The 113,902-nt window shown below is 62.6% G+C and carries 96 protein-coding genes, 1 tRNA gene and 2 pseudogenes (2 of these 99 running past the window's edge); 51 read left to right on the top strand and 48 right to left on the bottom strand.

Annotation, left to right across the window (positions count from 1 at the left end):
* The 5 genes in view from ACIQUF_RS15585 to ACIQUF_RS15565 are tightly spaced (at most 13 nt apart) and all read right to left on the bottom strand, a layout consistent with a single transcriptional unit that may run on beyond the window.
* On the bottom strand, positions 1–672 hold the start of the coding sequence (locus ACIQUF_RS15585) for a tetratricopeptide repeat protein (protein ID WP_403132904.1). It extends 1,047 nt beyond the left edge of the window; 672 of the gene's 1,719 nt are visible here — the first part of the coding sequence; the start codon lies at positions 670–672; its stop codon lies beyond the left edge, outside the window.
* Positions 669–1,745: a vWA domain-containing protein gene (locus tag ACIQUF_RS15580; RefSeq protein ID WP_403132902.1), complete on the bottom strand. Its 1,077-nt coding sequence runs from the start codon at positions 1,743–1,745 to the stop codon at positions 669–671. The genes ACIQUF_RS15585 and ACIQUF_RS15580 overlap by 4 nt, the downstream gene beginning before the upstream one ends.
* Positions 1,738–2,232: a DUF4381 domain-containing protein gene (locus ACIQUF_RS15575; RefSeq protein WP_403132899.1), complete on the bottom strand. Its 495-nt coding sequence runs from the start codon at positions 2,230–2,232 to the stop codon at positions 1,738–1,740. Before ACIQUF_RS15575 ends, ACIQUF_RS15580 begins: the two co-directional genes overlap by 8 nt.
* A gap of 13 nt (positions 2,233–2,245) precedes the next feature.
* Positions 2,246–3,190: a DUF58 domain-containing protein gene (locus ACIQUF_RS15570; RefSeq protein ID WP_403132897.1), complete on the bottom strand. Its 945-nt coding sequence runs from the start codon at positions 3,188–3,190 to the stop codon at positions 2,246–2,248.
* Positions 3,191–3,194: 4 nt separating this feature from the next.
* Positions 3,195–4,154: a MoxR family ATPase gene (locus ACIQUF_RS15565; RefSeq protein WP_039601915.1), complete on the bottom strand. Its 960-nt coding sequence runs from the start codon at positions 4,152–4,154 to the stop codon at positions 3,195–3,197.
* Between the two features lie 188 nt (positions 4,155–4,342).
* Between ACIQUF_RS15565 and ACIQUF_RS15560 the strand changes: the two genes are divergently transcribed.
* Positions 4,343–5,605 (top strand): DUF2235 domain-containing protein, encoded by a 1,263-nt coding sequence (locus ACIQUF_RS15560; protein ID WP_403132894.1) that lies wholly within the window; start codon positions 4,343–4,345, stop codon positions 5,603–5,605.
* A 13-nt stretch (positions 5,606–5,618) separates the two neighbouring features.
* On the opposite strand, the gene ACIQUF_RS15555 is transcribed toward ACIQUF_RS15560, so the two are convergent.
* From ACIQUF_RS15555 to ACIQUF_RS15540, 4 genes are all read right to left on the bottom strand, one after another.
* A complete protein-coding gene (locus ACIQUF_RS15555) occupies positions 5,619–6,947 on the bottom strand; it encodes an MFS transporter (RefSeq protein WP_403132892.1) in 1,329 nt (442 codons plus the stop codon).
* Positions 6,948–6,988: 41 nt separating this feature from the next.
* Complete coding sequence (gene lhgO, locus ACIQUF_RS15550; RefSeq protein WP_403132890.1) at positions 6,989–8,182, bottom strand: L-2-hydroxyglutarate oxidase; 1,194 nt, start codon at positions 8,180–8,182, stop codon at positions 6,989–6,991.
* Between the two features lie 102 nt (positions 8,183–8,284).
* Positions 8,285–8,995 (bottom strand): FadR/GntR family transcriptional regulator, encoded by a 711-nt coding sequence (locus tag ACIQUF_RS15545; RefSeq protein WP_403132889.1) that lies wholly within the window; start codon positions 8,993–8,995, stop codon positions 8,285–8,287.
* A gap of 183 nt (positions 8,996–9,178) precedes the next feature.
* Positions 9,179–9,532: a hypothetical protein gene (locus ACIQUF_RS15540; RefSeq protein WP_403132887.1), complete on the bottom strand. Its 354-nt coding sequence runs from the start codon at positions 9,530–9,532 to the stop codon at positions 9,179–9,181.
* A 249-nt stretch (positions 9,533–9,781) separates the two neighbouring features.
* Between ACIQUF_RS15540 and ACIQUF_RS15535 the strand changes: the two genes are divergently transcribed.
* Positions 9,782–14,647, top strand: a complete 4,866-nt coding sequence (locus ACIQUF_RS15535; protein ID WP_403132885.1) for an NAD-glutamate dehydrogenase — start codon at positions 9,782–9,784, stop codon at positions 14,645–14,647.
* 160 nt (positions 14,648–14,807) lie between these two features.
* On the opposite strand, the gene ACIQUF_RS15530 is transcribed toward ACIQUF_RS15535, so the two are convergent.
* Entirely contained in the window at positions 14,808–15,626 is an 819-nt protein-coding gene (locus ACIQUF_RS15530) for a pyruvate, water dikinase regulatory protein (protein WP_400799164.1), read from the bottom strand.
* Positions 15,627–15,814: 188 nt separating this feature from the next.
* Between ACIQUF_RS15530 and ppsA the strand changes: the two genes are divergently transcribed.
* The 8 genes from ppsA to ACIQUF_RS15490 all read left to right on the top strand — a co-directional run bounded on the left by ppsA (position 15,815) and on the right by ACIQUF_RS15490 (position 23,909).
* On the top strand, positions 15,815–18,190 hold the full coding sequence (gene ppsA, locus ACIQUF_RS15525; RefSeq protein ID WP_403132882.1) for a phosphoenolpyruvate synthase: 2,376 nt from the start codon (positions 15,815–15,817) through the stop codon (positions 18,188–18,190).
* A 102-nt stretch (positions 18,191–18,292) separates the two neighbouring features.
* The gene (locus ACIQUF_RS15520) at positions 18,293–19,297 is read left to right on the top strand and encodes an alpha/beta fold hydrolase (RefSeq protein ID WP_403132879.1); all 1,005 of its coding nucleotides are present in this window, start codon (positions 18,293–18,295) and stop codon (positions 19,295–19,297) included.
* Positions 19,298–19,382: 85 nt separating this feature from the next.
* On the top strand, positions 19,383–19,874 hold the full coding sequence (gene rraA, locus ACIQUF_RS15515; RefSeq protein ID WP_400799173.1) for a ribonuclease E activity regulator RraA: 492 nt from the start codon (positions 19,383–19,385) through the stop codon (positions 19,872–19,874).
* Positions 19,875–19,901: 27 nt separating this feature from the next.
* Entirely contained in the window at positions 19,902–20,897 is a 996-nt protein-coding gene (locus tag ACIQUF_RS15510; RefSeq protein ID WP_403132876.1) for a zinc transporter ZntB, read from the top strand.
* 93 nt (positions 20,898–20,990) lie between these two features.
* Positions 20,991–21,254 (top strand): CrfX protein, encoded by a 264-nt coding sequence (locus ACIQUF_RS15505; protein ID WP_403132872.1) that lies wholly within the window; start codon positions 20,991–20,993, stop codon positions 21,252–21,254.
* Positions 21,255–21,256: 2 nt separating this feature from the next.
* Entirely contained in the window at positions 21,257–22,081 is an 825-nt protein-coding gene (locus tag ACIQUF_RS15500; protein ID WP_400799181.1) for a mechanosensitive ion channel domain-containing protein, read from the top strand.
* 113 nt (positions 22,082–22,194) lie between these two features.
* A complete protein-coding gene (sigX, locus tag ACIQUF_RS15495; protein ID WP_012313514.1) occupies positions 22,195–22,761 on the top strand; it encodes an RNA polymerase sigma factor SigX in 567 nt (188 codons plus the stop codon).
* Positions 22,762–22,871: 110 nt separating this feature from the next.
* Positions 22,872–23,909 (top strand): OmpA family protein, encoded by a 1,038-nt coding sequence (locus ACIQUF_RS15490; RefSeq protein WP_400799186.1) that lies wholly within the window; start codon positions 22,872–22,874, stop codon positions 23,907–23,909.
* Between the two features lie 68 nt (positions 23,910–23,977).
* Here ACIQUF_RS15490 and ACIQUF_RS15485 read toward each other — a convergent pair whose 3' ends face one another.
* The 4 genes from ACIQUF_RS15485 to ACIQUF_RS15470 all read right to left on the bottom strand — a co-directional run bounded on the left by ACIQUF_RS15485 (position 23,978) and on the right by ACIQUF_RS15470 (position 28,817).
* Positions 23,978–25,645 carry a protein kinase gene (locus ACIQUF_RS15485; RefSeq protein WP_403132869.1) on the bottom strand — a complete coding sequence of 556 codons (1,668 nt, stop codon included), beginning with the start codon at positions 25,643–25,645 and terminating at the stop codon, positions 23,978–23,980.
* A gap of 9 nt (positions 25,646–25,654) precedes the next feature.
* Positions 25,655–26,866 (bottom strand): nitrate/nitrite transporter, encoded by a 1,212-nt coding sequence (locus ACIQUF_RS15480; RefSeq protein ID WP_403132866.1) that lies wholly within the window; start codon positions 26,864–26,866, stop codon positions 25,655–25,657.
* Between the two features lie 161 nt (positions 26,867–27,027).
* Complete coding sequence (locus tag ACIQUF_RS15475) at positions 27,028–27,603, bottom strand: ANTAR domain-containing response regulator (protein ID WP_400799195.1); 576 nt, start codon at positions 27,601–27,603, stop codon at positions 27,028–27,030.
* A gap of 11 nt (positions 27,604–27,614) precedes the next feature.
* The gene (locus tag ACIQUF_RS15470; RefSeq protein WP_403132863.1) at positions 27,615–28,817 is read right to left on the bottom strand and encodes a CmpA/NrtA family ABC transporter substrate-binding protein; all 1,203 of its coding nucleotides are present in this window, start codon (positions 28,815–28,817) and stop codon (positions 27,615–27,617) included.
* Positions 28,818–28,946: 129 nt separating this feature from the next.
* Here ACIQUF_RS15470 and ACIQUF_RS15465 point away from each other — a divergent pair, with 129 nt between their 5' ends.
* Positions 28,947–29,972: a quinone-dependent dihydroorotate dehydrogenase gene (locus ACIQUF_RS15465; RefSeq protein WP_403132861.1), complete on the top strand. Its 1,026-nt coding sequence runs from the start codon at positions 28,947–28,949 to the stop codon at positions 29,970–29,972.
* Between the two features lie 96 nt (positions 29,973–30,068).
* On the opposite strand, the gene rmf is transcribed toward ACIQUF_RS15465, so the two are convergent.
* On the bottom strand, positions 30,069–30,284 hold the full coding sequence (gene rmf / locus ACIQUF_RS15460) for a ribosome modulation factor (RefSeq protein WP_003248687.1): 216 nt from the start codon (positions 30,282–30,284) through the stop codon (positions 30,069–30,071).
* Positions 30,285–30,845: 561 nt separating this feature from the next.
* Here rmf and rlmKL point away from each other — a divergent pair.
* Positions 30,846–33,038, top strand: a complete 2,193-nt coding sequence (rlmKL, locus tag ACIQUF_RS15455; protein WP_403132858.1) for a bifunctional 23S rRNA (guanine(2069)-N(7))-methyltransferase RlmK/23S rRNA (guanine(2445)-N(2))-methyltransferase RlmL — start codon at positions 30,846–30,848, stop codon at positions 33,036–33,038.
* A 95-nt stretch (positions 33,039–33,133) separates the two neighbouring features.
* On the top strand, positions 33,134–35,527 hold the full coding sequence (locus ACIQUF_RS15450) for a diguanylate cyclase (RefSeq protein ID WP_403132856.1): 2,394 nt from the start codon (positions 33,134–33,136) through the stop codon (positions 35,525–35,527).
* Between the two features lie 55 nt (positions 35,528–35,582).
* On the opposite strand, the gene dacB is transcribed toward ACIQUF_RS15450, so the two are convergent.
* Positions 35,583–37,046 (bottom strand): D-alanyl-D-alanine carboxypeptidase/D-alanyl-D-alanine-endopeptidase, encoded by a 1,464-nt coding sequence (dacB, locus tag ACIQUF_RS15445; protein WP_403132853.1) that lies wholly within the window; start codon positions 37,044–37,046, stop codon positions 35,583–35,585.
* A gap of 187 nt (positions 37,047–37,233) precedes the next feature.
* Between dacB and ACIQUF_RS15440 the strand changes: the two genes are divergently transcribed.
* Entirely contained in the window at positions 37,234–37,578 is a 345-nt protein-coding gene (locus ACIQUF_RS15440; protein ID WP_403132852.1) for a YggL family protein, read from the top strand.
* A 36-nt stretch (positions 37,579–37,614) separates the two neighbouring features.
* Here the strand turns inward: ACIQUF_RS15440 and ACIQUF_RS15435 are convergent, their stop codons facing one another.
* From ACIQUF_RS15435 to ACIQUF_RS15410, 6 genes are all read right to left on the bottom strand, one after another.
* The gene (locus ACIQUF_RS15435) at positions 37,615–41,220 is read right to left on the bottom strand and encodes a transporter substrate-binding domain-containing protein (RefSeq protein WP_403132850.1); all 3,606 of its coding nucleotides are present in this window, start codon (positions 41,218–41,220) and stop codon (positions 37,615–37,617) included.
* Positions 41,221–41,228: 8 nt separating this feature from the next.
* Positions 41,229–41,849: a response regulator gene (locus ACIQUF_RS15430; protein WP_403133553.1), complete on the bottom strand. Its 621-nt coding sequence runs from the start codon at positions 41,847–41,849 to the stop codon at positions 41,229–41,231.
* A 279-nt stretch (positions 41,850–42,128) separates the two neighbouring features.
* A complete protein-coding gene (locus ACIQUF_RS15425; RefSeq protein ID WP_403132848.1) occupies positions 42,129–43,460 on the bottom strand; it encodes a deoxyguanosinetriphosphate triphosphohydrolase in 1,332 nt (443 codons plus the stop codon).
* 96 nt (positions 43,461–43,556) lie between these two features.
* Positions 43,557–43,886, bottom strand: a complete 330-nt coding sequence (locus ACIQUF_RS15420; protein ID WP_400799309.1) for a hypothetical protein — start codon at positions 43,884–43,886, stop codon at positions 43,557–43,559.
* The gene (locus ACIQUF_RS15415) at positions 43,883–44,257 is read right to left on the bottom strand and encodes a phage holin family protein (RefSeq protein ID WP_403132846.1); all 375 of its coding nucleotides are present in this window, start codon (positions 44,255–44,257) and stop codon (positions 43,883–43,885) included. Before ACIQUF_RS15415 ends, ACIQUF_RS15420 begins: the two co-directional genes overlap by 4 nt.
* 9 nt (positions 44,258–44,266) lie before the next feature.
* Positions 44,267–44,581: a YqjD family protein gene (locus tag ACIQUF_RS15410; RefSeq protein WP_403132844.1), complete on the bottom strand. Its 315-nt coding sequence runs from the start codon at positions 44,579–44,581 to the stop codon at positions 44,267–44,269.
* A gap of 312 nt (positions 44,582–44,893) precedes the next feature.
* Between ACIQUF_RS15410 and ACIQUF_RS15405 the strand changes: the two genes are divergently transcribed.
* From ACIQUF_RS15405 to ACIQUF_RS15390, 4 genes are all read left to right on the top strand, one after another.
* Entirely contained in the window at positions 44,894–46,102 is a 1,209-nt protein-coding gene (locus ACIQUF_RS15405) for an ammonium transporter (protein ID WP_403132842.1), read from the top strand.
* 74 nt (positions 46,103–46,176) lie between these two features.
* Positions 46,177–46,413: a glutaredoxin family protein gene (locus tag ACIQUF_RS15400; RefSeq protein ID WP_403132840.1), complete on the top strand. Its 237-nt coding sequence runs from the start codon at positions 46,177–46,179 to the stop codon at positions 46,411–46,413.
* A gap of 61 nt (positions 46,414–46,474) precedes the next feature.
* Entirely contained in the window at positions 46,475–46,783 is a 309-nt protein-coding gene (locus ACIQUF_RS15395; protein ID WP_403132838.1) for a transcriptional regulator, read from the top strand.
* Between the two features lie 51 nt (positions 46,784–46,834).
* Positions 46,835–47,719: a pseudouridine synthase gene (locus tag ACIQUF_RS15390; protein ID WP_403132836.1), complete on the top strand. Its 885-nt coding sequence runs from the start codon at positions 46,835–46,837 to the stop codon at positions 47,717–47,719.
* A 22-nt stretch (positions 47,720–47,741) separates the two neighbouring features.
* Here ACIQUF_RS15390 and ACIQUF_RS15385 read toward each other — a convergent pair whose 3' ends face one another.
* Both ACIQUF_RS15385 and acnA read right to left on the bottom strand, forming a co-directional pair.
* Complete coding sequence (locus ACIQUF_RS15385; protein ID WP_403132833.1) at positions 47,742–49,307, bottom strand: methyl-accepting chemotaxis protein; 1,566 nt, start codon at positions 49,305–49,307, stop codon at positions 47,742–47,744.
* A gap of 108 nt (positions 49,308–49,415) precedes the next feature.
* Positions 49,416–52,157, bottom strand: coding sequence for an aconitate hydratase AcnA (gene acnA / locus ACIQUF_RS15380; protein WP_403132831.1), 2,742 nt, complete (start codon positions 52,155–52,157; stop codon positions 49,416–49,418).
* Positions 52,158–52,379: 222 nt separating this feature from the next.
* Between acnA and rlmM the strand changes: the two genes are divergently transcribed.
* From rlmM to pdxB, 3 genes are all read left to right on the top strand, one after another.
* On the top strand, positions 52,380–53,444 hold the full coding sequence (rlmM, locus tag ACIQUF_RS15375) for a 23S rRNA (cytidine(2498)-2'-O)-methyltransferase RlmM (protein ID WP_403132829.1): 1,065 nt from the start codon (positions 52,380–52,382) through the stop codon (positions 53,442–53,444).
* Positions 53,445–53,611: 167 nt separating this feature from the next.
* A complete protein-coding gene (gene tusA, locus ACIQUF_RS15370) occupies positions 53,612–53,854 on the top strand; it encodes a sulfurtransferase TusA (RefSeq protein ID WP_403132828.1) in 243 nt (80 codons plus the stop codon).
* A 60-nt stretch (positions 53,855–53,914) separates the two neighbouring features.
* Positions 53,915–55,057, top strand: a complete 1,143-nt coding sequence (pdxB, locus tag ACIQUF_RS15365) for a 4-phosphoerythronate dehydrogenase PdxB (protein WP_403132827.1) — start codon at positions 53,915–53,917, stop codon at positions 55,055–55,057.
* A gap of 49 nt (positions 55,058–55,106) precedes the next feature.
* Here pdxB and ACIQUF_RS15360 read toward each other — a convergent pair whose 3' ends face one another.
* Positions 55,107–55,280, bottom strand: coding sequence for a PA1571 family protein (locus tag ACIQUF_RS15360; protein WP_403132826.1), 174 nt, complete (start codon positions 55,278–55,280; stop codon positions 55,107–55,109).
* A gap of 202 nt (positions 55,281–55,482) precedes the next feature.
* On the opposite strand from ACIQUF_RS15360, the gene ACIQUF_RS15355 reads away from it, so the two are divergent.
* The 3 genes and pseudogenes from ACIQUF_RS15355 to ACIQUF_RS15345 all read left to right on the top strand — a co-directional run bounded on the left by ACIQUF_RS15355 (position 55,483) and on the right by ACIQUF_RS15345 (position 59,053).
* Positions 55,483–57,246, top strand: a complete 1,764-nt coding sequence (locus ACIQUF_RS15355; protein WP_403132825.1) for an ABC transporter transmembrane domain-containing protein — start codon at positions 55,483–55,485, stop codon at positions 57,244–57,246.
* Between the two features lie 91 nt (positions 57,247–57,337).
* Positions 57,338–58,120: pseudogene (locus tag ACIQUF_RS15350) on the top strand (methyl-accepting chemotaxis protein); the annotation flags it as partial.
* Positions 58,121–58,285: 165 nt separating this feature from the next.
* Positions 58,286–59,053 (top strand): methyl-accepting chemotaxis protein, encoded by a 768-nt coding sequence (locus ACIQUF_RS15345; RefSeq protein WP_403133552.1) that lies wholly within the window; start codon positions 58,286–58,288, stop codon positions 59,051–59,053.
* A gap of 51 nt (positions 59,054–59,104) precedes the next feature.
* On the opposite strand, the gene ACIQUF_RS15340 is transcribed toward ACIQUF_RS15345, so the two are convergent.
* A tRNA-Pro gene (locus ACIQUF_RS15340) sits at positions 59,105–59,181 on the bottom strand.
* 81 nt (positions 59,182–59,262) lie between these two features.
* Positions 59,263–59,484 (bottom strand): YgdI/YgdR family lipoprotein, encoded by a 222-nt coding sequence (locus ACIQUF_RS15335; protein ID WP_027596642.1) that lies wholly within the window; start codon positions 59,482–59,484, stop codon positions 59,263–59,265.
* 176 nt (positions 59,485–59,660) lie between these two features.
* Here ACIQUF_RS15335 and moaB point away from each other — a divergent pair, with 176 nt between their 5' ends.
* Positions 59,661–60,200 carry a molybdenum cofactor biosynthesis protein B gene (gene moaB / locus ACIQUF_RS15330; protein ID WP_403132822.1) on the top strand — a complete coding sequence of 180 codons (540 nt, stop codon included), beginning with the start codon at positions 59,661–59,663 and terminating at the stop codon, positions 60,198–60,200.
* The gene (glp, locus tag ACIQUF_RS15325) at positions 60,184–61,410 is read left to right on the top strand and encodes a gephyrin-like molybdotransferase Glp (protein WP_403132819.1); all 1,227 of its coding nucleotides are present in this window, start codon (positions 60,184–60,186) and stop codon (positions 61,408–61,410) included. Before moaB ends, glp begins: the two co-directional genes overlap by 17 nt.
* Here glp and ACIQUF_RS15320 read toward each other — a convergent pair.
* The gene (locus tag ACIQUF_RS15320) at positions 61,399–62,646 is read right to left on the bottom strand and encodes a glycosyltransferase family 4 protein (RefSeq protein ID WP_403132817.1); all 1,248 of its coding nucleotides are present in this window, start codon (positions 62,644–62,646) and stop codon (positions 61,399–61,401) included. The two genes, glp and ACIQUF_RS15320, sit on opposite strands and share 12 nt — an antisense overlap.
* Positions 62,647–62,853: 207 nt before the next feature.
* On the opposite strand from ACIQUF_RS15320, the gene yegS reads away from it, so the two are divergent.
* A complete protein-coding gene (gene yegS, locus ACIQUF_RS15315; protein ID WP_403132815.1) occupies positions 62,854–63,735 on the top strand; it encodes a lipid kinase YegS in 882 nt (293 codons plus the stop codon).
* Here the strand turns inward: yegS and ACIQUF_RS15310 are convergent.
* The 3 genes and pseudogenes from ACIQUF_RS15310 to ACIQUF_RS15300 form a co-directional block, all read right to left on the bottom strand.
* The gene (locus tag ACIQUF_RS15310; RefSeq protein WP_403132812.1) at positions 63,719–64,378 is read right to left on the bottom strand and encodes a response regulator; all 660 of its coding nucleotides are present in this window, start codon (positions 64,376–64,378) and stop codon (positions 63,719–63,721) included. The two genes, yegS and ACIQUF_RS15310, sit on opposite strands and share 17 nt — an antisense overlap.
* Complete coding sequence (locus tag ACIQUF_RS15305; protein WP_403132810.1) at positions 64,375–65,265, bottom strand: sensor histidine kinase; 891 nt, start codon at positions 65,263–65,265, stop codon at positions 64,375–64,377. The genes ACIQUF_RS15310 and ACIQUF_RS15305 overlap by 4 nt, the downstream gene beginning before the upstream one ends.
* Before the next feature lie 366 nt (positions 65,266–65,631).
* Positions 65,632–66,142: pseudogene (locus tag ACIQUF_RS15300) on the bottom strand (histidine kinase).
* Between the two features lie 337 nt (positions 66,143–66,479).
* On the opposite strand from ACIQUF_RS15300, the gene ACIQUF_RS15295 reads away from it, so the two are divergent.
* Together ACIQUF_RS15295 and ACIQUF_RS15290 are read left to right on the top strand one after the other, a co-directional pair.
* Positions 66,480–67,415 carry a chemotaxis protein CheV gene (locus tag ACIQUF_RS15295; RefSeq protein WP_403132807.1) on the top strand — a complete coding sequence of 312 codons (936 nt, stop codon included), beginning with the start codon at positions 66,480–66,482 and terminating at the stop codon, positions 67,413–67,415.
* A 56-nt stretch (positions 67,416–67,471) separates the two neighbouring features.
* A complete protein-coding gene (locus ACIQUF_RS15290) occupies positions 67,472–68,275 on the top strand; it encodes an MOSC domain-containing protein (protein WP_403133550.1) in 804 nt (267 codons plus the stop codon).
* 58 nt (positions 68,276–68,333) lie between these two features.
* Here the strand turns inward: ACIQUF_RS15290 and ACIQUF_RS15285 are convergent, their stop codons facing one another.
* A complete protein-coding gene (locus ACIQUF_RS15285; RefSeq protein ID WP_403132805.1) occupies positions 68,334–70,262 on the bottom strand; it encodes a transglycosylase SLT domain-containing protein in 1,929 nt (642 codons plus the stop codon).
* Positions 70,263–70,483: 221 nt separating this feature from the next.
* Between ACIQUF_RS15285 and ACIQUF_RS15280 the strand changes: the two genes are divergently transcribed.
* A complete protein-coding gene (locus tag ACIQUF_RS15280) occupies positions 70,484–72,412 on the top strand; it encodes an ATP-binding cassette domain-containing protein (protein ID WP_403132802.1) in 1,929 nt (642 codons plus the stop codon).
* Between the two features lie 49 nt (positions 72,413–72,461).
* Here the strand turns inward: ACIQUF_RS15280 and ACIQUF_RS15275 are convergent, their stop codons facing one another.
* Complete coding sequence (locus ACIQUF_RS15275; protein WP_400799375.1) at positions 72,462–72,902, bottom strand: universal stress protein; 441 nt, start codon at positions 72,900–72,902, stop codon at positions 72,462–72,464.
* Positions 72,903–73,011: 109 nt separating this feature from the next.
* On the opposite strand from ACIQUF_RS15275, the gene ACIQUF_RS15270 reads away from it, so the two are divergent.
* The 7 genes from ACIQUF_RS15270 to ACIQUF_RS15240 all read left to right on the top strand — a co-directional run bounded on the left by ACIQUF_RS15270 (position 73,012) and on the right by ACIQUF_RS15240 (position 81,245).
* On the top strand, positions 73,012–73,449 hold the full coding sequence (locus ACIQUF_RS15270; protein WP_400799378.1) for a hypothetical protein: 438 nt from the start codon (positions 73,012–73,014) through the stop codon (positions 73,447–73,449).
* 486 nt (positions 73,450–73,935) lie between these two features.
* Entirely contained in the window at positions 73,936–76,083 is a 2,148-nt protein-coding gene (fadB, locus tag ACIQUF_RS15265) for a fatty acid oxidation complex subunit alpha FadB (protein ID WP_403132798.1), read from the top strand.
* Positions 76,084–76,114: 31 nt separating this feature from the next.
* Complete coding sequence (fadA, locus tag ACIQUF_RS15260; RefSeq protein ID WP_403132795.1) at positions 76,115–77,290, top strand: acetyl-CoA C-acyltransferase FadA; 1,176 nt, start codon at positions 76,115–76,117, stop codon at positions 77,288–77,290.
* A 79-nt stretch (positions 77,291–77,369) separates the two neighbouring features.
* The gene (locus tag ACIQUF_RS15255) at positions 77,370–77,621 is read left to right on the top strand and encodes a DUF1653 domain-containing protein (RefSeq protein WP_039601789.1); all 252 of its coding nucleotides are present in this window, start codon (positions 77,370–77,372) and stop codon (positions 77,619–77,621) included.
* A gap of 100 nt (positions 77,622–77,721) precedes the next feature.
* Positions 77,722–80,331, top strand: a complete 2,610-nt coding sequence (gene topA / locus ACIQUF_RS15250; RefSeq protein ID WP_403132792.1) for a type I DNA topoisomerase — start codon at positions 77,722–77,724, stop codon at positions 80,329–80,331.
* Positions 80,332–80,445: 114 nt separating this feature from the next.
* Positions 80,446–80,961, top strand: a complete 516-nt coding sequence (locus tag ACIQUF_RS15245) for a DUF6586 family protein (RefSeq protein WP_403132790.1) — start codon at positions 80,446–80,448, stop codon at positions 80,959–80,961.
* Between the two features lie 50 nt (positions 80,962–81,011).
* The gene (locus ACIQUF_RS15240) at positions 81,012–81,245 is read left to right on the top strand and encodes a hypothetical protein (RefSeq protein WP_003248777.1); all 234 of its coding nucleotides are present in this window, start codon (positions 81,012–81,014) and stop codon (positions 81,243–81,245) included.
* A 37-nt stretch (positions 81,246–81,282) separates the two neighbouring features.
* Here ACIQUF_RS15240 and sulA read toward each other — a convergent pair whose 3' ends face one another.
* Positions 81,283–81,759: an SOS-induced cell division inhibitor SulA gene (sulA, locus tag ACIQUF_RS15235; protein WP_403132787.1), complete on the bottom strand. Its 477-nt coding sequence runs from the start codon at positions 81,757–81,759 to the stop codon at positions 81,283–81,285.
* 13 nt (positions 81,760–81,772) lie between these two features.
* Entirely contained in the window at positions 81,773–82,381 is a 609-nt protein-coding gene (gene lexA / locus ACIQUF_RS15230; RefSeq protein ID WP_403132785.1) for a transcriptional repressor LexA, read from the bottom strand.
* Between the two features lie 214 nt (positions 82,382–82,595).
* Here lexA and ACIQUF_RS15225 point away from each other — a divergent pair, with 214 nt between their 5' ends.
* From ACIQUF_RS15225 to nagZ, 3 genes are read left to right on the top strand one after another with little or no spacing between them, the layout of a single operon-like run.
* Positions 82,596–83,303, top strand: coding sequence for a TetR/AcrR family transcriptional regulator (locus tag ACIQUF_RS15225; RefSeq protein WP_403132783.1), 708 nt, complete (start codon positions 82,596–82,598; stop codon positions 83,301–83,303).
* A 40-nt stretch (positions 83,304–83,343) separates the two neighbouring features.
* Positions 83,344–83,868 carry a L,D-transpeptidase family protein gene (locus tag ACIQUF_RS15220; RefSeq protein WP_403132780.1) on the top strand — a complete coding sequence of 175 codons (525 nt, stop codon included), beginning with the start codon at positions 83,344–83,346 and terminating at the stop codon, positions 83,866–83,868.
* A 22-nt stretch (positions 83,869–83,890) separates the two neighbouring features.
* Positions 83,891–84,889, top strand: a complete 999-nt coding sequence (gene nagZ / locus ACIQUF_RS15215) for a beta-N-acetylhexosaminidase (protein WP_403133548.1) — start codon at positions 83,891–83,893, stop codon at positions 84,887–84,889.
* A gap of 59 nt (positions 84,890–84,948) precedes the next feature.
* Here the strand turns inward: nagZ and ACIQUF_RS15210 are convergent, their stop codons facing one another.
* From ACIQUF_RS15210 to mfd, 3 genes are read right to left on the bottom strand one after another with little or no spacing between them, the layout of a single operon-like run.
* Positions 84,949–88,275 (bottom strand): SNF2-related protein, encoded by a 3,327-nt coding sequence (locus ACIQUF_RS15210; RefSeq protein WP_403132778.1) that lies wholly within the window; start codon positions 88,273–88,275, stop codon positions 84,949–84,951.
* A 1-nt stretch (position 88,276) separates the two neighbouring features.
* Positions 88,277–88,849, bottom strand: a complete 573-nt coding sequence (locus ACIQUF_RS15205) for a CsiV family protein (protein WP_403132775.1) — start codon at positions 88,847–88,849, stop codon at positions 88,277–88,279.
* A 9-nt stretch (positions 88,850–88,858) separates the two neighbouring features.
* Complete coding sequence (gene mfd / locus ACIQUF_RS15200; protein WP_403132773.1) at positions 88,859–92,308, bottom strand: transcription-repair coupling factor; 3,450 nt, start codon at positions 92,306–92,308, stop codon at positions 88,859–88,861.
* 168 nt (positions 92,309–92,476) lie between these two features.
* Here mfd and ACIQUF_RS15195 point away from each other — a divergent pair, with 168 nt between their 5' ends.
* The 3 genes from ACIQUF_RS15195 to sthA all read left to right on the top strand — a co-directional run bounded on the left by ACIQUF_RS15195 (position 92,477) and on the right by sthA (position 96,709).
* The gene (locus ACIQUF_RS15195; RefSeq protein WP_403132771.1) at positions 92,477–93,940 is read left to right on the top strand and encodes a glyceraldehyde-3-phosphate dehydrogenase; all 1,464 of its coding nucleotides are present in this window, start codon (positions 92,477–92,479) and stop codon (positions 93,938–93,940) included.
* Between the two features lie 175 nt (positions 93,941–94,115).
* Positions 94,116–95,114, top strand: coding sequence for an FAD:protein FMN transferase (locus tag ACIQUF_RS15190; RefSeq protein WP_403132769.1), 999 nt, complete (start codon positions 94,116–94,118; stop codon positions 95,112–95,114).
* 200 nt (positions 95,115–95,314) lie between these two features.
* Positions 95,315–96,709 (top strand): Si-specific NAD(P)(+) transhydrogenase, encoded by a 1,395-nt coding sequence (sthA, locus tag ACIQUF_RS15185; protein WP_317658946.1) that lies wholly within the window; start codon positions 95,315–95,317, stop codon positions 96,707–96,709.
* A 48-nt stretch (positions 96,710–96,757) separates the two neighbouring features.
* On the opposite strand, the gene ACIQUF_RS15180 is transcribed toward sthA, so the two are convergent.
* Both ACIQUF_RS15180 and ACIQUF_RS15175 read right to left on the bottom strand, forming a co-directional pair.
* A complete protein-coding gene (locus ACIQUF_RS15180; protein ID WP_403132767.1) occupies positions 96,758–97,474 on the bottom strand; it encodes a glycerophosphodiester phosphodiesterase in 717 nt (238 codons plus the stop codon).
* 30 nt (positions 97,475–97,504) lie between these two features.
* Positions 97,505–98,089 carry a PilZ domain-containing protein gene (locus ACIQUF_RS15175; protein WP_403132765.1) on the bottom strand — a complete coding sequence of 195 codons (585 nt, stop codon included), beginning with the start codon at positions 98,087–98,089 and terminating at the stop codon, positions 97,505–97,507.
* Positions 98,090–98,182: 93 nt separating this feature from the next.
* Here ACIQUF_RS15175 and ACIQUF_RS15170 point away from each other — a divergent pair, with 93 nt between their 5' ends.
* The 3 genes from ACIQUF_RS15170 to ACIQUF_RS15160 are packed head-to-tail and all read left to right on the top strand — an operon-like array spanning position 98,183 to position 101,425.
* Positions 98,183–99,433 (top strand): lipoprotein-releasing ABC transporter permease subunit, encoded by a 1,251-nt coding sequence (locus ACIQUF_RS15170; RefSeq protein ID WP_400799419.1) that lies wholly within the window; start codon positions 98,183–98,185, stop codon positions 99,431–99,433.
* Positions 99,434–99,440: 7 nt separating this feature from the next.
* Positions 99,441–100,124: a lipoprotein-releasing ABC transporter ATP-binding protein LolD gene (lolD, locus tag ACIQUF_RS15165; RefSeq protein WP_403132763.1), complete on the top strand. Its 684-nt coding sequence runs from the start codon at positions 99,441–99,443 to the stop codon at positions 100,122–100,124.
* Positions 100,125–100,183: 59 nt separating this feature from the next.
* The gene (locus tag ACIQUF_RS15160; RefSeq protein WP_403132761.1) at positions 100,184–101,425 is read left to right on the top strand and encodes a lipoprotein-releasing ABC transporter permease subunit; all 1,242 of its coding nucleotides are present in this window, start codon (positions 100,184–100,186) and stop codon (positions 101,423–101,425) included.
* 38 nt (positions 101,426–101,463) lie between these two features.
* On the opposite strand, the gene ACIQUF_RS15155 is transcribed toward ACIQUF_RS15160, so the two are convergent.
* Together ACIQUF_RS15155 and ACIQUF_RS15150 are read right to left on the bottom strand one after the other, a co-directional pair.
* Positions 101,464–102,804 (bottom strand): heavy metal sensor histidine kinase, encoded by a 1,341-nt coding sequence (locus ACIQUF_RS15155; RefSeq protein ID WP_403133545.1) that lies wholly within the window; start codon positions 102,802–102,804, stop codon positions 101,464–101,466.
* Positions 102,801–103,481 carry a heavy metal response regulator transcription factor gene (locus tag ACIQUF_RS15150; RefSeq protein WP_403132760.1) on the bottom strand — a complete coding sequence of 227 codons (681 nt, stop codon included), beginning with the start codon at positions 103,479–103,481 and terminating at the stop codon, positions 102,801–102,803. The genes ACIQUF_RS15155 and ACIQUF_RS15150 overlap by 4 nt, the downstream gene beginning before the upstream one ends.
* 153 nt (positions 103,482–103,634) lie before the next feature.
* On the opposite strand from ACIQUF_RS15150, the gene ACIQUF_RS15145 reads away from it, so the two are divergent.
* On the top strand, positions 103,635–104,129 hold the full coding sequence (locus ACIQUF_RS15145) for a plastocyanin/azurin family copper-binding protein (RefSeq protein ID WP_403132758.1): 495 nt from the start codon (positions 103,635–103,637) through the stop codon (positions 104,127–104,129).
* Between the two features lie 68 nt (positions 104,130–104,197).
* Positions 104,198–105,028: an NADPH-dependent 7-cyano-7-deazaguanine reductase QueF gene (gene queF / locus ACIQUF_RS15140; protein ID WP_403132755.1), complete on the top strand. Its 831-nt coding sequence runs from the start codon at positions 104,198–104,200 to the stop codon at positions 105,026–105,028.
* A 37-nt stretch (positions 105,029–105,065) separates the two neighbouring features.
* Here queF and ACIQUF_RS15135 read toward each other — a convergent pair whose 3' ends face one another.
* Positions 105,066–105,329: a DUF4404 family protein gene (locus ACIQUF_RS15135; protein ID WP_008099220.1), complete on the bottom strand. Its 264-nt coding sequence runs from the start codon at positions 105,327–105,329 to the stop codon at positions 105,066–105,068.
* Between the two features lie 123 nt (positions 105,330–105,452).
* Positions 105,453–106,016, bottom strand: a complete 564-nt coding sequence (locus ACIQUF_RS15130) for a phosphonoacetaldehyde phosphonohydrolase-related protein (protein ID WP_403132752.1) — start codon at positions 106,014–106,016, stop codon at positions 105,453–105,455.
* A 190-nt stretch (positions 106,017–106,206) separates the two neighbouring features.
* Between ACIQUF_RS15130 and ACIQUF_RS15125 the strand changes: the two genes are divergently transcribed.
* From ACIQUF_RS15125 to rssC, 3 genes are all read left to right on the top strand, one after another.
* Positions 106,207–106,914 (top strand): VacJ family lipoprotein, encoded by a 708-nt coding sequence (locus tag ACIQUF_RS15125; protein ID WP_403132749.1) that lies wholly within the window; start codon positions 106,207–106,209, stop codon positions 106,912–106,914.
* 269 nt (positions 106,915–107,183) lie between these two features.
* Positions 107,184–108,368 (top strand): two-component system response regulator RssB, encoded by a 1,185-nt coding sequence (gene rssB, locus ACIQUF_RS15120; protein ID WP_403133543.1) that lies wholly within the window; start codon positions 107,184–107,186, stop codon positions 108,366–108,368.
* Entirely contained in the window at positions 108,365–108,847 is a 483-nt protein-coding gene (gene rssC / locus ACIQUF_RS15115) for an anti-sigma factor antagonist RssC (protein WP_167069222.1), read from the top strand. The genes rssB and rssC overlap by 4 nt, the downstream gene beginning before the upstream one ends.
* Here the strand turns inward: rssC and ACIQUF_RS15110 are convergent, their stop codons facing one another.
* The 4 genes from ACIQUF_RS15110 to ACIQUF_RS15095 all read right to left on the bottom strand — a co-directional run.
* On the bottom strand, positions 108,848–110,710 hold the full coding sequence (locus tag ACIQUF_RS15110; RefSeq protein WP_403132746.1) for an alkaline phosphatase D family protein: 1,863 nt from the start codon (positions 110,708–110,710) through the stop codon (positions 108,848–108,850). It abuts the gene before it with no gap.
* Between the two features lie 100 nt (positions 110,711–110,810).
* A complete protein-coding gene (gene tal, locus ACIQUF_RS15105) occupies positions 110,811–111,737 on the bottom strand; it encodes a transaldolase (RefSeq protein ID WP_403132744.1) in 927 nt (308 codons plus the stop codon).
* Between the two features lie 318 nt (positions 111,738–112,055).
* On the bottom strand, positions 112,056–113,066 hold the full coding sequence (gene dusA, locus ACIQUF_RS15100; protein ID WP_403132742.1) for a tRNA dihydrouridine(20/20a) synthase DusA: 1,011 nt from the start codon (positions 113,064–113,066) through the stop codon (positions 112,056–112,058).
* Positions 113,067–113,258: 192 nt separating this feature from the next.
* Positions 113,259–113,902, bottom strand: the 3' portion of a protein-coding gene (locus tag ACIQUF_RS15095) for an acyltransferase family protein (RefSeq protein ID WP_403132739.1). Its footprint extends 421 nt past the window's final position; 644 of the gene's 1,065 nt are visible here — the last part of the coding sequence; its start codon lies beyond the right edge, outside the window — the gene reads right to left on this strand; the stop codon is at positions 113,259–113,261.

Below are 113,902 nucleotides of genomic sequence, written 5' to 3'. Positions count from 1 at the left end.
CATCAGCAGGCTTGGCCCCTGGCGCCCAAGGGCCTGGACGATGCCCTGGCGTTCAGGCGCGCTCAGCGCCGAGCCAACCAGTAGCAGGCGGCCCTGGCCGAGGCCACTCTGCGCCAGCAGGGCCAGGCCTTTTTGCACGGCCAGGTCCGCACGCTGGCCGGGTTGCGGCATGATCGACGGGTCGATCGCCTCAAGCAGGTTGCGCGTGGTACCCAGGTCGTCGGACAGCGGCACCAGGGTGTGGGCCGAGCCTGCGTAGACGATCAGCGCGGTCTGGCTGTCGCGGCGATGTTCGAGCAGGTCGAGGATTTTGCGCCGGGCCTGCTGCAGGCGGTTGGGCGAAGTGTCCTCGGCGAGCATCTGTGGGGTCAGTTCGAGCAGGATCACCAGCGGGTCGGCCGGGCGCTGGCGGGTTTCTTCCAGGCGCTGCCAGCTCGGCCCGAGCAGGGCTAGCACGATCAGCAGCCAGGCCAGGCCCAGGGCGACCCACGGCAGTTTGCTGTTGCTGCCGCTGCCGCCGCCAAGCAGCACCGGATGGAATGCCTGCGGCAGGATCATCTGCCAGCGCCCGGCGCGCTTGCGCCGGTGCCACAGCTTGAACAGCAGCCAGGCGAGCAGCGGCACCACCAGTAACCAGAGGGGGCGCAACCATTGCGGCCACAAATCGATCATCGCCGCTTCCTCAGGCGCAGCCGTTTCAGGCGTTCACGCCATTCAGGGTGGGGCTGCAGGAAGCGCGGTTTGCGCAACGCCCGTTGCAGCAGAGTATCTGGCCACTGCACCGCCACCACCAGCAGCACACTGAGCAATAGCGCCAGGGCCAGAGGCCAGGCGTACAGGGCTTTGGCCGAGCGCGCCTGGGTCGGCTGCTGGGCAACCGGTTCAAGCTGGTCGAGGGTATCGCCGATGGCATCCAGCTCGGCGCCGTCGTGGGCGCGGAAGTAGGCACCCTGGGTCAGCTCGGCGATTTCCTTGAGCGAGGCTTCGTCGAGGTCCAGGCTCGGGTTGAGGCCAAGCAGGCCGGGTGTGCCGCTGGCCTCGGGGTTGGCGCCGATGCCGATGGTGTAGATGCGCACGCCCTCCTGGGCGGCCAGGCGGGCGGCGGTCAGCGGGTGGATTTGCCCGCCGTTGTTGGCGCCGTCGGTGATCAGCACCAGCACCCGGCTTTGTGCCGGGCGCTGGCGCAGGCGCTTGACCGCCAGGCCGATGGCATCGCCAATGGCGGTGTTCTTGCCGGCGATGCCGATCTGCGCCTCCATGAGGAAGGTGCGCACGGTGCGCCGGTCGAAGGTCAGCGGTGCCTGCAGGTAGGCCTGGCTGCCGAACAGGATCAGGCCGACGCGATCGCCCTCGCGATCTTGCAGAAAGTCGCCGAGCAGCGCCTTGACCAGGTCGAGGCGGCTGATTTCGTCGCCTTTCCACTGCATGTCGGGGAAGTCCATCGAGCCGGACACATCCACCGCCACCAGCAAATCACGGCCACTGGCGGCCACCGGTACCGGGTCGCCAAGCCATTGCGGGCGCGCGGCGGCGAACAGCAGCAACAGCCAGATCAGCACGAACGGGGCTTGCTGGCGCCAGGTCGGCAGGTTCAGCCGTGCACGGCGGCCCGCGAGGCCCTCCAGTTCATCGAGGAAGCCCACCTTGAGCACCGGCTCGCCGCTGTCGGCGGCGGGCAACACCAGGCGCGCCAGCCAGGGCAGCGGCAGCAGCAGGAAAATCCACGGCCAGGCCAGTTCAAACATGTTTGCGGATCCAGGTTTCGACAGCCTGGCTGAGCCCGACGATGGCTTTGTCGTCCAGCTTGCACTCAGGCTTGTAGGCGCCTTCGACCAGCACCATCCAACGGGTCAGGCCGGCGGCTGGGCAGCGGTTGTCGAGGAACGCCAGCCATTGGCGGCCGTTAAGGGTATGGCTGTTGGCGCCGGGGTAATGGTTGCGGCACAGGCGTTTGAGCAGCGCATTGATCTGCTGCAGCCAGGCACCGGCGGGCGCGCCGTCGTAGGGGCGGGGCAGGCGGGCGAGTTCGGCCAGGGCTTCCACGCGCACCGGGTCGAGCGGTTGCTCGGCGCGCACCACCCGGCGTTTGCCGGGGCGCCAGCGGCGCAGCCGCCACAGGCCCCAGGCCAGCAGCGGCAGCATGGCGAGCAGCAGCCACCAGCCAGGCGCGGGTGGCCACAGGCCGATCGCCGACGGGGCGATCAACGGTTGCAACTGGTCCAGTGGGTTCATAGGTTGCGGTGCTTCATGTCCCGCTCCGAGGGCGCTGGGCGTTCAGGTATTCGCGCAGCTGTTCGATCATTTCGCTCTGGGTGCTCAGCGGCATCAACAACACGCGCAGCTTTTGCGCCATCAGCTCCCAGCGTTCGATGCGTGCTTCGGCCTGTTGACGGTAAGCCTGGCGCAGGTTGGCGTCCAGGGTGTCAAGCTCCAGCTGCGCGCCGCGCTGGGCAAAACGCAGCAGGCCGGCGGCGGGCAGGGCATGGTCGAGCGGGTCGGAGACAGGCAGCAGCAGCAGGTCGCAATGGCGCGAGAGCATCGCCAGGTGCTGTTCCACCTGTGGGCTGAGCGAGCGTTCATCGCAAATGACGATGGCCAGGCTGCCGGGGCGCAGCACTTCCCGGGCACGGCGCAAGGCCAGGCCCAGGCTGTCGACCTGGGGCAGGGCTTCGGTGTGCAGCGCCTGGTTGACCTTGGCCAGGCGGTTGAGCAGTTGCAGCAGGCTCTGCTTGCTGCGCCGTGGTTTGATTTCGTGGTGCTCGTTGTCGCCGAACACCAGCCCGCCGATGCGGTCGTTGTGGCCCAGCGCGGCCCAGCCGAACAGCGCTGCGGCCTGGGCCGCCAGCACCGACTTGAACATCAGCCCCGAGCCGAAGAACAGCCGCTGGCTTTGTTCGACGAGGATGAAGATCGGCCGTTCGCGCTCTTCATGAAACAGCTTGGTGTGCGGTTCCTGGGTGCGTGCGGTGACGCGCCAGTCGATGTTGCGCACATCGTCGCCGGCCTGGTAGACGCGCACCTGGTCGAAGTCGACCCCGCGGCCACGCAGCTTCGAATGGTGCAGGCCGACCAATGGGCTGCGCTGGCCTGGCCGGGAGAACAGCTGGATTTCGCGCACGCGGTGGCGCATGTCGATCAGCTCGGCGAGGCCGATGCGGATGCCGGGTTCGGCCTGCGGCGCAGTGGGCATGGGGTCAGGCAACGGCGACGACGTCGAGGATGCGCTGGACCACGCGGTCCTGGTCGACCCCCGCCGCCTCGGCTTCAAAGGACAGGATGATGCGGTGGCGCAGCACGTCGAACAGCACCGCCTGGATGTCTTCGGGGCTGACGAAGTCGCGCCCGGCCAGCCAGGCATGAGCGCGTGCGCAGCGATCGAGGGCGATAGAGCCGCGCGGGCTGGCGCCGTAGGCGATCCAGTCGGCCAGTTCGGTATCGAACTTGGCCGGGGTGCGGGTGGCCATGACCAGCTGGACCAGGTATTCCTCCACCGCATCGGCCATGTACAGGCCGAGAATTTCCTTGCGAGCGGCAAAGATCGCCTGCTGGCTGACCCGCCGTTCGGGCTTGACCTCGCCACCCAGCGCTTCGCCGCGAGCCTGGGCGAGAATACGCCGCTCTACCGCAGCATCGGGGAAGCCGATTTTCACGTGCATCAGAAAACGGTCGAGCTGGGCTTCGGGCAGCGGGTAGGTGCCTTCCTGCTCGATCGGGTTCTGCGTGGCCATGACCAGGAACAGCGGCGACAGGTCGTAAGTGCTGCGCCCGACACTGACCTGGCGTTCGGCCATGGCTTCGAGCAACGCCGACTGCACCTTGGCAGGCGCCCGGTTGATTTCGTCGGCCAGCACCAGGTTGTGGAAGATCGGCCCTTGCTGGAACACGAAGCTGCCGGTTTCCGGGCGATAGATTTCGGTGCCGGTGATGTCGGCCGGGAGCAGGTCAGGGGTGAACTGAATACGATGGAACTGTGCTTCTACGCCCTCGGCCAGCTCTTTGATAGCCTTGGTCTTGGCCAGGCCCGGGGCACCTTCGACCAGCATGTGGCCGTCGGCCAACAGCACGATCAACAGCCGCTCGACCAGTTTTTCCTGGCCTAGGATCTGGGAAGAAAGAAAGGTGCGCAGCGCGATCAGCGCTTCACGGTGTTCCATCGGTAGCGGTTCCTGGGGTAGCGCCAGGGCGAGCGCGGAGCGCGGCTGACCTGGCAGGGGGGGATACTTTAATCTATCCGCGGTGCCGCGTCGAAATCTGCGCGCTTTGGGGTTAGCGCGTTTCCCGGTTTTTTGCCGTTGTGATCTGTCGCTTCATGGGGGCCTTCGATACTTGAAGGAACGTGACCATGATCAAGCGACGGGGCGTGCGGGTGGGGGTCTTTTTTGACGGTACCGGCAACAATCAAGCCAACGCCGGGCTTGATTCAGACCTTGGCGCTGAGCGCAGAGCAGGCAGTTATGCCAACGCGCGGAGCAATATCGCCCTGCTACATGCCCTCTACCCCGAAGGATGGGTGCAAGGCCAGGTTTTTCTGAAGGTGTACGTGCAGGGGGTTGGCACTCGCGAAGGTGCGCCGGACTCGCTGTACGCCCAGGCGACAGGTCGCGGTGAGACAGGTGTGGAAGCGAGGGTGGAAGAGGCGTTGTTCATGATCGACGCGCTATTGCGCAGCCGACCCTGCGACGTCGAGTTCGATCTTTTTGGCTTCAGCCGTGGTGCGGCGGCGGCCAGGGATCTGGCCAACCGTCTGATTGCAGCGGCGCCGGGATTGCCACCGGGTTTGCGCGGTGGCAGGGTTATCAACTTCATTGGCCTGTTCGACACGGTGGCCGCATTCGTGGCCCCCCTGCGCGGGGACTTCGACCCTGCCAACGACCACTATCACGGCTTGCGCTTCGGCTTGCACCAAGGGGTCGCCCGGCACACAGTGCAGCTGGTGGCAGGCCAGGAGCGACGGCGAAACTTCCCTCTGGTGCGTAGCAACAACGACATCATCGTGCCAGGCGTTCACTCGAACATCGGCGGTGGGTACCGGGCGCTCATGCGTGAGCAGGTGCTGCTGTGCAAGCCCTATTCGAGCTGGGAGACCCGGACCACTCCGCTGAAGCGAACCCGCGCCTACGCGTTGGCCTCGGCCCTGCTGGATACGGCATTTGCCCATCTGGCCCAACCCCGAGCTCGGCTCATCAGCTGGGAAGAACTGAAAACAGGCAGTAGCGCCAGACAAGATGATCCGGGCAAGCAGGTTTTTGCCGCGGTGTACCGAGAGCGTGAAGTGAACGGCCACCTGTCGCGTGTCTATCTCAGCGTGATGCGCGAGCTGGCGCTGCGCGGCGGAGTGCCGTTCGCCCCGCTGGGCGATAACGAGGACCATCAGGTGCCCGAAGAACTGCAGGGCATCAGCCACAAGCTGCACGCGTTTGCCTTGGGGCATCACAGGCGGCTGCAATTGACTGATGAGGAGCACGGACTCCTGCAGGAGAAATACGTTCACACATCTGCGCACTGGAATGCCGTGAGAAACCTGCATAACAGTGCGCTGGATGTGTTTTACGTCGACCGGCCTGCCGAGGGCGGCAGGGTGATGCACGATAACCCGGTGTGTTGAGTGCCGGTGCCTGTCAGTTCTTTGAGCTGGAGTGCTTGCGGCCTTGATCGCACAAGGCGAATACCACCACCAGCACCCCGGACACTGCCAGGATCAGGGCCACGCCATCGGTGGAGTGGGTGGCCGAACTTGCCACCAGCGCCAGCCCGCCCAGCGGCGCCAGCCCGCCGGCCACGGCGGTGCCTATCTCGCGTCCGGTACCAAAACCCGACGAACGCGTCTGGGTCGGGAACTGGCGGCTGAGGAACGAACCCTGCGGGGCGAACATCATCGGTGCGAGGATGCCAGTGCCAATGGCGATGGCCACATAGATCAGCTTTGGCTCTCCGCTGCTCAGCAACTGCAGGAACGGGTAGGCGAACAGCGCCGACAGCACACCGCCGAGCATCAGCACCGTCTTGCTGCTCCAGCGGTCGCACAGCCAGCCAAAGAAGGGTACGGCAAAGATCGCCACCAGGCTGGCGATAGTCACCGACAGCGATGTGACATGCGCCTCGACGCCCTTGAACTGGGTCAGGTAGGCCAGCGAGAAGGTCTTGAAGATGTAGCTCAGGGCGTTGTAGCCGATGGCGACAAAGAACACCACTGCCAGACCCTTCAGGTCATTCCTGAACAGCAGTTTCAGCGGCGACACCTGGGGTTTGTCGTCGGTATTGTCGAGTTCCTTGAAGTCAGGCGTCTCGGGAATGCTCTTGCGCACCCACAGGCCGACCGCCACCAGGGCGATGCTGGCGATGAACGGGATGCGCCAGCCACCGGCCAGGAGAAATTCGTTGCCGTTCATGGTCAGCAGGTACACGGTCAGCGAGGACAGCAGTAAGCCCAGGTTCAGCCCCAGCGCCGGCCAGGCGCCTTGGCTGCCGCGCTTGCCTTCGCTGGCATGCTCATACGAAGTGACCGCCGCGCCGGACAGCTCGGCACCAGCGCCCAGGCCCTGGATGATGCGGATCACCACCAAGAGGATCGGCGCCCAGATGCCGATCGAGGCGTAGCTGGGGATCAGTCCGATCATTGCCGTGCACACGCCCATCATGCAGAAAGTGATCACCAGCACGTGCTTGCGGCCGAAGCGGTCGCCCAGGTAACCGAACAGGACGCCGCCGAACGGGCGTGCGACAAAGCCGATGGCAAAGGTCGAGAACGCCAGCAGCGAGGCCACTGCCGGGTTGCTGGCATCGAAGAAGATCTTCGAGAACACGATCGCCGCCATGGTTGCGTAAAGATAGAAGTCATACCACTCCAGCATCGAGCCGAAAATGGTCGCTGCGGCCACCTTGCGCAGGCGTTTGCGTTGCTGTTGCGGGGTCTCGCTCGCGGCCAGGGCCGCCTCGTGTACCGACATGGGGTGTTCCTTATTGTCTTTGTAGTTGGGTGCAGCAGGGGTCAGCGGGCCTTGAGGATCTTTTCAGCGATCATCTGGCCGATCGGGATGGCCGAGGTGGCAGCCGGCGAGGGGGCATTGCAGACATGCACCATGCGCGGGGTCTCGGCAAACAGGAAATCGTGGACCAGGGTGCCGTCGCGCATCACTGCCTGGGCGCGGATACCGGCTTCATAGGGCAGCAGGTCCTCGACTTGCAGGGACGGGCAGTATTTGCGGCATTGCTCCAGATAGCCGCGCTTGAACAGCGAGTTCTTCATCTCGGTGGTGCCCGAGCCAAGGTTGTTCCAGATGGTTTTCCAGAAGCCCGGGAAGCGCGCGTACTCGGCCACGTCGCGCCAGTTCACTGCGAACTTGCGGTAGTTTTCCCGGCCGAAGCCCAGCACGGCGTTGGGGCCGACAGTGACGCTGCCGTCGATCATGCGCGTGAGGTGCACGCCGAGAAACGGCAGCTCCGGGTCGGGGATCGGGTAGATGAGGTGGTTGACGATCTGGTTCTTGCTGGCAGGCAGGCGGTAGTACTCGCCACGGAAGGGGATGATCTGGTGATCGATCTTGACCCCGGCCAGGCGCGCCAGGCGGTCGGACTGCAGGCCGGCGCAGGCCACCAGCTGGCGAGCGCGCCAGGTCTGGTTGGCGTCCTGGATCTCGACATGCTCACCCAGTTCGCGGATCGCCTGCACCTTGGTGGCCAGACGCACTTCACCGCCAGCCTGTTCGATGACCCTGGCCATTGCCGCGCAGACCTGCGTGTAGTCGACGATACCCGTCGAGTCGACGAACAGCGCCCCGAGCCCGGCAATATTGGGTTCGCGGCGCTTGAGTTCACCGGCGTCCAGGCGTTCGACTTTCAGTCCGTTCTGTTGCGAACGTTCGTACAGCGCCTGCATGCGCTGCATCTCCAGTGGGCTGGACGCCACCAGCAGCTTGCCGCACACATCGAAGGCAATGCCGTGTTCGCTGCAGAAATCCTTGGTGGCCTGGGCACCACGCTTGCACAGCTCGGCCTTGAGGCTGCCAGGGGCGTAATAAATGCCCGCATGGATCACGCCGCTGTTATGGCCAGTCTGGTGGCGGCCGAGGCTGGCTTCCTTTTCCAGGATCAGCAATGACGCGCCGGGGCGCTGCTGGAGCAGGGCCATCGCGGTGGCCAGGCCGACGATGCCGCCGCCGATGATGCAGTAGTCGTAAGTCATGCAGGGTACCTTGGTATTCTTGTCGGTGGATCTGCTTATCAGGTTGTCAGACTAAGTAGTGCGTGAAAAAGGCCGCCTCCGGCCGCGATGGGGTCTCCGGTGTCAGTCGAGGGCGGGAATGTCGAGTTTCAGGCGTTTGGCCGAGGCGCGCAGATGCACTTCGGCGCAGGCAGCGGCGGCCTGGCGGTCGCCGTCGGCGATGGCCTGATACAGCGCTTGGTGTTCGCGGTTGGCGTCAGCCGAGCCGCCCACCGAATGGGCAGCGGAGTTTTCCCAGGCGGTGCGCCGCGCACTGGCCAGTTGGCCGCCGAGAAAGTCGTGGAAGGCTACGAAGTAATCGTTCTTGCTGGCCTCGGCAATGGCCCGGTGAAAGGCTACGTCGGCGGCCGAGGCAGTGGCGAAATCGCTGCGTTTGTCGAGCATTTCCTGCAGGGCCTTGGCCATATTCGCCAGGTCCTGTTCATCACGACGGCGTGCGGCGATGGCGGCGGCCTGGGTTTCGATCCACAGGCGCATCTCGAACATCTGCGCCAGGTCCGGCTTGCGCCCGTTGCTGCCAGGGAAGCGGAACACCGTGCCATTGGGCGTTTGCGAGATATATGAACCCAGCCCGCGGCGGGCGATCAGCACACCGTCGGCCTTGAGCTGCGCAACGGCCTCGCGCACCACCGAGCGGCTGACGTTCAGTTGTTCGGCCAGTTGCTGTTCGGTGGGCAGGCGCGCTTCGGCGGCCAGGCGGCCGGAATCGATCTCTGCGCGAATAGCGCTGACAACCCGTTCGACCAAGGTGTCGGGGCGCTGGAGCTCTAGCATGGGAACGGTTGCCTAGTGGTCAGGTTGTCAGACAATGCCTGGGGTGGTTGGGGGTTGTCAATTCTTTCAATGGGTTATGGGGTTGTCTGTGCCGGCCTCTTCGCGGCTGAAGCCGCTCCCAATGGGGCGGTGGGAGACCCGTAGGAGCGGCTTTAGCCGCGAAGAGGCCGGTACCGAATAAACTCAGAGTTCGCTGACGAAGGTGCCAGTACCTTCCAGAATGTTACGCAAGGTCAGCGCCACCTCTTCCAGATCAGTCCCCGCCGAAGTCAACACAATCTCCAGCACCTCATCCCCCTTCAACGCATCCCGATCCCCAGCCGCCACCTCGATCAACAAACGCTCGGCACTCAAGGTCACCTTCAACCCGTCCAGCGTCGACGGCTCGTCGTCCAGGGTCAGGTCCACGGTGTCCTCATCCGGGTAGCGGGTGAGCAAAAACATCTGCCCCTTGTCGCTGTGGCAGCACAGGGTCGCCATGTTGTCTTCCTCGTCATCGCAAGGGGTGGCGAACAGCAGGGCAGTCTTCAATTGCATGGAGATGGCTCGGGTCAATGGAAACGAAAGTGAATTCTGACAGCCTTGAGCACATCCATAAACGTAAAGTTACCCCCCCTTGACCGAAATTGTCGCAGCGCTGCAAGCGGCGATGACCGATCAGTCGTTAAGCTTCCGCGAGCCCAGAACATTAGCGTCCGGCTTGCCACGGGTTGGCTATCGTTGATCCGTAGTCGTCGGACGCACGCGACGCTTCAACTATTACAAAGCCCAAGCGGAGTACCACAGATGGCGTTCTTCACCGCAGCCAGCAAAGCCGACTTCCAGCATCAACTGCAAGCGGCCCTGGCGCAGCACATCAGCGAACAGTCCCTGCCACAAGTGGCGCTGTTCGCCGAGCAGTTCTTCGGCATCATCTCCATGGACGAGCTCACCCAGCGCAGGCTGTCGGACCTGGCCGGCTGTACCCTGTCTGCCTGGCGCATCATCGAGCGTTTCGACCCCGAGCAACCGCAAGTGCGGGTGTACAACCCCGATTACGAACGCAATGGCTGGCAATCGACCCACACCGTGGTCGAGGTGCTGCACCACGACCTGCCGTTCCTGGTCGACTCGGTGCGCACCGAGCTCAATCGCCGCGGCTACAGCATTCACACCCTGCAGACCACGGTGCTGAGCGTACGCCGCGACGCCAAGGGCCAGTTGCTGGAACTGCTGCCCAAGGGCAGCCAGGGCGAGGGCGTGCGCCATGAATCGCTGATGTACCTGGAGATCGACCGCTGCGCCAACGCCGCCGAACTGAACGTGCTGACTCGCGAAATCGAGCAGGTACTGGCCGAAGTGCGTGTGGCCGTGGCCGACTTCGAGCCGATGAAGGCCAAGCTGCGTGAAGTGGTGGCGCAGGTAGAGCAAACCGCCTATGCCCCGGCGCAACACGAAAAAGGCGAGGTCAAGGCTTTCCTCGAATGGCTGCTGGACAACCATTTCACTTTCCTCGGTTATGAAGAATTCACTGTGCAGGCCGACAGTGCCGGCGGCCAGATGGTCTACGACGCGCAGTCGTTCCTTGGCCTGCCACGCCGCCTGCGCGTGGGCCTGACGCCTGAAGAACTGCGTATCGAAGACTACGCCGTGGCCTACCTCGCCGAGCCGCTGCTGCTGTCGTTCGCCAAGGCCGCGCTGCCTAGCCGCGTGCACCGCCCGGCCTACCCGGACTACGTGTCGATCCGCCAGCTGGATGCCGACGGCAAGGTGGTCAAGGAACACCGCTTCATGGGCCTGTACACCTCTTCGGTCTATGGCGAGAGCGTGCATGCCATCCCGTACATCCGCGTCAAGGTCGCCGAAGTCGAACGCCGCTCCGGTTTCGACCCCAAGGCGCACCTGGGCAAGGAACTGGCCCAGGTGCTCGAAGTGCTACCGCGCGACGACCTGTTCCAGACCCCGATCGACGAGCTGTTCACTACCGTGATGGCGATCGTGCAGATCCAGGAGCGCAACAAGATCCGCGTGTTCCTGCGCAAGGATCCGTATGGCCGCTTCTGCTACTGCCTGGCCTATGTGCCGCGGGAAATCTACTCCACCGAAGTGCGGCAGAAGATTCAGCAGGTGCTGATGGAGCGCCTCAAGGCCAGCGACTGCGAGTTCTGGACCTTCTTCTCCGAATCGGTGCTGGCACGCGTGCAGCTGATTTTGCGGGTCGACCCGAAAAACCGCATCGACATCGACCCGCAGCAACTGGAAAACGAAGTGATCCAGGCCTGCCGCTCGTGGCATGACGACTACTCGGCACTGGTTGTCGAAAACTTCGGCGAAGCCCAGGGCACCAACATCCTCGCCGATTTCCCCAAAGGTTTCCCGGCCGGTTACCGCGAGCGCTTCGCCGCGCATTCGGCGGTGGTCGACCTGCAGCACGTGCTGGCGCTGTCTGAAAGCAAACCGCTGGCGATGAGCTTCTACCAGCCGCTGACGCGCCTGGGCGAACGCCTGCTGCACTGCAAGCTGTACCACGCCGACACGCCGCTGGCGCTGTCGGACGTGTTGCCGATCCTTGAGAACCTCGGCCTGCGTGTGCTTGGCGAATTCCCCTATCGCCTGCGCCACGCCAGTGGCCGCGAGTACTGGATCCACGACTTCGCCTTCACCTACAGCGAAGGCTTGAGCCTGGACATTCAGCAGCTCAACGACGTGCTCCAGGACGCCTTCGTGCATATCGTCCAGGGCGATGCCGAGAACGACGCATTCAACCGGCTCGTGCTCACCGCCGGCCTACCGTGGCGCGACGTGGCACTGCTGCGTGCCTATGCCCGTTACCTCAAGCAGATCCGCCTAGGCTTCGACCTGGGCTACATCGCCAGCACCCTGAACAACCACACCGACATCGCCCGCGAGCTCACGCGGCTGTTCAAGACCCGCTTCTACCTGGCACGCAAGCTCACCATCGATGACCTGGACGACAAGCAGCAACGCCTGGAGCAGGCCATCCTAAGCGCGCTGGACGACGTTCAGGTGCTCAACGAAGACCGCATCCTGCGGCGCTACCTGGACCTGATCAAGGCCACCCTGCGCACCAACTTCTACCAGCCTGACGCCAACGGCCAGAACAAGTCGTACTTCAGCTTCAAGTTCAACCCCAAGCTGATCCCCGAGCTGCCAAAACCCGTTCCGAAGTTCGAGATCTTCGTGTATTCGCCACGGGTCGAGGGCGTGCACCTGCGCTTTGGCAACGTCGCCCGCGGCGGCCTGCGCTGGTCGGACCGTGAAGAAGACTTCCGTACCGAGGTGCTTGGCCTGGTCAAGGCCCAGCAGGTGAAGAACTCGGTGATCGTGCCGGTCGGCGCCAAGGGTGGCTTCCTGCCACGGCGCTTGCCGCTGGGCGGCAGCCGCGATGAAATCGCCGCCGAAGGCGTGGCCTGCTACCGCATCTTCATCTCGGGCCTGCTCGACATCACCGACAACCTCAAGGACGGCGGCGTGCTGCCACCGGCCAACGTGGTGCGTCACGATGACGACGATCCGTACCTGGTGGTGGCGGCCGACAAGGGCACCGCGACCTTCTCCGATATCGCCAACGGCATCGCCATCGACTATGGCTTCTGGCTGGGCGATGCCTTCGCCTCGGGCGGCTCGGCCGGTTACGACCACAAGAAAATGGGCATCACCGCCCGTGGTGCGTGGGTCGGCGTGCAGCGTCACTTCCGCGAGCGCGGTATCAACGTGCAGCAGGACCCGATCACCGTGATCGGTGTCGGCGACATGGCCGGTGACGTGTTCGGCAACGGCCTGCTGATGTCCGACAAGCTGCAGTTGGTGGCGGCGTTCAACCACCTGCACATCTTCATCGATCCGAACCCGGACCCGGCCACCAGCTTTGCCGAACGCCAGCGCCTGTTCGACCTGCCGCGCTCGGCCTGGAGCGACTACGACACCAGCATCATGTCCGAGGGCGGCGGGATCTTTCCGCGCAGTGCCAAGAGCATCGCCATCAGCCCGCAGATGAAAGAACGCTTCGCCATCGAAGCCGACCGCCTGACCCCGACCGAGCTGCTGCATGCGCTGCTCAAGGCCCCGGTGGACCTGCTGTGGAACGGCGGCATCGGCACCTACGTCAAGGCCAGCAGCGAAAGCCATGCCGACGTCGGCGACAAGGCCAACGACGCCCTGCGCGTCAATGGCAATGAGCTGCGCTGCAAGGTGGTGGGCGAGGGCGGCAACCTCGGCATGACCCAGCTCGGCCGCGTCGAGTTCGGCCTGCACGGCGGCGCCACCAACACCGACTTCATCGACAACGCCGGTGGCGTGGACTGCTCCGACCACGAGGTCAACATCAAGATCCTGCTCAACGAAGTGGTGCAGGGTGGCGACATGACCGAGAAGCAGCGCAACCAGCTGCTCGGCAGCATGACCGATGAAGTGGCCGGCCTGGTGCTGGGCAACAACTACAAACAGACCCAGGCGCTGTCGCTGGCGGCGCGTCGCGCCCGTGAGCGGATCGCTGAATACAAGCGCCTGATGGCCGACCTGGAAGGTCGCGGCAAGCTCGACCGGGCGATCGAGTTCCTGCCGTCTGAAGAGCAACTGGCCGAGCGACTGGCCGCAGGCCAGGGCCTGACCCGTGCCGAGCTGTCGGTTCTGATTTCGTACAGCAAGATCGACCTGAAGGAGCAATTGCTCAAATCCCTGGTGCCGGACGACGATTACCTGACCCGCGACATGGAGACTGCCTTCCCGCCGTCGCTGGTGAGCAAGTTCGCCGATGCCATGCGCCGCCACCGCCTGAAACGCGAGATCGTCAGCACCCAGATCGCCAACGACCTGGTCAACAACATGGGCATCACCTTCGTCCAGCGCCTCAAGGAGTCGACTGGCATGAGCCCGGCCAACGTTGCCGGGGCCTACGTGATCGTGCGCGACATCTTCCACCTGCCGCACTGGTTCCGCCAGATCGAGGCGCTGGATTACCTGGTGCCGGCGGAAGTGCAGCTGACCCTGATGGACGAGCTGATGCGCCTGGGCCGCCGCGCCACTCGCTGGTTCCTGCGCAGCCGCCGCAATGAGCAGGATGCCGGGCGCGACACCGCGCACTTCGGGCCTAAGATCGCGCAACTGGGGCTGAAACTCGACGAACTGCTGGAAGGCCCGACCCGCGAGCGCTGGATGGTCCGTTACCAGGGCTTCGTCGACGCCGGTGTGCCGGAGCTGCTGGCGCGCATGGTGGCCGGCACCAGCCACCTGTACACGCTGCTGCCGATCATCGAGGCGGCTGACGTGACTGGGCATGAGCCGGCCCAGGTGGCCAAGGCGTTCTTCGCCGTGGGCAGCGCGCTGGACCTGACCTGGTACTTGCAGGAAATCAGCAACCTGCCAGTCGAGAACAACTGGCAGGCCCTGGCCCGCGAGGCGTTCCGCGACGACATCGACCTGCAGCAGCGGGCGATCACCATTTCGGTATTGCAGATGGCCGATGCTCCGGAAGACATGGACGCCCGCGTGGCGCTCTGGGCCGAGCAGCACCGGGTGATGGTCGAGCGCTGGCGCGCCATGCTCGATGACCTGCGCAATGCCACGGGTACTGACTATGCGATGTACGCGGTGGCCAACCGCGAACTGGTCGACCTGGCGATGAGCGGGCAGGCGGCGGTGGTGCCTTCCTGATCGGTCAGTTGAAATGAGAAAGCCCGGCAGTGATGTCGGGGCTTTTTTGTCTGTGCTGGCCTCTTCGCGGCTGAAGCCGCTCCCACAGGTAACTCACTGAGCCTGAGGGTGATGGAGTACTTGTGGGAGCGGCTTTAGCCGCGAAGAGGCCGGTGCAGGCTTACTTGAACCGCCGCTCCACCCCTTTTTCCACCAGAATCTTCGCCGAAATCTCTTCCACCGAAAAATGCGTGGAGTTGATGTTGGGAATATTCTCCCGACGGAACAGATTCTCCACCTCGCGCACCTCGAACTCGCATTGGGCAAAGCTCGAATAGCGACTGTTGGGCTTGCGCTCATGGCGGATGGCAGTCAGCCGATCAGGGTCGATGGTCAACCCGAACAGCTTGTTGTGGTGCTTCTTCAGCACCGCCGGCAGCTGCAGGCGCTCCATATCGTCTTCGGTGAGCGGGTAGTTGGCCGCGCGAATGCCGAACTGCATGGCCATGTACAGGCAGGTCGGGGTCTTGCCGCAGCGTGATACGCCCACCAGGATCAGGTCCGCCTTGTCGTAGTAGTGAGTACGCGCGCCATCGTCGTTGTCGAGGGCGAAATTGACTGCCTCGATACGCTCCATGTAGTTGGAATTGCCACCAATCGAGTGGGATTTGCCCACGGAATACGACGAATGGGCGGTCAATTCCTGTTCGAGTGGGGATAAAAACGTCGAAAAGATGTCGATCATGAAGCCGTTCGACGTCGCCAGGATCTCACGGATGTCCTGATTGACGATGGTGTCGAAGATGATCGGCCGCACGCCGTCGCGTTCGGCGGCGGCGTTGATCTGCTGCACCATGGTCCGCGCCTTGTCCGGTGTGTCGATGTACGGACGGGTGAATTTGTTGAACGGAATGCTATCGAATTGTGCGAGCAGGCTTTGGCCCAGGGTTTCGGCTGTGATGCCGGTGCCATCGGAGATGAAGAACGCGGTTCGTTTCATTTGCGACAGGGCCTTAAGCTGATGACGTTTCTTGGATATGATAAGTTCGGTTTGCCGAATGCGGCTGTCGGCATTCTGCCATATTTTGAGACCCTATTTTCCAGGTACAGGCTACAAACGCCCGGCCAAGTCACTCAGGCAGGCGGGCGCACTTGAGCTTTTCCAACACAGTTAGTGGAGAGATCACCTTGGTAGAGTACGTAGTTTCCCTCGATAAGCTCGGCGTCCATGATGTGGAGCATGTGGGGGGCAAGAACGCATCCCTGGGCGAGATGATCAGTAACCTTGCCGGTGCCGGCGTGTCGGTGCCGGGCGGCTTTGCCACTACGGCTCAGGCGTACCGTGATTTTCTCGAGCAGAGCGGGCTGAACGACCGCATTCACGCCGCGCTCGATGCGCTGGACGTCGACGACATCAATGCCCTGACCAAGACCGGCGCGCAAATCCGCCAGTGGGTCATGGAAGCCGAATTCCCGGCGCGCCTTGATTCGGAAATCCGTACCGCCTTCGCCGAGATGGCCGCCGGCAACGACAACATGGCCGTCGCCGTGCGTTCCTCGGCCACCGCCGAAGACCTGCCAGACGCCTCCTTCGCTGGCCAGCAGGAAACCTTCCTCAACATCCGTGGCGTCGACAACGTGATCCGCGCGGCCAAGGAAGTGTTCGCCTCGCTGTTCAACGACCGCGCCATCGCCTACCGCGTGCACCAGGGCTTCGACCACAAGCTGGTGGCCCTGTCGGCCGGCGTGCAGCGCATGGTCCGTTCGGAAACCGGCACCGCCGGCGTGATGTTCACCCTCGACACCGAGTCGGGCTTCCGCGACGTAGTCTTCATCACCGGCGCCTACGGCCTGGGCGAAACCGTGGTGCAGGGTGCGGTCAACCCTGACGAATTCTACGTGCACAAGAACACCCTGCAGGCGGGCCGCCCGGCCATCCTGCGCCGCAACCTGGGCAGCAAGGCGATCAAGATGATCTACGGCGACGAGGCCAAGGCCGGTCGTTCGGTCAAGACCGTCGAAGTCGACCGTGCCGAGCGTGCGCGCTTCTGCCTGACCGACGCCGAGGTCAGCGAGTTGGCCAAGCAGGCCATGATCATCGAGCAGCACTACCAGCGCCCGATGGACATCGAATGGGCCAAGGACGGTGACGACGGCAAGCTGTACATCGTTCAGGCCCGTCCTGAGACCGTGAAGAGCCGCGCCAGTGCCAACGTCATGGAACGCTACCTGCTCAAAGAGAAGGGCACCGTGCTGGTTGAAGGCCGCGCGATCGGCCAGCGTATCGGCGCCGGCAAGGTCCGCGTGATCAAGGACGTGTCCGAAATGGACAAGGTGCAGCCGGGCGATGTCCTGGTTTCCGACATGACCGACCCGGACTGGGAACCGGTGATGAAGCGCGCCAGCGCCATCGTTACCAACCGCGGCGGGCGTACCTGCCACGCGGCGATCATCGCCCGTGAGCTGGGCATTCCGGCAGTGGTCGGTTGCGGCAACGCCACCCAGCTGCTCAAGGATGGTCAGGGCGTGACCGTTTCGTGCGCCGAAGGCGATACCGGGTTCATCTTCGAAGGTGAGCTGGGCTTCGACGTCAAGCAGAACTCGGTCGATGCCATGCCGGACCTGCCGTTCAAGATCATGATGAACGTCGGCAACCCGGACCGCGCCTTCGACTTTGCCCAGCTGCCCAACGCCGGTGTCGGCCTGGCGCGCCTGGAGTTCATCATCAACCGCATGATCGGCGTGCACCCCAAGGCGTTGCTCAACTATGCCGGCCTGCCGCCGGAGCTCAAAGAGAGCGTCGACAAGCGCATCGCCGGCTATGACGACCCGGTCGGATTCTACGTCGAGAAGCTGGTCGAGGGCATCAGTACCCTGGCAGCGGCCTTCTACCCGAAAAAGGTCATCGTGCGCCTGTCGGACTTCAAGTCCAACGAGTACGCCAACCTGATCGGCGGCAAGCTGTACGAGCCGGAAGAAGAAAACCCGATGCTGGGCTTCCGTGGCGCGTCTCGCTACATCAGCGAGTCGTTCCGTGACTGCTTCGAACTCGAATGCCGTGCGCTCAAGCGTGTGCGCAACGAGATGGGCCTGACCAACGTCGAGATCATGGTGCCGTTCGTGCGCACCCTGGGTGAAGCCAGCCAGGTCATCGACCTGCTCGCCGAAAACGGCCTGGCCCGCGGTGACAACGGCCTGCGCGTGATCATGATGTGCGAGCTGCCGTCCAACGCCATTCTGGCCGAAGAGTTCCTCGAGTACTTCGACGGCTTCTCCATCGGTTCGAACGACCTGACCCAGCTGACCCTGGGCCTGGACCGCGACTCGGGCATCATCGCCCACCTGTTCGACGAGCGTAACCCTGCAGTGAAGAAGCTGCTGGCCAACGCCATCCAGGCGTGCAACAAAGCCGGCAAGTACATCGGCATCTGCGGCCAAGGCCCGTCGGACCACCCGGACCTGGCCAAGTGGCTGATGGAGCAGGGCATCGAAAGCGTGTCGCTGAACCCGGACTCGGTACTCGAAACCTGGTTCTTCCTGGCCGAAGGCCAAGGCGCGGCCTGATGCGGTAAAACGCGGGGGTGCGTCTGGCGCGCCCCCGCCTGGTTTTTTCCAGGGCGAGTTCCAGCAATGGATCCCGCCCTTTTTTGTGCACCAAGCTACCTTATGCAAAGCAGCAGCTCTTTATTTCCCGTGGCCCTGCTCAGTGCCGAGCGCCGCGGCGACCTCAGTGAGGACGTGTACCGGATCAAGGCCGGCAACAGCCCTGACCCCAGCGTCGAGCTGGCCGTGACCCGCCTGGGCCTGGCCGATCAGGGCGGTGCCCAGGGCGTGCCGGTCATCCTCCTGCACGGCAGTTTTTCCAACCGGCGCTTCTGGTATTCGGCCAAAGGCATCGGCTTGGGTGCCTACCTGGCGCGCGCGGGCTTCGATGTGTGGATTCCCGAAATGCGCGGCCACGGCCTGTCGCCACGCAACCGCCAATGGCAGCACAACCGGGTGGCCGATTATGCCCGCGATGACTTGCCGCTGATCGCTGCGTTCGTGCAGGAGCAGTCTGGCAAGGCGCCGCACTGGATCGGCCACTCTCTTGGCGGCACTACCCTGGCGGCGGCGTTGGGAGGTGGTTTCCTGCCGGCCGAGCAGGTCGCCAGTGCCGCGTTTTTCGGCACCCAGATCAGCCGGGTGTACTGGCCGTTGAAGTTGCCGCCTGTGACCTGGGGCGCGAAGCTGCTGCTCAGGCGCTGGGGGCAGATTTCCGGGCCGCGGCTAAAGCGCGGGCCGGAGGACGAGCCAATGGGCCTGGCCCTGGAAAGCTTGCGCTGGTATGGCCTGTTCGGGCGTTTTGGCGACAAGGACAGTGACTGGTGGGCCGGGCTTGCTGATGTGGATGTGCCGGTACTGGCAGTGGCCGGCGCGGGCGACTTCCAGGACCCGGTCTGGGCCTGTCGCAAACTGTTCGATCAGCTCGGCGGTGAGCGCAAGCAGTTCCTCCGGTTGGGCCTTGAGGAAGGTTTCGACGCGTTCGGGCATGTCGACATGCTGGTCAGCAAAGCGGCCCAGGCGCAGGTGTGGCCGCTGGTCGAGCGTTGGCTGCGTCAGCCGTTGCTGCCGGTGCATGCGTCGACGCAGGGTGAGCCAGCTGTGACGGATCAGCCATTACGCAACTGACCGCTCAGTCCCGGATGACTGCGACAGCCTTCGCGGTGTAGCCTTGGCCGACACCCGCTTTCGTTATGACTGACAGGAGCTTGCCATGCAGCATTACGTAACGCCCGACCTGTGCGACGCCTACCCGGACCTGGTTCAGGTACTTGAGCCGATGTTCAGCAACTTTGGTGGCCGCGATTCGTTCGGCGGCCAGATCGTCACCCTCAAATGCTTCGAAGACAACTCGCTGGTCAAGGAGCAGGTCGAGCTCGACGGCAAGGGCAAGGTCCTGGTGGTCGACGGCGGAGGCTCGCTGCGCTGTGCATTGCTGGGCGACATGCTTGCCGAAAAAGCCGCCAAGAATGGTTGGGAAGGCTTGGTAATCTACGGCTGCGTACGTGACGTGGACATTTTGATCCAGACAAGCGTAGGCGTGCAGGCGCTGGCCAGTCACCCGAAAAAGAGCAACAAGCGGGGCGTCGGCGAGCTCGACGTTCCGGTGACCTTCGCCGGCGTGACCTTCCGCTCAGGCGAGTACGTGTATGCCGACAACAATGGCGTGATCGTTTCGCCAAGCCCGCTGAAAATGCCGGAGTGATGCGCCGCACGCGCTGATGGAGCTTTGATGTTCGAGGAAGACAACGCGCAGTGGGGGCTGGTGCATGCCCTGGTGCTCGATGGTAAAGGCGGCGCGCGTTCGATCGCCCGGACCGAGCTGAACGACCTGGCCATGCAGCCACAGGAAAGCCTGTGGCTGCACTGGGACCGCAGTCATCCGCAAACCCGAACCTGGCTGCTGCAGGATAGCGGCCTGAGCGAGTTTGCCTGCGACCTGCTGCTGGAGGAAAACACCCGGCCACGCCTGTTGCCGCTGGCTGATGAACAGCTGTTGCTGTTCTTGCGCGGGGTCAATCTCAACCCAGGTGCCGAGCCTGAAGACATGGTGTCGGTGCGTATTTTTGCCCAGGCGCAGCGGGTGATTTCCTTGCGCTTGCGGCCACTGCGCGCCAGTGACGAGATGCTTCAGTTGCTGGACGAGGGCAGGGGGCCGAAATCGGCGTCCGAACTGTTGTTGCTGATGGGCGAGTTGCTGACCGAAAAGGTTCAGGGCTTGGTCAGTGACCTGTCCGAACTGGTGGATCTGGAAGAAGAAAAGGTCGAATCCGACGAACGGTATACGCCTGAGCACGGCAGCCTGCAGCAGATCCGTCGCCGCGCCGCTGGCCTGCGGCGTTTTCTCGCGCCGCAGCGGGAAATCTATGCCCAGCTGTCGCGCAGTAAATGGAGCTGGTTCGCCGACGCCGACGCAGATTACTGGAACGAGTTGAACAACAGCCTGATCCGCTATCTTGAAGAGCTGGAGCTGGCTCGCGAACGAGCGGCGCTGGTGCTTGAGAGTGAGGACCGGCGGCGCAGCGAGCGGATGAACCGGACCATGTACCGCTTCGGCATCATCACCTGCATCTTCCTGCCCATGAGCTTCATCACCGGTTTGCTCGGCATCAACGTCGGCGGCATCCCGGGCGCGGACAATCCTTATGGCTTCCTGTTTGCCTGCAGCGTCGTGCTGGGGTTGGCGGTGGGGCAGTGGTGGCTGTTCCGTCGGCTGCGTTGGGTGTGAAGGTGTCGAGTCATTTTGAAACATTCGTGCCAGGGCGATGTGTGACCCATCGACCGGCGCCCTCGTCTCTGACTGACACTGCGCGAGGTGCACATGCACGATCCGTTTGAAGAATCCCTGCGTGACCTGCTCAAGGCGTCGCCGTCCGGTGAGGACAGAGACGACGCCGCGTGCCTGGGTCGCGTGCTGAAAACCGCCAACCGCCAGGTCGGCGCGGGTGATCTGTTCAGCCTGCTTGGCCGTTGGAGCCAGGCGCTGCTGATCGCCGTGAACAATGGCTCGGCGCATGTTGCGCCGGTGAGCCGCCATTCTGCCCGTAACGCTGCCACTGGCAGCAAAGCTGATAAGGCCGATTGAATATGGAACTCGATCTCTGGACCCAGAGCCTGGTCACTGCCATGACCGCACTATGGACCAAGGTAGCGAACTTCATCCCCAACCTGTTCGGCGCGCTGGTCGTGGTGCTGCTCGGTTTCGTGGTGGCCAAGCTGCTCGATACGCTGCTGTCCAAAGTCCTGGCCAAGTTTGGCCTGGACCGTCTGATGGCTGGCACCGGGCTGACCAAGATGCTCAGCCGGGTCGGTATCCAGGTGCCGATCTCGACCCTGATCGGCAAGATCGTCTACTGGTTCGTACTGTTGATTTTCCTCGTCTCCGCCGCCGAATCGCTGGGCCTGGAGCGGGTTTCAGCGACCCTCGACATGCTCGCCCTGTACCTGCCCAAGGTGTTTGGTGCAGCACTGGTACTGCTGGCCGGCGTGTTGCTGGCGCAGGTGGCCAATGGCCTGGTACGCGGCGCCGCCGAAGGTATCGGCCTGGAGTATTCCGCTGGCCTTGGCCGGATCACCCAGGGTCTGGTGATCATCATCAGCATCTCGGTGGCCATCAGCCAGCTGGAGGTCAAAACCGACCTGCTCAACCACGTGATCGTGATCGGGCTGATAACCGTTGGTCTGGCCGTTGCGCTTGCCATGGGCCTCGGCAGTCGCGAAATTGCCGGGCAAATTCTGGCCGGCATTTACGTGCGGGAACTTTTTCAGGTCGGCCAGCAGGTGCGGATTGGAGAGGTCGAAGGTCAGATCGAGGAAATTGGCACGGTCAAGACGACGCTGTTGACCGATGATGGCGAACTGGTGTCGCTGTCGAATCGCGAGCTGCTTGAGCAGCGCGTCAATAGCCGCTAACCGCACAAAAGCTGTTAATGTATGCCGCCGCAAAAATCGGCCCACGTGGCCGAGCGGCGACATTGACCTGACTGTCGGCCAGATCCGTTTTGAATAAAGTCTATTCGCCGCCCATGCGTTACGACCCCCGCGAACTCACCGACGAGGAGTTGGTGGCGCGTTCGCATGAGGAGCTGTATCACGTTACCCGCGCCTATGAGGAGCTCATGCGGCGCTACCAGCGAACCCTGTTCAACGTCTGTGCACGTTATTTGGGGAACGACCGGGATGCTGACGATGTCTGTCAGGAGGTGATGTTGAAGGTGCTGTATGGTCTGAAGAACTTCGAGGGTAAATCCAAGTTCAAGACCTGGCTCTACAGCATTACCTATAACGAGTGCATCACCCAGTACCGCAAGGAGCGCAGGAAACGTCGGTTGATGGATGCCTTGAGTCTTGACCCTGTTGAAGAGGCGTCTGAAGACAAGGCACCGAAACCCGAAGAAAAGGGCGGGCTGGACAAGTGGCTGGTGTATGTGAACCCGATCGATCGGGAAATTCTGGTGCTGCGTTTTGTCGCGGAACTGGAATTTCAGGAGATCGCGGATATCATGCACATGGGCTTGAGCGCAACGAAAATGCGCTACAAGCGTGCGCTAGACAAGCTTAGAGAGAAATTTGCGGGTTTGGATGAAACTTAGTTCGTCGCAAATGTCTCTAACCAACCGGCGAGTTCTGCTAGACTTGCCGTCGAGTTGTCCCCCGGATTTTGGTGGGACTGCTTAACTATCACCAGATGGGGATTTAACGGATGAAATTGAAAAACACCTTGGGCTTGGCCATTGGCTCGCTCGTTGCCGCTACTTCGTTCGGCGTTCTGGCTCAAGGCCAAGGCGCAGTCGAAATCGAAGGTAACGTCACCAAGCAGTACTACGACAGCGAGCGTAACTTCAAGAACGACGGCACCAACCCTGGTGTTCGCCTGGGTTACTTCCTGACCGACGACGTTTCCCTGGACCTCGGCTACAACGAGACCCACAACGCTCGTGGCGAAGTCTTCAACAAAGACATCAAAGGCTCCAAAGCCAAGCTCGACGCTACCTACCACTTCGGTACCGTTGGCGATGCTCTGCGTCCGTACGTTTCCGCTGGTTTCGCTCACGAGAGCCTGGGCCAGGCTACCCGTAGCGGCCGTGACCACTCCACCTTCGCCAACGTTGGCGCTGGCGCCAAGTGGTACATCACCGACATGTTCTTCGCCCGTGCCGGCGTTGAAGCCATGTACAACATCGACAACGGCAACACCGAGTGGGGTCCATCCGTTGGTGTGGGTCTGAACTTCGGCGGCAGCGGTGGCAAAGTTGCTCCTGCTCCGGCTCCAGTTGCTGAAGTCTGCTCCGACAGCGACAACGACGGCGTTTGCGACAACGTCGACAAGTGCCCAGACACCCCAGCCAACGTTACCGTTGACGCTGATGGCTGCCCGGCTGTTGCCGAAGTCGTTCGCGTTGAGCTGGACGTCAAGTTCGACTTCGACAAGTCGGTCGTCAAGCCTAACAGCTACGGCGACATCAAGAACCTGGCTGACTTCATGAAGCAGTACCCACAAACCACCACCGTGGTTGAAGGTCACACTGACTCCGTGGGCCCAGACGCTTACAACCAGAAGCTGTCCGAGCGTCGTGCCAATGCTGTGAAGCAGGTTCTGACCCAGCAGTACGGTGTTGAGTCGACTCGCGTTGACTCGGTTGGCTACGGCGAAACCCGCCCAGTTGCTGACAACGCCACCGAAGAAGGCCGTGCTGTCAACCGTCGCGTTGAAGCTCAGGTAGAAGCCCAGTCCAAGTAATTGGCCTGAAGCTTCAATGAAAAACCCGGCCTCGGCCGGGTTTTTCTTTGCCTGTGATTTGATGCTGCTCAGCCCTTGAGCAAGTTGAACAGCAGCACCAGATTGAGCAGCAGGGACAGCAGGGCCAGGGTGCGCCATACCTTCAGCGGCTCGCGTTCGAGTAGCGGGCGACGCGGGTTGCTGTGTGCCTGACGGTCGCCGCGTTCTAGCAGCAGCAGCCACTGTTCGGCGGTTTCGAAGCGTTGCGCAGGGTCTGCCGCCACGGCTTGCTGCAGGTTGTGCTGCAGCCATTCGGGCAGGTCGGGGCGATAGCGTGATGCATTCACCGGTTGGCCAAAGCGCGGGCGCTGGAATGCCTCGACTTCGCCATAGGGGTAGTGCCCGGTCAGTAGGTGATAGAGCGTGACGCCCGCGGCGTAGAGGTCCTGACGCGGGCTCGGCGGCTGGCCCTCGAAGGCTTCCGGGGCGATATACGATGGCGTGCCGGGCAGCTCGTGCTGTAGGTCTTCGGACAGCCCCGGGCAATACGCCAGGCCGAAATCCAGCAGGCGCACCTGGCCATCGTCGCCCAGGTGCAGGTTTTCGGGTTTGATGTCCCGGTGCAGCACGTTACGCCGGTGCAATACGCCGACCGCTTGCAGCAACTGGCGCGCCACCTCCAGCCACTGAGCGAGCGGCAACGGGCCGTGTTCGGCAAATTGCGTGGCTAGGGTGCGGCCGCTGTGCTCGCGCATCACGTAGTACAAATGCTTGCGCTGGCTGGCGGCGTGGAGTTCAGGAAAATGGCGGCCGGCAACCCGGCGCAGGAACCATTCTTCCAACAACAACGCTTGCGCTGCACCCGGTTCCTGTTTGCGCTCTGCAGGCAAGGTTTTCAGCAGCCATGGCAGGCCTTGGCTGTCGCGCACGCGGTAGAGCAATGATTGCCGACTTTGCGCAAGGCGCGTTTCGACCTGCCAGCCATCGAGCGTCTGGCCCTCTCGCAGCGCGCCAGGCAATGGCCATTGTTGCAGTTGCACCAAGGTGTCGCCGAGGTTGGCTGTGCCCAGTTGCTCGACCCGCACCAGCAAGGCGCTGGCGTTGTCCTGGCTGCCGTTATGGTGGGCGCTGGCGACCAGGGTGTCTGCGGCCAGTTGCAGATCAGGCTGCTCGCGCAGTACAGCCTGGATGTGCTGGTCGCCCAGGCTGGCCCAGACCCCGTCGCTAAGCAGCAGGTAACATTCGCCAGGTTGCAGCTCGCCTTCCAAATAATCGACCAGCAGGTGCTGATCCAGGCCCAGTGCGCGTTTGAGCACGTGCTGCATGCCGGGCTGGTCCCAGACGTGGTCTTGACTCAGGCATTGCAGGCGGCCGGCGTGCCAGCGATAGGCACGGCAGTCGCCGATGTGCGCCAAGGTAAAGCGCCGACCGCGCAGTACCAAGGCACTGAGCGTGGTCAGCAGCGGCTGGCTGCCTTGGGCGCGCAGCCAGCGGTTCTGTGCCAGCAACAGTCGGTCAAGGGCTTGGGCCACAGCCCAGGTTGCGGGGGTTGCATAGTAGTCCATTGCCAGCGCCTGCAGGCTGGCGCGTGCTGCCAGGCCGCCATCGGCGCACTGGCTGACGCCGTCGGCCAGGGCAAACAGGTAGCCCTTGCTGGCAGCAAGCTCCGGCGCCGGGGTGACCAGGCGCAGGGCGTCCTGGTTTTCGGCGCGTGGCCCTGTGGCGCTGGCCTGGGCAAAGCTCAGTTGCAGGCTCATTGATGTGCCTCAGACCCGCGCTGCAGTCACTGCAGCCGAGCCCCAGGTGGTGCGCCAGCGTTGCTTGACGCCATGCAGACCAAACCAGGCCAGCAGGCCGAGGCTGGCGAACAACCACAGGCCCAGCTGATAGTCGCCGGTGTGCTGCTTGATGGTGCCAAGCCCCGCCGCCAGCAGGAAGCCGCCAATGCCGCCGGCCATGCCGATCAGGCCGGTCATCACGCCGATCTCCTGGCGAAAGCGTTGTGGCACCAGTTGGAATACCGCGCCGTTGCCGGCACCAAGGCCGAGCATGGCGCTGACGAACAAGGCCAGGGCCGCAGCGGCGCTGGGCAGGTTGAAGCCGACGGCGGCGATGCAAATGGCCGCCACGCTGTACATCCCCAGCAAGGTGCGAATGCCGCCGAAGCGGTCCGCCAAGGCGCCACCCAGCGGGCGCATCAGGCTGCCGGCGAAGACGCAGGCGGCGGTGTAATAACCGGCAGTGATCGGGCTCAGGCCATACTGGTCGCTGAAGTAGCCGGGCAGGGCGCTGGCCAGGCCGATGAAGCCACCGAAGGTGACGCTGTAGAAGAACATGAACCACCAACTGTCGCGGTCGCCCAGGGCTTTGAGGTAATCGGCCATGGCTTTTGGCTTGGGTCGTTGTGGTGCATTGCGCGCGAGCAAGGTAAACAGGACCAAGGTCACCACCAGTGGGATCACGGCGAAGCCGAACACGTTGTTCCAGCCGAAACCTGCGGCCAGCACTGGTGCCAGCAACGCGGCGAAAACGGTGCCGGAATTGCCCGCACCGGCGATGCCCATGGCCTTGCCCTGATGCTGTGGCGGGTACCATTGCGAGGCGAGGGGCAGCGACACGGCAAACGAGGCGCCTGCTACGCCGAGAAAGACGCCGAGCAGCAGGGCCTGTTCATAGGTGTGCACGCCCATGTACCAGGCGCTCGCCAGGGCGACGATGACAATCACCTGGCCAATCAATCCGGCGGTCTTCGGTGAGAGGCGGTCGACCAGCAGCCCCATGACGAAGCGCAGCACCGCGCCCGCCAGAATCGGCGTGGCGACCATCAGGCCGCGCTGCTGAGTGGTCAATTGCAGGTCGGTGGCGATCTGTACTGCCATCGGGCCAAGCAGGTACCAGACCATAAAGCTCAAGTCGAAATACAGGAACGCGGCGAACAGCGTGGGCACATGCCCGGATTTCCAGAAGCTGGTACTCATCGAACACCTCACTCGGCAATGCAACGGAAACAAAAAGACGTCGCTACCCTGTCCACTGGCGTGGAGGGGAGAGCGACGTCTTTGTCGGGGTTTGTGGGCAACCGCCGTTGGCTACCGGTGTGGTTTGTTCAGCAAAAGGTGGGCCAACATCGCTGGCGGCACTAACCCAGCATTTCGTGCATGGCGATGATCTGTTCGGCCACCTGGATCAGCTTCTGCTGGCGGCTCATGGCCTGCCGGCGCATCAGGGTATAGGCCTGCTCTTCGTTGCAATCTTTCATCTTCATGAGCAAGCCCTTGGCCTGCTCGATGCGTTTGCGCTCTGCCAGCTGCAGATCGCGCGCCAGCAACTGCGCTTTAAGGGCCTGGTCGCTCTCGAAGCGGGCCATGGCCACATCGAGAATCGGCTGCAGCCGGGCGGCGTGGATGCCTTCGACGATATAGGCGCTGACACCTGCCTGGATCGCCTGGCGCATCACCCCAGGGTCATGTTCGTCGGTGAACAGCACGATCGGCCTCGGCTGGTCGCGGCTGACCATCACCACTTGTTCCATGACATCGCGGTCGGGCGAGTCGGTATCGATCAACACCACATCCGGTCGCACCGTTTCGACGCAGGCGGGCAGGTCGATGGTCAGGTCTGGCGCTTCGATCACCTCGAAGCCAGCTTCTCGCAGCGCTGCCTTGAGGCGGCCAAGCTTGTTCTGGGTGTCGTCGATGAGCAGGATGCGCAGCATGGTGGTCCCCCTCACAAACCGGTACGGGCATTGGGTATTTCGCCCAAGGCATGCAGGCGAAAGCTGCGGGCGTAGCCGTGCGGGTCGCTGCCGTCCCAGCGGATGCCGTCGATCAGCAGGCTGCTGCGCATGACCGAGGCGGGGCAGGACACGCCGAGGGCGTCGGCGGCCTCGTGGTACAGCCCCAGTTGCTGCACCTGACGGGCTACGCCGAGGTAGTCGGGGTCGTCGCGCAGCAGGCCCCAGCGGCGGAACTGGGTCATGAACCACATGCCGTCGGACAGGTAAGGCAAGTTGGCCCGGCCCTGGTCGAACAGGCGCAGGGCGTGTGGGTCCTGCCAGTGGTTGCCGAGGCCGTCCTGATAGTCGCCGAGCAGGCGCGGTTCGACGGTTACGAATGGCGTATCCAGGTAGGCACTGCCGCTGAGCAGCTGCGCAGCGCTGCGGCGGTTTTCCTGGCTTTGCTCGATGAAACGGCTGGCAGCGAGGATCGACTTGATCAGTGCGCGTGCACTGTTGGGGTACTGTTCGGCGAAGGTGCGTGCGCAGGCCAGGACCTTTTCCGGGTGATCGGGCCAGATCGACTGGCTGGTCGCCAAGGTGAAGCCCTGGCCCTGGGCGACGGCAGCGGCGGCCCAGGGTTCACCGACGCAGAAGCCATCGATGCGGCCAGCCTGAACGTGCGCCGCCATCTGCGCGGGTGGCACTACCACACTGTTGACGTCGTGCAGCGGGTGGATGCCCTGGCTGGCCAGCCAGTAATACAGCCACATGGCATGGGTGCCGGTGGGGAAGGTCTGGGCGAAGGTCAGTCGCGCACCGCCCTGGTGCACCAGGCGTGCGAGTGCTTCAGGGCTGGTCACGCCCTTGCGCTGCAGGGCAGGGGACAGGTTGATGGCCTGGGCATTCTGGTTCAGCCCCATGAGCACGGCCATGTCGCTGGCCGGTACGCCGCCAATGCCCAGGTGTACGGCGTAAACCAGGCCGTACAGGCAGTGTGCGGCATCCAGTTCGCCGCTGGCCAGCTTGTCACGCAGGCTGGCCCATGAGCCTTGGCGCTTGAGGTTGAGGGTCAGGCCGTGCTGCTGGGCGAAGCCCTGGGTGGCGGCGACCACCACCGAGGCGCAATCGGTGAGGGCCATGAAGCCGATATCGAGGCTGGGTTTTTCCGGCGCGTCGCTGCCGTTTACCCAGGCCAGAGCAGATGTATTCACGTAGATCCTCGCCTGTACGGATTAGGCAGTCGTGCAGGCGATGTAGCAACGCATGTGCCAAGGCGCTGTCATGCTGGGCGCGCGCTGGCTATAATCGCAGCCTCACTTACCCCTGAGCCTTGCCCGCCCATGTATACCCTGGCCCGCCAGCTGCTGTTCAAGCTTTCTCCGGAAACTTCCCATGACCTGTCCCTGGACCTGATCGGTGCCGGTGGCCGCCTCGGGCTCAACGGCGTGCTGTGCAAGCAGCCAGCGGCGCTGCCGGTGAGCGTGATGGGCTTGAACTTCGCCAACCCGGTTGGCCTGGCGGCCGGCCTGGACAAGAATGGCGCGGCCATCGATGGCTTTGCTCAGCTGGGTTTCGGCTTCGTCGAAATCGGAACCGTGACCCCGCGCCCTCAGCCGGGCAACCCGAAGCCGCGGTTGTTCCGCCTGCCCGAGGCGACGGCGATCATCAACCGCATGGGTTTCAACAACCTGGGCGTCGATCACTTGCTGGAGCGCGTGCGGGCGTCGCGTTATGACGGCGTGCTGGGGATCAATATCGGCAAGAACTTCGACACCCCGGTCGAGCGCGCAGTCGATGATTACCTGATCTGCCTGAACAAGGTTTACACCGAGGCCAGCTACATCACCGTCAACATCAGCTCGCCCAATACTCCGGGCCTGCGCAGCCTGCAGTTTGGCGACTCGCTCAAGCAACTGCTCGATGCCCTGGCCGAACGCCGCGAACAGCTGGCCGGCGAACATGGCAAGCGCGTGCCGCTGGCAATCAAGATCGCGCCGGACATGAGCGATGAAGAAACCGCGCTGGTAGCAGCAACCCTGATGGAATCGGGCATGGATGCGGTGATTGCCACCAACACCACCATGGGCCGTGAAGGCGTCGAAAGCCTCCCGCATGGGGGTGAGGCGGGTGGCTTGTCGGGTGCACCTGTGCTGCAGAAAAGCACGCATATCGTCAAGGTGCTGTCGGGCGAGCTGGGTGGCAAAATGCCGATCATCGCGGCGGGTGGTATTACCGAAGGCCGGCATGCCGCCGAAAAGATCGCCGCCGGGGCGAGCCTGGTGCAAATCTACTCGGGCTTCATCTATAAAGGGCCAGCGCTTATTCGTGAAGCGGTGGATGCCATTGCGGCCATGCCACGGATATAAAGGCAGGCATAAAAAAGGGCCCCATCAAGGGGCCCCTGGGCCTTCGCCCGCCGCCCGGATGGGGCGTGCATGGTAAATCGAATTCAGTGTCCTCGTTCAGCCAACGGCGTGATTTTCGTTGAGTCTATGGATGCCAGCGGTGCCAGTCATTCCGTCCCAGTTATCACCGCGACCTTCGCGCCAGCCGTTGATCCAGGCTTGGCGAACAGAAGGAAGATTGAAAGGGCAAAGTTCGCGGGATTTGCCGGTGACCCCGTATTGGTAGCCACGTGAATATGCTCTTTCCAACGGATCACGCTTAAGTCTTCTCATAGGGTGTTGCCCTCACTTGTTGACTGTAATGTCCCGTCGGCCTCGCTGAGGCCGGGCAGAGTCGTTCTGCCGGTGTGCGCCCGCTGCCGGCGTGGCGGGCTGAAAGTGCCGCCTCGTTGCGAAGCGGCCTGAGACCAGTTCTAACGAATGCGGGTCACGGTGTGAATGATCGATTTGTCATAAGCAGGTAACCATTCTGTGGGTGAGGGGATAAGTAAATAAATGCGACTCAACCTTGTTTAGCGTTTGGCCCGCTGTGATCGGGGTTTGCTGAACATTGACGTCATTTCGCCAGCGTTGCGGCGGGGTGACAGAAATAATTGGTAATGCGACGAAGGGTCACATCGATCCCGAGATCTGCAGAAATTATTCGTACTGCCTGATGATCTAAGCTGTTTCTGCCACTGGCGAGAACAGATCGATCAGGCGGCCTGGCCCGTCCGCTGCACATAGTGCGTGCAGCAAAGGCCACTCGGACGCTTGCTGGAAGGGCGTTCGGGCAAACATCGGCAGGGCGTGCGTCGCCTCGTCACTCAAATAGCCCAAGGCTCTGGAATACTCATGTCGGACCGTTTCGAACTCTATCTCACCTGCCCCAAAGGCCTGGAAGGCCTGCTTGCCGAAGAGGCCAAGGGCCTTGGCCTTGACGATGTGCGCGAGCACACCTCGGCCATTCGCGGCGAAGCCGACATGGAAACCGCCTACCGCCTGTGCCTTTGGTCGCGCCTGGCCAACCGCGTGCTGCTGGTGCTCAAACGCTTCAACATGAAAAACGCCGACGACCTGTACGACGGCGTGAACGCTGTCGACTGGGCCGATCACCTGGCGGCCGACGGCACCCTTGCCGTGGAGTTCAGTGGCCATGGTTCGGGCATCGACAACACCCACTTCGGTGCACTCAAGGTCAAGGACGCGATCGTCGACAAGCTGCGCAACCGTGAAGGTCTGCGCCCATCGGTGGAGAAGATCGACCCGGACGTGCGCGTTCACCTGCGCCTGGACCGTGGCGAGGCGATCCTCTCGCTCGACCTCTCCGGCCACAGCCTGCACCAGCGCGGCTACCGCCTGCAGCAAGGCGCCGCGCCGCTCAAGGAAAACCTGGCAGCCGCGGTGCTGATACGCGCCGGTTGGCCACGCATCGCCGCCGAGGGTGGCGCTTTGGCCGACCCGATGTGCGGCGTGGGTACGTTCCTGGTCGAAGCGGCAATGATCGCCGCCGACATGGCGCCAAACCTCAAGCGCGAGCGTTGGGGCTTCAGCGCCTGGCTGGGCCATGTGCCGGCGACCTGGCGCAAAGTCCATGAAGAGGCCCAGGCCCGCGCCCAGGCTGGCTTGGCCAAGCCACCGCTGTGGATTCGTGGCTACGAAGCCGACCCACGGCTGATCCAGCCGGGGCGCAACAACGTCGAGCGGGCAGGCCTGGGCGACTGGATCAAGATCTACCAGGGCGAGGTCGCCAGTTTCGAGCCGCGTCCGGACCAGAACCAGAAAGGCCTGGTCATCAGCAACCCGCCGTATGGCGAGCGCCTGGGTGACGAAGCCAGCTTGCTGTACCTCTACCAGAACCTTGGCGAACGCTTGCGCCAGGCGTGCATGGGATGGGAGGCGGCCGTGTTCACCGGCGCGCCGGAGCTTGGCAAGAAGATGGGCATCCGCAGCCACAAACAGTACGCGTTCTGGAACGGCGCGCTGCCGTGCAAGTTGCTGTTGTTCAAGGTGCAGCCTGACCAGTTCGTCACTGGCGAGCGTCGCGAAGCTCAGGCCGACAATACCGACGAGGGTCGTCAGCTACCAGCGGCCAGTCAGCAAGCCCGCCTTTCCGAAGGCGCGCAGATGTTTGCCAACCGCCTGCAGAAAAACCTCAAGCAACTGGGCAAGTGGGCACGCAAGGAGCAGGTGAGCTGCTACCGCCTCTACGATGCCGACATGCCCGAGTATGCCCTGGCAGTCGACCTCTATCAGGATTGGGTGCACGTGCAGGAATACGCCGCACCGCGCTCGATCGACCCGGAAAAGGCTCAAACGCGCCTGCTCGACGCCTTGTCGGCGATTCCGCAGGCGCTGGGCATCGACCCGCAGCGCGTGGTGCTCAAGCGCCGCGAGCGGCAGAGCGGTACCCGCCAGTATGAACGTCAGGCTACCGAAGGGCGTTTCCAGGAGGTCAATGAAGGCGGCGTCAAGCTGCTGGTCAACCTGACCGACTACCTGGATACCGGCCTGTTCCTCGACCACCGCCCCATGCGCATGCGCATTCAGCGCGAGGCGGCCGGCAAACGCTTCCTCAACCTGTTCTGTTATACCGCCACGGCGAGTGTGCATGCAGCCAAGGGCGGTGCACGCAGCACGACCAGCGTCGATCTGTCCAAGACCTACCTGGACTGGGCGCGCCGCAACCTGTCGCTGAACGGCTTCTCCGAGCGCAACCGCCTGGAGCAAGGCGATGTCATGGCCTGGTTGGAAGCCAACCGCGACAGCTATGACCTGATCTTCATCGATCCACCGACCTTCTCCAACTCCAAGCGCATGGAAGGGGTGTTCGACGTGCAGCGTGACCACGTGCAGTTGCTCGACCTGGCCATGGCGCGCCTGGCGCCGGGTGGTGTGCTGTACTTCTCCAACAACTTCCGCAAGTTCCAGCTCGATGAGCACCTGGCGGCGCGGTATGCGGTGGAGGAAATCACTGCGCAGACCCTGGACCCGGACTTCGCCCGAAACACTAAAATCCATCGCGCTTGGCGTCTGCAATTGCGCTAAATGAGACGAGTAGCGTTGCATCGCTAATGGCCAATAGCTATAACTCAGCACAGGGCCAGAATGTTCGCAGGACGCTGACGTGATGAGATCTATCTATGTCGAAGTATGGCGTGCGCGCGAAGGTGCTGGGCCTGTGCAGCGAAGCGATGGCTGCCTGGGCGTTGGCGTTGGTGGTGTTGGTAGCCGGCGGCTTGCTGTCGGTTGCCTTGGCGTTGGCCACTCAAGCGTTCTACAAGCAGCAGTTGCGCCAGCGCTTCGAGCTGCTGGCCAGCGAACGCCATAGCCGTATCGCCGAACGCTTCGACGATCAGGAGCAACGCCTTGACGGTTTGCGGCGCTTCTTCAGTTTCTCCAACGAGATTACCCCACGCGAATTCGACGGCTACGCGCGGCCCTTGCTGCGTCGAACTCAGGCTTATTCCTGGGCGCCGCGGGTCGACGATGTGCAGCGGCGCGACTTCGAGCGTCAGGCCAGTGCCGCGCTGAAGCGGCCCTACGCAATCCGCGATCTGGACACCCAGGGCCACTGGCAGCCGGCGGCGCAGCGCGATCATTACTTCCCGGTGCTCTACACCCAGGCCACCCATCAGCAGCAGCAGCCCTACGGGCTGGACCTGCGTGGCCAGGAAACCCGTGAGCAGACCCTGCTGCGTGCCTTGCTGCCTGGCAGCATGGCGGTATCCGCGCCGCTGGACATGATCAATGTGGTGCCGGAGTACACACGCGGGCTGCTGATGGTGGCGCCGGTGTTTTCCGATGCCCAGGCCGATGGCCCGCCGGCAGGCTATGTGATGGCGCTGCTCAATCTGCGTCAGCTGATCACCGACGGTTTGCCGGCCACTGCCGAGGACAACCTGGTGGTGCGTATCATCGACCCCAGCGGGCGCGATGGCCAGGAAGTGTTGTTCGACTCGCAGAACCCGGCTGCACCGTTGGCTTTGGTCAGCACGCAATTGCTGCACCTGGCCGACCATCACTTTCAGCTGGATATCCGCCCAAGCCAAGTGTTCATGCAGGCCAACCGCTCTTCCGCGGCACTGGCGGTTGGCTTGCTCGGCGGGCTGTTGAGCCTGCTGCTCAGTGCCCTGTTGTATAACCTGTTCAGCCAGCGGCAAAGGGCGTTGACCCTGGTCGAGCAGCGCACCGCCGAGCTGCGGGTCAGCGAGCAGTCGCTGCGTGAAACCCATAACCAGCTTCGCAGCGTGCTTGATGCTGCTACCCAAGTCGCCATCATCGCCACCACTCTCAAGGGGGTGGTCAGCACCTTCAATGCCGGGGCCGAACGGTTGCTGGGCTATTCGGCTGACGAGGCGATTGGGCATCTGCAACTTGAGGATCTGGTCCTGCCCGATGAGCTCAGCCTGCGTGCTCATGCCTTGAGCGTGCGCTATGGCCGGCATATTGCGGGTGGTCAGGCGATGTTTGCCGAAACCATACAAGAAGGAGGCGCCGAGCCAGGCGAGTGGACCTTGGTGCGCAAGGATGGCAGCCAGCTGTTGGCCAACATGCTGGTGACGGCGGTGCTGGACGAGCAGGGGTTGTGGGTTGGTTACCTGGCAATCTGTATCGATGTCACCGAGCGGCGACGTGTGCACGAGGCGCTGGCGATGCGTGACCGACTGCTGGAAAAGCTCAGTGCCGAGGTGCCTGGCGGCATCTACCAGTATCGCCTGGACCCTGATGGGCACTCGAGTTTCCCGTATGCCAGCCAGGGGCTGTTCGATATCTACGAAGTTGAACTGCATCTGCTGCGCGAGGATGCCTCGGCGGTGTTCGAGCGTATCCACCCCGACGACCTGGAGCGCGTGCGCCGCTCAGTGCGATATTCGGCGGAACACCTGTCGCCCTGGCGCGAAGAGTACCGCGTGTGCCTGCCCCAGGCTGGCTTGCGCTGGGTGCGCGGGGAGGCGACGCCGGAGGTCGGCGAAAACGGTTGTACCCTGTGGCATGGCTACCTCACCGACATTTCCGACCTCAAGGGCGTCGAGGAAGACTTGCGCACGCTGTCGGTAACCGATGCCCTCACCGGCATCCATAACCGTCGCTACTTCCAGGAGCGTCTGAAGGTCGAACTGGACCGCGCCCAGCGTGACGATCAGGACTTGGCAGTGATCATGCTCGATATCGATCACTTCAAACGGATCAACGACCAGCACGGCCACGCGGTGGGTGACCACGTGCTGCGCAGCCTTTGTCAGCGCATTGGCCAGCGTTTGCGGCGCACCGATGTGTTTTGCCGGCTGGGCGGGGAAGAGTTCATGGTGCTGTGCCCGGGGAGCAACGCGGAGCAGGCGAGGCTGTTGGCCATGGAGTTGTGGCAGGGCGTGCGCAATGTGCCGGTCGAGGGCGTGGGCAAGGTAACCGCGAGTTTTGGTGTGGCGGGGTGGCGGCCGGGGGAGGGCGCCGATGCCTTGCTGCTGCGCGCGGATGCCGGGGTGTATGCGGCCAAGCAGGCCGGGCGGGATAGAGTCGAAGCAGAATTGAACTGAGATTTGCTCATGGCCTGTACCGGCCTCTTCGCGGCCGGTACAGGCTGCACCAGATTTACTGTGCTGCCGCAGTCGTGGCGTTACCGACCTTCGGCTGGCGATACAAATCCAGCAACACCTGGTCCAGCACCTGCGAAGCACCCCAGGGTTTTGGATCATTGAGAATGGCCGACACCGCCCAGGTATTGCCGTTGCTGTCACGGCTGAAGCCCGCGATGGCACGTACGGTGTTCAAGGTGCCGGTCTTGATATGCGCTTCACCGGTCATGGCCGTGCGCTTGAGGCGCTTGCGCATGGTGCCGTCCATGCCCACCAGCGGCATGGAACTGATGAATTCCGCTGCGTAAGGGCTGTTCCAGGCGGCCTGCAGCAGCGCTGCCATCTCGCGGGTGCTGACGCGTTCGGCACGCGACAGGCCCGAACCGTTTTCCATTACCAGGTGCGGCGCGGTAATGCCCTTTTTCGCCAGCCATTGACGCACCACGCGCTGGGCCGCACGGGCATCGTCGCCATCGGCATCGGTACGGAACTGCGCGCCAAGGCTCAGGAACAGCTGTTGAGCCATGGTGTTGTTACTGTATTTGTTGATGTCGCGGATCACTTCCACCAGGTCGGGCGAGAAGGCGCGTGCCAGCAGGCGAGCCCCCTTGGGCACGTTTTCGATGCGGTCACGACCCTGAATGCTGCCGCCCAGCTCGTTCCAGATGGCGCGCACGGCACCCGCCGCATAAGTCGGGTGGTCGAGCAGCGACAAATAAGTCTGCGAGTTGCAGCCATCGCCCAGCTGGCCGCTGACTACCACGCTGATGCCGTCGGGCTGAGGCACCGGGTTGTAGCGCACGTCGCCTTTGCACTGTTTGGAGGCCACGGCCTTGACCTGGTTGTCGATGCGGATGCTGGCGATCGGTGGCTCGACTGCGACGGTCACCTTGCCGCCATCGTTGCGGGCAACGAAACGCAGGGCCTTGAGATTGACCAGCAAGGAATCGGGTTTGACCAGAAACGGCTTGTTGACGTCACCGCCATCGTCGTTGAACTGCGGCAGGTTGGGCTGCACGAAGTGGCTGCGGTCCAGCACCAGGTCGCCGGTGATGGTCCGCACGCCATTGGCGCGCAGGTCGCGCATCAACAACCAGAGTTTCTCCATGTTCAGCTTCGGGTCGCCGCCACCCTTGAGGTACAGATTGCCGTTGAGCACGCCGTTACTCAGGGTGCCGTCGGTGTAGAACTCGGTTTTCCACTGGAAGGTCGGGCCGAGCAGTTCGAGGGCCGCATAGGTGGTAACCAGTTTCATGGTTGAGGCCGGGTTGACCGAAACATCGGCGTTGAACACGGTAGCAGTACCGGGACCATTGAGCGGCAGCATCACCAGCGACAGCGCGCTGTCTTGCAGTTTGTTGGCTTTCAGTGCCTGCTGCACCTTCGGTGGCAGCGTGGTGTTGACGGCAGCGGCCTGGATGGGCAGAGCGAGCGGCAACAGGAGGCCGGCGAGAACGAGAGGACGGAGCGCTTTGATCATCTGAGATTAATACCCTGCGGGCGAGGGGAAAAGATATTGGGGCTGTATGAAATGATGACCCCACGACGAAATATAGTGGGCATTATGCCCCAAGCGCAGCGTTCATGCGCCACGTTCGACGGAAAAGCGCCGTTGCGGCGCGGAAACTGGTAAAGTGCCGCGCGTAATTACTCAAGAGGATTGTTTCATGGCTACCAACCGTTCCCGTCGTCTGCGCAAGAAGCTGTGCGTGGATGAATTCCAGGAGCTGGGTTTCGAACTGAACCTGGGTTTCAAGGAAGACCTGTCTGACGAAGCCATCGATGCCTTCCTCGACGCCTTCCTGGCAGAAGCCATGGATGCCAATGGCCTGGACTACGTCGGCGGTGACGACTTCGGTCTGGTCTGCAAAGCTGAGCGTGGCTCGGTCACAGAAGAGCAGCGCGCCGCTGTCGAAGCCTGGCTCAAGGGCCGCAGCGAGCTGACTACTATCGAAGTCAGCCCACTGCTGGATGCCTGGTATCCGGAAAAGCCGATCAACTCGGCTTCCTGATGCGTGTGTGAAGCGGTCGCCCGAATGGGCGCCGCTTCATCGAGCTTTGGCCAGCTCCTTTGCCAGGCCTTTCTCCACGCGGCGCATATGCCGCGCCAATATCTGCCTGCGCAGCTTCAGCTGTGAGGTGGGCAAGCTGTTTTCCTCCAGGGCCGCACAGGCCGCCATCATGTTCCGTGCTTCCAGCATCCGCGCCGCGCTGAGGATCTTGTGTGCCTGTTCGCTGATCGCCGCTGCGTCGTTGACGGGATCCAGACGCATGAGCTCCGCCATGTCGTGTTGCAGGCTCAGGTGCACGGTACTCAAAAAGCGCTGATGGTCTTCGGGGTTGTCGCCAACTATACCGTGCAGACCTTTGAGGTCGAACGCCGTGCTTGTATTGTCCGGTCTCTGTTGTGGTGCGATGCCGGCCAAGCGCAAGCTGAGCGTTCGCAGGGTGATGGGTTTGAGCAGGCAATCGTCCATGCCGACACTCAAGCACTTTTGCCTGACTTCGGGCTGCGCATTGGCGGTATAACCCAGGATGATGCAGCGAGAGTGCTGGTGCTGGCGTTCTTCGGCACGTATTGCGGCGGCGAGCTGGTAACCATTCATATGTGGCATGTTGCAGTCGAGGACAATCACGTCAAAATCGCCGTCACGCCATTTTTCCAAGCCTTCGCGGCCTTCGCTGGCGCTGGTGTGACGTAGGCCAAGGTAGCTCAGTTGTTGCGCCATCAACAACAGGTTGGCGGGGTGATCGTCTACCACCAGTACGTTTAGCCGTGGGTCGGGCACTTCGATGTCATCTTCTTCCAGCGCAGGCGGCGGCAGGGTGTCGACACGGTGCAACGGCATTACCAGGCGAACCTGAGTGCCAAAATCTGGCAGGCTCTTGATGCTGAGGTTGCCCCCCATCATTTCACACAGGTTGCGGCAGATCGCCAGGCCCAACCCCGTGCCCGCGCGTGCCTCCTGGCTGTGCGGGTTGACCTGTACGAAGGGGTTGAACAGGCGCTGCAAGTCATCGTCGTGGATGCCGATGCCGCTGTCGCGCACTTCAAGTTCCAGTGAGGTCGGTGCGCCAGTGCGCTGGTCACTCAGTCCGAGGCTGATGCGTACGTAGCCGTGTTCGGTGAACTTGATGGCATTACTGATCAAGTTGGACAGGATCTGCTTGAAGCGCAGCGGGTCGAGGAGTGCGTGACAGCGAGTATTTGGGGCGACGATGACCTCCAGCGTCAGACCTTTCTGCCGCGCTTGGCCATCGAACACGCGACCCACCGATTCAACCAGCGCTGCCAGCTCCACCGGCTCAGGTGCAAGGGAGAGGTGGCCGGATTCGATGCGCACGATGTCCAGGATGTCACCGATCAGGCCTAGCAGATCTTTGGCCGAGTGGTGCGCGACCTGCAGCGAGGCGCGGTCAATCTGCCCCTGGTTGGCGCGTTTGACTGCCAGTTCCAGCATGCCGATCACGGCATTCATCGGGGTGCGGATTTCGTGGCTGATGGTCGCCAGAAAGGTGCTTTTGGCACGGTTGGCATCGTCGGCGAGTTGTTTCGCCTCGCGCAGCTCCTGTACCAGCTTGCGGCGCTCGCTGATGTCGATCCAGCCACCGATGATTCCCTGGACTTCACCCAATGAGTCACGGTACGGCAGGATCCAGTGATAGATGGTGATCTCGCGTTCCTTGAGCCGCAGGGGGCGATCAATGATCAGCGGAGTGCCAGCGGCGATTACCTGCAGGTAGTCGGCGTGGATCTGTCGGGTGTGTTCTTCGGCACAGAACAAGCTTTCTCCCAGGCGTTTGCCGAGCACTTCGTCAAGGTTTGCTTGCACCGCTTCCAGGTAGCTGTCATTGCAACTTTGCAGGCACCCCTCGCGGTCACGCACGTACATTGGGTGCGGAGTACCATTGAGCAGCGCGCCCATGAATTCCAGCTGATCGTTCAAGGCGCGCTCGGCGCGCTGGCGTTGTTTGATCTGGCGCCGCAAGCGAGCGTTCCACAGCAGCGCCAGCAGCAACAGCATGCCGGTCCCCAGCAACACCTGCAGGATCAGGCGCCGAACGCCTTGCCAATTGCCGTCATCATGAGTGCTGTAGTCCCGCCAACGATTGTTTATCACCCCCATTTCTTCCGGGGAGATACTCAGCAGTGCCTTGTCGAGAATCGAGTCCAGCTCTGTCGCCTGTTCGGTCGTGGCCATGGCGAAGCGGGCAGGTTCACTGCCGATCGTGCTGCGAATGACCAGATTGGTATTGCCGTCCAGTGCGTGGCTGGCATCGATCAACGTGGTGATCACCGCGTCCACCGCACCGCTGCTCAACAGGGCCATGGAGTAGTAAGGACTTTCGGTTTCGATCCACCCTGTCTGCGGATAATGGGTTGCCAGCATTTTGGCCATGGCACTGTAGCGGGTAATGGCAATACGTCGGCCACGTAGCTTGTCCAGCGAGGTGTATTGTGCGTTTTCGCTGCGGGTCACCAGCACGTACGCGCTTTCGAGGTACGGGCGGCTGATGTGCAGGCCCTCGTCGTTCATTTCGTCGACCGCCAATGCCGCGATCATGTTGACTCGGCCGCTTTCCAGCCGGTTGATCATATCGGCGATGCCGTTGGCTCGCTGTGCCTCGAAGCGCAGGCCGGTGCGCAGGCGGATCAGTTCTAGCAGATCGGCGGTTATCCCGCGGTAATGGCCATTGGAGTCGAAGTAAGAGAGCGGCGCAGCGGTCTCATCTACGGCTACCTGCATGATGGGGTGGCTGCTCAGCCACGCCTCTTCCGCCGGGGTCAGTTGCAGTTTGCGATCAGTCAGCAACAGGTCACCGCCTGCGCTCCAGCGTTTGAAAATGCTGGTGCGCACAGCGGCTGGCTGTTGGTCGAGGGTGGCGTTGACCAGTGCTCTTAAATGAATGTCCTGCGCGCGCATGGCAAAGCTGAAACCGACGGTTTCATGCTTGCCGAAGCTGGCCATCCGCAGGCGCGGCAGGTGGCCGCGATTGAGTTGGTAGTGGGTCGAGATAGTATCGCCGATGAATACGTCGGCTTGGCCAAAGGCCACGGCATTCAGGGCCTGGGTGGAGGAGCCGAAGGCCAGCAATTGGGCCTTGGGATACTCAGTGCTGACTTCCTGCGTGGGCAGGTAGTGGTACAGCATGCCCAGGCGCATACCATCCAGGCCCTGATTCAGCGCACGGGTTTCATCCTCACGGGTCACCAGCACCGGCTGATCGACCGTGTACGGGTGCGAGAGCGCCAGGCCTTCCGTCGAGGCTTCATAGCCGTTGGCGCTACCGAGCAGGTCGATCTCGCCCCGCTTGAGCGCCTGCAGCGCCGATTGCCGGCTGGCGTAGCGAAGCACCCTCACCGGCAGCTCCAGGGATTTGCCGATCAGGTTGGCATACTCTGCGGTGATACCCTGGTAGTCGCGCCCGCCACTGGTGATGTCGAAAGGAGGATAGTCCGGTGCAGACGTGCCCAGGGTCAGCTGCTTGCGATCTTGCAGCCATTGCCGCTGGGGCGCCGAAAGTTGCGGTTGCAAGGGGGGCGTGGATGAGCGCGCCAGCAGGGCATAGGGTTTGGCTTCAGGTTCGGACGCTTGTATGCCTAAGCTGGTTAAGGCCAGCATGAGGCCCAGGCTAGCAATTGATCGCGCCATTGCAAGCCTCAAACCAGCGCGTTGCGTTTGGCCATTTCGATTAGATCGACCAAGGTATCGACCTGAAGTTTTTGCATCAGGCGCTTTTTGTAAGTGCTGACAGTCTTGTTGCTCAGGAACATACCTTTAGCAATTTCCTTGTTGCTGCGCCCCTGGGCGAAAAGTTGCAATACCATCAATTCTCGATCATTGACCTGGCGGAAAAGTCTAAGGTCGGTGTCCGCGTTTTCGAGGCCGTTATGGATAGCCTGGCTGGGGAAATAGTTGTATCCGGCAAGTACGGCCTTGATCGCGCTGAGCAGCTCGCTGAGGTCCTCCTGTTTGCACACGTAGCCGGCAGCGCCTGAGTGCATACAGCGCACGGCGAACAGCGCAGGCGACTGCGCGGTAAGGATCAGTACCTTCAGTGGCAGGGACATTGCTTGCAGGCGGGCCAGGACTTCCAGGCCATCCAGCTTGGGAATGCTGATATCGAGAATCACGAGGTCGGGGAGGGTTTCGCGGATCATCTGCATGGCGTCCACGCCATTGTCCGATTCGCCCACGACTTTATAGTTCTGATTTTCAAGCAGCATACGGACTGCCAGGCGGATGACCGGATGATCATCGACAATAAATACGGAATGCATGTTCAACTTCCCTGCGGCGGATGACGAGGCAGGATGCACCTTAACTCAGTTGTACTCGGTCTGGGGTATGAGGAGTGGCGATTAAACGTTTATGGGAAATGGCTTACAAAGGAACGCACCAAGGGCTACGAAATGTAATTGTTTAACTCTTCGTCAATAGAGATTTGGTAACTATTTATTTGTATCTGGTGGGCATGTTTAAAGTTGTTTCGTATTTGTAGGAAATTTCTTTCAAGAAGCGCTGTTACCAACCCGAAGTGCAGGCAACAGCGCTGGAGGTCAGGTGGGGCTGGAGCGCCCGGTCATCTCGCGAGCCATCTCGCTGGCATAGCTGTCGGTCATCCCGGCGATGAAGTCGATCATGCGCAAGAAGGCTTTGTGCAGTGAATCCTCTGGATGCGGCGCGTTATTGCCGATCAGGTCGAGCACGCGGCGGCTTTTGAATGACGGGGTGCGTCCGCCATGTTGCTCCAGCGCGGCGGCGCAGAAGGTGTTGAGGAGGATCTCCAGGGTGGTGTAGGCGCCAATTTCGTGTAGTGTCTTGCGCTTGTCCTGAAAAATCTTGTTGCGAGCCATGTCCTTGGCCTGCAGCACGCAGCGCTTGGCCGGGCCGTGCATGTGCTCGACCAGGTCGCCACTCAACTGTCCGGCGAGCAGGGACTGTTGCTGCTCGACGAAAGCCTGGGCGGCGGCATTGGTCAGATGCTCGATGGCCTTGCCGCGCAAAATGGCCAGCTTGCGCCGGCGGGAGTCTGAAGGGCCGAGCTGGCGATAGGTTTCGGGCAGGTCATCGCCCACCAGATCAAGCAGCAACGCCTCCACTTCGACGTAGTCCAGCAAGTCCATTTCCAGGCCGTCTTCAAGGTCGATCAGCCCGTAGCAGATGTCATCGGCGGCTTCCATCAGGTAGACCAGGGGATGACGCGCCCAACGCTGCTGCTCAAGCAATGGCAGGCCGAGCTTTTGGGCGATCTGCTCAAGCAGCGGCAGTTCGCTCTGGTAGCAGCCGAACTTGTGCTTCTTGTAGCCCAGGGCATCGGCATGCCGGGCAGTCCATGGGTATTTCAGGTAAGTACCCAGGGTGGCGTAGGTCAGCCGCGTACCACCGTCGAACTGGTGATACTCAAGCTGGGTGAGTACGCGAAAACCTTGGGCGTTGCCTTCGAAGTTGAGAAAGTCGGCGCGCTCGTCGTCACTCATGTCATCCAGCCAGCCGCGCCCTGCAGCCTGCTGAAACCAGTGGCGGATGGCGTCTTCACCGGAGTGGCCGAAAGGTGGATTGCCGATGTCGTGGGCGAGGCAGGCGGACTGCACGACCATGCCCAGGTCACTGGGGGCGCACCAGTCGGGCAAGCTATCGCGCAGGGTTTCGCCGACGCGCATGCCCAATGAGCGGCCAACGCAGCTGACTTCAAGGGAGTGGGTCAGGCGGGTGTGGATATGATCGTTGCTCGATACCGGGTGGACCTGAGTCTTACGCCCCAGGCGCCGGAACGCGCCTGAGAAGATGATCCGGTCGTGGTCCTTGTGGAAGGGGCTGCGCCCCAGTTCCTCGGGGCTGTACAGGGCTTTGCCCAGGCGCTCGCGGGTGAGCAGGGTGTGCCAGTCCAAGGCGCGGTCTCCTGTCGATCGAAGGGCGTAGCTTCACGCGTCGGCGAGCGCTGTGCAAGTGGCGAATCGGCACCGCCTGTTTCCGGGGTAGTACACCTAAGGGCGTCGCCCGCCCTGCAGGTACAGCTTCACCAGTGGCAGCAGGCTGCTGCCTAGGCGTACCAAGCGCGACAGGTTACCGCTGCGCACACCTTTGCCGGTCAGGAAACCTAGCGCCACCACCGCGCCAATTCCCCACAGGGGTGCGTGTTTGATGCCCAGGCCATCCTGCAGCGAGCCGCCGACACCGCGCAGGCGGTGCAGGGGTTCGAGCATCTGCCCTGATTCGACGCGGATCTGCTGGCGGTGCATCTCCATGCGCAGGCGCAGCAGGGCCTTGCGTAGTTCCCTTGGGTTACGGGTATTCGGTAGTTCAGGCAGGTTCATGGCAACAGGCGCTCCCGGTCCTTGGCAAGTTCTTCGAGGGTGGCGCCGAACGGTGACGACTCATCGAACACGGCGGCTTTGAGTCGTAGCCCACAGTAGAGTGCGGCGATCCCGTAGAACACACACAGGCCGATGATGCCGGCCAAACGATAGCTGTCCCACAGCAGCACCAGCAGCAGCCCCGACAGCGCTGTCAGTAGCAATAGCGCAAAGACCAATGCCAGGCCGGCGAACAACAACAGGCTCAGGGTTCGGCCCTTCTGCTCCTGCAGTTCTATACCGAACAGTTCGATATGGCTGTGCAGCAGCCCAAGCACGGCGGCGCCCAGGCGCCTGCCCGAGGCGCCGGTGCCCATGGCGTCATTTTCCATGGGAGCTCCTCAGCGCCGGTTGGCCAAGAGGCCGATCAGCAAGCCCACGCCTGCGGCAATACCCACCGCTTGCCAAGGGTTTTGCTGAACGTAGTGCTCGGCACTGCCAAGGGCGGCTTGGCCGCGTTCGCGGACTGAGTCCTGGGTCAGTTGCAGGGTTTCCCGGGCCTGGGTCAGTCGGTCGTGGATCTGCTCGCGCAGCTCATCGGCCTGATCGCCTGCCAGGTTGGCGGTGTCGGCCAGGAGTTTCTCGGTGTCACGGACCAAGGCCTGGAAGTCAGCCATCAATATCTCTTGTGCAGTCTTTGCCGATTTGCTGGCCATGGTGCTCTCCCTGTGTAGGTGTGTAGGTATATCGAGTTGTCCGATGCGCGGAAGGTTCACTGCGCTTGCTGGTATGGGCCTTGCTAACGAAGGTTGCCACAACGCGGGGCGTAGACCGGAGCGTTGCGCCAATTTCGGGCGCCGACCCCGGCGGATACCGTTAAACCTTAACCCAATCCACGACAAACCCAAGAAAACCATGCAGGCTTCGCCCGGTTGGCCGCAACGGGGCAGTAGGTTGGCACCGATTCGGTGCAGGGATGCGGGTTCTTGAACTGTCCTGGTGCCTTTTTCAGCAGGTCTGCCTTTTTCATGGAAAACATGCACAGCGCGATGGACTCTCTAGTCCACGGTTCCAACACCCTGTTCATCCTCATGGGCGCCATTCTGGTGCTGGCCATGCACGCGGGTTTCGCGTTTCTCGAAGTGGGGACCGTACGCCACAAGAACCAGGTCAACGCCTTGTCGAAAATCCTCAGCGATTTCGCCGTTTCTGCCCTGGTGTACTTCTTCATCGGTTACTGGATCGCCTACGGTGTGAGCTTTCTGCACCCGGCGTCAGAACTTGCCGCCGACCACGGCTATGCGCTGGTCAAGTGCTTCTTCCTGCTGACCTTTGCCGCAGCAATCCCGGCGATCATCTCCGGCGGCATCGCCGAGCGTGCGCGGTTCGTGCCTCAGTTGTGCGCCACGGCGTTGATCGTGGCGTTCATCTACCCCTTCTTCGAAGGCGTGGTGTGGAATGGCAACTTCGGCGTTCAGGACTGGTTGAATGCCCGCTTCGGCGCGCCGTTCCATGACTTTGCCGGCTCCGTGGTGGTGCACGCCATGGGCGGCTGGTTGGCGCTGGCTGCGGTGCTGCTGTTGGGCGCGCGGCGCGGGCGTTATCGGGACGGTCGACTGGTGGCGTTCGCGCCGTCGAGCATTCCTTTCCTGGCGTTGGGGTCCTGGATCCTCATCATCGGCTGGTTCGGCTTCAACGTCATGAGTGCGCAGACCTTGCAGGGCGTCAGCGGGCTGGTGGCGATAAACTCACTGATGGCCATGGTCGGCGGCACCCTGGCGGCGTTGCTGGCCGGGCGCAACGACCCTGGCTTCCTGCACAACGGGCCACTGGCGGGATTGGTGGCGATTTGTGCCGGCTCCGACCTGATGCACCCAATTGGCGCGCTGGCTACGGGCCTTGTGGCCGGTGTGCTGTTCGTCTGGAGCTTTACCGCCGCGCAGAATCGCTGGAAGGTCGATGATGTGCTGGGTGTCTGGCCGCTGCACGGACTCTGTGGGGTGTGGGGCGGGATTGCCTGCGGCATCTTTGGCCAGGCGGCTCTGGGTGGCATGGGTGGGGTCAGCCTGGTCAGCCAGCTGATCGGCAGCCTGGCGGGGGTGATCGTCGCGCTGCTCGGTGGTTTTGCCGTGTATGGCGTGATCAGGGCGGTGCATGGCCTGCGCCTGAGCCACGAGCAGGAATTCCAGGGCGCCGACTTGTCGATCCACCGCATCGGCGCTACCAGCCAGGATTGAGCGAGGCCAGGTGCAGAGGGGGCGGTTGCGACCTAGAATAGGCTTCTCATCCACGCCAAACCGAGTCCCGCCCCATGCTGCCTGAATGCCAACTCTTCGGCACTCTCGGGTGCCACTTGTGCGAAGTGGCCGAAGCCGTACTGATGCCTTTCGTTGACCATGGTTTGCTGGTCGAACTGGTCGATATCGCCGACAGCGAAGCACTGTTTGAACGCTATGGCTTGATCATCCCGGTACTGCGGCGTTGTGACAATTCAGCCGAACTGCATTGGCCGTTCGATGCCGAGCAAGTGGTGGCCTTCCTCACCTAGAATTGACGGCGAGGTGATCATCTTCGTATGCTGTATATAAATACAGTATCGAGGTAAGCCCATGCTCAACGTCGAGCAACTCAAGTACAGCGTCAACCGCATGCCGGTCGAGCGGGTGTGTGACGCCGTGCTGGAACTGCGCCTCGAAGGCCTGGTCACCGATGACCGCACGCCGTTCGGCAAGGTCCATTTCAATACCTGCTTCGCCGAGATCGAAGCCTTGTTCCAGCGCGCCGGTTACCACCGCGGGTTGGACGTGGTGGGTTATCAAGGCCTGCTGTACGCACTGTACGATCCCGCCCGCTGGGAGCCGGTGCAGGTGTTGCGCTGGTTGAAGGCGCGCAGCGAAGGTGCGGTGCAGGCTGGTTGAGTGAGCGGGCTTGGGGGATAATGCGCGGCCCTGCCTGTGCCGAGCCTCGCCATGACCACGCCTTTCGACCCCGCCCGCCAGCAAGCCAGCACGGTTTGCCTGCCACCTGGCAACTGGGCAACGGTGCTCGACTGCCTGTGCGACCATTTCAAGGCGATCGAGCGTGAACAATGGCTGGACCGTTTTGCCCGCGGCCGCGTGCTCGACGCACAAGGCCAGCCAGTCGCCGCCGACCTTCCTTACCGCCGTGGCATGCGCCTGCATTATTTTCGTGAAGTGCCCAACGAGCGGCCGATCCCGGTGGAGGAGACCATCCTGCATGTGGATGAGCATCTTGTGGTGGCGGACAAACCGCATTTCCTGCCGGTGACGCCGACGGGCGAGTACGTCGAGCACACCTTGCTGCGCCGGCTCATCCGTCGCCTGGATAATCCGCACCTGGTGCCGCTGCACCGCATCGACCGGCACACCGCTGGGCTGGTGCTGTTTTCTTCCAACCCGCAAACCCGCAGCGCCTACCAGCGGCTGTTCCCCGAGCGGCGCATCGACAAGCGCTACCAGGCGATCGCCGCCGCCTTGCCGCAGCATAACTTTCCGCTGGTGCACAAAAGCCGCCTGGTGCATGGCGAGCCGTTTTTCCGCATGCACGAGGTGCCAGGGGAGGACAACAGCGAAACCCTGGCCGAGGTATTGGAGAAAAATGGCGAGCTGTGGCGTTATGGGCTTTCGCCGGTCACCGGCAAGACGCATCAGCTACGGGTGCACATGGCGGCGCTGGGGGCAGGGATCTGCAATGACCCGTTCTACCCCGAGTTGCGCCAGGTAGAAGATGATTACCAGCAGCCGCTGAAACTGCTGGCGCACAGTTTGCGCTTTGCCGATCCGTTGACGGGCGAGGAACGCTACTTCGAGAGCCGCCTGACGCTGGAGTGGTAGGGCGCGCGAGGCGCCCCCTGCATCAACGGTTGAACCGCTCCACCAGCGAGTACTGGCCACCGGCTGTGGTGGTCAGTTCTTCGCTGAGCAACGCCGAGTGCTGCGCCTGTTCGGCGGTTTCGTCGGCCAACGTGGCGATGGTGCTGATGTTGCGGCTGATCTCGTCGGCCACGGCGGTCTGCTCTTCGGTGGCTGCGGCGATCTGGGTCGCCATGTCGGTGATGTTGGCCACCGCCTCGCTGATCCCGACCAGCGCCTGATCCGCCTGCATCACCCGCTCGACGCCTTCCTGGGCCTGGCGATGGCCGGTTTCCATGGTCAGCACGGCGTTGTTGGCGGTTTGTTGCAGCTTGGCGATCAGGCCATGGATCTGCCCGGTGGACTCGGCGGTACGCTGGGCTAACTGGCGGACTTCATCGGCAACCACGGCAAAACCACGGCCCATCTCGCCCGCGCGGGCCGCTTCGATGGCGGCGTTCAGCGCCAGCAGGTTGGTCTGGTCGGCAATGCCTTTGATCACATCGACCACGCCACCGATCTCGTCGCTGTCCTTGGCCAGCTGCGTGACGGTCTCGCCGGTTTCGCCCACTGCAGTAGACAGGCGCTCGATGGCGTCGCGGGTTTCCCCGGCGATCTGCCGGCCTTGGCTGGTCAGGCGATTGGCCTCCTGAGTAGCGTCGGCGGTGCGCTGCACGTGGTTGGCCACTTCCTGGGTGGTGGCGGCCATCTGGTTGACGGCGGCGGCGACCTGTTCGGTCTCGACCCGCTGGCGCTCCAGGCCCGAAGAGCTCTTGTGGGCCAGTGCATCGGACTGACGCGCTTGCTCGCTGAGGTGCTCGGCGCTGTCCTGCAGGCGAGTCAGGCACGTCTTCATGCGTGCATCCTGGCTGAGCATGGCCATTTCCAGGCGCGCCTGCACGCCGCGACTGTCGGTGTACATCTGCGCGATCAGTGGGTCGGAGGTGGTCTGTTCGGCCAGGCGCAGCAGGCGCTTCAGGCCACGTTGCTGCCAGCCCAGGCCAAGCAGGCCGAGCGGCACCGACAGGCCGGCAGCCAGGGCGAAGCCCCAGGAATGGCCGAGCCAGTTACCGATCAGGAAACCGACCTGGCTGACCAGGATGAACGGCAGCCAGTCCTGCAGCACCGGCAGCCACTGATCACGGCGCGGGATGGCGGTCTTGCCCTGGTTGATGCGTTGGTACAGCGCTTCGGCGCGGCGAATCTGCTCGGCGGTAGGCTTGACCCGCACCGACTCGAAACCCGTGACCTGGTTGTTGTCGAAGATCGGCGTGACATAGGCGTTGACCCAGTAGTGGTCGCCCGACTTGCAACGATTCTTGACGATGCCCATCCACGGCTGGCCTTGCTTGAGGGTCTGCCACATATGGGCGAAGACCGCCGCTGGCACATCAGGGTGGCGCACCAGGTTGTGCGCCGCGCCAATCAGCTCCTCGCGCGCGAACCCGCTGATCTCCACGAATGCATCGTTGCAGTAGGTGATCACGCCTTTGGCATTGGTGGTCGAGATCAACCGTTGTTGGGCTGGGAAAGTCCGTTCCCGTTGAGTGATCGGCTGGTTGTTACGCATGGCTGAGTAATCCGCAAGGCTTTCGACCTTTATCGGCAAGTCAGCGTTTTTGTTGAATGAATATTTAAGTTAGTCGAGGGGCGCAGAGCACCCCTCGGTTACCTGAAGTCAGCTGGCAATCAACTGCCGCAGTACATAATGCAGAATCCCGCCTGCCTTGAAGTATTCCACTTCGTTGAGGGTATCGATTCGGCACAGCACTTCGATGTCCAACTGCTGCCCATCTGCTCGGGTGATGCGCAGGGGCAGGCTCATGCCTGGTTTCAGCTGTACGCCAGCCAGCCCCAGCACGTCGATCCGCTCGTTGCCGGTAAGCCCAAGCTGCTTGCGGTCTTGCCCCGCCTTGAACTGCAATGGCAATACACCCATTCCCACCAGGTTGGAACGGTGGATGCGCTCGAAACTCTCGGCTAGCACGGCCTTGACCCCCAGCAGGTTGGTGCCTTTGGCTGCCCAGTCGCGGCTGGAGCCGGTGCCATATTCCTGGCCGGCGATCACCACCAGCGGCGTACCATCGGCCTGGTAACGCATGGCCGCGTCGTAGATCGACAGCTTCTCGCCCGTTGGCGCGTACAGCGTGTTGCCGCCTTCTTCGCCGCCCAGCATCTCGTTGCGGATGCGGATATTGGCGAAGGTGCCGCGCATCATCACCTCGTGGTTGCCGCGCCGGGACCCATAGGAGTTGAAGTCTCGCGGCTCTACCCCCTTGTCGCGCAGGTAGCGGCCCGCAGGGCTGTCGGCCTTGATGTTGCCCGCCGGAGAAATGTGGTCGGTGGTCACTGAGTCGCCAAGCAGGGCCAGAATGCGCGCTCCCTGGATGTTTTCGATAACAGGCAGCGGCCCGCCGATGCCGTCGAAGAACGGTGGGTGCTGGATATAGGTGGAATCGTCCTGCCACACGTAGGTGGCCGCCTGCGGCACTTCGATTGCCTGCCACTGGGCGTCACCGGCGAACACTTCGGCATACTCCTTGTGGAACATAGCCGTGTCGACCTTGGCCACGGCATCGGCAATTTCCTGCTGGGTGGGCCAGATGTCACGCAGGTACACCGGTTGGCCGTCCTTGCCGGTGCCCAGTGAATCACGGGTCAGGTCCACGCGCACGCTGCCGGCAAGCGCGTAGGCCACCACCAGCGGTGGCGAGGCCAGCCAGTTGGTCTTGACCAATGGGTGCACGCGGCCTTCGAAGTTGCGGTTGCCGGACAGCACCGAGGCAACCGTCAGGTCGGCGCTGCCGATGGCTTTTTCGATGGCTTCGTCCAGCGGGCCGGAGTTGCCGATGCAGGTGGTGCAGCCATAGCCGACCAGGTCGAAGCCAAGCTGGTCGAGGTAGGGGGTGAGGCCTGCGGCGTTGTAATAGTCGGTGACCACCTTGGAGCCAGGCGCCAGCGAGCTCTTGACCCACGGCTTGCGCTGCAGCCCCTTTTCCAAGGCTTTTTTCGCCACCAACCCCGCCGCCATCATCACGCTGGGGTTGGAGGTGTTGGTGCAGGAGGTGATTGCGGCGATCACTACCGCGCCATGGCGTAGGGTGTGGGTCTGGCCCTCATGGCTGTAGTCGATTTCGCCGGCCTGGTCGGCATTACCCACCGCCACGCCACCGCCGCCTTCGCTTTCCAGGCGGCCAACTTCCTTGGCCAGTACCTTGGGCTGCTGTTCTATGAAGTGGTTGAAAGCCTGGTTGACCTGGCCCAACGCGACCCGGTCCTGGGGTCGCTTGGGTCCGGCGAGGCTGGCCTCGACGTCGCCCATGTCCAGGGCGAGGGCATCGCTGAACAGCGGTTCCTGCCCTGGCAGGCGCCACATGCCCTGGGCCTTGCAGTACTGTTCGACCAGCTCCACGGTTTGCGCCGGCCGGCCCGACAGGCGCAGGTAGTCGAGGGTGACTTCATCGACCGGGAAGAAGCCACAGGTGGCGCCATACTCCGGCGCCATGTTGGCGATGGTGGCGCGGTCGGCCAGGGGCAGGTCAGCCAGGCCATCGCCGTAGAATTCGACGAATTTGCCGACCACGCCTTTCTTGCGCAGCATTTGCGTGACGGTCAGCACCAGGTCGGTGGCGGTGATGCCTTCGCGCAATTTGCCGGTCAGCTTGAAGCCAATCACTTCCGGGATCAGCATCGACACCGGCTGGCCAAGCATGGCCGCCTCCGCCTCGATGCCGCCGACGCCCCAGCCAAGCACGCCCAGGCCGTTGATCATGGTGGTGTGCGAGTCGGTGCCGACCAGGGTGTCGGGGAAGGCGTAGGTGCGCCCGTCGGCCTCACGGGTCCAGACGGTGCGGCCGAGGTATTCCAGGTTGACCTGGTGGCAGATGCCGGTCCCCGGTGGTACCACGCGGAAGTTGTCGAAGGCGCTCTGGCCCCAGCGCAGGAAGGCGTAGCGTTCACCGTTGCGTTGCATCTCGATGTCGACGTTCTCGCCGAACGCCTGCGGTGTGGCGTAGCGGTCGACCATCACCGAGTGGTCGATCACCAGGTCCACGGGCGACAGGGGGTTGATCCGCTGCGGATCGCCACCGGCCTTGGCCATGGCCGCGCGCATGGCAGCAAGGTCGACGACCGCCGGCACGCCGGTGAAATCCTGCATCAGTACCCGCGCCGGGCGGTACTGGATCTCGCGATCGGAACGGCGCTCCTGCAGCCAGCTGGCGAGGGCGCGCAGGTCGTCTTCGGTGACGGTTTCGCCGTCCTCCCAGCGCAGCAGGTTCTCCAGCAGCACCTTGAGCGACATGGGCAGGCGCTGCAGGTCGCCGAGCTGGGCGGCGGCTTCGGTAAGGCTGAAGTAATGGTAGGTGTGGTCAGCCACCTTGAGGGTCTTGAGGGTGTTCAGGCTATCGAGCGAGGGCATTGCCAACTCCTTGTGCAGCGGGGCCCGGCATTCGCGGGTGAGGCCGGTGCCACCGCTGTGTTTCGGCCCGCACGGCACGGACCTGGCTGAAAGGTCAGGTTAGCCCTGTTTGGCACCCCTGACTCTTTTCTGGACCGGCGGGGCGTGTCGCAGGTTCCGAACTTCCTTTATCATCGCCGCCCTGCCGGCGCCCGTAGCGCGCCAGCCGTAGTGGAGTGAGAAATGAATACCCTGTTCATGCATTGCCGGCCCGGTTTCGAGGGCGAGGTCTGCGCCGAGATCAGCGAACACGCGGCCCACCTGGGCGTTGCCGGCTATGCCAAAGGCAAGCCGCAGAGCGCCTGCGCCGAGTTTGTCTGTGCCGACAGCGAGGGTGCGGAACAGTTGATGACGCAGCTGCGCTTCGCGCAATTGATCTTCCCGCGCCAGTGGGCGCGCGGCAGCTATATCGAATTGCCGGAAACCGACCGCATCAGCGTGCTGCTGGAACATCTGGCGGCGCTGCCGGTGTTCGGCAGCCTGTGGCTGGAAGTGCTCGACAGCAATGACGGCAAAGAGCTGTCGACCTTCTGCCGCAAATTCGAGGTGCCGTTGCGCAAGGCGCTGGAAAAGGCCGGGCGTCTGGTCGACAACGCCAGCCTGCCGCGCCTGCTGCTGACCTTCATCAGTGGCCGTCGGGTATTCCTTGGCGTTGCCGAGGCGAACAACAGCGCACTGTGGCCGATGGGCATCCCACGCCTGAAATTCCCACGCGAGGCTCCGAGCCGCTCGACCTTGAAACTTGAAGAAGCCTGGCACCAGTTCATCCCGCGCGAGCAGTGGGAGCAGCGCCTGGGCGATGACATGACCGGTGTCGACCTCGGAGCATCGCCAGGCGGTTGGACCTACCAGCTGGTGCGCCGCGGCATGCTGGTGACGGCCATCGACAACGGGCCGATGGCCGAGAGCCTGATGGACACTGGCCTGGTCCAACACCTGATGGCCGACGGATTTACCTGGCAGCCCAAGCAACCGGTGGACTGGATGGTCTGCGATATCGTCGAGAAACCGGCGCGCACCACCTCGCTGATCGAGACCTGGCTGGGTGAGGGGTTGTGCCGTGAGGCAGTGGTCAACCTGAAATTGCCGATGAAGCAGCGGTATGCCGAGGTGCGGCGGTTGCTGGACCGGATGGAGGCGACGTTCAAGGCGCGCAAGGTCAAGGTGTCGATTGCCTGCAAGCAGCTGTATCACGACCGTGAGGAAGTGACCTGTCATTTGCGCAGGTTGGACCTGAAGCCGCGTTGATACCTGGGGCCTCGGTGGGAGCGGCTTCAGCCGCGAACACCGGCAAGGCCGGTGCCATCCACGGCGTCGCTTGCTTCGCGGCTAAAGCCGCTCCCACAGGGTATGCAGCGTACTCTTGGTCCGCGCCACAGGATGCGCCACAATAGCGATCATTTGCGGAGCCCCCCATGACTGATTTCACCCCCGATGCCATCCTCGACGCCACCGGCCTGAACTGCCCGGAACCGGTCATGATGCTGCACACCCACGTGCGCAACCTGGCCGCCGGCGGCCTGCTCAAGGTCATCGCCACCGATCCCTCGACCCGTCGCGACATCCCCAAGTTCTGCAACTTCCTCGGCCATGAGCTGCTGGAACAGCAGGAAGAGGCGGGCACCTACCTGTACTGGATTCGCAAGAAAGCCGACTGATCCGCGCTGGATCGCGCCTGCCATAGCACCTACACTGCGTTCCCCAGACAGGAGAGCGCCATGCTGATAGTTGCCGACGAGAATATCCCGCTGCTCGATGCCTTCTTCGAAGGCTTTGGCGAGATCCGCCGCTACCCTGGCAGGAGCCTCGACGCCGCCAGCGTCAAGGATGCCGACGTGCTGCTGGTGCGTTCGGTGACCAAGGTCGACCGGCAACTGCTCGAAGGCAGCAAGGTGCGCTTCGTCGGCACCTGCACCATCGGCACCGACCACCTGGACCTGGACTACTTTGCCCAAGCCGGTATCCACTGGAGCAGCGCGCCGGGCTGCAACGCCCGTGGCGTGGTCGACTACGTGCTGGGCAGCCTGCTGACCCTGGCCGACCTGGATGGCGTGTCGCTGCCACAGCGTACCTATGGCGTGGTAGGTGCCGGTGAAGTGGGTGGCCGACTGGTGCGTGTACTGCACGGCCTTGGCTGGAAGGTGCTGGTCTGCGATCCGCAGCGTCAAGCGGCCGAAGGTGGCGACTTCGTCAGCCTCGACACCGTTCTTGAGCAGTGCGATGTGATCAGCCTGCACACCCCCTTGCAACGCGGCGGCGACTATCCGACCTGGCACCTGCTCAGCGACGCGCAGCTGTCGCAGTTGCGCCCCGGCGCGTGGCTGATCAACGCCAGCCGTGGGCCGGTGGTGGACAACGCGGCACTGCGCGAGCTGCTGCTGGACCGCGAAGACGTGCACGCTGTGCTCGATGTGTGGGAGGGCGAGCCGCAAGTCGACCTGCAACTGGCCGACCTGTGCACCCTGGCCACCCCGCACATTGCCGGCTACAGCCTGGACGGCCGCCAGCGCGGCACGGCGCAGATCTACCAGGCCTTGTGCCGCTTCCTCGGTGAGCCCGAGCGGGTGCAGTTGAAAGATTTGCTGCCCAAGCCGCCGCTGGCGCAGATCGAGCTGGATGCTGAAACGGATCTGGGCTGGGCCCTGGCGATGTTGTGCCGCGCGGTGTACGACCCGCGCCGCGACGATGCCGATTTTCGCCGCAGCTTGAGTGACGATGCCGCCGAGCAGCGCGCGGCGTTCGATCAACTGCGCAAGCAGTATCCGTCACGGCGCGAGATCGAGGGGCTGGCGGTACGCTTGCGGGGGGAGGCGCCGCAGTTGGCTCAGATGGTCAGTGCACTGGGCGGCGTGGTGGTCTGACGGGCAATAAAAACCCGGCGCGTGCGCCGGGTTGCAATCAATTCTTCACTCAGCCCTTACGCACTTTTCTGACCCGGCTTTCCTCAAGGTCTTTGCAGGCTTTCTGAATCATCTGCTCGGTGATCGGCACTTCGTGGCCCTGAGCGTCGATGATCGACCCGCAGGGTTTCGGTTGCTGAGTATTCTGGGGCTTCTGGGTGTCGCTGCCTTGTTGCAGACTCATTTACAGTCTCCTCATCAGGTCCAGTTTCAAGGTAAACCTGTGCCGTGACCGGCCTGTGACAGTGGCTCTTGGGTATCACGGCACTGACAGTCCAACAGAAACGGCGGCAAACCTCCAGAGGCGTTTTAGAACGATGGGCTATAGCCACCGGCCAGCCCGATGAGTGCTAGGCTGCAGGCTCTCTGTTGCTGTGGCCACTGTCATGCCCGAACCGGTTACTTCTCGCCAGCGTCGCGCCTTGCTCCTGTGTTGGCAATTCTTGCGTCCCTACCGTCGGCAAGCGCTGCTGGCCTTGCTGGCACTGGTGGCGACTGCCGCCATCACCTTGTCCATGGGCCAGGGCATTCGCCTGCTGGTGGACCAGGGTTTCATGACCCGTTCTGCGCACCAGTTGAACCAGACCATTGGCTTGTTTCTGCTGCTGGTGTTGGCGTTGGCTATCGGGACTTTCAGTCGTTTTTACCTGGTTTCATGGATTGGTGAGCGGTGCGTGGCCGACATCCGCCGCGCCGTTTTCGATCATCTTATTGGGTTGCATCCGGGCTTTTTCGAAGATAACCGCAGCTCGGAAATCCAGTCCCGGCTGACCGCCGACACCACCTTGCTGCAGTCGGTGATCGGCTCGTCGCTGTCGATGTTCCTGCGCAATGCCCTGATGGTGATCGGTGGCGTAGTGTTGCTGTTCATCACCAACCCGAAACTCACCAGCATCGTCGTGGTTGCACTGCCATTGGTGCTGGCACCCATCCTGTTGTTTGGCCGTCGCGTGCGCAGCCTGTCGCGGCAGAGCCAGGACCGGGTGGCGGATGTGGGTAGTTATGTGGCCGAGACGCTGGGGCAGATCAAGACCGTGCAGGCCTACAACCATCAGGCGCTGGATCGCCAATTGTTCGCGGGTACCGTCGAAGCGGCATTCGCCGTGGCGCGTCAGCGCATCGCCCAGCGGGCCTGGCTGATTACCCTGGTGATCGTGCTGGTGCTGGGCGCGGTGGGGGTGATGCTGTGGGTGGGCGGGATGGATGTGATCGCGGGGCGTATTTCCGCCGGAGAACTGGCGGCATTCGTGTTCTACAGCCTGATTGTCGGCAGCGCCTTCGGTACCCTCAGCGAGGTGATAGGTGATCTGCAGCGCGCTGCGGGCGCGGCAGAGCGCATCGCCGAACTGCTGGCAGCGCACAGCAGCATCGTCGAGCCGGAGCAGGCGCTTGCACTGCATGGGCAGCGTGCGGTCGGGCGTATCGAGCTGCAATCGGTGGCGTTTGCCTACCCGTCGCGGCCATCGGTGGCGGCGATTGACAACTTGAGCCTGGTCATCGAGCCGGGCCAGACCGTGGCGCTGGTAGGGCCGTCGGGGGCAGGCAAGTCGACCTTGTTCGATCTGTTGCTGCGCTTCTACGACCCGCAGCAGGGCCACATCCTGCTGGACGGGCAGCCAATCACCGGGCTGGCGCTGGCTGACCTGCGTCGTCAGTTCGCGCTGGTCGCGCAAAACCCTTCGCTGTTTCGCGGCACGGTAGAGGCCAACATCCGCTACGGCCGTCCTGGGGCCAGCCTGGCAGAGGTCGAGGCCGCGGCACGGGGCGCGCATGCCGACGAATTCATCCGGCAATTGCCGCAGGGTTACCAAACCCCGCTGGGCGAGGGCGGGGTAGGCCTGTCCGGCGGGCAGCGACAGCGCCTGGCGATTGCCCGGGCACTGTTGGTTGATGCGCCGATCCTGCTGCTCGACGAGGCGACCAGCGCCCTCGACGCACAGAGCGAGCACCTGATCCAGCAAGCGCTGCCAAGCCTGATGGCCGGCCGTACGACACTGGTCATCGCCCATCGCCTGGCCACGGTGCAGCATGCCGACCGTATTGCGGTCATCGACAAGGGGCGGGTAGTGGCCGTAGGCACGCATCGTCAGCTGATCGAAAAAAGCCCATTGTATGCTCGCCTGGCCGCGCTGCAGTTCACCACAGCGTAATCGTCGTAGCTCTGTAACATTTTTGTAGCAATTGCTTGAGAGTATCGTTTGCAACTGTTGTGTAAGTGCTCGAACTGGCTGCTATCGCTTGATGGCAGCTTTTTTTTGCCCTGCGAACGAGGACAAGGATGTCTATCGCGGCGCTGCCAACGGCGCGCTGATTCCTACTTCCTTGTTCCCGAGAACCGCGATGTTGCGTAAATCCCTCCGAGTGCAAATTCTCGCTCTGCTTGGCGGCAGCCTGGCAGCGATACTGCTGATCGCCCTGGTGTGCTTCCAGTTTCTGTCTTCCAGCGTGCGCGGCTATGCCGAGTTGGTCGATGGGCCATTGCGCGCTTCGCAAGTGATCGATGAAGCCAACCTGCAGTTCAAGATCCAGGTGCAGGAGTGGAAGAACGTGCTGCTGCGCGGGCGCCAGCCGGCCGAACTGGACAAGTACTGGCAACAGTTTCAGGCGCGCGAGCAGCAGGTTCAGCAACTGCTTGGGCAACTGATCGACAACAGTGACGACAAGCTCAAGGCGCCACTGCAGCAGCTGCGTGAAAGCCACCGGCAGCTGGGTGTGGCCTACGAAAAGGGGCGCCAGGCTTTCCTGGCTGCCGGTGGTGACCCGGCGGCCGGCGACCTGGCGGTCAAAGGTGTCGACCGCGCCGCCAGTGACCAGATGAGTGCGCTGGTGGAGCAGTTGCGCAGCGACGCCCGTGAACGCGCTGCCAGTATCAATGCCCGTGCCGAGCGCACGGTCTGGCTGGGCGTGCTGGTCATGCTCGGCTCAGCGCTGCTGGTGGGCTTGTTCAGCCTGTGGCGCGTCAACCGCAGCCTGATCGAGCCGATCAGCCAGTTGATCGAGTATGTCGCACAATTGAGCCAGGGCCGCTTCGGTGCCCGGGTAGATAGCCGACGCGAGGATGAACTGGGCCGTCTGGCGCGTGCCGCCAACACCCTGCGAGATTTCCTGGCCGAAACCGTTGGCCGCCTCAAAGACAACGCCCAGGAGCTGGAAGGCGCCAGCGGCCAGCTGCGCAACATTGCCGGTGACATGGCGCGTGGCACCCAGGACCAGTTCCAGCGCACCGACCAGGTGGCCACGGCGATGCACGAGATGTCCGCCACCGCCCAGGAGGTCGCGCGTCACGCCGCCGAGGCCGCCCGTGCGGCCGATGATGCCGACCACAGCGCCCAGTCGGGTGAGCAGGTGATGCAGCAGACCATCGACATCATTGGCGCGGTCAACCGCGAGATTGCCGATACCGCTGCGGTGATTCGCGACCTGGAAAATGACAGTTCACGCATCGGCAAGGTGCTCGAAGTGGTCCGCGGCATTGCCGAACAGACCAACCTGCTGGCGCTCAACGCGGCCATCGAAGCGGCCCGTGCGGGCGAGGCCGGGCGCGGCTTCGCGGTGGTGGCCGATGAGGTGCGCAGCCTGGCCCAGCGCACGGCGGCGTCGATCGCTGAAATTCATCAGATCATCGAGGCCGTGCAGTCTGGCGCGGTGGAGGCGGTCAAGGCCATCGAAAGCGGCCAGCAGCGCAGCGAGGAGGGTGCCGAGCAGGTGCAGCAGGCCGGGCAGATGTTGCAGCGCATCACCACGGCGGTGGAAGCCATCCGCGACATGAACCGGCAGATCGCCACGGCGGCAGAAGAGCAGACCAGTGTGGCCGAGGACATTTCCCGCAACCTGATCGAGATCACCCGCATCGCCACTGCCAACCAGGAGGCGGTGCAGCATACCGAGCAGGCCGGGCAGCGTTTGCATGGGTTGTCGGGACAACTGGGTGAAGTGACGTCGCGGCTGACCGCATAGACGAATCGCAGGCAGCAAAAAGCCCGCACATGGCGGGCTTCTAGCAGGATCTGGTCGGAGAGACAGGATTCGAACCTGCGGCCTTCTCGTCCCGAACGAGACGCGCTACCTGGCTGCGCTACACTCCGATGAACGAAATCCTACTGCATGGTTTTTTCGAGCACAAGCCCTTGCCGTGACACGACCTTGTGCTCAAAAAAGGCGCTGAATCAGAGCTCTTTGACGGTGCGGATCTGGTCTTTGTTCAGACGCGTGCGCTTGCCGTCGAGTTGTTCGAACTCGTAGAAGCCAGAGTCCTCGTCAAAGGACGGAGTGTCCACTGCCTGGATTTCACGGCCGTCGTTCAGGGTAATCACGGTAGGCGAAGCGCAGCCTGCGAGGGCGCCCAGGCCCAGGGCGAGCAGGAAGGCGGGAAGGGTCCGTTGAATCATCGTGTTTCTCCAGTGCGATGGTGCTAGATGACTTTATGACGCGGGGCGTCTGCGCAAGTTCCTTTCACAGTGCAGCATAGCGTCAATGCCGGGGTATTGACCTGGGTCTGTCGAGGTTGCTTCCCCGCAGCCTGTGATATAAATGCGGCCATCCCTTTCCCCTGCGATGGACACTCATGAAAGCCAAGGCAGATACCCCGTTCGTGGCGCTGAACATTGCCGTGCTGACGGTCAGCGACACCCGTACCTTCGAAACCGATACCTCAGGGCAGATGTTCGTCGACCGCCTGAGCGCTGCAGGCCATCAGTTGGCAGCACGCGTGCTGCTCAAGGACGACCTGTACAAGATCCGCGCCCAGGTTGCCACCTGGATTGCCGATGACTCGGTGCAGGTGGTGCTGATAACCGGCGGTACCGGCTTTACCGGGCGCGACAGTACGCCGGAAGCCGTGGCCTGCCTGCTGGACAAGCAGGTGGAAGGATTTGGTGAGTTGTTCCGGCAGATTTCAGTGGCCGATATCGGCACCTCGACGGTGCAGTCGCGTGCACTGGCCGGTCTTGCCAACGGCACACTGGTCTGCTGCCTGCCGGGTTCGACCAACGCCGTGCGCACTGGCTGGGATGGCATCCTCGCCGAGCAGCTGGATGCGCGCCATCGTCCATGCAATTTCGTTCCGCACCTGAAGCAGGCAGCGGCCTGTGAAAGCCGTGGCTGAGGCGCCTCAGGCCCGGCCGCTGATGCCGGTGGAGGACGCGCTGGCGCAGTTGCTGGCGTTGGCCGAGGCAGCACCGATCAAGGACATCGAGACCGTCTCGCTGGCCGACGCCGAGGGCCGTGTGTTGGCAACCGATCTGGTCGCCTCGCTGGACTTGCCGCCCTGGCCGAACAGCGCCATGGACGGCTATGCGTTGCGCCTCGCCGATTGCCAGGGGGAACCCCTGTCGGTCAGCCAGCGTATTTTTGCCGGTCACGCGCCCGAACCGTTGCAGCCTGGTACTTGCGCGCGGATTTTCACTGGCGCGCCGCTGCCGGCTGGGGCCGATTGCGTCGAGATGCAGGAAAACACCGAGGTGCTGGAAGATGGCCGGGTGCGTTTCCTGGAGCCGCTCAGGCTCGACCAGAACGTTCGCCCTCAGGGCCAGGAAACCCGCAAGGGCGAGCAGGTCATGGCGGCGGGTACGCGCCTGGGGCCTATCGAGCTGGGCCTCGCCGCGACCTTGGGGCATGCGCAGCTTGAAGTGGTGCGGCGGGTGCGCGTGGCAGTGTTGTCGACGGGTGACGAGCTGGTCGAGCCAGGCCTGCCGCTGGGCCCGGGGCAGATCTACAACAGCAACCGGCGCCTGCTGGTCAGCTGGTTGCAGCGCCTGGGCTGCGAAGTGCGTGACATGGGCATTCTCCCCGATGACCTGGTGCGCACCCGCCAGTGCCTGGCCAGCCTGGGCGATGTCGACCTGATTCTATCCACCGGAGGCGTTTCGGTGGGCGAAGCCGATTACCTCGGTGCAGCCCTGCGCGAAGCCGGTGAGCTGGCGTTGTGGAAGCTGGCGATCAAGCCAGGCAAGCCGCTGACCTTTGGTCATTATCAAGGCGTCCCCGTGATCGGCCTGCCAGGCAATCCAGCCTCGACGCTGGTGACCTTTGGCCTGCTGACGCGCCCGTACCTACTGCGTCGCCAGGGCGTTGCCGAGGTCGCACCGCTGCGTTTCGATGTGCCAGCGGGGTTTGATTGGCCCAAGGCCGGTACCCGTCGCGAGTACCTGCGCGCACGTATCGACAACGGCCGTGTCACGATCTACAAGAACCAGAGCTCCGGCGTGCTGCGCAGCGCCGCGTGGGCCGAGGGCCTGGTGGAGGTGCGCGAAGGCAGCACGCCACAGCAGGGTGACAGCGTGCCCTTCATACCCTTGAGCGAACTACTTGGTTGACCGCCCGAGCCAGGCGCCACCAGGTTGCGTGGCATCGGCGGGTGCCGACTGGGTCAGGCGCATGTGCACGGTTTCCAGTTGCTGTGCCGCCACGCTCCAGTCGTGACGCTGCCGAGCGAACTGGCGACCGGCTTCGCTGAGCTGGCACATGCGCCAGGGCTGGTTGAGCAGTTGGGTTATCAGCAGGGCGAGCTGGCCGCCGTCATCGCTACCCAGGTAGTGCTCGCCATTATTCACGGCAAGGCCTGATACACCTTTGCCGGTGGTGATCACGGGCAGCCCGGCGGCCATGGCTTCGAGGATCTTCACCTTGGAACCCCCGGCGTAGCGCAAGGGGGCGAAGAACAGTGCCGAGCGCCGCTGCAATTCGCGCAGGTCGGGGCGGTATCCAACCCATTCGATGCGCGGGTCGTTCCAGTGCAGCTTCCAGCTGGCCGGCAGGGCATGCCCGGCAATGGCCAGGCGTACCGCAGGATTACTCATCCAGACTTGCGGGAGGATTTCTTCCAGCGCCCATTCGATGGCTTCCAGGTTGGCGCCGTACTCGAAATTGCCGACAAACAACAGGCGCTGGCTATGCAGGGACGGGCGTACGTCCTGGTAATAGTCGCAATCCACGCCATTGACCACCACATTCACCGGGCGCCCACTGATCTGGCTGATCAGTTCGGCGTCATGGCTGCTTACCGCAACCACTTCGCTGGGTTGGCGCAGCACGCGTTGCTCCCAGCGGCGATAGCGCCAGCGGTCGAAGGCATTGAGCGGGCGCAGCCACAGGGGCAAGCGGTCATGGCAGGCGGCGCCCATCACCGATTCGAGGGTGTGTTCGCTGAGCATGTAGGGCACGCCGCGCGCCTGCAGGGCCTTTTCAAACGGTTGAAAACCGTAGCTGTGCTCGATCTGGATAACGTCCCAAGGCTCGTCCAGCAATTGTTCGAAGCGGTGCCGCAGGCACGGCGCCAAGCCATTGATGATCGCCCGCATCGGGTAGTCGATGATCGGTGAGGCGAGCAGGTTGAGCGGGCTGTGCAGTGCCCGTCGGGGCAGTACGATCAGGCGCTCGACCAGCGGTTCGAGGGCTTCGCGAGTGGCATCGTTGAGCGGAATCTTCGACTGCACCAGCAAGGTGATCCGGTGGCCATGCTGCGCGAGCGCACGTAGCAGGTGGTATTGCCGGGTCTTGCTGCCGCTGGTGGTGGGCCAGGGCAGGTAGGGCAGTGTCCAGAGTATGCGCATGAACCACAATCCTCGCTGAAGGCCGCGGACAAAAAACGCGCCCGTTGGCAGTCAGCCGATGGCGGCTGCCGGGACGCGTCCGTAGCTATCAGTAAAGCCCACGATATCGTCTTCGCCCAGCTGGGAGGTTAATTCCACTGGGCATGCAGCAATCTGCTCACCGCCGTGGTCGAGATCTGGACAGATCGATCTCCAGGGAGAGGCGCGATGGGCAAGGCGATATTAATCCTGCATGGCAAGCAGGCGATGAACGAAGAGGTGCGCAAGGCCGTGCTCGCGCAACGAGAACGTGGCTGGACGCTGGATGTACGGGTGACCTGGGAAGCGGGTGATGCCCAGCGGCTGGTCGATGAAGCATTGGCGGTCGGCTATACCCACGTGGTCGCGGGGGGCGGTGATGGCACCTTGCGCGATGTGGCTGAAGCCATGGGCCGGGTTAAAACCAAGGCCAGCCTGGCGCTGCTGCCGTTGGGTACCGCCAATGATTTCGCCAAGGCTGCCGGTGTGTCGTTACAGCCGGCTGAAGCCTTGGCGCTGCTGGACCTGCCGGCACGGCCGATCGACCTGGGCAAGGTGGGCGATCAGCTGTTCCTGAACATGGCCACGGGCGGTTTTGGCAGCCAGGTTACCGCCAACACGTCCGAAGACCTGAAAAAGGTGCTGGGTGCGGCGGCCTACCTGTTTACCGGCTTGTCACGTTTCAGCGAGCTGCAGGCCGCCTCGGTAGAGCTGACCGGACCGGATTTCCACTGGCAAGGCGACCTGCTGGCGCTGGGTATCGGCAATGGTCGCCAGGCCGGTGGCGGGCAAGTGTTGTGTGCCGAGGCGGTGGTGGATGACGGCTTGCTCGACATTGCCGTCCTGCCAGCACCACAAGAAGTGGTAGGCGCGCTGCGAGACCTGCTGGCTGGGGAAGGGCTGTTCGTGCGTGCGCGGTTGCCCTGGGTTGAAATCAAGAGCTCCCAAGGCTTGGACATCAACCTTGACGGCGAACCGCTGCAGGCCGAGAGCCTGCGTTTCGAGGCCGTGCCTGCGGCGTTGCGGGTGCACTTGCCGCCGAACTCGCCGCTGCTCAGTCGTCCAGCCTGATGATTTTTTCGCGTACGGCAAATAGCACCAGGCCGGCGACGTCGTAGATCTGCAGGCGTTTCATGATCTGCGAGCGATGGGTTTCGACGGTTTTGATCGAAAGCCCCAGGCCGGCGGCGATCTCGCGGGTGGACTTGCCGCGCACGATCAAACGCAGGATTTCCAGTTGCCGAGCGGTCAGGTTGTGGCGGTCGGCGTTGGGCTGCTTGCCCTGTTGCGAGCGCATCAGCGCCTGGTTGATCACGGTGTGGGCAATGGCTGGGCTGAGGTAGCGTTCGCCATTGCGCAATGCGGCCAGGGCCTGCTCAAGCTCGGTTGCGGTGGCATCCTTGAGCAGGTAACCGTGGGCGCCGCTCTCCAGGGCTCGCATGATCAGGTCCGGGTCGGTGTGCATGGACAGGATCAGCACTTTGCAGGTATTGCCAGTGGCGCGCAGCAGGGTAAGGGCATCGAGGCCGCTGGTCGAGCGCATGGAGATGTCCAGCAGCACGATGTCGGGCGCCAGTTGCTGAACCTGCTCCAGCAACTGGTCACCATCATCGGCTTCGCCCACTACCGAGTAGCCCGGGATGTCGGAAACCAGGGCGCGGACGCCGGCGCGGATCAGTGAATGGTCATCTATCAGCAGCAGTCTGGAGGTCATCGGGAAGCAAGGGTCCTGGCGCGTTCGTGGGTGCGCGGTGGCCACGGGAACAACACCTCGATCCGCGTACCCATGCCGAGCTGGCTAGTAATGTCCAGGCTGCCTTGCAGTGCCGTGGCGCGCTCCTGCATGCCAGCCATGCCGCGCTGGCCTGCCTCGGCAGGGTTGACGGCGGGGATGAAGCCCTGGCCGTCGTCCTGGATCGACAGCATCAGGCCCGCCGGGCTGCGCTGCAGGCGGACGATCACGTTGCGTGCTTTGGCATGGCGCAGGATGTTGGTGAGCGCTTCCTGGGTAATGCGGAAGGCGGCCATGGCCACGTCTTCGGAAATACCGCCCAGGCGCTGGTGGCATTCCAGGCTCCAGTGCATGTCGGTGCTTGCCAGGGTGCGCACCAGATGCGCACGTAGGCTGGCTTCCAGGCCAAGGCTGGCCAGTTGCCGGGGATTGAGGAGGGCGGAGACGTCGCGCACTTTGCTCAGGCTGTCTTCAAGGGTGCTGCGCAGGCTGCCGCAGTGCGCCTGCAAATCGTTCGGCAGCCGCCTTTGCATCCATTCGAGCTGGAGTTTGGCGGCGGTGAGCAACTGGCCGATGTCATCATGCAGTTCACGGCTTAGGTGCTGACGCTCACTTTCCTGGACCTTGAGCATGCGGTCGGCGAGCTCTGCCGGGCGCAGGCTGATCGAGCGGGCGCCATGGCTCAGGTGCCAGCCGACTCCGAGCATGGCTGCCAATTGCAGCAACAGCAGGCTGCCAGGCAGTGCCTGGCCTCCGAGGAACAGCAGCAGGTTGGCAGACAGCGAAGCCACACACAGCAATGCGGTCGCCCAACGCAGCAAGGTGGCGCGGGAACGGCAACGCAGAGGGATCTTCAAGCGTGGGAGCATAGATGGGATGCCACTGAAGTCTTGCTGATGGAGGCCTTGCACCTGTCTTGCCAAGGGCGTTGGCTAGGTGCTTTCAACAATCGCCGAGATTCGGGTGGCCAATGCTAGTTAGTGCGCATGGTAACACTTCGTGCTGCTCTGGTCGCGGCTGGGTAATGCTTTGAAACCTCAGGGCTTGCGGGCGAATCACCAGGCTTTGGAGGAGCTGCTGGGTGGCCAGGTGATATCGCGCGTGCCGGTGAAGGCTGTGGTAAGTCCAACTTTCCTGACCGCAGTAAGAGCGCAAGCGTCGGAACTTGCAGTGCCGGGCAAGTTGCTCCTCCGTTGTGCTCGAAGAATGCCTTTAGTTGCACGATAAAGCGCCCGTTAGTGCGCCTGAGTTGGCAAGTTGGGCAAGGCGGGATCCGCCTTGTGCGGGTGAGCACACGCCTCACTGGTGTCGTGGCAAGGCGGGCGCACACGTTTGCGGTAGCGGTTGGTCCAGCGCGGTGGCAAGTTCAGCGAGCAGCGCGGTTTGTTCGCTGGCATCGAGGGCCAGTCGCCCGGTTTGCTTGTCGACCAGCTCCAGTTGCCATGCCAGCAAGGTCAAGCACGCAGACAGCGCAGGCAGGGCCTTGCTGTGCAGGTGCAAGTGTCGGCATGCCGGGGCGAGCAACTGCTGCAGAGCACAGGTGTAATGCGCCACTTCGAGCAAGCCCAGGCCGCTGGCGCGCCGGGCGAGGGTGTCGAGGGCGTTGTCCAGGCAATGGCAGGCGTCGGGGTCGTTGTCGATCAGTTCGAGGTGCTGCAGGCATTCCTGAGACTGGGTCAGCAAGACTTGCGCATCCAGCAAGAACTCTTGCAGGGCGCTGCTGTTGAAGGCTGTGCTTTCCATCATGAGGCTCCGGCGCGCAGGGCGGGAGCGGGGGATGGCCAAGCCATGTCGATCGCTAGCAAAAGCCTGACTCCATTCATGCAGTGAGAATGGCGTCACATTAATGGCTAATGGATATCGCGAACATCAGGTTGCGCCCGATTGCCGCTAGGGGTTTCCCTGATGGGCACCTAAGGTGCGACCGGTTGCCCAAGCAATGGATCCAAGATGGGGTCTACGCAGTAAAGCATGATGGTAATGTGATATCAATTATCTTTGTGGCATTTTCAGACAAGGATCAAGCTGCGCCGCAAGCCGCCGATACAAGGTGGATCAATTGACATTTTCCGGGGTTTTTCCAATGGCTGGCATTCTCGACACGGTAGACCAACGCACGCAACTGGTGGGTGAGAACCGCCTGGAAATCCTGATGTTTCGGTTGGCAGGACGTCAGCTGTTCGCCATCAACGTATTCAAGGTGCAAGAGGTGCTGCAACTGCCCAAGCTGACCTTGATGCCTCAGCGCCATGCGTTCGTCTGTGGCGTGGTCAACCTGCGTGGGCAGACCTTGCCGGTGATCGACCTGTCCCAGGCCATCGGCATGCGGCCGCTGACCCCAGGGCCGGACAGCACCATCATCGTTACCGAGTACAACCGCTCGGTGCAGGCGTTCCTCGTGGGCGGAGTCGACCGCATCGTCAACATGAACTGGGAATCCATCATGCCGCCACCTACCAGTGCCGGCCGCCAGCATTACCTGACCGCCATCACCAAGGTGGAGGACAAGCTGGTGGAAGTGATCGACGTGGAAAAAGTGCTGGCCGAGATCGTGCCCTACAGCGCCAAGGTTTCCAACGACAAGCTCGCCGACCCGGTCCTGGCCCGCGCTCGTGGACGGGAAGTGCTACTGGTGGATGACTCCAGCGTGGCCCTGGCGCAACTGCGTGACACCCTGTCGCAGCTGGGGGTGAAACTGCACGTGGCCAGTGATGGGTTGAAAGCCTTGCGTATGCTCAAGGGCTGGGCCGATGCGGGCGAGGATGTCTGCGAAAAACTGCTGATGGTGTTCACCGACGCAGAGATGCCCGAAATGGACGGTTACCGGCTGACTACCGAAATCCGCAGTGATGCGCGACTGCGCAAGCTCTACGTGGTGCTGCATACCTCACTGTCGGGCAGCTTCAACGAGTCCATGGTCAAAAAGGTCGGCTGTGACAATTTCCTCTCCAAGTTCCAGCCTGATCGTCTGGTCGATGTGGTCAAGCAACGCCTGCTGCTGGATGCAACGACTGCGTGATCCCGGCGCCTGCCGGGTATAAGCTGGGCTTTTGGCATGGCACGAGGCAGGCAGGGATGTTTCTGAGTGAGTTGTATCGGTATCCGGTGAAATCGGGGCAGGCGCAATGCCTGCAGGATTCGCCGGTCGGGCATCTTGGGTTGATGGGTGACCGACGCTGGATGGTGGTCGAGGAAGAGAATGGCCGTTTTCTGACCCAGCGTGCCTGGCCGCGGCTTGGCCAGCTCAAGGCAAGCGATGGTGAGGCTGGCGGACTGTTGCTGGAGGCTCCGGGCCTGGAACCGTTGCAGGTGGCGCTGCCATCTGCCGATGATGATCTGCGCGGCGTGACCATCTGGCGTGACACCCTGCGCGTGCCTGATGGCGGCGACGAGGCGGCGACCTGGTTGTCGCAGTTGCTCGGCAAGCCTGTGCGTCTGGTCTACTGCCCGGAACAACGAGCGCGCTACTTGCCCAGTGGTTATGGCTTGAACAGTGATCGGGCGGCGTTCCCCGATGGTTTTCCGTTATTGCTGATAGGGCAAGGCTCACTCGACGAGCTGAACCGGCGGATTGGCCGCCCTATGGAGATGCTGCGGTTTCGCCCGAATCTGGTGGTGCAGGGGGCTGAGCCGTTTGCCGAAGATGGTTGGAAGCGGATTCGTATTGGCAAGCTGGAGTTTCGCGTGCTCAAGCCCAGTGTGCGGTGCATTTTAACCACGCTTGATCCTGCAACAGGGGAGCGCAGTCCGGACCGTGAGCCATTGACCACGCTGAAGACCTTCCGGGAAAAGGAAGGGGATGTTCTGTTCGGGCAGAACCTGGCGGTGGATGGCAGTGGGCTTGTTAAAGTGGGGATGCGCGTTGAAGTGCTGGAATAGTTGTTGTTGGTGGTGCTGACCTCTTCACGGACTTGCCCGCGAAGAGGTCGGAACTGATTCACATATCGTCGAAATACCGCTCGTGCCAATCCACCAACGGCTGCGGCGAATTGAGCTTCTGCCCGTAGATCACCGAATACGACAGCACGTTCTGTACGTACTGGCGCGTCTCGTCGAACGGGATCGATTCCACCCACACGTCGAAGCTCAGGTGCTTTGCACCCTTGAGCCACTGACGCACGCGCCCAGGCCCGGCGTTATAGGCTGCCGAGGCCAATACCCGGTTACCGTTGAACTGGCTGTGCACCTGGCTCAGGTAGGCTGCGCCCAACTGAATGTTCTTGTCCGGGTTGAACACCTGCTGCGGTGACGCCAGCGGAATGCTGAATTTGCGCGCGGTTTCCTTGGCGGTGGCCGGCATCAGCTGCATCAGGCCGCTGGCGCCCACACTGGAACGGGCATCTTCCATGAAGGCGCTTTCCTGACGGGTGATGGCGAACACCCAGCTCGAATGCAGCCCACGCACCTTGGCTTCACGCACCAGGGTGTCGCGGTGGGCCATCGGGAAGCGGATGTCCAGGTCGTCCCAGTACTGCGCCTGGCTGATGGTGCGAATGGCCGGGAAATACCAGCGCAGGTCATAGGCCAGGCGCGCCTGGGCAACCATCTCGTCGCGGTTGAAATGGCGGCTGACGTGGTACCACTCGCGACGGCCTTCGACGATCTGGCCGCGGGCGTGGAACTCCAGGGCGCGCTGGACACCTGGGGTATTGCGCACCTTGTTGACCAGTTGCGGGCTCAGCACCAGCGGTCGGTTGTTCAGCTGGTACGGTGTCTGCGCCCGGTCGGCGGCGAGGAAGCCATAGAAGTCACGCTCGCGCGCCACATTCTTGTACAGCAGGGGGATCTGCGGGTTGTTCGGCTGCGCAAGTTCCAGGCTGCGCGCCTGCCAGTACTTCCAGCGGTTGCTGCTGGCCAGGTCCTGGGGCAGGCGCTTGGTCAGCTCGTAGGCGTCTTCCCAGCGGCCCAGGCGCAGCAGCAGGCGCAGGCGCCACTCGCTGACGGTATTGTCGCGCAGCTCTGGGTCGTAACGGGTCATCAGGTCCAGGGCGCGCGGGTCGTAGCGACGGGCCAGGGTCAGGCCAATCTCGCGGGCGATCGCGACCTTCTCGTCGCGGGAGAAATGCATGCGTTGGGCGTAGTCATCGAGCAGCGCCATGGCGCGCTCCGGGTCCTGACGGGCCAGGCGGCGCAAGCCCAGGCTGACCACGTCGGACATGGCTTCGTTGACCGGGGTGAAGCGCGAAGGCTGGTTCAGCAGCTCGGGCTTTTGCGCCACATCGACCAGCAGGCGGCCCTGTGGGGCCAGGGTAGTGAGCGAGTTGGCCAGGTTTTTGGCCAGGGCATAGTTGCGCGCCTGGGCAGCCAGTTTTGCGCGGTTCCAGCGTTTGGCCTCCGTCAGCTGCCCTTCGGCGGCCCACATGCCGAACAAGGTGTCGCAGGCGGCCGGTTGCGACTTGCCCACATTCCACAGCTTCTCAGCGGTGGCATAGCCTTCGGCACGTTTGCCGTGGCTCAGCTGGTATTGGCCGTTGAGGCAGTCCAGCTCGGTGAAATTGAGTTTGGGGTCGTAGTATTTGACGAACGTATTCCACTCGCCACGCTCGGCCAGCCAGCGCAACCAGCGCAGCTTCATCCAGTTGGCCTGGGGCAGGTCGCCGTGCTTGGCCAGAAAGCCTTCGATTTCCTCGTTGCTGGCGCTTTTCAGGCGCGCGGTGAGTTCGTCGTAGGCCAGATAGGGCGTGAGCGGGTAGTCGCGCAGGGCCTGGGAGTAACGCAGGTAAGGACCCTTGTCGCCCTTGGCCAGCGCGCGCTTGGCCTCGTCGTAGTACTGACGTTGCTGTGAAAGGTCGATAGCCTGCGCCGCACTGGCGGTGGCGGCGGTAAGCAGCAGGCAGGAGGCAATCTGTAACAGGCGGCTGCGCATGATACGTCCGGGCAGTTGAACCATGGGAAAGTGACGGCGAAGCCAGCACTGTTGGAAGCTATTGCGTTAGCTTAGCCGTTTGCCGGCTACGGGTGAAAGCACTGCGCTTGTATCAAGGCATTAACGCCGACCGGATGTCGTAATGCCCTGGCAACGTGGTCAACTTAATGCCGGAATGGCCCAACTCAGGTAGAATGCGCGCCCGCTTTCTGGAGACGAACATGACCCTGCTCAAATTCAGCGATGTGTCGCTCGCATTCGGCGCGATGCCGCTGCTGGACAAAGTGTCCTGGCAGATCGCCCGTGGCGAGCGGGTGTGCATCATCGGCCGCAACGGCACCGGTAAATCGAGCATGCTGCGCCTGGTCAAGGGCGAGCAGAAAGGCGATGACGGTGAAATCTGGCGCGCCCCCGGCCTCAAGATCGGCGAGTTGCCGCAGGAGCTGCCGGTCGCTGATGAGCGGACGGTGTTCGATGTGGTGGCCGCAGGCCTGGACGGTGTTGGCGAGTTGCTGGCGCAGTTCCACCACCTCAGCCAGAACATCCAGGGCGACGACGACCTGGACAAGCTCATGCATGTGCAACACGAGCTCGAAGCCCGTGATGGCTGGCGCTTGCAGCAAGTGGTGGAAAGCACCCTGAGCCGCCTGCAACTGCCGGCCGACAAGACCCTGGCCGAGCTGTCCGGTGGCTGGCGCCGCCGCGTGCTGCTGGCCCAGGCGCTGGTCTCGGAACCGGACCTGCTGCTGCTGGACGAGCCGACCAACCACCTGGACATCGGTGCCATCGCCTGGCTCGAAGAGGCCCTGCGCGGCTTCAACGGCGCGGTGCTGTTCATCACCCACGACCGTTCCTTCCTGCAGAACCTGGCCACGCGCATCCTCGAACTGGACCGTGGCGGGCTGATCGACTGGAACGGCGACTACGCCAGCTTCCTGGTGCACAAGGAAGCGGCCCTGGCGGCCGAAGAGACCGCCAACGCGCTGTTCGACAAGCGCCTGGCCCAGGAAGAGGTGTGGATTCGCCAGGGCATCAAGGCCCGTCGTACCCGCAACGAAGGCCGCGTGCGTGCGCTCAAGGCTTTGCGCGTGGAGCGCAGCGAGCGTCGCGATCGCCAGGGTAAGGCCAACATTCAGATCGAGGCGGCGGAGAAGTCCGGCAAGCAGGTCATGGTGCTGGAAAACGTCAGCTTCCACCACGCCGAAGGGCCGATGCTGGTCAAGGACTTCTCCATGGTCCTGCAGCGTCAGGACCGCATTGGCCTGCTGGGTGCCAACGGTACCGGCAAAACCACGTTACTCAAACTGATGCTCGGCGACCTGGAGCCCACTTCGGGCAAGGTCGAGCGCGGCACCAAGCTGGAAGTCGCCTACTTCGACCAGATGCGCCATCAGCTCGATCTGGAAAAGACGGTCATCGACAACCTCGCCGAAGGCCGTGATTTCATCGAAATCGATGGCCAGAACCGCCACGTGCTCAGCTACCTCGGCGACTTCCTGTTCAGCCCGCAACGTGCCCGCACACCGGTCAAGGCGCTGTCGGGTGGCGAGCGTGCGCGTCTGCTGCTGGCCAAACTGTTCAGCAAGCCGGCCAACTTGCTGGTGCTGGACGAACCGACCAACGACCTGGACGTGGAAACGCTCGAGTTGTTGGAAGAAGTACTGTCCAACTACAAGGGCACCGTGCTGATGGTCAGCCACGACCGGGCCTTCCTCGATAACGTCGTCACCAGCACCCTGGTGTTCGAAGGCGAGGGCAAGGTGCGCGAGTATGTCGGCGGCTATGAGGACTGGATCCGTCAGGGCGGTTCGCCGCGGCTGTTGGGCGTGACCGAGAGCAAGGGCGGCAAGTCCGAGCTCAATAGCGCGGTGGTCGAGAAGCAGGAAGTGCAAGCTGCACCGGCGCCAGTGGCAGCCGTGGCCGATGCCTCGAAGAAGAAGCTCAGCTACAAGCTGCAGCGTGAGCTGGAGATGTTGCCTGGGCAGATCGACGCGGTCGAACAGCGCATGGCAGCGGCTCAGGAAGAGGTTGCTGCACCGGGCTTCTATCAGCGGCCGATCGAGGAGACCGCAGCGGTGCTGGCGAAGCTTGAGCAGATGCAGGGCGAGCTGGATGCCTTGGTAGAGCGCTGGGCTGAGCTGGAGGGTTGATCCGCTTTTAGTCTGCACTGGCCCCGCGAAGGGGCCAGAACAGGTTGGATCACTCTTTCTTCTGCAACCGCACCGCCAACACATCGCACGGCGCGCCATGTAGCACGTCATTGGCGGTAGACCCCAGCAACAACGCCAGACCATGCCGGCCATGGCTGCCGACCACGATCAGGTCACAGTTCTGGTCCTTGGCCAGCTGGTGAATCTCCTGACGTGGCTGGCCATAAACCAGGTGCGAATCGCCGCGATTGATATCCGGGTATTTGTTGAACAGGCGCTCCATGCGCTCCTTCGCCTGGTCGAACTGCTGCTGTTGCAATTGCGACAGGTCCATCGGCACGTCACCGCCAAAGGCCATGGCCATTGGCTCGACGATGTGGACCAGCGATACCTTCGCGCCGCTTGCCAGGGCGATGGCCTTGGCACGCTTGATCACCGGGTCGCATTCTTCGGTCAGGTCGACAGCGACCAGAAGATGTTCATAGGACATGTGCAGTACTCCTGACAATCGCGATAGTAGAAGTATGGTCGCTTTCGGGCGGATCTTCCGTGAAACCGAGTAACCCGCTCATTTGCAACGCTTTATGGGATCTACAGATATGACGGTATTGCTGGTGGTGTCAATCCTTGCGCTGATTCTCAGCCCGTTCGCCTGGTTGCGCCAGTCGCGCAAGCAGGGCGAGCAGATGAGCCTGCGACTGGAGGCGCGGCGCATGGGGCTGGCCATGCAACTGGCGCCGCAGCAGTGGCCGCACTGGCTGGAAAAAGAGCCGCCGAGCCCATGCCCGCAGTACCACCGCGGGCGCAGTCGGGGGCGTGAGGACAGCTGGTGTTACTGGCAGGTCAGCCCAGGCGTGTGGTGGAACCAGTGGCGTGAAGTGTGTGAGGAGCCGCGCCTGAACGAGGTCTTCTCGCGGCTGCCGGCGACCGTCTACAAGGTCGAGGCCGACACGCGGATGCTCGCCCTGTACTGGAGCGAACGTGGCGATAAATCTGTGTTGCAGGATATTGCCCACGCGTTCGAAACCCTCGCTTAACGCCTCTATAACGACAAAGCGGCAACTTGGCAGCAACCCAGGAGGGTAGGTGCCAAGTTGCCGCTTTGTCGTTTCTGCCGCGCAGAAAAGGCCAGGCAGGCCGGGAATTTCTACAAGCCAGTCGCAGTGTAGCCATCCTCTAGCGCCCTGCATGAGAAAAATGCAGCGTTGAGCATTATTTGTGGTCAATCGCTGACATGAATGATCAGCGATCACTGTCATCATGATTTGCACCCGGACGATACAAAATGACCGGAAAGTCGCGTTTTAACCGTGCTTGAGAGCATTTGACAACGCCGATCTTTTCGGAGAATGTGTGCATACCCAAATCAAACGGGCGTATGAATTGAGCGTTTGTATGTCACACCGCTCCCTCATAGTTCCGACTAGCGCGCTGACGGGTGTGCCTGGGCAGGGCAGCGAACGGCTGCTTTCCACCAGCGATCGGCGTGTACAGTTCAGCTTCCATATCGTGGAGATCAGTTGATGATTTACGAAGGTAAAGCCATCACGGTTAAGGCTCTTGAAAGCGGCATCGTCGAACTGAAGTTCGACCTCAAGGGTGAGTCCGTCAACAAGTTCAACCGCCTGACCCTGGACGAGCTGCGCCAGGCCGTCGACGCCATCAAGGCCGACGCCTCGGTGAAGGGCGTGGTCGTCAGCAGTGGCAAGGACGTGTTCATCGTCGGCGCCGACATCACCGAGTTCGTCGACAACTTCAAGCTGCCCGAGGCCGAGCTGGTTGCCGGCAACCTGGAAGCCAACCGTATTTTCAATGCCTTCGAAGACCTCGAAGTGCCGACCGTTGCCGCGATCAACGGCATTGCGCTGGGCGGTGGCCTGGAAATGTGCCTGGCGGCCGACTACCGGGTCATGTCCAGCACCGCCAAGATCGGCCTGCCGGAAGTCAAGCTGGGCATCTACCCAGGCTTCGGCGGTACCGTGCGCCTGCCGCGCCTGATCGGTTCGGACAACGCCATCGAGTGGATTGCCGCCGGCAAGGAAAACCGTGCCGAAGACGCCCTGAAAGTAGGTGCCGTCGACGCCGTGGTCGCCCCTGAGCTGTTGCAGGCAGGTGCCTTGGACCTGATCAAGCGCGCCATCAGCGGCGAGTTGGACTACAAGGCCAAGCGCCAGCCCAAGCTGGAAAAACTCAAGCTCAACGCCATCGAGCAGATGATGGCCTTCGAGACCGCCAAGGGCTTCGTCGCGGGCCAAGCCGGCCCGAACTACCCGGCGCCAGTCGAAGCGATCAAGAGCATCCAGAAAGCCGCCAACTTTGGCCGTGACAAAGCCCTGGAAGTTGAAGCCGCAGGTTTTGCCAAGCTGGCCAAGACCTCGGTTGCCGAGAGCCTGATCGGCCTGTTCCTGAACGACCAGGAGCTCAAGCGCAAGGCCAAGGCCCACGACGAAATCGCCCGTGACGTGAAGCAGGCTGCCGTACTCGGCGCCGGCATCATGGGCGGCGGTATCGCCTACCAGTCGGCGGTCAAGGGCACGCCGATCCTGATGAAGGACATCCGCGAGGACGCCATCCAGCTGGGCCTGAACGAGGCCTCCAAGCTGCTCGGCAATCGCGTCGAGAAAGGTCGCCTGACCCCGGCGAAAATGGCCGAGGCACTCAATGCCATTCGCCCGACCCTGTCCTATGGTGATTTCGCCAACGTCGACATCGTCGTCGAAGCCGTGGTCGAAAACCCTAAAGTCAAACAGGCCGTGCTGGCGGAAGTGGAAGCCCAGGTGAAAGAGGACGCGATCCTCGCCTCCAATACCTCGACCATCTCCATCAACCTGCTGGCCAAAGCGCTCAAGCGCCCGGAAAACTTCGTCGGCATGCACTTCTTCAACCCGGTGCACATGATGCCGCTGGTGGAAGTCATCCGTGGCGAGAAGTCCAGTGAAGTGGCAGTTGCCACCACCGTGGCCTACGCCAAGAAGATGGGCAAGAACCCGATCGTGGTCAACGATTGTCCGGGCTTCCTGGTAAACCGCGTACTGTTCCCGTACTTCGGCGGTTTCGCCAAGCTGGTCAGTGCCGGTGTCGACTTTGTGCGCATCGACAAGGTCATGGAAAAGTTCGGCTGGCCGATGGGCCCGGCCTACCTGATGGACGTGGTCGGCATCGACACCGGCCACCACGGCCGCGACGTGATGGCCGATGGCTTCCCGGACCGTATGAAGGACGACCGTCGCTCCGCCGTCGACGCCCTCTACGAGGCCAACCGCCTGGGCCAGAAGAACGGCAAGGGCTTCTACGCCTATGAAACCGACAAGCGCGGCAAGCCGAAGAAAGTCTTCGATGCCACCGTGCTCGACGTGCTCAAGCCCGTCGTCTTCGAGCAGCGTGAAGTCCTTGATGAAGACATCATCAACTGGATGATGGTCCCGCTGTGCCTGGAGACCGTGCGCTGCCTGGAAGACGGCATCGTCGAAACTGCTGCCGAAGCCGACATGGGCCTGGTCTACGGCATTGGTTTCCCTCCGTTCCGCGGCGGTGCGCTGCGCTACATCGACTCGATCGGTGTGGCTGAATTCGTTGCCCTGGCCGACCAGTACGCCGACCTTGGGCCGCTGTACCACCCGACCGCGAAGCTGCGTGAAATGGCCAAGAACGGCCAGCGCTTCTTCAACTGAGTGGTCAACGAGCTAGAGCGAGAAATTTGATATGAGCCTGAATCCAAGAGACGTGGTGATTGTCGACTTCGGTCGCACCCCGATGGGCCGCTCCAAGGGTGGCATGCACCGCAACACCCGCGCCGAAGACATGTCGGCGCACCTGATCAGCAAACTGCTCGAACGCAATGGCAAGGTCGACCCGAAAGAAGTCGAGGACGTGATCTGGGGCTGCGTCAACCAGACCCTGGAGCAGGGCTGGAACATCGCCCGCATGGCCTCGCTGATGACCCAGATCCCGCACACGTCGGCCGCCCAGACCGTCAGCCGCCTGTGCGGCTCGTCGATGAGCGCGCTGCACACCGCCGCCCAGGCGATCATGACCGGCAACGGCGATGTGTTCGTGGTCGGTGGTGTCGAGCACATGGGCCACGTCAGCATGATGCATGGTGTCGATCCCAACCCGCACCTGTCCTTGCACGCTGCCAAGGCTTCCGGGATGATGGGCCTGACTGCCGAGATGCTCGGCAAGATGCACGGCATCGCCCGCGAGCAGCAAGACCTGTTCGGCCTGCGTTCGCACCAGCTCGCTCACAAGGCGACGGTCGAGGGCAAGTTCAAGGATGAGATCATCCCGATGCAGGGCTATGACGAGAACGGCTTCCTGAAGGTCTTCGACTTCGACGAGACCATTCGCCCGGAAACCACCCTCGAAGGCCTGGCGTCGCTCAAGCCTGCGTTCAACCCCAAGGGCGGTACCGTGACGGCTGGCACCTCGTCGCAGATCACTGACGGCGCTTCGTGCATGATCGTCATGTCCGGTCAGCGTGCGATGGATCTCGGCATCCAGCCGTTGGCGGTGATCCGCTCGATGGCCGTCGCCGGTGTTGACCCGGCAATCATGGGCTACGGCCCGGTGCCGTCGACTCAGAAAGCGCTCAAGCGCGCTGGCTTGACCATGGCCGACATCGACTTCATCGAGCTCAACGAAGCCTTTGCCGCACAGGCCCTGCCAGTGCTCAAAGATCTGAAAGTGCTCGACAAGATGAATGAGAAGGTTAACCTGCACGGCGGCGCCATCGCTTTGGGCCATCCGTTCGGTTGCTCTGGTGCACGGATTTCCGGCACCCTGCTCAACGTCATGAAGCAGAATGGCGGTACCCTGGGTGTCGCCACCATGTGCGTCGGCCTCGGTCAGGGCATCACCACGGTCTTCGAACGCGTCTGATCGCGTTGCAAGGCAGCAACCGGGGCCCTGTGCCCCGGTTTTTGTTTTTTACAAGTTTTGTTTCAAGAGGAAAGGCGACATGCAGATACAACCAGGCGTATACCGGCATTACAAAGGGCCTGAGTACCGTGTCTTCAGTGTCGCACGGCACTCCGAGAGCGAAGAGTGGATGGTTTTCTACCAATGCCTGTATGGTGATTACAGCTTCTGGGTTCGGCCCCTGTCGATGTTCCAGGAGTCCGTCGAGGTTGACGGCGAGCAGGTGCCACGCTTTGCTTTGGTCAAGGCCGAAGAGGGGTTGCCGGAACTGCTTGGCAAGGCGCACGAATGATCGACCGCGCTTGACCTCACTGTTTCGCCACTATATATAGCGGTGCCGCGTCCGGCACCTGACGCGTTTTTCATCTTCAGATTCAGGAATACTCCGATCCATGGGCAAATCGCTGGTCATTGTGGAATCCCCGGCCAAGGCCAAGACCATCAACAAGTACCTGGGCAACCAGTACGTGGTGAAGTCGAGTATCGGCCACATCCGTGACCTCCCCACCAGCGGTTCGGCCAGCGCCAGCAAAGAGCCGGCTGCCAAGCGGGGCAAGGCTGCAGGTGAGGCTCCGGCCCTTTCGCCGAAAGAAAAGTCCCGTCGCCAGCTGGTGGCGCGCATGGGCGTCGACCCCGAGCACGGCTGGAAGGCCAAGTACGAGATCCTGCCTGGCAAGGAAAAGGTGATCGAAGAGCTGCGCCGCCTGGCCAAGGATGCCGACACCATCTATCTCGCAACCGACTTGGACCGCGAGGGGGAAGCCATCGCCTGGCACCTGCGCGAGGCCATCGGCGGCGACGACACCCGCTACAAGCGCGTGGTGTTCAACGAAATCACCAAAAAAGCCATTCAGGATGCGTTTTCGCAGCCTGGCGAGCTGGACATCCACCGGGTCAACGCCCAGCAGGCGCGGCGCTTCCTCGACCGCGTTGTGGGCTACATGGTCTCGCCGCTGCTGTGGGCCAAGATCGCCCGCGGCCTGTCGGCCGGGCGCGTGCAGTCGGTGGCAGTGAAGCTGGTGGTCGAGCGTGAGCGCGAGATCCGCGCCTTCATCCCGGAAGAATACTGGGAAGTGCACGCCGACCTCGGCACCGCCAAGAATGCCAAGGTGCGTTTCGAAGTGGCGCGTGAGAAGGGCGAAGCCTTCAAGCCGCTCAACGAAGCCCAGGCCATGGCCGCGCTGGAGAAGCTCAAAGCCTCCAGCTACAGCGTCCTCAAGCGTGAAGATCGCCCGACCAGCAGCAAGCCGTCGGCACCGTTCATCACCTCCACCCTGCAACAGGCGGCGAGCAATCGCCTGGGCTTCGGGGTGAAGAAGACCATGATGATGGCCCAGCGTCTGTACGAAGCGGGTTACATCACCTACATGCGTACCGACTCGACCAACCTGTCGGCCGACGCTGTGGACATGGCGCGCAGCTACATCGAGCGCGAGTTCGGCAAGCAATACCTGCCAGAAGCGCCAGTGGTGTACGGCAGCAAGGCGGGTGCCCAGGAGGCGCACGAAGCGATTCGTCCGTCCGACGTCAATACGCACCCGACCAAGCTCAACGGCATGGAGCGTGACGCCGAGCGTTTGTATGAGCTGATCTGGCGCCAGTTCCTTGCCTGCCAGATGCCGCCGGCCCAGTACCTGTCCACCAGCGTCACCGTGGCGGCGGGCGACTTCGAGTTGCGCGCCAAGGGTCGTATTCTCAAGTTCGACGGTTACACCCGCGTGCTGCCTCAGCAAAGCAAGCCGGGCGAAGACGACGTACTGCCGGAAATGGTCCAGGGTGAAGCGCTCAAGCTGATCCAGATCGACCCGAGCCAGCACTTCACCAAGCCACCGGCGCGCTTCACCGAAGCCAGCCTGGTCAAGGAAATGGAAAAGCGCGGCATTGGCCGCCCGTCGACCTACGCGGCGATCATTTCCACCATCCAGGACCGTGGCTACGTCACGCTGCACAACCGCCGTTTCTACTCCGAGAAAATGGGCGACATCGTTACCGAGCGTCTTTCGGAAAGCTTCGCCAATCTGATGGACTACGGGTTCACCGCCGGCATGGAGGAAAACCTCGACGACGTGGCCCAAGGCGAACGTGACTGGAAGAACGTGCTGGACGAGTTCTACGGCGACTTCAGCAAGAAGCTCCAGACTGCCGAATCGGCCGAAGGCGGCATGCGCGCCAACCAGCCGACAATGACCAACATTCCTTGCAAGGAATGCGGCCGGCCGATGATGATCCGTACCGCCTCCACTGGCGTGTTCCTCGGTTGCTCGGGTTACAGCCTGCCGCCGAAAGAGCGTTGCAAGGCCACCGTCAACCTGGTGCCCGGCGATGAAATTGCCGCGGACGATGAGGGTGAGTCGGAGTCGCGCGTGCTGCTGGGCAAGCACCGCTGCCCGATCTGCGCCACCGCCATGGATGCGTACCTGCTCGACGAGAAGCACAAGCTGCACATCTGCGGTAACAACCCGGATTGCGTCGGCTACGAAATCGAAGAGGGCAGCTACCGCATCAAGGGCTACGAAGGGCCGAGCCTGGAGTGCGACAAGTGCGGCAGCGAGATGCAGCTCAAGACCGGCCGTTTTGGCAAGTTCTTCGGCTGCACCAACCCGACGTGCAAGAACACGCGCAAACTGCTCAAGAGCGGTGAGGCGGCGCCACCGAAGATGGACAAGGTGGACATGCCCGAACTCAAGTGCGAGAAGGTCGACGATACCTACGTGCTGCGTGACGGTGCTTCGGGGCTGTTCCTGGCTGCCAGCCAGTTCCCCAAGAATCGCGAGACCCGGGCGCCGCTGGTGCTGGAGATCGTGCCGCATAAGCATGAGATCGATCCGAAGTATCACTTCCTGTGCGAGGCGCCGCAGAAGGATCCAGATGGCCGTCCGACGGTGATCCGCTACAGCCGCAAGACCAAGGAGCAGTACGTACAGTCCGAGGTCGATGGCAAGCCTACTGGCTGGAAGGCCTTCTACGACGGCAACGCCTGGAAGGTTGAAGACAAGCGCTGATCGTTAAGGTCGGTAAATGGGGCCGCTTAGCGGCCCCATTTCATTGGTGACAAGTACATCCCGATCCTTGAAACTGCAGGTATTCGCCTTGCTGCCCTAGGGAGGTCACTCGAGATGGCCCAGGAACTCTACACCCGTACCAACCAGAAACTCTTTTTTGCGGGCCTCGCCCTCGAATCCATGGACAAGGCAACTAAAAGCCAGGCCATGAACGCCCAGGGCCTGATCCAGGCCGAGCGTGAGGCAGCACTGTTCCATCTGTACGGTGCGTTGCTGGGGTTGTGTCATGAGATTGGCGGCTTCTACCGCCTGCCGATTGCAGCCAGTGTCGAGCAAGCGCTTGCCGACGATGCACTCAATGGCATTGCTATCCCCGAAGTTGCGGAGTTGCTGGAGTTGGCCAGGCAGCGGGAGACTTGGTTGGCGCAGTTGCTCAGTGCTTATGCCGATTTGTTCCGACCACCGGTCGCGACAAAACCCGTAAAAACCGATGTCACCCAGCCACTGATTCAGGCAGTCAATCTCGACGAAATCGAGCACCCAGAGCTGTCGCGACAAGAGCTGGAAAGCTGGCGGGATAATCTTAAAGGCTTGGTGAGACGTTTCCGTGACGCGTTGAGTGAGTGCTGATAGCCGTCGTGGCTGGTACACTACCGGCCTTTCGCGGAGAACAGCCCTTTATGTCTACGTCTTTTCTGGAAATTGTCGAGTTGCCTGATGGCCGGATTGAACTGCGTCGCGCCGAGGATGAAGGCTCCCTGGTAACCCTGGATTTCTCGGAAGACGCCAAGGTGTTTCTGCAGGGCCAACATGTTGAAGTCGCCAAAGCCATGCTGAGCGTCGGCGTGCAGATGGCAGGTCGCCTTATGGATGGCGAGCTGGAGCGCGACGAAGGGCCGCGCGTACTTCACTGATACCCGGTTTTACTTGAATGCAGGCAAAGCCTGAACATCAGCCGAGGCGGATGTTCAGGCTTTGTGCGTTTCCGGCGCTGGCAGCGCGCAGCAGCTGTTGCCGAGCGGTGGCATTGACGCTACCTAACCAGCTGACCACGGTATGGCTGCGTCCAAGGCGCAAGGCGTCGCATGCCAGTTGCAGCGCGCTCTGATTGCCGCGAGGTTGCAGCAGCAGAATGCGCTCGCGGTTGAGGCCGGCTTCGCGCAGCCAGGCTTGGGTCAGGCTGGAGGGCGGGGCGATCAGTGTCAGCCAGCGCGCCTCTTCCTCTTCGCTCAGCTCGCGCAGAACCGGGGCCAGCAGGCTCTGGCAATGCTCGGGAGCGCCACGCAGGGATAATTCACTGAACAGGTCCGGTTGGCTGTGCTTGCGTGCCTGTTCGCTGGCCTTCAGGCCTGGCAGTACCGGTTGGGCAAGGAACGCTTCGAACAGCGGAAGCTGAATCTGTTGTTGTGCTTGGACGAACTGCTGCATGACGCCTCCTGGATCAGCGGCGAATAACGCCGACGCTCAAACCCTCGATCACCAGTTCCTGATCTTTCAGGTCGACTTCGATGGGGGCGAATTCGGGGTTTTCGGCGATCAGCCAGACTTTGCTGCCTTCGCGCTTGAAGCGCTTGACGGTGACTTCATCGCCGATACGGGCGACGACGATCTGGCCGTTGCGGGCTTCGCGGCAGGTGTGCACAGCCAGCAGATCACCGTCGAAAATGCCGACGTCCTTCATGCTCATGCCGTGCACGCGCAGCAGGTAGTCGGCAGGGGGGTGGAAGAAGGTCGGGTTGATGTTGCAGGATTGCTCGATGTGCTGCTCGGCGAGGATCGGCGCACCGGCAGCGACCCGGCCGATGATCGGCAAGCCGTTTTCTTCGGCTTTGGCTTCGAGGCCCGGTATGCGGATACCGCGTGAAGCCCCTGGGGTCATCTCGATGGCACCTTTGCGCGCGAGAGCCTTGAGGTGCTCCTCTGCGGCGTTGGGCGACTTGAAGCCCAGCTCCTGAGCGATCTCCGCGCGCGTCGGCGGGAAGCCGTTGTCTTCGAGGCAGCGTTTGATGAAGGCCAGGATTTCGGCTTGGCGTGGCGTCAGTTTCAACATGGCGGGCGCTCTGTCTTTTTATACAGTGACTGGAATTATATACAGTACTGGATGAGCTGCAAACTCAAAGCGGCAAGAAAAAGCCTCTCACCCGCTTGCAGCTTGCAACTCAGGGCATTCTAATGGCGACCGCACAGTCACCGAGCCTTGACATCGGCAGGGCTGAAACGTATGTTTCAAACACCTGTTTGTTTGTCTGTCTGGCGGAGTGGTCATGGCCCAATCGGAAACCGTTGAACGCATTCTCGATGCTGCCGAGCAGCTGTTCGCAGAGCGGGGGTTCGCGGAAACCTCGTTGCGGCTGATTACCAGCAAGGCCGGGGTCAACCTGGCGGCGGTCAACTACCATTTCGGCTCCAAGAAAGCGCTGATCCAGGCGGTCTTCTCGCGCTTCCTCGGGCCGTTCTGCGCCAGCCTCGAACGGGAACTTGAGCGTCGCCAGGCCAAGCCTGAACAGAAGCCGAGCCTCGAAGAGCTGCTGGAAATGCTGGTGGAGCAGGCACTGGTGGTGCAACCGCGCAGCAACAACGACCTGTCGATCTTCATGCGTTTGCTGGGCTTGGCCTTCAGCCAGAGCCAGGGGCACTTGCGGCGTTACCTGGAAGACATGTACGGCAAAGTGTTCCGCCGCTACATGCTGCTGGTCAACGAAGCCGCGCCGCGGATTCCGCCAATCGAGCTTTTCTGGCGTGTGCATTTCATGCTCGGTGCCGCAGCGTTCAGCATGTCCGGTATCAAGGCGCTGCGTGCCATCGCCGAAACCGATTTCGGTATCAATACGTCCATTGAGCAGGTCATGCGCCTGATGGTGCCGTTCCTGGCCGCCGGCATGCGCGCCGACAGCGGTGTCACCGATGACGCCATGGCCGCCGCCCAGCTGCGCCCGCGGAGCAAAACTGGCAGCACCACGGCCAAGGCCTGAAGGCTGGGCGGGGCAGGGCGCATCGGCTAAGCTAGCGCCCATGCCTGACCTCGATTTCCTGCACATCTCCCTCGCCGACCAGCGCCTCTACGGCTTTGCCCACGGGCGGCTGTGCCTGCGTCTGGACGTGTCCACCGCGCGCAAAGGCGCCGGTGAGCGCAACGGCTCGGGTTGTACGCCGCGCGGCCTGCATCAGGTTCGCGCGATGATCGGCGCGGAGCTGCCGCTCAATGCCGTGCTGAGCGGGCGGCGCTGGACCGGTGAGATCTGGTCGCCCGAACTGCACAGGCAACACCCCGGGCGTGACTGGATCCTCACCCGCATTCTGTGGCTGAGTGGCTGCGAGCCAGGCTTCAATCGCATGGGCGCTGTGGACACGTTTCGCCGCCTTATCTACCTGCATGGCACGCCCGACACGGAACCCTTGGGCGTTCCGCTGTCCCATGGCTGCATACGCCTGCGCAACACCGATCTGCTTGGCCTGTTCGAGCGTGTTCCGGCGCATTGCCCGGTGCGCATCGACGAGGCCGCATGCCCCCAGTGGGCTTCTCTAAGTCTGCAATGAAGGATTGCCTATGACCGCCAGCCTGCAAGGCTCCCTGATGGTGGATATCGCCGGTAAATGGTTGACCGCCGAAGACCGCCAGCTCCTGCGCCAGCCGGAAGTGGCCGGCCTGATCATCTTTGCCCGCAACATCGAAAGCCCGCGCCAGGTGCGTGAACTGTGCGCGTCGATTCGCGCCATCCGTCCCGAGCTGATTCTGGCCGTCGACCAGGAAGGCGGGCGGGTACAGCGCCTGCGCCAGGGTTTCGTGCGCCTGCCGGCGATGCGCGCGATCGCCGATAACGCCAATGCCGAATACCTGGCCGAACAGTGTGGCTGGTTGATGGCCACCGAGGTCCTGGCGGTCGGCCTCGACCTGAGTTTCGCCCCGGTGCTCGACCTCGATCACCAGCGCAGCGCCGTGGTTGGCAGTCGCGCTTTCGAGGGCGATCCGCTGCGCGCCACGCAGTTGGCCGGTGCCTTCATTCGCGGCATGAATGCGGCGGGCATGGCGGCGTGTGGCAAGCACTTCCCTGGGCACGGCTGGGCCGAAGCGGACTCGCACGTGGCGATTCCTACTGACGAGCGTAGCCTTGAGCAGCTGCGTGAGGCCGACCTAGTACCGTTCACCCGCTTGAGCGGCCAGTTGGCGGCGGTGATGCCGGCGCATGTCATCTATCCACAAATCGACAATCAGCCGGCTGGATTTTCGCGCCGTTGGCTGCAGGACATCCTGCGCGGTGAGCTGGGCTTTGACGGGGTGATCTTCAGTGATGACCTGTCCATGGCGGGTGCGCATGTGGTCGGTGATGCGGCCAATCGCATCGAAGCGGCGCTGAGCGCCGGTTGCGACATGGGCCTGGTGTGCAATGATCGGGCGGCGGCGGAGTTGGCGTTGAGCGCGGCGCAGCGGCTGAAGGTCAGGCCATCGCCACGGGTCGCGCGGATGCGTGGGCAGGGTTTTGCGAGGACCGATTATCGCCAGCAGCCGCGTTGGTTGGAGGCGCTGGGAGCACTGCGCGAGGCGCAGTTGGTCGATTGATCATGCCGGCCTCTTCGCGGGCGGTCCGACGTCTCGGCAAGCCCGCGAAGAGGCCGGTACTAACGACCCCGCTTTCCTGGTAACGGCGCAAACAACGCCTCGATCTCCTCATCCCCCAGCCGCCACTGCCCAGCCTCCCCACCATCGAGCAAGCTCGCCGCCAGCGCCGCTTTTTCCTGCTGCAGCTGCTGAATCTTCTCCTCCACAGTGCCCCGCGTGATCAGCTTGAACACGAACACCGGTTTGTCCTGACCGATGCGATAAGCGCGGTCGGTCGCCTGGTTCTCGCTGGCCGGGTTCCACCACGGGTCGAAGTGAATCACCGTGTCGGCCGCGGTCAGGTTCAGCCCCACGCCGCCCGCCTTGAGGCTGATCAGAAACACTTCGCTTTCACCCTGCTGAAATTGCTGTACCGGCGTGCGTCGGTCGCGAGTGTCACCGGTGAGCAGGCTGTAGCGGATCTGCCGCTTTTCCAATTCCTGCTCGATCAAGGCCAGCATCGAGGTGAACTGGGAAAACAGCAGCACGCGGCGACCTTCGCTGAGCAACTCTTCGAGCATCTCCAGCAGCGCGCCGAGCTTGCCTTTGTCGGCCTGGTTGCCCTTGGTTTCTACCCCTTTCACCAGGCGCAGGTCGCAGCACACCTGGCGCAGCTTGAGCAGGGCGTCGAGGATCACGATCTGGCTGCGTGCCGCGCCATTGCGGGCGATTTCATCGCGCACCTTTTTGTCCATGGCTACGCGCACGGCCTCGTAGGTGTCGCGCTGAGCATCGCTGAGCTCGACCCAGTGGACCATCTCGGTCTTGGGTGGCAGCTCGGTGGCCACTTGCTCCTTGGTCCGGCGCAGCAGGAACGGGCGGATGCGGGTAACCAGATGGGCCAGGCGTTCGGCGTCACCATGGCGCTCGATCGGGGTGCGATAGTCCTGATTGAAGCGTTTGACGTCTCCCAGCCAGCCGGGCATGAGGAAGTGGAAGATTGACCACAGCTCGCCCAGGTTGTTTTCCATCGGCGTGCCGGTCAGGCACAGGCGCTGATTGGCCTCCAGTTCGCAGACGGCGAGGGCGGCCTTGCTGGTGCTGCTCTTGATGTTCTGCGCCTCGTCCAGCACCAGTACGCTCCATTGCTGCGCACGCAGGTGTTCGAGGTCGCGTGGTACCAGGGCGTAGGTGGTCAGAACCAGGTCGTACTCGTTAAGTTTGGCGAAATGCTTGCTGCGCCCCGGGCCGTGCAAGGCCAGCACGCGCAGGTCGGGGGCGAAGCGCTTGGCTTCGTCGAGCCAGTTGGGGATCAGGCTGGTCGGCATGACCGCCAGGGCAGGGTGGGTCAGCTGCCCATTCTGTTTTTCCAACAGCAAGTGGGCCAGGGTTTGCAGCGTTTTGCCCAGGCCCATGTCGTCGCCAAGAATGCCGCCAGTGCCCATTTCGCGCAATGCTTGCAGCCAGTTCAGGCCCTGCTGCTGATAGGGGCGCAGGGTGGCATTGAGCGCGGCGGGCGGGTCCACTTGCAAGTCGCGGGCATCGCGCAGGCGTCGGCCGAGGTCGCGTAGATGAGCGCCACCTTCCCAGTGCAGCGGCAGGTGTTCGATGTCGTTCAGGCGTGCTGCGTCCGCGCGGTCCATGCGCAGGGCGGGGCCGGCGCTGTCCTCGTGCAAGTACAGATCGCCGAGGGTGCCCATGACTGACTTGATCCGCCCGTAGGGCAGGGCGACGCGCAGCGCCGGGCTGTCCGCGCGACCGCGGTTTAGGTCGATCAGCAGATGCTCGTCGTCACTGCGCCGGGCCAGCTCGCTGGGGCGCAGCAGTTCGGGGTTGCTGCGCAGCAGCTGCAGCACGATCGGCAGCAGGCTGTGGCGTTGGCCTTCGACGACGATGCCCAGCTCCAGATCGAACCATTCGTGGCCCGGCGCTTCGTCGATGCTTGCGTACCAGTCGTCCACTTCCTGCAGGTTGAAGGCGAAGTCGCGGTGGATGTCGATATCCCAGCCGGCCTTGCGCAGGCGCGGCAGGCCATCCCGGGCGAAGCGCAACCAGGCTTCATCGTCGGGTAGCTCAAGCATTTCGCCGGCACTGTCAGGCAGAGCCTTGCTTTGCCGGGTGGCGGGCTTGAAGCCTAGATCGCGTAGCGTTTTGCGCAGCGTCTGTTCGGCCTGGGGCTGGCGGCGGATACGTTGGCTGGTCGCATCGACCAGGCGAGTAAGCGGCTTGTCGTCGCTACCGTTGGCGCGCAGGCCGTCATAGTCGAAAGACAGGGCGGCGCGGTGCTGCATCTGGCGCTGCATGCGGCCGGTCTTGGGCATGTAGGCGCTGAATTCGAGGCTGCCCAGGGTCAGCCGACCTTTTGGTGCAATGTTGTCGATCTGTTCGGTGCTCACGGCGGTCGGTGTGGGAACTTGGCGATTCAAGGCGTTCAGTCGATGGCTCAGGGGCACGACCAGGTGTTCCGGCACCACAGGAGCGCGTGCAAGCTGGCTGGCGATGAAGGGGTCAAGGTCGTGGTTCAGGATGCCAGTCTTGTGCGACTGCCCGTCGAGATAATGCAAAGGTTCGAGGGGCAGCACCTGCAGTTGCAGATGATCATCGTGGTACCAGGCGCCCTGGTAGCTGCCACTGTCCAGCCTGACCCAGCGGAAGTCGGCATGCAGTTGAGGCCCGTAGGCAAGTGGTTCAGGGTCGTCTTCGATCAGAAGACGGCCAGTGGCCAACGCGTAGCTGAAGATTTCAGCGCCCTGCTTGCCCTCCAGTTGCACCACCGGTGTGATGGTCGGGCTGCGGGCATCGATCAGGCGCAGTAGCCGCGCATCGTCTTCTGTGACGTAGCGGGGGGTGTAATAGATCATTTCGGGCATCGAGGTGATGCGGCTGATCTTCAGTGAACCGTCGGCCTGCCGTGTGCCCTTGATCGGTTCGAGCCGATATTGCTCCTGGTCCTTGCGGATCTGGTAGTAGATCGCCGGGCCTTTGCGCACAGGTTCGTGGCTGGCCGCAGGCTGGGTGGGTGACTCCAGGGCCTGCACCCACTGATTCAGGTCCGGTGGCAGCGACAACGCAGCTTGCGCCTGGCTAATCGGGGCCTCACGCCCACTGCCATCGTTCTCCAGGTGCAGGAGTGCGGCGACGCAGTGCTTGCAATTCACCCGTACAGGGCAGCTGCAAGTGCCATGAACACGAAGCTCACCCCGGTTGAGGAGTAGTTTGATTTCCTGATTATACGACTGGCCTGCAGATCCCTTGCATAGCGCTTCGACCTCTGTGCCTTGCCGCCACAGGATGCGGATGCGCCCCTGCGCCGCATACTTGCGACCCCGTGCCAACGCGCCGGCGTCGATGAAATCGACCCAGTCCGGATAGGCTCTCAACAACTGCTGGGCATCGCCCTTGCTCACATCACTGCTCCATCATTTCCGGGTCCATCACTGGCATCTTCGGGGTGCCCGGTGGCGTGACTTTCAGCAGCAGTGCCAGATGCCCGCCGTCGAGGAAGGTCAGCTGGCCACCTTTCATGTTGCTGTTGCTCTGCTTGAACTGCTCGCTTTGCTGCACGTTGCCGTTGCTGTCCAGTTGGTTGACCCAGAAGTTGGCCTCTACGGCGATGAAGCGGCCGGCGGTAATGCTCAGGTTGCCCTCAATGGGGAAGTGGCCGAACTGCTCGTTGCCAGCGCCCAGGGCGATGCGGCTTGTCTCGCTGCTCACGGGCTGCTGCCAGGCCTTGTGCAGCAGCACGGTGTAGTCGGCGGTGGCCTCCAGCCGGGTGGCCTCGTCCTGAAGAGCCAGCGGGCGCTCGGCGTTTTTGTCCAGGCGTGGGGCGCCCGCGCTCCAGTCTTCCGGGGCGAACGGGCTGGTGAAGGCCGGCACGCTGTTTTGCCGCACAAGGATCATTTCCACCTGATACTGGCCTTCGGCGAAGGCGGCCGGCGCGATCAGCGCAAGCAACAAGGTCAGGCAACGGATGGCACGCATGGATCTTCCTTAAGCTGTCTGTGGTGTCAGGCGCTCGAACAGCGCCTCCAGGGTGTTGAAACGTTCGTCGGGGCGTTCCATCGGTACCAGGAAACGGAACTGGGTGGCGCCTTCGAACTTGTAGCGTTTGGGCTGGCCCTGGATCAGCTTGATCAGGGTCAGCGGGTCGACCGGGGTTTCGGCCTCGAACTCAAGCTTGCCGCCGTTAGGGCCTGCGTCGACTTTCTTGATGCCGAGCTTTTCCGCCTGCAGCTTGAGCTGGGTCAGGCGCATCAGGTTCTTGGTCGGCTCGGGCAGCAGGCCGAAGCGGTCGATCATCTCCACCTGCAGGTCCTTGAGGCCTTCTTCGTCGGCCGCCGAGGCGATGCGCTTGTAGAGAATCAGCCGCGCGTGAACATCTGGCAGGTAGTCCTCGGGGATCAGCGCCGGCAGGCGCAGGTTGATCTCCGGGCCGCCGCCGAGCGGTTGCTCCAGGTTCGGCTGGGTGCCCTTGCGAATGGCCTTGACCGCACGTTCGAGCATTTCCATGTACAGCGTGAAGCCCACGGCCTGAATCTGCCCGCTCTGGCCTTCGCCGAGCAGTTCACCGGCGCCGCGGATTTCCAGGTCGTTGGTGGCCAGCACGAAACCGGCGCCCAGGTCCTGGGTGTTGGCGATGGCTTCCAGGCGTTTTTCGGCATCGGCACTGACCTTTTGGCGCGCCGGGGTGAGCAGATAGGCATACGCCTGGTGGTGGCTGCGACCGACGCGACCGCGCAGCTGGTGCAGTTGGGCCAGGCCGAACTTGTCGGCGCGCTCGATGACGATGGTGTTGGCGCTGGGCACGTCGATGCCGGTCTCGATGATGGTCGAGGCGATCAGCACGTTGAAGCGCTTGTGGTAGAAGTCGCTCATCACCTGTTCCAGCTCGCGCTCGCGCATCTGCCCGTGGCCGATGCCGATACGCGCTTCCGGGACCAGTTCGGCGAGGTCGGCGGCGCATTTCTCGATGGTCTTCACATCGTTGTGCAGGTAGTACACCTGGCCGCCGCGCAGCAGTTCACGCAGCAGGGCTTCTTTCACCGTGCTGTTGTTCTGCTCCATGACGAAGGTGCGCACCGACAGGCGCCGCGCTGGCGGCGTGGCGATGATCGACAGGTCGCGCATGCCGGCCACGGCCATGTTCAGGGTGCGCGGGATCGGCGTGGCGGTCAGGGTGAGGATGTCCACCTCGCTGCGCAGAGCCTTGAGCTGTTCCTTCTGGCGCACGCCAAAGCGGTGTTCTTCGTCGATCACCACCAGGCCCAGGTCCTTGAAACGAACATCATCCTGCAGCAGCTTGTGGGTGCCGATAAGGATGTCGATCTTGCCTTCGGCGAGGTCGGCGGCGGCAGCGGCGACTTCCTTGGCCGACTTGAAGCGGCTCATCACCTCGACGGTCACAGGCCAGTCGGCGAAGCGGTCACGGAAACTGTTGTAGTGCTGCTGGGCCAGCAGGGTGGTGGGTACCAGCACTGCGACCTGGCGGCCGCTGTGCACGGCGATGAAGGCTGCGCGCATGGCCACTTCGGTCTTGCCGAAGCCGACGTCGCCGCAGACCAGGCGGTCCATCGGCTTGGCGGCGAGCATGTCGGCGCGCACTGCCTCAATGGCGTTCTGCTGGTCGGGGGTTTCTTCGAACGGGAAGCCGGCGCTGAAGGTGGCGTAGTCGGCGGCAGGGTCGGCGAAGGCATAGCCTTTGCGCGCCGCACGGCGGGCATAGATGTCGAGCAGCTCGGCGGCAACGTCGCGCACCTGCTCGGCGGCCTTGCGCTTGGCCTTCTGCCAGGCTTCCGAGCCCAATCGGTGCAATGGCGCCAGGGCGTCGTCGCTGCCGGTGTAACGAGCGATCAGGTGCAGGTTGGCCACGGGCACGTAGAGCTTGGCGTTCTCGGCGTATTCGAGGGTCAGGAACTCGGCGGCCTGGCCGTCGATTTCCAGCGTGGCCAGGCCCAGGTAGCGGCCCACACCGTGGTCGATGTGCACCACCGGCGCGCCTTCGCGCAGCTCGGTGAGGTTCTTGATGACCGCGTCGTTGGCCGCCTCGCCACGCTTGTCGCGGCGCCGGCGCTGCATCACGCGCTGGCCGAACAGCGGGCTCTCGGCGACCAGGGCGATTGCAGGGTCTTCCAGCAGCAGGCCGTCGTCGAGCGGGGCGATGGTGATCGCCAGGCGCGTGTTGCCGGTGATGAAGTCGGCCCAGCCTTCGACCGTCTGCGGCCTCAGCTTGAGGCGTTCGAGCAGTTCTAGCAGTACTTCGCGGCGGCCCGCCGATTCGGCGGTGAACAGCACGCGGCCGTCGAACTGGTCGAGAAACTCGGACAGTGCCGCCAGCGGCTGATTGGCCTTGGCCTCGATGGCCAGGTTGGGCAGGGTGCGGGCCGGGAACCGCTCGCGGCCGGCGCCGGCTTCGACGTCGTCGGCGCTGACCACCACCCGTGGCCACTGTTTGAGCTGGGCGAAACAGTCTTCCACCGGCAGGAACAGTTCGGCCGGCGGCAGCAGGGGCCGGGTCAGGTCGCCGCGGCGGTCTTCATAGCGCCCGCGTACATCGCTCCAGAAGTGTTCGGCAGCCTGTTCGACGCCCGGCAGGGAGAACACCTGGGTGTTGCTGGGCAGGTAGTCGAACAGGGTCGAGGTTTCTTCGAAGAACAGCGGCAGGTAGTACTCGATACCGGCTGGGATGATGCCGCTGGCCAGGTCCTGGAAGATCGCACTGCGGCGGAAATCGACGTCGAAGCGCTCGCGGAAGCGCGCCTTGAAGCGGGTCACCTCTTCCTTTTGCATGGGGAATTCGCGCGCCGGCAGCAGGCGGATCGAGTCGACCTTGTCGATCGAGCGCTGGGTCTCCGGGTCGAAGGTGCGCAGGGTCTCGATCTCGTCATCGAACAGGTCGATGCGATAAGGCAGCTTGCTGCCCATCGGGAACAGGTCGATCAACGCGCCGCGCACGGCAAACTCGCCATGCTCGTAGACCGTGTCGACGCAGCGGTAGCCGCTGGCTTCAAGGCGCGTGCGCATCTGCTCAACGTCGATGGTCTGGCCCACGTCCAGCACCAGGCTGCTGCCGAGCAAGAAACGCGTCGGCGCCAGGCGGTGCAGGGCGGTGGTGATCGGCACGACGAGGATGCCATGGCTCAGCTCCGGCAGCCGATAGAGGCTGGCGATGCGCTGGGAAATGATGTCCTGGTGCGGCGAGAACAGGTCGTAGGGCAGGGTTTCCCAGTCCGGGAACGGCAGCACCGGCAAGTCCGGGGCGAAGAAGCGCAGCTCCTGTTCCAGACGGTCGGCAGCCTGGCTGTCGGCGGTCAGCAGCAAGGTGAAGCGGCCAGCGCTGCTGGCGGCCTCGGCGATGGCAAGACTGAGGGCGGCACCTGGCAGGTTGCCCCAGGTTTGTTTGCCGGCCGTGGCCGACATTTGCGGAAGGCGCAGAACTGACACGGGAGATTGCACTCCAAGCGTTGCGGCAAAGAGATCGATTGTACCGGTGCCGGTGCGTGCTGTCAGGCTCGAAAGGGGCATGAACGCAGGCTTTGGCTGCCGCGACAGGCGCTCATTGCCGGTTACGCGTTGGGGCGTCATAATGTAGCCCCTTTTTTCTGTCCCTACATGTGGAAGGTTCCCGTGACTCAGAAGCCCGACCAGTGTCTTGGTGAGTGGATCGATCGTGAAGCGCTTGCTGAAGCTATGATCCCGCTTATCGGTCAGCTCTACCGCAACAACAATGTGGTGAGCTCGATCTATGGCCGCAGCCTGATCAACCGTTCGGTTATCTCGATCCTCAAAGCCCACCGCTTTGCGCGTCACCGTCAAACTGACGAAACCGAACTGTCCGTCCACGAGACATTCCCCCTGCTCAAGGCCATGAGCGAGCTGAAACTGGGCGCCGCTTCGGTCGACCTGGGCAAGCTGGCCAACAAGTTCAAGCAGGAAGGCAACGGCCGCAGCGCCGAGCAGTTCGTCCGTGAAGAGTTGGCCGACGTGGTTGGCCAGCAGAACGCTTCGGCGCGCAAAGGCACCGACGTCGTTCTGTACGGCTTTGGCCGCATCGGCCGCCTGCTGGCGCGCATCCTGATCGAGAAGACCGGTGGTGGCGACGGCCTGCGCCTGCGCGCCATCGTCGTGCGCAAGGGTGCTGAAAACGACCTGGTCAAGCGCGCCAGCCTGCTGCGTCGCGACTCGGTGCACGGCCCGTTCGATGGCACCATCACCATCGACGAAGCCAACAACACCCTCACCGCCAACGGCAACCTGATCCAGATCATCTACGCCAAGAGCCCGAGCGAAGTCGACTACACCCAGTACGGCATCGAAAACGCGCTGATCGTCGACAATACCGGCGTATGGCGTGATGCCGACGGCCTGGGCCAGCACCTGGCCTGCCCGGGCGCTGCCCGCGTGATCCTCACCGCACCTGGCAAGGGCGCGCTGAAGAACATCGTGCACGGCATCAACCACGGTGACATCGCCGCCGATGACAAGATCATCTCGGCCGCCTCTTGCACCACCAACGCCATCGTGCCGGTGCTCAAGGCCATCAACGACCAGTACGGCATCGTCAACGGCCACGTCGAAACCGTTCACTCGTTCACCAACGACCAGAACCTGATCGACAACTTCCACAAGGGCAGCCGCCGCGGCCGTGCCGCGCCGTTGAACATGGTCATCACCGAAACCGGCGCCGCCACTGCAGCCGCCAAGGCACTGCCAGTGCTCAAGGGCAAGCTGACCGGCAACGCCATTCGCGTACCGACGCCGAACGTCTCGATGGCCATTCTCAACCTGAACCTTGAGAAGGCCACCACTCGCGAAGAAATCAACGAGTACCTGCGCCAGACCGCCATGCACTCGGAGCTGCACAAGCAGATCGACTACGTCAGCTCGCAGGAAGTGGTTTCCACCGACTTCGTCGGCTCGCGCCACGCCGGTGTGGTCGACGCCGAAGCGACCATCGCCAACGATAACCGTGTTGTTCTGTACGTCTGGTACGACAACGAGTTCGGTTACAGCTGCCAGGTGGTGCGTGTGATGGAAGACATGGCCGGTGTGAACCCGCCAGCGTTTCCACGCTGATCCGCTTGTAAAGTGTTAAAGAAACGGGAACCTTCGGGTTCCCGTTTTTTTATCCAGATTTTGTGTTGTCTGTACTGGCCTCATCGCGGATAAATCCGCTCCTACGGACGGCGCGTAACCTGTAGGAGCGGATTCATCCGCGATGAGGCCAGCGCAGGCACCCGAGAACCCAATATTGCGCACAGCCCTCCTGTTCACCCTCATGCTCCTGACCGCCTGCAACCAGGGCCCGACCCTGGAGCGCCTGGGTGGCCCGACCATGGGCAGCAGCTACAGCATCCAGTACGTGCGCGAACCCGGCGGCCCTGCGCCAGTTCAGGTTCAGGCAGCCGTGGAAACCATCCTCCATGACATCGACCAGCACTATTCGACCTACCGCGGCGATTCCACCGTCAGCCAGTTCAACCAGCTCCCCGCCAACCAGTGTCTGGCCCTGCCGCCCGACATGCTCCAACTGATTAACCTCGGCCAGCACCTGGCCGAACAGAGCGATGGCGCCTTCGATCTCACTGTCGAGCCACTGCTGGATCTCTGGGGCTTCGGCCCGCAGGCCCGCCACGAACAGGTACCCGACCCACTGGCCCTGGCCCAGGCCCGCCAGCACGTGGGCTATCGGCACCTACGCATCGAGGGCCAGGCGTTGTGCAAGGATGCCCCGGTGCAGCTGGACTTCAACAGCATCGCCGCCGGCCACGCCGTGGACTTAATCTCGGCCCGGCTGCGCGCCATGGGTATTGGCAATTTTATCGCTGAAGCCACCGGTGAGCTGAAGGCGTTCGGCCGCAAGCCCGATGGCAGCCCCTGGCGCATTGCCCTGGAACTGCCCCGCGAAGACCGCCAGATCGCTCGCCAGGTCATCCCGATCAATGGCTTGGGCGTGTCGACCTCAGGTGACTATCGGCACTATTTCGAGCAGAATGGCCGGCGCTATTCGCACACCTTCGATGCCCGCCTCGGGCGCCCGGTCGATCACGACCTGGCCGCCGTCACCGTGCTCGATGCCTCGGCGCTGCAGGCCGACGGCTATTCGACCCTGCTGCTGATCCTTGGCCCTGAGCGGGGTTGGGACTTCGCCATCGCCCATGATCTGGCGGCGGTATTGGTGACTCGGGCCGAGGGTGGCTTCGTCTCCCGAGCTACGCCCGCGTTCGATCGGGCGCTGAAAGGCGAGTGAAAGCGCAAGCAAGGATGATCGCCAGGGACCGGTGAGTGCACATGTAGTGCAGGCAAAATTGGCCTACGACGCGACCAAGGGTTAATGTGCGCGGCGTTCACGCTTGATTAGACTGCACCCGAATTTTCTCATGGCGCCGCGGCGGCATGATCGAGTCCCGCGGCGACCGTGGCCAGCGGGCCAGTTCTGAAGGAGTACGCATGGCTGTCTACAACTACGACGTAGTGGTGTTGGGTTCCGGCCCGGCCGGAGAAGGTGCGGCGATGAACGCCGCCAAAGCAGGGCGCAAGGTGGCGATGGTCGACAGCCGTCGCCAGGTTGGTGGCAACTGCACCCACCTGGGCACCATCCCGTCCAAGGCACTGCGTCACTCGGTGCGGCAGATCATGCAGTTCAACACCAACCCGATGTTCCGGGCCATCGGTGAGCCGCGCTGGTTCTCCTTCCCCGACGTGCTCAAGAGCGCCGAGAAGGTGATCTCCAAGCAGGTCGCTTCGCGCACCGGCTACTATGCCCGTAACCGCGTCGACGTGTTTTTCGGCACCGGCAGCTTCGCCGACGAGCAGACCGTCGAAGTGGTCTGCCCCAACGGTGTGGTGGAAAAGCTCAACGCCAAGCACATCATCATCGCCACCGGCTCGCGCCCTTATCGCCCAGCCGACATCGACTTCCACCACCCGCGTGTCTACGACAGCGACACCATCCTCAGCCTCAGCCACACCCCGCGCAAGCTGATCGTCTACGGCGCCGGTGTTATTGGTTGCGAGTACGCCTCGATCTTCAGCGGCCTGGGTGTGCTGGTCGAGCTGGTCGACAACCGTGGTCAGTTGCTGAGCTTCCTGGACTCGGAAATTTCCCAGGCGCTGAGCTACCACTTCAGCAACAACAACATCACCGTACGCCACAACGAAGAGTACGAGCGTGTCGAAGGCCTGGACAATGGTGTGGTCCTGCACCTGAAGTCGGGCAAGAAGATCAAGGCCGACGCCTTGCTGTGGTGCAACGGCCGTACCGGCAACACCGACAAGCTGGGCCTGGAAAACATCGGCATCAAGGTCAACAGCCGCGGCCAGATCGAGGTCGACGAGGCCTACCGCACCAGCGTGCCGAACATCTACGGCGCCGGTGACGTGATCGGCTGGCCGAGCCTGGCCAGCGCCGCCCACGACCAGGGCCGCTCGGCGGCAGGCAGCATCGTCGACAATGGCAGCTGGCGCTTCGTCAACGACGTGCCGACCGGCATCTACACCATTCCGGAAATCAGCTCGATCGGCAAGAACGAGCAGGAGCTGACCCAGGCCAAGGTGCCGTACGAAGTGGGCAAGGCCTTCTTCAAGAGCATGGCGCGTGCGCAGATCGCCGGCGAGCCGCAAGGCATGCTGAAGATCCTGTTCCACCGCGAAACCCTGGAAATCCTCGGCGTGCACTGCTTCGGCTACCAGGCTTCGGAAATCGTCCACATCGGCCAGGCGATCATGAACCAGCCGGGCGAGCTGAATAACCTGAAGTACTTCGTCAACACCACGTTCAACTACCCGACCATGGCCGAAGCCTATCGAGTAGCTGCCTACGACGGCCTGAACCGGCTTTTTTAAGCGGCTCCGGCCGGTGGCCTGAGCCGGTCGGGGAGACCGATTTCAGCCCTACCCGAGGGTGGTCTTGGCCAAACCGGGAAAGTCTGTAATCAGGCTGTCCACGCCAAAATCAGCGAGCCGGCGCATCAGTGCCGGTTCGTTGACCGTCCACACCGACACATGCAGACCCTGGCCCTGGGCTTTGAGCAGGCGCTCAGGAGTACACAGTGTCCAGTTCAACGCCAGCATCTCGCAGTCGTAGTTCTGCGCGACCTTCAGCGGGTCGAGCCAGGCGTACTCGGCCACCAGGCCGCGCTTCACGTCCGGCACCAGCTCCAGCGCGGCACCCAATACTTCCCGTGAACTGGAGGTGATGGTTACCTTGTCCAGCAGGCCGTATTGCTGCGCCAGTTCGCGGATGGCCAGCACGGTGGTGGCGGCGCGGGTGCGCGAAGCGCTCTTGACCTCCAGTTGCCAGTGCTCGAAGGCACACTTTTCGAACAGTTCTTCCAGGCGTGGGATAGGGCAGGGCTGCACATGGCCCGGGCCGCCCTTGCGCGCGTCGATGGTGACAAGGTCCGCCGCCGGGTGCTCGACCACCTTGCCGCGCCGGCCCGTGGTGCGTTTGAGGGTAGGGTCGTGGATAACCATCAGCTCGTTGTCGGCCGACAGGTGCAGGTCCAGTTCGCAGCGGGTCACGCCGTGGGACAGGCACTGACGGAAGCTGTGCAGGGTATTCTCGGGCGCTTCGCCCTTGGCGCCGCGGTGGCCGTAGATCAGGGTCACGTTCGTTCCTTCAAATCAGAGAAATGGGGCTCAGGAGGCGGGGCCGTCTTGTTCCAGTTGCTGACGCCGTTGCTGCTGTTGGCGTTGCAGGATATAGCGGGCCAGCAGTTGCCGTTGGGCATCGGTCATGTCGGTGAATTCCGTACCCACCTCGAAATCGCCCTCCGGGCGCGGGTCGCAGTGGGTGACCTTGCCGCGCAGCAGCAGGCCGTGGGCGCGGGGCATCAGCACCATCTTCACCTTGACCCGGGTGCCGGGAGCGATCTGCTGGTGTTGCGCGAATTCGATGCCGCCTTCGGAGATGATCACCCGTTGCGGCTGGCCGATTTCGCCAAGCAGGGTTTGCGCGACGACCGCGCTGAGCAGGTCCAGGCGTTTGTTCTGCGCGCGCAGGAAGGCGGCGAGGGTGCGGTCCTTTTCGCTCAACTGGCGCAGCAGGTGCTGCGACTCGAAGTCGGACAGGTGCAGCTCGCTGAGCAGGTTGAACAGCGGTGAATCATCCTGCAACAGTTCTGGCTCAAGGGCTTCGGCCGCGCTTAACGGGCTGATTTCCAGTGCGATTCGATCTTCGATGCGGTAGTATTCGCGGCGATCTTCTTCGTCTAATGTCGTCATGGCGAACCCATGGTAGCGGCGGTGGTCCGAGTGTAAAGCCGCCACAGGCGCCTCGCCACAAGGACGTTCCCTTTCCTCCGAACAAGCCCCGACATGTTCAGACCTCTTTTCGCATTCATTGGTACGCGCTACACCCGTGCCAAGCGCCGTAACCACTTCGTCTCGTTCATTTCCCTGACCTCGATGATCGGCCTCGCCCTGGGCGTGGTGGTGATGATCGTGGTGCTCTCGGTGATGAACGGTTTCGACCACGAGATGCGCACCCGCGTGTTGGGCATGGTCCCTCACGCCACGCTCGAGAGCGGTCAGCCGATCAATGACTGGCCTGCCCTTGCCCAACAAGTAAAGCAGAATCCGCAGGTGCTGGCGGTTGCGCCCTACACCCAGATGCAGGGCCTGCTGACACACGACGGCAAGGTGCAGAAGGTGCTGCTCAACGGCATCGACCCGGCCCGCGAGCGTGAGGTGTCGATCATCGACAACTTCATTCAGCAAGGCCGCCTCGATCAGCTGGCGCCGGGCGAGTGGGGCATCATGATCGGCGACAAGGCCGCCGCCAAACTGGGCGTGGCCATCGGCGACAAGCTGACCTTCGTCGCTCCGGAGGTCAGTGTCACCCCTGCCGGCATGTTCCCGCGCATGAAACGCTTTACCGTGGTCGGCACCTTCCACGTTGGAGCCGGCGAAATCGACGGCTACCTGGGCTTGACCAACATCGCCGACCTGTCCCGCCTGCACCGCTGGAAGCCGGACCAGGTACAGGGCCTGCGCCTGAAGTTCGATGACCTGTTCCAGGCGCCGCGCGTGGCCTGGAGCATCGCCCAGCAGCTGGGTGACCAGGAGTACTACAGCCGCGACTGGACCCGTACCCACGGCAACCTGTACCAGGCGATCCGCATGGAGAAGGCGATGATCGGCCTGCTGCTGTTGCTGATCGTCGCGGTGGCGGCATTCAACATCATTTCCACCCTGGTGATGGTGGTCAACGACAAGCGCGGGGACATCGCCATCCTGCGTACCCTGGGCGCCACGCCTGGGCAGATCATGGCCATCTTCATGGTTCAGGGCACGGTGATCGGGGTGATCGGTACCCTGATCGGCGCCGTGGTCGGGATTCTCGCCGCGCTTAACGTCAGCGCGGCGATCGCCGGCATCGAGACGCTGATCGGGCACAAGTTCCTCAATGCCGACGTGTATTTCATCGATTACCTGCCGTCGCAGATCCAGGCCCAGGACGTGTACATGGTCTGCGGTGCGGCGCTGGTCCTGAGTTTCTTCGCCACCCTGTACCCGGCCTGGCGCGCGGCGCGCACCCAGCCTGCAGAGGCGCTACGTTATGAGTGAGTCGCGCATGAGTGATAAAGCCGTTCTGAGTTGCCGCAACCTGGGCAAGTCCTACGATGAAGGCCCGGAGTCGGTGCAGGTGCTCTCCGGCCTCAACCTGGAGCTGCACGCCGGTGAGCGGGTGGCCATCGTCGGCAGTTCCGGTTCGGGCAAGAGTACCTTGCTCAACCTCTTGGGCGGCCTCGACCGGCCGACCCAAGGCAGCGTCTGGCTGGCCGGTGAAGAGCTGTCAGCACTGGGCGAGCGCGCACGCGGCCTGCTGCGCAACCGCGAGCTGGGCTTCGTTTACCAGTTCCACCACCTGCTGCCGGAGTTCACCGCGATGGAGAACGTGTGCATGCCGCTGCTGATCGGCCGCACCGCGATCCCCGAGGCCCGCGAGCGCGCTGAGGCACTGCTCAAGCGCGTCGGCCTGGGCCACCGCCTGCATCACAAGCCGGCTGAACTGTCCGGCGGTGAGCGCCAGCGCGTGGCAATCGCCCGTGCCCTGGTCAACCGCCCAGGGCTGGTGATGCTCGACGAGCCGACCGGTAACCTCGACCACCACACCGGCCAGGGAATCCAGGAGTTGATGCACGAGTTGTCCGTCAACTCGCGCACGGCGTTTCTGGTGGTGACCCACGACCTCAACCTGGCGCGTCAGATGGACCGCGTGTTGAAGCTCGACGACGGCCATCTGTTGGCGATCTAAGCGCTTGTACGGGGTAGTGGTGCTGCCCCGTTTCTCCGTTTCAATTGGGTGTTCCCTACATGTTCAGACCCTTGCCCATCTTCATCGGCGCGCGCTACACCCGGGCCAAGCGCCGCAACCACTTCATCTCGTTCATCTCGATGACCTCGATGATCGGCCTGTCGCTGGGCGTGCTGGCGATGATCGTGGTGCTGTCGGTGATGAACGGCTTCCAGCGCGAGATGAGCTCGCGGATCCTCGGTTTGGTGCCGCACGCCAGCATCCTCGGCGTGCAGCCGCTCGACGACTGGCGCAAGGCCGCCGATGCCGCGTTGCAGAACCCTGCGGTGATGGCTGCGGCACCGATTACCGAGATGGAGGGCATGCTTTCCTACAAAGGCGCCATGCAGCCAATCCAGGTCAGTGGTATCGACCCAGCCGAGGAAGGCAAAGTCTCGATCGTCGGCCAGCACATCGTTCAGGGCCGCCTGCAGGATCTGCAGCCGGGTGAGTACGGCGTGGTGATCGGCGAGCTGAGCGCACGGCGGTTCCGCCTCAACACCGGTGACAAGCTGACCCTGATCGTGCCGGAAATCAGCAAGGAGCCGGGTGGCATCACCCCGCGCATGCAGCGCCTGACCGTGGTCGGCATTTTCAAGGTGGGCGCCGAGCTGGACGGCTCGCAGGCCTACATACATGTTGCCGACGCGGGCGAGATGCAGCGCTGGGCGCCGGGCCAGGTACAGGGTGTGCGCCTCAAGCTGCACGACCTGTATGCCGCGCCGCAGGTGTCCAAGGCCATCGCCGCCGGCCTGGGCGATGCCTACCGCGCCGATGACTGGTCGCACACCCAGGGCAGTCTGTTCAGCGCCATGAAGATGGAAAAGACCATGATCGGCCTGTTGCTGCTGATGATCATTGCCGTAGCGGCGTTCAACATCATCGCCACGCTGGTGATGGTGGTGAACGATAAAGGCCCGGACATCGCCATTCTGCGAACGCTTGGGGCCACGCCGGCACAGATCATGGGCACCTTCATGGTCCAGGGCAGCCTGATCGGTATCGTAGGGACCTTGATCGGTGGTGTGCTCGGAGTGATTGCAGCGTTCAATGTCAGCCAGATCGTCGGCTGGGTCGAGCGGGTGAGCGGGCAGCACATCTTTACCTCGGACGTGTACTTCATCAGCAGCTTGCCGTCCGAGTTGCAATGGGGCGATGTGGCGATGATCTGTGCGGCGGGGTTGGTGATGAGCTTCCTGGCGACCATCTACCCGGCGTACCGGGCGTCGCAGGTGCAGCCGGCGATTGGCTTGGCGGTGTGAGCTTCATTGAAATCCTGGGGTGTGGAGTGCCCCAGGATTCAACGGTTGTCGCTGAACTCGATCACGAACCGGGTCCAGCCATCCTCACACTCCGCTCTGATGCACCCGCCGTGGGCCTGGACGATCGATCGGGTAATCGCCAGCCCCAATCCCGCATGCTCGCTGCTGCCTTCCCGTCGCGCCGGGTCTACCCGATAGAATCGATCGAACAGCCTAGCCAATGCAGCTGGCTCGATCGGCGTGCCGGTATTGGCCACGCAGAGGCTTGAGCCAGGTTCCAGCGTCACGCGTATTTCTCCACCCGCCGGGGTAAAGCGCAAGGCATTGTCGAGCAGGTTGGACAAGGCCCGGCGCAGCATATGCCGATCGCCCTCAAGCGTTGCCTCCCCCTCGCGAACCAGGGTTACCTCGCCGTCCTCGGCCAGCGGGGCGTAGTACTCCAGCAGCGCATCCACTTCATCGTGCAACGCCAGCATGGCCTGACCCGGCACCAGCAACCCATGGTCGGCTTTGGCCAGGAACAGCATGTCGTTGATCATCTGCGCCATCCACTGCAGCTCCTCCAGGTTGCCATGCAGCGCTTCGCGGTACTCCTCCAGGCTGCGCGGGCGGGTAAGTGTGACCTGGGTGTGGGTCAGCAGGTTGGACAGCGGTGTGCGCAGTTCGTGGGCGATATCTGCGGAAAACGCTGACAGGCGCTGAAAGGCATCGTCCAGGCGCTGAAGCATGGCATTTACGGTGTCGGCCAACTCCGCCAGCTCTTCCGGCATCTGCGCCACGGGAAGGCGGGTGGTCAGTGAACGCGCTGACACGCTGGCTGCCACTTGGCCCATTTGCCGTAACGGTCTTAACCCGCGGCGCGCGGCCCAGGCACCGAGTAGCGCCGTGGCCAGCGCCGATAAACCGACGGTCAGCCAGATCAGCCGCTGCATGCCTTGGAGAAAATGCTGGTGGTGGGTGATATCAAGGTACAACGTCAGCCGCGAGTAGTCGTTCAGTGGCACGGCGAGGCTGCGGTAGTCGATGCCGTCGGTATGTATCGTTGCCACGCCCGAGGCGGTGGGGGCATCGGGCAATGGGCTACGGCTGCTGAACCAGAGGCTGCCATCGCTGCCGGTGATGCGCAGAGCCAGGTCGGCCTGATGGCTGAGTTCGTTGCGCAGGGCGGGCAGTCGGGTATTCAGGTCGGCAGGGCTTTGCAGGCCGGAAAGCTGGGCGCGCAAGAGCGATAGGCGCGATTCGAGCAATTGTTGATCCAGCTCTACAAAATGCTGCTCGCTGGCCCGGCTGAACAGCAACCCGGCGCCCAGCGAAACGCCGGCAGTGCACGCGGCGAACAGCAGCGCCAGGCGGCTGCCGAGGGAAAGCCTGCGCATCAGTCGGGGCGCTCTTCGAGTACGTAACCCATGCCGCGCACTGTGTGGATCAGCTTGTTGGCGTGAGGATCATCGATCTTCAGGCGCAGGCGGCGGATGGCCACTTCGATGACGTTGGTGTCGCTGTCGAAGTTCATGTCCCACACTTGCGAAGCGATCAGCGATTTGGGCAGTACTTCGCCCTGACGCCGCATCAGCAGTTCGAGCAAGGCGAATTCCTTGGCGGTCAAGTCGATGCGCTGGCCTGCGCGCTCAGCGCGGCGGCGGATCAGGTCCAGGCGCAGGTCGGCCAGCGTCAGCAGGGTGTCCTGGCTGGGGCTGGCGCCGCGGCGCAGCAGGCTGCGTACCCGGGCCAACAGTTCGGAGAAGGCGAAGGGCTTGACCAGGTAATCGTCGGCACCCAGTTCCAGCCCATACACGCGATCTTCTACAGTATCGCGGGCGGTGAGAAACAGCACCGGCGTGTCGAGGCCGGCCTGACGCACCGCCTGGAGAATCTGCCAGCCGTCGCGGCCTGGCAACATCACGTCGAGAATCAGCAGGTCGTGATCGCCGCTCAGGGCCAGGTGCTGACCGGTTTCACCATCGGCGGCCAGTTCGGTGGCAAAACCGGCTTCACTCAGGCCCTGGCTCAGGTACTGGCCGGTGCGGGCCTGGTCTTCGACGATCAGCAGTTTCATGCAGTGTCCAACAGAAGCGATGTGATGGCTGAAATGATACTTGACTATCCTGGCCGCCACAGAAGCTGACAAAGTTGTAATCTTGCCGTCAGGTAGCTGCCAGCCAGCCCTTTCTAGAGTGGCCTTATCCCTGCTGTATGTTTTGGAGTCATCATGAAACACCTGTTCATCGCCGCTGCGCTTGCTCTGGTAAGCCTGCCAACCCTGGCAGATGGCGACAAAAAATTCGCTTTCGGCGAGCCGGCCAAGGCGGCAAACGCTACCCGCACGGTCGAGGTGGTACTTAAGGACATCTCTTTCGAGCCGAAGAGCCTGCACGTCAAGGCTGGCGAAACCGTCCGTTTTATCCTGATCAACGAGGGTAAGCTGCCCCATGAGTTCAACCTGGGCGACAAGGCCATGCATGCCGAGCACCAGAAAGAAATGATCGCCATGCAAGGCAAGCTTTTCACTGCGGGCATGAATCACGAGGGCATGGATCACGGCCACATGGATCATGGTCATGACGCCGGTAACACCGTGCTGGTGCAACCGGGCCAGCGCGCCGAGCTGACCTGGACCTTCCGCCAGTCGGCACCCATCGAATTTGCCTGCAATGTGCCGGGGCATTACCAGGCAGGCATGGTCGGCCCACTGACCATCGAGTGACGGGCGCTGCAAGGCGGGCTGCAAAACCGGTAGACTACGGGTATTTCCGAACCTTCAGGTCAGTTTCCATGCATCCCGCCGCCGAACATTCCCCGCTGGGCAAGTCCAGCGAATACATTGCCACCTACACGCCTTCGCTGCTGTTCCCGATCCCGCGCACGGCCAAGTGGGCCGAGCTGGGCGTGACCGCCCAGACCTTGCCGTGGCAAGGCGTGGATTACTGGAATTGTTTCGAGCTTTCCTGGCTGCTGCCGTCGGGCAAGCCGGTGGTGGCGATCGGTGAATTCGCAATCCCCGCCGACTCGCCGAATATCATCGAGTCGAAGTCGTTCAAGCTCTACCTCAACTCGTTGAACCAGACGGTGTTTGCTTCGATCAGCGAATTGCAGGCGTGCCTGCAGAAAGACCTGTCGGCTGCCGCTGGCAAGCCGGTGAGTGTGCAGGTGCGCACGCTGGGTGAGGTCGAGGCGCTGGGTGTAGTGGCGTTGCCGGGGCAGTGCATCGATGGGCTGGACGTTGCCATCAGCAACTACGAACAACCTCAGCCAGAGCTGCTGGCCTGCAACCCTGACCAGATAGTGGAAGAGACCCTGCATAGCCATCTGCTCAAGTCCAACTGCCCGGTGACGGGCCAGCCGGATTGGGGCAGCGTGGTTGTCGAGTACAAGGGCAGGGCGTTGGATCACGCCAGCTTGCTGACCTACCTGATCAGCTTCCGCCAGCATGCCGACTTCCACGAGCAGTGCGTGGAGCGGATCTACCTCGACCTGAAGAACCTGCTGCAGCCGGAGCACTTGACGGTGTATGCACGCTATGTGCGCCGGGGTGGGCTGGATATCAACCCGTATCGCAGCACTGGGGCGATCAGCCCAAAGAACCTGCGACTGGTTCGTCAGTAGCATGTCATTGGGGCCGCTTCGCGGCCCCTTTGCTATCTCAAATACCCATGCTGTGCAGCGAATTGGCGATGCTGCGCAGGGTGGCGGTCAGGTCCGGATGATCGGCCTCGAAGCGTTCTATGGCTAAATTCACACCATCCACCAGGTTATTGTCCGGGGTGGCCTCTTCAAGTTTCAGTTGCGCCTCGATCTGTCTGGCTTCCTCATGCAGCGCGGCCAGCTCTTCATCCGTAAGCGGTACGTTCCGATCCAGTTGCTCGCGCAAGCTGTTCAGGCGCTCTTGCAATTCGCGGGCAGGCATTGGTTGTTCTCCATCAATGGCTTGGCAAGGCATGGACCTCAGCGAAGCGGCAAAGGTTCGCACCTGCCTTCAAGCGTAATCCACTCGCCGCTGCTTTGCATGATCCGCATCAACGGTGCTGTGTCAGGGTTTTTCACCCTTGCGCCGGCGCATGGCGATGTCGGTCAGGCAGGTGTCCAGCGCTTCGAGATGGTCGATCACCGAATGCACCCCTAGGCGGAACAGTTCCAGTGTGGCCTTGCCCCGGGCCAGTTCCTGCTCCTGAGGGTTCATGGCTTGCCACTGCTGCGAGCCGAGGTCGCAGGACGGGCTGCAGGTCGCCAGGCCAATGGTCCACAGGCCGGCGTTAAGGCCCGATTGCAGTAGCTGCGGCTCGCCGCTGACCAGTACGCAGCCGTCCAGGCGCTGGCTGTCGAGTGCCATCAACGCCTGCCAGCAGGCGTTCGGCGCTGGCCAGCGCACACCATTGGCGACGTGCCCCGGCAGCCAGTCAGGCAGTACGCTGGCCAGGCGTTTGCCTTGCGTGCTGTTCAGGTCATCGAGCCAGATGCACGGCACTTGCTGGCGGCGCAGGCCAGCCAGCGTATCGAGGGCGCCGGGGGCGGGCAGGGGGCTTCCGCTGGCAGCCTGGACCAGGCAACCACGCAGGCCGAACAGCACAGCGGTGAAGGCGGGCGCATCGTGCATGGCAACTTCCCTGAAATATTCCGCAGGCTAATCGGCAATTGTGACGCTGGCATGACGCGCAACAGATGTTCACAAATTAATGAGCAAAAATGTGTAAAGCTGCTTATCAGCCCGCAAGCCTCTATACTGCCGCCTTACTTGCGGCGCACCCGTTGCGCTTGCGGCCGAGAAATTCGATGGAGAAACATCTATGCGTAGGATCGGTGCCGGTGTGATCGAGCGAGTCACCCAGGCCTGTGTCTGTGCCAGCTTGCTGCTGGCGCCCGTGGCGGCTACCCAGGCAGCCACCGAGGAAGATCCCTGGGAGGTGGTCAACCGACCGATCTTCCGCTTCAACGACGTCCTCGACACCTATGCCCTCAAGCCATTGGCCCAAGGCTATCAGGCGGTCACCCCGCAGTTTCTCGAAGATGGCATCCACAACATCTTCCGCAACCTGGGCGATGTCACCAACCTCGCCAACAACGTGCTGCAGCTCAAGCCGCATGCGGCAGGCGTGGACACCGCGCGGCTGATCGTCAACACCACCTTCGGCCTCGGCGGCTTCTTCGACGTGGGCACCAAGATGGGTCTTGAGCGCAGCGACGAAGACTTCGGCCAGACGCTCGGCTACTGGGGCGTGCCCAGCGGCCCGTACGTGGTTATCCCGCTGCTCGGCCCAAGCACCGTACGTGACGGCCTGGCCAAGTACCCGGACAGCTACACCAAGCCGTACCGCTACATTGATCATGTACCGACCCGCAACTCGATCTTCGCCCTGGATGTGGTCGATACCCGCGCCAGCCTGCTGTCGGCAGAGAAGCTGATTCAGGGTGACAAGTACATCTTCATTCGCAACGCCTACTTGCAGAACCGCGAGTTCAAGGTCAAGGACGGTGAAGTCGAAGACGATTTTTGAGTCTTGATGCATAAAGGCGACCTCAGGGTCGCCATTTTTATAACTCCCAGTCATTAAGCGATTAAAGAGCACCGAACTCGACCGACGTATGCTTGAAACGCCTGACGGATGGGAGTACCGTCTGCGCCTTACAAGGTACCTCTGCCGGTTGCCTGGGCCGCCTTCTTGGCCTACAACTCAAGTAGAGTGTTACCACAGAGAATTCCAGCAGCCGGATGTCAGCCTTGCAGACGCCGCTGCACCAACCCCAATCGGCGCCGTTCGCCCACATGCAGAAAATCAGTGCAACGCTGCTGATCATCGATGATGACGACGTGGTCCGTGCGAGCCTCGCCGCCTATCTGGAAGACAGTGGCTTTAGCGTGCTCCAGGCCGGTAATGGCCAGCAGGGGCTCCAGGTCTTCGAAGAACACCAGCCCGACCTCGTGATCTGCGATCTGCGCATGCCGCAGATGGGCGGCCTCGAACTGATCCGCCAGGTCAGCGAGCGCGCGCCGCAGTTGCCGGTGATCGTGGTGTCGGGTGCAGGCGTGATGAGTGACGCAGTCGAGGCCTTGCGCCTGGGCGCCGCCGACTACCTGATCAAGCCGCTGGAAGACCTCGCCGTGCTCGAACACTCGGTGCGCCGTGCGCTCGACCGTTCGCGCCTGGTGGTGGAAAACCAGCGTTACCGCGACAAACTCGAAGCAGCCAACCGTGAACTGGAAGCCAGCCTGCACTTGTTGCAGGAGGATCAGACCGCCGGTCGGCAGGTGCAGATGAACATGCTGCCGGAAAGCCCCTGGGTTGCCGGGGAGTTTTCCTTCGAGCACCAGATCATTCCGTCGCTCTACCTGTCGGGCGATTTTGCCGACTATTTCCGTGTGGATGACCGGCGCATCGCCTTCTATCTGGCCGATGTCTCTGGGCACGGCGCGTCGTCTGCCTTCGTCACCGTGCTGCTGAAGTTCATGACCACGCGGCTGATGTTCGAATTCAAGCGCAACAGCAAATTGCGCGAGTTCAAGCCCTCGGAAGTGCTCAGCCATATCAACCGTGGCCTGATCAACTGCAAGCTGGGCAAGCACGTGACAATGGTCGGCGGAGTGATCGACGAAGACACTGGCCTGCTGACCTACGCGGTAGGCGGCCACCTGCCGCTGCCGGTGCTGTATACCCCGGGCCAGGCCCGCTACCTTGAAGGCCGCGGCCTGCCGGTCGGCTTGTTCGATGAGGCCACCTACCAGGATCTGGTCATGGAACTGCCGCCGCAGTTCAGCCTGAGCTTGATGTCCGATGGCATCTTGGACCTTTTGCCAGGGGACACGCTCAAAGATAAAGAAGCCGCCTTGCCGGAAATCGTCAAGGCAGCGGGTGGTAGCCTGGATGGGCTGCGCCAACGATTTGGATTGGCTACGCTTGGGGAGATGCCGGATGATATCGCCCTATTGGTGTTGAGCAGGAACCTTCAATGAGTACCGGTAGAATTCAGTTTGCCGAGCAGAGTGGCACCTTCGTACTGAAGTTCGTCGGTGAAGTGCGTCTGACCCTGTGTTCGGCGCTGGATGCAACGATCGAGAAAATCTTCACTGCGCTGAATTTCTCGGCCATCGTCATCGATCTGACGGAAACCGAAAGCATCGACAGCACCACCCTGGGCCTGTTGGCCAAGCTGTCAATCCTGTCGCGGCAGAAGGTTGGCCTGCTGCCGACCGTGGTGACCACCAACCCGGACATCTCGCGCCTGTTGCAGTCCATGGGCTTCGATCAGGTGTTCAACATTGTCGACCGCCCGGTGCCGTGCACGGAGTGCCTGACCGACTTGCCATCGCAGGATCAGAACGAAGATGTGGTGCGCTCCAAGGTGCTGGAAGCGCACAAGATTCTCATGGGGTTGAATGACTCCAACCGTGAAGCCTTTCATGACCTGGTGAGTGCGCTCGAGCGGACCTGATCACTCCCGGTGCGAGAACTCCGTCGCCCCGGCGCCATTGGCATTCAGCTGAAACACCCGTGCCGGCCGTCCTTGTTCATCAAAGAACACCTGCCCCAACCCCGCACTGTTCCACAACCGTTCCCCGGCCTTGCTGTCGCTGGGCGTGCGCGGCATTACCTGCATCTCCCGGCGCCGGGTAAACCAGTTGAGCGGCGAGCGCGGCGAGTACAGCCAGCGGTTGAGCCGGTCCAGCACGTCCAGCAGGCGGCGGGGAAACTCATTCTTGATACCGCTGCTGGTGACTTGCCACAGGTGCGGGCTGCGCTGGCGATGGCGAATCAGCACTTCGTAGACGAACGAATAGTGCACATCGCCCGATAACACCACGTAATGCCCTGGCGTGCGCGAATGGCGGAAGATGTTCAGGATCACCTGCGCCGCACCGCGGTGCGCCATCCAATTTTCGGCATCCACCAGCAGCGGGTAGCCCAGCCAACTGAACAGCTTTTGCACGGTCTCGATCAGCTTGACGCCGAAGATCGGTGCCGGTGAGACGATGATCGCCGAAGGATGGTCCAGTAACGCTTGTTGCAGCTCGCAGAGTGCTTCCCAGTCGAGCAGACCGGAGGGCTTGGCCAGGTCGCTTTCACTGCGCCAACGTCGCGTACGGGTATCCAGCACCAGTAGCGGTGGCTCGCTGGGCAGGCTGAATTGCCAACCCTGGAAGCGCAGCAGATCCCCGATCAGTTGATCCTGCGCCTGGCTGTCCAGTTGCGGGCTGGAGAGCGCCTGGCATGGCCCAACCATAGCCTCGCAGCCGTCCGGGTCGTTGCCCCAGGCCTGGCACAGCAGATAGCCGATCAAGGCGTTACCGATGATCCGCCGCGAGAAGGGGTGGCCGTAGGCGGTTTCTTCCCACTGTGCCGAGAGGTTCCAGTCGTCGGTGATGTCGTGGTCGTCGAAGATCATCAGGCAGGGCAGGTGGGCCATCACCCGCGCCACTTGGCCCAGGTTGGCGGCAAACGCTTCGATCCGAGGCAATTCTTCTCGGTAGCGCGCCTGGTGTTGATCGGCGAGGCCCGCGGGCATGTCGAGCTGTACCAGTTGCCAGGGGACTGGCGACCAGACCAGCAGGTACATGGCCATGACTTCGGCAAAGGTCACCAGGTGGTTGTCGGCATTGCTGGACGTGAAGATCGGCTTGCGCTTGCCGCCGAAGAAGCGTTCGCGCAGGGTTTCGTTGCTCTCCTGGGCGGGCAGAAGGTCGGCGCGGTGGTAGTAGCTGGCCGGGTGCTGGTAGAGCGCCTGGCTGTCGTTGACGACCGCGCCTTCCAGCTGTTCGTCGAACAGGCCAAGGCGCTCGATCAGCGAATGAATGGCCCGCAACATCGGGCCAGCGACGTCATCGGCATAAACCTGGTCGCCGGTCATCAGCAGCACGGCCGGACGTTCTTCTGGTCGCTGGCACGCCGCAAGCAGGCGGTCGGCGCAGAGCAGGCCGTCTGCCGCGGGGTGATGGGGCTTGCGACAGGAGCCGTGCAGCAGCTGGTCCAGGCGTTCGCGCAGCACCAGGTTCGGGCGCTGCTGGCCAGGGTAGAGCAGGTGGGGCGCCCAGTCGGCGATGCCTTGGCCGTCGAGCAGCAGGTCGTATTCGACGGCGCAATTAACGGGCAAGGGTTGGCTGAAGTGAATATCCAGCAGGTGGATGAAGGCGTGCCGGCCGATCGGGATGACCTGGCAATTCGCCTTGGCCGTGCCGTGCCCGACGAACTCGGGTTGCAAGCGTTGACTAGCGACCAGCCAGATGGCCAGGCGTTGAGGCTCAAGGCGGCGCAGAACCGGGCCGGCTAGAACGAGGGGCAATGAAGTGGGGGCGGTCATCAACAGCTCTGGTGGCTAAAGAGGCCCATTTTGACGGGCCAAAGCAAAACGGGCGGAAAATGCTGAGCATTTCCCGCCCGTCTGGCAAACCGGATATGTATCAGGCTTTGTCAGCCATCAGCTTTTCCAGTTTCTCCTGGTCTCGCGCGAACTGGCGAATGCCTTCGGCCAGCTTCTCGGTACCCATGGCATCTTCGTTCATCGCCCAGCGGAATTGGCTCTCGGTGAGTACCTGTTTGGCCTCACCGGCATTGCCCGGCTTGAGGATACGCGGCAGCTCGCCCTGGTCTTCGCTGAGCTTTTCCAGCAGGTCCGGGCTGATGGTCAGGCGGTCGCAGCCGGCCAGTTGTTCGATCTGGCCGATATTGCGGAAGCTGGCGCCCATGACCACGGTGTCGTAGCCATTGGCCTTGTAGTAGTTGTAGATGCGCGTGACCGACTGCACGCCCGGGTCTTCGGCACCGACATAGTCCTGGCCGGTGCTTTTCTTGTACCAGTCGTAGATGCGGCCCACGAACGGCGAAATCAGGAACACCCCGGCATCGGCGCAAGCCTGGGCCTGGGCGAAGGAGAACAGCAGGGTCAGGTTGGTCTGGATGCCTTCCTTTTCCAATTTCTCGGCAGCGCGGATGCCTTCCCAGGTGGAGGCCAGCTTGATCAGCACGCGGTCCTTGGAAACATTGGCGGCTTCGTACAAGTCGATCAGCTGACGGGCCTTTTTCAGCAAGGCCGGCTCGTCGAACGACAGGCGAGCATCCACTTCGGTGGAGATGCGCCCAGGAATCGCCTTCAGGATGCCAGCACCCACAGCCACGGCAAACTTGTCGCACGCCAGGTCGACATTGCCCTTGGCGTCGCTTTTCACCTGCTTGAGCAGGTCGGCGTAGCCAGGGATGGCGGCCGCCTTGAGCAGCAACGACGGGTTGGTGGTGGCATCGACCGGCTTGAGGCGGGTGATGGCGTCCAGGTCCCCGGTGTCGGCGACCACGGTGGTGAACTGCTTGAGTTGTTCCAGCTTGGAGGTCATGGCGTGCTCTGTCCTGTGCGATGTCTCGACATTACCCGAGCCCCGACGCCCGCTCAAGGGGCCAATGGGGCGGTGGCGATTTGTCGAAGGTGATGATTCGAGTCATCGGCCGTCAGGAGGTTCCCAGGCTTTCGGGATAAGCACGGTCAGGGTCCGCAAGGGCAATGGTTAGCTATCTTCTCATTAGCTACTTCGATCCCAGTGGGAGCGGCTTCAGCCGCGAACACCGGCAAAGCCGGTGCCATCCACCGCGTCACTTGCTTCGCGGCTAAAGCCGCTCCCACAAGGTGGGGGGCCAAAAGGGCCAAATGTCCTCAATCAGCGGCCTTGGAGCAGCTCAGCGGCCTGGTCGAACACTACCAATGGCTCCGGCGCCTTGTGTATATCCGCCGACAGCAGCTGCCGGAAGCGCCGCGCGCCCTTGAACCCCTGGCCGAGGCCGAGAATATGCCGGGTGATGTGATGCATCGCACCACCGCTCTCGATGTGCGCAACAATGTAAGGCCGCAACTGCGCCATCGCCTCGCTGCGGCTGACCACCGGCGCATCACTGCCAAACAGCTGCTGATCCACCTCAGCCAGTACATAGGGATTGTGGTACGCCTCGCGCCCCAGCATCACCCCATCGAAGGTCTGCAGATGCCCCTGGCATTCCTCCAAGGTCTTGATGCCCCCATTGAGCACAATCTCCAAGTCCGGGAAATCCGCCTTCAACTGCGCGGCCACGTCGTAACGCAGCGGCGGAATCTCGCGATTCTCCTTCGGCGACAGCCCTTCGAGGATCGCAATCCGCGCATGCACGGTAAAGCTGCGGCAGCCGGCATCGCGCACCTGGCCGACGAAGTCGCACAGCTCTGCATAGCTGTCACGGCCATTGATGCCGATGCGGTGCTTCACCGTCACCGGTGTCGACACCGCATCACGCATGGCCTTGACGCAATCGGCAACCAGCGCCGGGTGGGCCATCAGGCAGGCACCGATCATGTTGTTCTGCACCCGGTCGCTCGGGCAGCCGACGTTGAGGTTGACCTCGTCGTAACCCGCGTCCTCGGCCAGGCGCGCACAGGCTGCCAGATCGGCTGGCACGCTGCCGCCGAGTTGCAGGGCCAGCGGGTGCTCGGAAACGTCGTGGCGCAGGAAGCGGTGGGCGTCGTTGTGGAGGAGGGCGCCGGTGGTGACCATTTCGGTGTAGAGCAGGGTTTGCTTGGAGAGCAGGCGCAGGAAGTACCTGCAATGCCTGTCAGTCCAATCCATCATCGGCGCAACGCTGAAGCGGCGGGACGGCTCAGGGTGCTGTGCGAGTGCTTGTGCAACGGTTTCTTGAGGCATGGTGGGTTGTGTAGATTCAGCCGAGTTCGGGAGAGCGGGCAGCGAGCTTTTGTTTCTAAACGTGGCTGCCGCCCGGCATGGAGTGGGCATAGTCTACCAAGGGAGCAGAGCCTGCGCCCGCGTCGCTGATGTGATCAGAAGACGCGGAGGGGCAGGATAGATTCAAGGAAACTGATTGTGCGATGTTTTCATTCAACGTGTTTCGTATCGATTTTCGGCGGGACGGGGTGCAGATTCCTTCTTCTTCATGCGATTGGCAATAGGGCTTTCCACGACTTTGAAACTGAATGCAGATACAGCGGCTATGAGGGCCAGGGAGGCAAAAAGGGTCAAGATAGGTGGTAGGCTTATTCGTTTCTGCAGTTCCAGCATCAGGCAGAGGACAGGAATGTGGCAGAGGTAAGTGGAATACGACCAATTCCCCAGCGCGTTCAATGTTGTCATGCCTTTCATGAAACGTTCTTGAGAGAGCGCTGCAATCATCAACAAAGCACAAGGGACGCCAGAGTAAAGTGGGCTGTGCGAAACCTGCCCTGACGTGAGCACGATCCAAAACGCTGCACCCGCAAGAGCCAGTGCTGCCCAGGGCTTGATCGCGCTGAGCGCCCCTCGTTGATGGAGCAGCCCTATCAGAACGCCGAAGATAAATTCGAAAACGATAGTGTTTTTATAGAACTTAAACGCTCCGCCGAGCGCCGGCAGGAGTTGGTTGAGTGCCAAAGTACCCAAGACCAAGCCGGCGATGCGGAGTTTTCGAGGTAGGAACAAAGAAGTAAAAAATACCCCGTAGAACGCCATTTCGTAGTTGAGCGTCCAACCGACGGTCATGATTGGAT

Origin of the sequence: Pseudomonas sp. NPDC090233, from assembly GCF_044772285.1 — a bacterium.
Classification (GTDB): Bacteria; Pseudomonadota; Gammaproteobacteria; order Pseudomonadales; family Pseudomonadaceae; genus Aquipseudomonas.
Note: the sequence above shows the minus strand (reverse complement) of the source record. Positions and strands in the feature narration are given on the sequence as shown.

Excerpts from the sequence above, each read along its gene's own strand:
- ACIQUF_RS15580 (WP_403132902.1), bottom strand. The coding sequence starts at position 1,745 with ATGTTTGAACTGGCCTGGCCGTGGATTTTCCTGCTGCTGCCGCTGCCC.
- ACIQUF_RS15575 (WP_403132899.1), bottom strand. The coding sequence starts at position 2,232 with ATGAACCCACTGGACCAGTTGCAACCGTTGATCGCCCCGTCGGCGATC.
- ACIQUF_RS15570 (WP_403132897.1), bottom strand. The coding sequence starts at position 3,190 with ATGCCCACTGCGCCGCAGGCCGAACCCGGCATCCGCATCGGCCTCGCC.
- ACIQUF_RS15565 (WP_039601915.1), bottom strand. The coding sequence starts at position 4,154 with ATGGAACACCGTGAAGCGCTGATCGCGCTGCGCACCTTTCTTTCTTCC.
- ACIQUF_RS15560 (WP_403132894.1), top strand. The coding sequence starts at position 4,343 with ATGATCAAGCGACGGGGCGTGCGGGTGGGGGTCTTTTTTGACGGTACC.
- ACIQUF_RS15555 (WP_403132892.1), bottom strand. The coding sequence starts at position 6,947 with ATGTCGGTACACGAGGCGGCCCTGGCCGCGAGCGAGACCCCGCAACAG.
- lhgO (WP_403132890.1), bottom strand. The coding sequence starts at position 8,182 with ATGACTTACGACTACTGCATCATCGGCGGCGGCATCGTCGGCCTGGCC.
- ACIQUF_RS15545 (WP_403132889.1), bottom strand. The coding sequence starts at position 8,995 with ATGCTAGAGCTCCAGCGCCCCGACACCTTGGTCGAACGGGTTGTCAGC.
- ACIQUF_RS15540 (WP_403132887.1), bottom strand. The coding sequence starts at position 9,532 with ATGCAATTGAAGACTGCCCTGCTGTTCGCCACCCCTTGCGATGACGAG.
- ACIQUF_RS15535 (WP_403132885.1), top strand. The coding sequence starts at position 9,782 with ATGGCGTTCTTCACCGCAGCCAGCAAAGCCGACTTCCAGCATCAACTG.
- ACIQUF_RS15530 (WP_400799164.1), bottom strand. The coding sequence starts at position 15,626 with ATGAAACGAACCGCGTTCTTCATCTCCGATGGCACCGGCATCACAGCC.
- ACIQUF_RS15520 (WP_403132879.1), top strand. The coding sequence starts at position 18,293 with ATGCAAAGCAGCAGCTCTTTATTTCCCGTGGCCCTGCTCAGTGCCGAG.
- rraA (WP_400799173.1), top strand. The coding sequence starts at position 19,383 with ATGCAGCATTACGTAACGCCCGACCTGTGCGACGCCTACCCGGACCTG.
- ACIQUF_RS15510 (WP_403132876.1), top strand. The coding sequence starts at position 19,902 with ATGTTCGAGGAAGACAACGCGCAGTGGGGGCTGGTGCATGCCCTGGTG.
- ACIQUF_RS15505 (WP_403132872.1), top strand. The coding sequence starts at position 20,991 with ATGCACGATCCGTTTGAAGAATCCCTGCGTGACCTGCTCAAGGCGTCG.
- ACIQUF_RS15500 (WP_400799181.1), top strand. The coding sequence starts at position 21,257 with ATGGAACTCGATCTCTGGACCCAGAGCCTGGTCACTGCCATGACCGCA.
- sigX (WP_012313514.1), top strand. The coding sequence starts at position 22,195 with ATGCGTTACGACCCCCGCGAACTCACCGACGAGGAGTTGGTGGCGCGT.
- ACIQUF_RS15490 (WP_400799186.1), top strand. The coding sequence starts at position 22,872 with ATGAAATTGAAAAACACCTTGGGCTTGGCCATTGGCTCGCTCGTTGCC.
- ACIQUF_RS15485 (WP_403132869.1), bottom strand. The coding sequence starts at position 25,645 with ATGAGCCTGCAACTGAGCTTTGCCCAGGCCAGCGCCACAGGGCCACGC.
- ACIQUF_RS15480 (WP_403132866.1), bottom strand. The coding sequence starts at position 26,866 with ATGAGTACCAGCTTCTGGAAATCCGGGCATGTGCCCACGCTGTTCGCC.
- ACIQUF_RS15475 (WP_400799195.1), bottom strand. The coding sequence starts at position 27,603 with ATGCTGCGCATCCTGCTCATCGACGACACCCAGAACAAGCTTGGCCGC.
- ACIQUF_RS15465 (WP_403132861.1), top strand. The coding sequence starts at position 28,947 with ATGTATACCCTGGCCCGCCAGCTGCTGTTCAAGCTTTCTCCGGAAACT.
- rmf (WP_003248687.1), bottom strand. The coding sequence starts at position 30,284 with ATGAGAAGACTTAAGCGTGATCCGTTGGAAAGAGCATATTCACGTGGC.
- rlmKL (WP_403132858.1), top strand. The coding sequence starts at position 30,846 with ATGTCGGACCGTTTCGAACTCTATCTCACCTGCCCCAAAGGCCTGGAA.
- ACIQUF_RS15450 (WP_403132856.1), top strand. The coding sequence starts at position 33,134 with ATGTCGAAGTATGGCGTGCGCGCGAAGGTGCTGGGCCTGTGCAGCGAA.
- dacB (WP_403132853.1), bottom strand. The coding sequence starts at position 37,046 with ATGATCAAAGCGCTCCGTCCTCTCGTTCTCGCCGGCCTCCTGTTGCCG.
- ACIQUF_RS15440 (WP_403132852.1), top strand. The coding sequence starts at position 37,234 with ATGGCTACCAACCGTTCCCGTCGTCTGCGCAAGAAGCTGTGCGTGGAT.
- ACIQUF_RS15435 (WP_403132850.1), bottom strand. The coding sequence starts at position 41,220 with ATGGCGCGATCAATTGCTAGCCTGGGCCTCATGCTGGCCTTAACCAGC.
- ACIQUF_RS15430 (WP_403133553.1), bottom strand. The coding sequence starts at position 41,849 with ATGCATTCCGTATTTATTGTCGATGATCATCCGGTCATCCGCCTGGCA.
- ACIQUF_RS15420 (WP_400799309.1), bottom strand. The coding sequence starts at position 43,886 with ATGAACCTGCCTGAACTACCGAATACCCGTAACCCAAGGGAACTACGC.
- ACIQUF_RS15415 (WP_403132846.1), bottom strand. The coding sequence starts at position 44,257 with ATGGAAAATGACGCCATGGGCACCGGCGCCTCGGGCAGGCGCCTGGGC.
- ACIQUF_RS15410 (WP_403132844.1), bottom strand. The coding sequence starts at position 44,581 with ATGGCCAGCAAATCGGCAAAGACTGCACAAGAGATATTGATGGCTGAC.
- ACIQUF_RS15405 (WP_403132842.1), top strand. The coding sequence starts at position 44,894 with ATGGAAAACATGCACAGCGCGATGGACTCTCTAGTCCACGGTTCCAAC.
- ACIQUF_RS15400 (WP_403132840.1), top strand. The coding sequence starts at position 46,177 with ATGCTGCCTGAATGCCAACTCTTCGGCACTCTCGGGTGCCACTTGTGC.
- ACIQUF_RS15395 (WP_403132838.1), top strand. The coding sequence starts at position 46,475 with ATGCTCAACGTCGAGCAACTCAAGTACAGCGTCAACCGCATGCCGGTC.
- ACIQUF_RS15390 (WP_403132836.1), top strand. The coding sequence starts at position 46,835 with ATGACCACGCCTTTCGACCCCGCCCGCCAGCAAGCCAGCACGGTTTGC.
- ACIQUF_RS15385 (WP_403132833.1), bottom strand. The coding sequence starts at position 49,307 with ATGCGTAACAACCAGCCGATCACTCAACGGGAACGGACTTTCCCAGCC.
- acnA (WP_403132831.1), bottom strand. The coding sequence starts at position 52,157 with ATGCCCTCGCTCGATAGCCTGAACACCCTCAAGACCCTCAAGGTGGCT.
- rlmM (WP_403132829.1), top strand. The coding sequence starts at position 52,380 with ATGAATACCCTGTTCATGCATTGCCGGCCCGGTTTCGAGGGCGAGGTC.
- tusA (WP_403132828.1), top strand. The coding sequence starts at position 53,612 with ATGACTGATTTCACCCCCGATGCCATCCTCGACGCCACCGGCCTGAAC.
- pdxB (WP_403132827.1), top strand. The coding sequence starts at position 53,915 with ATGCTGATAGTTGCCGACGAGAATATCCCGCTGCTCGATGCCTTCTTC.
- ACIQUF_RS15360 (WP_403132826.1), bottom strand. The coding sequence starts at position 55,280 with ATGAGTCTGCAACAAGGCAGCGACACCCAGAAGCCCCAGAATACTCAG.
- ACIQUF_RS15355 (WP_403132825.1), top strand. The coding sequence starts at position 55,483 with ATGCCCGAACCGGTTACTTCTCGCCAGCGTCGCGCCTTGCTCCTGTGT.
- ACIQUF_RS15345 (WP_403133552.1), top strand. The coding sequence starts at position 58,286 with ATGGCGCGTGGCACCCAGGACCAGTTCCAGCGCACCGACCAGGTGGCC.
- ACIQUF_RS15335 (WP_027596642.1), bottom strand. The coding sequence starts at position 59,484 with ATGATTCAACGGACCCTTCCCGCCTTCCTGCTCGCCCTGGGCCTGGGC.
- moaB (WP_403132822.1), top strand. The coding sequence starts at position 59,661 with ATGAAAGCCAAGGCAGATACCCCGTTCGTGGCGCTGAACATTGCCGTG.
- ACIQUF_RS15320 (WP_403132817.1), bottom strand. The coding sequence starts at position 62,646 with ATGCGCATACTCTGGACACTGCCCTACCTGCCCTGGCCCACCACCAGC.
- yegS (WP_403132815.1), top strand. The coding sequence starts at position 62,854 with ATGGGCAAGGCGATATTAATCCTGCATGGCAAGCAGGCGATGAACGAA.
- ACIQUF_RS15310 (WP_403132812.1), bottom strand. The coding sequence starts at position 64,378 with ATGACCTCCAGACTGCTGCTGATAGATGACCATTCACTGATCCGCGCC.
- ACIQUF_RS15305 (WP_403132810.1), bottom strand. The coding sequence starts at position 65,265 with ATGCTCCCACGCTTGAAGATCCCTCTGCGTTGCCGTTCCCGCGCCACC.
- ACIQUF_RS15295 (WP_403132807.1), top strand. The coding sequence starts at position 66,480 with ATGGCTGGCATTCTCGACACGGTAGACCAACGCACGCAACTGGTGGGT.
- ACIQUF_RS15290 (WP_403133550.1), top strand. The coding sequence starts at position 67,472 with ATGTTTCTGAGTGAGTTGTATCGGTATCCGGTGAAATCGGGGCAGGCG.
- ACIQUF_RS15285 (WP_403132805.1), bottom strand. The coding sequence starts at position 70,262 with ATGCGCAGCCGCCTGTTACAGATTGCCTCCTGCCTGCTGCTTACCGCC.
- ACIQUF_RS15280 (WP_403132802.1), top strand. The coding sequence starts at position 70,484 with ATGACCCTGCTCAAATTCAGCGATGTGTCGCTCGCATTCGGCGCGATG.
- ACIQUF_RS15275 (WP_400799375.1), bottom strand. The coding sequence starts at position 72,902 with ATGTCCTATGAACATCTTCTGGTCGCTGTCGACCTGACCGAAGAATGC.
- ACIQUF_RS15270 (WP_400799378.1), top strand. The coding sequence starts at position 73,012 with ATGACGGTATTGCTGGTGGTGTCAATCCTTGCGCTGATTCTCAGCCCG.
- fadB (WP_403132798.1), top strand. The coding sequence starts at position 73,936 with ATGATTTACGAAGGTAAAGCCATCACGGTTAAGGCTCTTGAAAGCGGC.
- fadA (WP_403132795.1), top strand. The coding sequence starts at position 76,115 with ATGAGCCTGAATCCAAGAGACGTGGTGATTGTCGACTTCGGTCGCACC.
- ACIQUF_RS15255 (WP_039601789.1), top strand. The coding sequence starts at position 77,370 with ATGCAGATACAACCAGGCGTATACCGGCATTACAAAGGGCCTGAGTAC.
- topA (WP_403132792.1), top strand. The coding sequence starts at position 77,722 with ATGGGCAAATCGCTGGTCATTGTGGAATCCCCGGCCAAGGCCAAGACC.
- ACIQUF_RS15245 (WP_403132790.1), top strand. The coding sequence starts at position 80,446 with ATGGCCCAGGAACTCTACACCCGTACCAACCAGAAACTCTTTTTTGCG.
- ACIQUF_RS15240 (WP_003248777.1), top strand. The coding sequence starts at position 81,012 with ATGTCTACGTCTTTTCTGGAAATTGTCGAGTTGCCTGATGGCCGGATT.
- sulA (WP_403132787.1), bottom strand. The coding sequence starts at position 81,759 with ATGCAGCAGTTCGTCCAAGCACAACAACAGATTCAGCTTCCGCTGTTC.
- lexA (WP_403132785.1), bottom strand. The coding sequence starts at position 82,381 with ATGTTGAAACTGACGCCACGCCAAGCCGAAATCCTGGCCTTCATCAAA.
- ACIQUF_RS15225 (WP_403132783.1), top strand. The coding sequence starts at position 82,596 with ATGGCCCAATCGGAAACCGTTGAACGCATTCTCGATGCTGCCGAGCAG.
- ACIQUF_RS15220 (WP_403132780.1), top strand. The coding sequence starts at position 83,344 with ATGCCTGACCTCGATTTCCTGCACATCTCCCTCGCCGACCAGCGCCTC.
- ACIQUF_RS15205 (WP_403132775.1), bottom strand. The coding sequence starts at position 88,849 with ATGCGTGCCATCCGTTGCCTGACCTTGTTGCTTGCGCTGATCGCGCCG.
- ACIQUF_RS15195 (WP_403132771.1), top strand. The coding sequence starts at position 92,477 with ATGTGGAAGGTTCCCGTGACTCAGAAGCCCGACCAGTGTCTTGGTGAG.
- sthA (WP_317658946.1), top strand. The coding sequence starts at position 95,315 with ATGGCTGTCTACAACTACGACGTAGTGGTGTTGGGTTCCGGCCCGGCC.
- ACIQUF_RS15175 (WP_403132765.1), bottom strand. The coding sequence starts at position 98,089 with ATGACGACATTAGACGAAGAAGATCGCCGCGAATACTACCGCATCGAA.
- ACIQUF_RS15170 (WP_400799419.1), top strand. The coding sequence starts at position 98,183 with ATGTTCAGACCTCTTTTCGCATTCATTGGTACGCGCTACACCCGTGCC.
- lolD (WP_403132763.1), top strand. The coding sequence starts at position 99,441 with ATGAGTGATAAAGCCGTTCTGAGTTGCCGCAACCTGGGCAAGTCCTAC.
- ACIQUF_RS15160 (WP_403132761.1), top strand. The coding sequence starts at position 100,184 with ATGTTCAGACCCTTGCCCATCTTCATCGGCGCGCGCTACACCCGGGCC.
- ACIQUF_RS15150 (WP_403132760.1), bottom strand. The coding sequence starts at position 103,481 with ATGAAACTGCTGATCGTCGAAGACCAGGCCCGCACCGGCCAGTACCTG.
- ACIQUF_RS15145 (WP_403132758.1), top strand. The coding sequence starts at position 103,635 with ATGAAACACCTGTTCATCGCCGCTGCGCTTGCTCTGGTAAGCCTGCCA.
- queF (WP_403132755.1), top strand. The coding sequence starts at position 104,198 with ATGCATCCCGCCGCCGAACATTCCCCGCTGGGCAAGTCCAGCGAATAC.
- ACIQUF_RS15135 (WP_008099220.1), bottom strand. The coding sequence starts at position 105,329 with ATGCCTGCCCGCGAATTGCAAGAGCGCCTGAACAGCTTGCGCGAGCAA.
- ACIQUF_RS15130 (WP_403132752.1), bottom strand. The coding sequence starts at position 106,016 with ATGCACGATGCGCCCGCCTTCACCGCTGTGCTGTTCGGCCTGCGTGGT.
- ACIQUF_RS15125 (WP_403132749.1), top strand. The coding sequence starts at position 106,207 with ATGCGTAGGATCGGTGCCGGTGTGATCGAGCGAGTCACCCAGGCCTGT.
- rssB (WP_403133543.1), top strand. The coding sequence starts at position 107,184 with ATGCAGAAAATCAGTGCAACGCTGCTGATCATCGATGATGACGACGTG.
- rssC (WP_167069222.1), top strand. The coding sequence starts at position 108,365 with ATGAGTACCGGTAGAATTCAGTTTGCCGAGCAGAGTGGCACCTTCGTA.
- ACIQUF_RS15110 (WP_403132746.1), bottom strand. The coding sequence starts at position 110,710 with ATGACCGCCCCCACTTCATTGCCCCTCGTTCTAGCCGGCCCGGTTCTG.
- tal (WP_403132744.1), bottom strand. The coding sequence starts at position 111,737 with ATGACCTCCAAGCTGGAACAACTCAAGCAGTTCACCACCGTGGTCGCC.
- dusA (WP_403132742.1), bottom strand. The coding sequence starts at position 113,066 with ATGCCTCAAGAAACCGTTGCACAAGCACTCGCACAGCACCCTGAGCCG.